The following is a 115343-nucleotide window of genomic DNA, read 5'->3' as shown; positions in this document are numbered from 1 at the left end:
TCGTACACCACTTTTTTAATTTTTTTTAAAAGATCTTTTACTTTTGGACATTGAACTCGTCAATATTGTCTTTTTGTTTCGTAAAAGAAGTTTGTAAATTTATATGGATTCGAGTTGGCTATTTATTAATTTCTTTTGTGAAAGCGGAGTAGTTAGATGCTTTAAGCTCACTGAGATTAGTATTACTCCAATCACTTATCTCTGATAAAAACTCACTAACATTTCTCGAGATATTCTCAATCCTTTTTAACTCCTGCAAAGCTTCAATTTTATTAGTATCTTGTGTTATTTTTCGAATCATTTTTAAATAAGCTGCCTCTTTTTCTTCCCAATATGATATATAGTCAATACGCTGTTCCAAAGAATATATGTTAGTTGCAAATACAGAAGTTACCTCTACAGGTGAAGGTAGAAATTTCCTATCTGATTCTTTCAATATTATTAATAACATTTTCTCTTTATACTCTCTAGAACGCATAACTTCTGATATCTCGTACATGCAATTTACAGACTTTAAATAATTGTCACTAACTATACTAATCACAAAATCGTGTTTTCCAATAGTTTTCATAAAATCTTTGATACTATCTTTAAACTCAATATCTCGAATGTCTCTAGTCAAACTATACCCCATAGTTTTAAAATCGTTATCAATTAAATCGGCAAAAGCTTGATCACTCCAACAATATGAGATAAATATTTTTTGATTCTTAATTTCCTCTGCACGACCACAATTATCAATTCTATATATCGTTTTATTTACCTTTACTAATTCGTCTGCTTTATTGATAGAAATATAAAAAAGTTTAGCGTCATTTAGATTAAATTTTGCACTCTGAATATCTATCGTTCCCTCTATCAGCTCTAGAACACTCTGCAAATCATATTTAAAAGGAAAGCTTTTCACTTCTAGCCTCTTACCATCATCTCGTATTCCAAAGACCAGGTCTCCACCGTCACTATTCGAGTATGCAACAATTAATTTTGCTACTTCTTCAGGGCTCTCAATTGGGTGCAGATAGGTCGTCTTCTCTCTGCTATTTTCAATAATTTTGTTTTTGACATCACTAATTGTGCTAAACATTAGAAAATTCCTTTCCTATAACTTAGTTAATGGAATTTTAGATATACCAGTTGTTTTAAGTAAATCACCTAAGGTAACCATTCGCTGTACTTCTCCATCATCTGTCCATAATTGATAGTCTACATCGTCTAAAGCTTCTAATTCTTCATCATAATAGAAGATTATTTTTTGGTAGTCACTTGGGCGTATAATAATTCTATAATCTTCCCCTTTGTACTTCGCTGAAAATACCGTTTCTGAATATTTTTTGTTTATCCAATCTTCCAAAGTTGCTGGAAGAGTATAATCTCTAAGGCCCTTTAGATATTCGTAAACATTTTTCGTACTTCTAAACAATAAGCTTTCGACATAGCGTTTCATTTCTTCGGATGACGTGACAACATGTTTGAGCTGTTGAATGATCTCCTCTTTGCTTAGTTCGGAATTAGTTATGATCTCCATTACTTTTTCACGATTATTTATGATTTCATCTAATTCTTCATACTTTATATTTTTTTCTTCTATTTTTTCAGCTATCTTGTACCTTCTCAAATTTTCTTCTGGAGAAGATAACATCATTCTCTTAGGGTATAAATTTTCAAACCATTCTTTCGATTTTTCCGGATTTGATATGAACCAATTTGTTAATCTGTTGAATATTCTTTGAATAGATTCTTCTCTTTCTGTTTCCACGTTTTCCTTTCCAAGTATTTCAGATACTTTAGACTCAATCTGAACAGAACAATCTTCGTTCGTTTTAATTTTTTTAGGATACTCTTCAAAATAGTCTTTAAATGAAAGAATTTCGCTTCGTATTAAACGTCCTTTAATATTTCCTCCTAATATACTCAAAATTTGCTTTAGTTCATCATTAATACCACTATCGAAGTTTACTTTCTCAAACTTCACAAATTTATTATTTTGGTTTAATACATGTGCTGACTCTATTACTTTTTCAAGCCCTTCATCTTTGAGCCAAAGATTATAAAATGCATTTAACCATTCAAAGATTGGCATTTTGTTTTGAATTTTGTCAGTCAATTCATCAAGACATGAATCTTTTAAATAAATATTATTAATGTGAGAGAACTGAATATTACTTCCAAAAACTACACCCCAACCTCGATAAGTTTCTTTAGTCGGGATAGGTAAGTTTTCAAACTCAGATAAAATGTCCCAGAATAAATCTAGGTTTTCTACTTTTTCAGTTGTCGGTATGCTCATTACCACTTCCCCACTCCTGTTTTTAAAAGCCGACCTTTTTGACTTTGTAGCGCATCCGTAATGAGTAGGAACAATTGAAGATGTATCTATATAATTTCTAATTTCTCTATAGCTATAATTTTGTATAGCTGACGTATCTGGACTCTCTAGACTGCATATATTAAACTCATTTTTGGTAATTTCACTCGTAGTACAATAATCTATCAATTCCTTATATAAGGAAACAGCTACTTGTATCAAATCATTGTTTAATTTATTACTATCCCTAATAGCATTTCTGTCTCTTTCTACTTCAAATAAGTTCGAGTTAATAATTATGGGATAGCTAAAATCTTCGGTGCCTAAGAGTGGAAACTCGCAAAAAACTTTTGGAATTTTATTATGAATTGGTAAAAAAACCAAACATTTTTCATCAAATTTTACGGGACAACTAACTGTTACATTTTTTTCATTTAAAATTAACAACTCGTTATTTCCGTCAGGTGCATCGATTTGAACTATTTTCAACTTGTCGTTTATATTCGAAGTCCTTTCGTTTACTTTTTTATAACAACTACCATTAAATGTTATAGAATTAATATGCTCGTTAAAGGTTAGGACATAAGGTATATTCTTTTTCAAATCCCCTATCCCTTCCGCAACTGCAGTTCTTATTTCTTCATTTTCTAGCGAATAAATAAACTTTGTATCTTCATAAACTCCACTTGATTCCTTTTGTTTGCCATTTAAAAACTTTAATTGCTCCAGCATAGTTTTAGTTTTGTCTTTTATTTCACTATACTCATTACCAGACCTATCTACAGTAAACTCTAATGGCGTATATTGGTTATCATTTTGAATGTACGATCCCTTTATCTGCACAACTTCTGACAATAAATGGGTCGACATAAAACCAGTCCCGAATTTCCCTGTTTTCTTTTCTTCTGAACTTTGCTTCGAGGAGATTTGCGTTATTAAATCCAACAAATTTTCATATGAAAAAGGAAGTCCATTATGACCAAACGTAATATTGTTTTCATCGTACTCGATGTTTATATCTATTTTATCTCCTTTTGGCGTACAGTCTGATGCATTTTGAATCAGTTCCCATGCCCATCTACGTCTTATAATCTTCTTTTCTGTTTCTGAGGATTCCTTAATTTTTTGTAATTCTTCCCAGATTGTATTGGAGCTCGCATCCAAAACTTTATTTAATAGTAATTCTTCATTGGACATAGTATTATTCAGCCCTCTTTCCTATGTACTTTGGTTTATTATAAAGTCTTTTGGTATAAATTTTAATATTTCTTTAGAGAGCTTAAAATATCTGGTGTAAACGAACAAATATAAAAAGAAATTGCTTTTCGAAAAATTAAAAAAAAGATGTTTTTTCTCTCTATCTAGCACTATACTAAATTGAAAAAATAGTAAATGGAGATGACTTTTGTGGATAAAAAAGAGGTATATCTTGAGTACTTGAAGGATATTATTGAGAATGAAGAAGATGTTATTTACTTTTCAAAATTTATGACAGATATGGAAAATGTACTAATGCCAGTGCTTTTAAAAGATGAAGAAATAGCTGCTTATATAACCTGGAACTGGAAAATCAAAATAGAAGATTTTAGACAACGTATGGATCTTGTAGAAGGGAAATTAAGGTTTACTAAAGATGTGAAAAATGGCGTAGAAGGAGCAGTTAAGTTGTGGATGGGATGCAACTTGCTTACGACTCTACGAAGCGATCTTATTCCTGATGTATTTGAAAACTGGGAAGCTCATCATGAAGTAATAAGAAACCGGGAAGCAAATGAGATAGCAGAACATTTTAACCTTGTCCTCAGATATATAATTTCTTTTTGCAGATTTAAGATTTCTAATAATGAATATATTATTTTTGATCCATTTGAATATAATCCAAGTGAATTAAAAGAGAAATTAACAATCAGAGAAAGGTCAACGGATACAATAGGAAGCTCTATTTTAGGAACAGTTCTTGGGATACCAGGAATTGGTATTCTGGCGAAGTGGGAAGAACATGATACAAAAAAACGACAGAGAAGAATGTTTTACAATGAAGTTGGACAGATAAACTTTTTTTCCATCGTTTTTGAGTTATCTAGTGAACTTCAGGAAATGCGAAATGTACTACAGTATGAGATAGAAAATCGATGAATTTAATTCCATGGATTTCAATAACTTTAAGAACGTTTATAAGGTGCACTGTTTGTAATACAAAAAGTCTCATTTCCAATAAATCACAAGAGTGCTCTCATGAGGGCTTTCTTATACAAAAAAACGTAAAAAGGATTGAGATATCGCATTAAAGAATTAACTTATACTATGCGTTGACTGGATGTAGGACAAGGAGTGGTTGTGCGAACTCAAAAGCGATTGTAAAAGTTTACGATACGAAGAGTAATCAAATTGATCAAAATAAGAAGTAAACATGCGAATAAGTGGTTAACCACTTATTCGCATGTTTACTTCTTTCTAGTACCTTTTCAAATGTTTTAACCGTTAAAACTAAACGACTTTTTCACTCAAACAATACTCCCATATTAAAAATTTTTAATTTGCGGAAACTTGGAATTCAAAAACATATCATCAATTCCCTTCCCATCTTCCTCATTCCACATTGCCATACGCACTTCATAGTCTTTTGACTTCAAATGCGTAATGAAATCCTTCAGTGGTCTTAAAACATCCGGATTCGCCAGCATGTCCATATCGTATGCTAACGTCACAATGCGAGTATTCATTTCTTCCAAGACTTCCATGGCATTGAACCAAGTGGAGACACCAGGCAATCCAATGAAAGTCGGCGTTTTCTCTTGATCGACAATTTGACCAGATTTATAAATCCGCTCCATGTGCTCAACTGCAATATCCGCTTTTAGCGCGCCCTCGGTAATCCAAACAGATTCAGTCTGATGAATTTCCCCTTCTTCCCAACTCTGCAGCTGGCTTACTGGCACCGCCACATGAACTGGTAAGGGGTTTCCCGCTCCTGTTCCTTGCTCCTTATTAGCTGAAGATAACCAAAAATACCGCTGGCCTTTCTTCAAACATACAGAACCATAGTTGCCATTGGTCATAATGGTGATGCGTTCGCCTTCCGACAAGTATTCCTCTTTATACACTTCGCCATCAATTTTAACTTGTACCTTATTTGGCTTTTCAATAATTTCGGCTGTTATGTGATCATTAAACGTTCCTTCAAGGACCGCTTTAAATCCGGGGTTATCGACACGGATCTGAAACCCTGTAATTTGATTCCGCGTGTTGCGGTAAGGAATCAAGATGCCTGGTGCGCCCGCAATCATCCAACCGAACTTATTTTTGAATAAACCAGGTACTCCTTCAAATGCTTTTTCACTTACATGATCAAGCATTGCCTTTGTTGTATCCCATGACTTTGCCGGAAACGTACGATATTCGCGATGATAAATTTCCTTTTCCTGCATCGAGCGGCTCGGCCCCGTCAAGTGTTCGTGATGAGTGTCGAGAAGGTAAGTGTTTTCAAGCATCGCACCGTAGACTGCACTAAGCTGCTCCACAGAGGCTTTCTCACTTTCCAAGACATACTCATCAAGGTTCTTTTCTTTGGATACAGGTTCTTTCAAAAAGTGAAGCCAAGAAGTCATTTTTTTCGAGAAGACAATTTTACTTTCTACTCGAATGCAGACCACTCGATTTTGATCACTATGCAGCATACAACCGCCGCTTTTTCCACAAATCGGACAAGTCTCACGAATGATTTCGTACCAATCCTTCATTCTTGTGCGTCTCAAAGTGCCTCTCATAATATCCTCTCCTTCGATTAGATTATTCTTTTGAATCGTTTATGGATGGGTGGCATCGCGGTAACAATGCGGTACTTTGCAGGCTTCTTACCTCTACCAATAATTAAAACCATCGGCAGTCCATCCGTATCAAATCCCTCAATCTCAAATGCGATTCGTTTGTTATACATAGTTGTTCGTGTCATTTCTCCCTGCATAATGCAATTGATCATATCAGAACGTGTATAGCCCCGTTTTTCAATACGTAAGAACGTGTGCCCTGATATTTGTACCTTTCCTTGCATCAATGCTTTTTTAATCATACGTTGCTCATTCATAGTCCTTCGCCCCTTTCATTCGTCATTTTTCGACAAGAAAAAAGCCCCTGGACTGATTAATAGACAATAGCAAAAGCTATCTCCAAATCAGCCCAAAGGCTTTTTCTGATCGTCACCGTCGGAGCGGGTTTCGCTCGACATAGTAAATTTAAAAATTTTTAATAAATTTACTATATCACTTCTAATTTAGCCGTTCAAGATTTTCTGAAATCCCTTAGACTTCGTTAGCTGCTCCCACCAGTTCGCTTTTTTCTCTTGTAACTGGAATGACGGCCCGATTAGATGTCTAGCGAGCTGATGATATGGCTTTTGCACTTTTTCTCTTACACCTGCTTGAAAGTAAAGCGGATGGTTTTGATAGTAATTTCTAGCTGTTTCTTCCCACAAGGGAGGCATTTCAGCTAATAAGTTACAGCCTAGCCCCTCTGATATAATGCCAGGTTTTGAAGCTGAAATTGCTTTATTGTGGATCAGGTGAATATCTAGACCAGAGGATTCCTTAATTTCTTTGATGTATCCTTTCCAGCTATTCAATTGCTGCACCCGATCGTCTACCAATATCCAAAGTTCATCTAAATAACTTAGTGATTCTTTTGTAAAGGCAGCCATTTCCCCATTAGGGATATCAATTAACGTCACATCGTAGATGCCGGTCATTCGATAAAAGGCATCAAAGGAGTCTGGATTCCATTGATGCTTGCCATCTTTCGTGTTTAAAGGGAAAAATTTCACACCACGATAAACCCATTCGCTATTTCCAATCGCTTGATCGGCATGTAAGTTTTGAGCCAAGCTCACCCACTTATCCGGTACAGAACCGTATCGAAGCAGCCAGTCTTTTAAAATATGATTACTTGTTAGGCTCTCTAAGACCGCCGTATGAATTCGGTTCTCTGCAAGAAAGAATGAAAAGTTTAAGATGAACGACGTGACGCCCATCGCGGGAAGCGGGGACCAGACACCAATTGTTTTAAAATCATCCATTTGTGGACCGGTCAGGCTTTTTTGGATACTACGAAGTCTTTTAGAATAACTGGCACTATCGTTCGCTGATGAAGTCTGTTCGATTACTGCTTTTTCAGCCACTTTAGGAGCTTCAGAATCTTCAATGGACTCAATTGGCTGTTGAATTTCGTTCAGTTCCTGCTCTTGTGAATCACGAGCAATCTCAGCCATTTCCTCTTCTGAAAGTGGCGGTTCTTCTCCCATATAGGGATCTTCATCGACTTCTTGAGCGTATGAGGGCGCTCCTTCAGTAAACGAATCAAATGTGTCACTTTCATTTTCAAGTTCTTCCTCTGAATCGACTTCACTTTCATCGTCGTAAAACGCTTCATTTTCATCAATAGGAATAACAGCTTTAATCTCTTCGATTAAAGTAACTTCATCAAGCTCATTAGATTTTTTATCAATTAGGACTGGCGTGCCGGTCCAATCCCCTTTTCCTGCATTTTGTGAATCGATAAATATAAAATCATTTAACTCTGCAAATTCGCCTTTTAGCGAATCGTACTCGATAGAATCTATTTCTTCGTCGAGCAGGAGACAAACTTCCGCTTGATAATCGCTATACCAATTTCTAAATTCTCCTACCGATTGAAAATTGTGTAGCTTGTATCCCGCTTCAAACAGTGAACGCTTTATTTGTTCTTTCATTTCTGATGGAAATTTTTTAGTAAATACCGAACACACATGAATCTGTTCTTTTCCCATGTAATCCCCTTCCTTTATAGAAAATAAAAAAAACGCACATTCCCGCTATCTCATAAGATAGCGGTGAATATGCGCAGTGCTTGCGTTGATTTGAAATTACTTTGACTATAGCACAGCTTTTCCAAAAAAGTAATAACTCTATTTATTTTTGATGGAAGAACGGGTATACTATCAGTATATTCTTTAATTTTTTTAATTTTGTCGAACGTTACACGTTCTGACGGTGATGACTCTAACAAGCCTCTGGGCTGATTCTGACACATAGCTATTTTGCTATGATGACTAATCAACCCAGGGGCTTTTTTGCGTTTTCAATTAAAAATTGAAGAGTAAAAACGTTTGGGAAAGGGTGTATTTTTAATGGAGAACACAAAAGTTATGGAGGGATTGAAAGCACCATTTAGTTATGATGAAATCGAATGGAAAGTTCAATCTGCTACCGAGAGAAACGGAGAAATCTCAATACTTGTTGTCCCTTATCTAAATGCTCGCGTTATTATGGATCGCTTAGATACAACTTGCGGAGCTCTTTGGAAATCGGACTTCAAGCAAATGATTATCGAGACCGCAAAAGGACAGAAACAAGGATTCAGTTGTATTTTGTCCATCAAAATCGAAGGAGAATGGATCTCACGAGTTGATGGAGCAGAAATTTCAGACATTGAATCAATTAAAGGCGGCTATTCCAATGCCCTCAAACGAGCAGCAGTTCAATGGGGCATCGGCCGATATTTGTATGACCTCCCTAATTTTTGGGTACCGTTACAGAAAAAAGGCAAATGTAACGTGTATGGTTATTTCAAAATTTCGGGAGAGAAAAGACAAATCAGCGGTAAATTTAACCCGCCTACTATTCCTGCGAAGTTCTTGCCTGAAGGATGTAAGCAATCCAACAACCAAGAACAGCGAACAGAGACTTTTGATTCTAGCACTACAACGGCACATCTCGACCAATCAAATGAAAAGCCAAAAGACCGTACTGGAAAATCAGCTGATATGGCATCGAGTATGACCGAGAAATCTCCTTTGGAGCATACAATTTCCTTATTCAAGTCGCTTTCAATCGGTGTCGAGTTTGTACCTGGACTCATGAAGAAAATTACCGGTGAGCGGATGCAAATAGGGGAAGCTACCGAAGAACAATTAAGAGAAGTTGCCAAAGTATTAATCCCCGTCAAAAAGTACATTGAGTATTGTCAAAGTCTAAAATTGACGGAAGATGAAATGCTGTATTACGCGCAAATTACTCTACACGAGAAACTGGAAAGCCATTTGAGCCTATTGCTTAAAATGGACAAAACCATTTGTAATGAAACGATTCAGCTGATCCAAGAAGACCGTAAAGCGGTTCAACCAGCTTAATCGAGAGACTTGAACACATAAAGGAGAAGGCATCCCCTTCTCTTCTATGTGTTTTTTTATTGCTTGTAAGTCTGCACCTTTTAGGGCAGCGAAGTGAAGGGAGAATATTAAAATGAAATTCACACTAACTAAAGATGCTATCCAACAAGCTATGCAAAAACTCCGTCCGGTTCTGAACGCTAAAGGTACGATTCCAATTTTGTCAGGAATTAAAGTAGAAGCAATGGACGATTGTATTGTGCTAACAGCCAGTAACGCCAGCGAAAGTATCATTCATCGCATTCTTCCAAATGGAGAAACAACAATGATTGACACTGCAGGAGCGGCTGTTCTTACAAAAGAAGCTTTTGAAGTTACATCTAAACTTAGTGGAGAAATCACATTCGAGCTTGTTGACAAAAACCTACAGGTGACTCAAGGAAAGAAAACCTCTTTGAGCTTCACGACAATGGCAGCTGAGGATTATCCGAAGATCGGAGCCAATCCTACGTCAGCGCCAATTGTTCTAACGGGCCAAAAGTTCTCTGAACTTATCTCCCGAACGGTTTTTGCAGTTGCCAAAACAGAAACTCGCCCTGTTTTAACAGGCGTGAATCTACAGGTTGGCGAAACCCTGCAAGCAATCTCGACTGATAGCCATCGGTTAGCAAAAGTCACTATTCCTTTGGAAGAGAAATTGGAGGAAGTATCGGTTACGATTCCTGGTAAAATGCTGGATCACGCATTAAAAGCATTTGACCTTTCCAAAGATATTCTCTTATCAATTGATACCTCGCAAATCGCGATGGCCAACGGGAATACGATCTATTACTCTCGCTTGTTGGAAGGCAACTATCCTGACACACAGCGTTTGATTCCGACAACTTTTGATGGCGAATTGACAGTAGACGCTAAAGAATTCACTGAATCTCTTCAGTTGCTATCGACTCTTTCCTCAGAAGGCGTAATCAAGCTAGAAGTGGATGGACTTTTTGTAAAGCTGGATTCAAAAAACGAAACCGCTAAAGGACATCGTGAGCTTTCATTTATTGAATACACGGGTGAAGCCGGATTCACAGTTTCTTTCTCTTCTGGGTTTTTGCTTGAAGCTCTGAAACGAATCGATTCAGATGCTGTTAAGCTGAACTTTTGTGGAGCCCAGCGCCCATTCACTGTAGAGGGAGTTAACGAAAAAACAAAGCAAGTACAATTGATCTTGCCAGTGAGAACATATTAAAAATACATTGAGAGTGAAAGAACATGACGGCCATCAAGCCATCGTGTTCTTTTCATTTTCTGAAGGAGAATTGGTATGAAATACGACTTTGAAAAGATAAACGCTGCTTTCGAAGCGCAGCCTGTTTATGAAAGAAATGAATCTGCTGAAGTAGAGAAGGAGATGTACGCGCTTTATTGTATGTTGAATCGAATGGACGTCAAACACATCGATTTTTCTCTCTTAACTGTTGAGGCGGTAAATAAAGCATATGACCTCTTTGAGCAATCTGTAAGAAGTGAAGATGAATTAGGCACCATCTACTTCTTACAAGACTCACCGTGGTCCTCTCTTCTTTGTATGCTCGAGATAATGTGGAATTTTTCTAAAACTGAAACGGAAAGGCCTATACCGGCTTTTCCGTTGATATGAGGTGATTCCATGAGCATGGAGCATGAAGAATTTTATATGTGCCAAGAATATTTGCGGTCTTTAAAACTGGTAGCTGTCGCAGTTAAGTCGGGGATAGAGCCCAAGAAACTAAAGGATCTTTCTATCATTCCTACCTACTATGGCAGTTTAGAAATAGTCGAAGTCTTCACTGGCATTGTATCTAAAGTTTTTGAGTTAACTGTTTACGATACGTATTGTGATGACTTTGATAAAGACTACGAGAGCTTTATGGCTAATAGCCAATTTACAGACAGCGGAAAAGAGAAAATCGAAAAAGCTTTTACAAACCAAGAGCTGGCGATTTTTGAAATTGATTATCCTGCTGCCGCCGATTTCCCAATCGATTGTCTAGATTACGACGAATCATTGGCGTTCGGAAAACAGAAAGGTAAATTGTTTTTTTGCACAATTACCGATTTCGGTTTACCAGCATACGACGATGCGTTGAGAGAGATATTGCTTCACAGCAAAAACACCAAAAAGGAAGTGACTTCATGAATTGGACATTGCAATTCACTGACGTGCCAAAAAATCCCGATTTTCCAATCATCGGACGCCAAGAGATAGCCCCAGGTGTAAAAGGGCCGGAACAATACTTTTCATTGGAACAAGTCATTCGCGTATTGTCTAACATTAGCGAAATGCCTGAAAGCGAACCTAATTTGAGAGAAGAGATGATCGTCTCCCCTATTCTTCCGGAAGGCACATTACTTTATTCCAGTCATCCGAGTGGAAATTTAGAGCAGGTCGTTTTTGAGATTCCGCAAAAGTCATTTGATATTCGATACAAAGGTGAAGACGAATTCTTTTCTCTCGCCTTTCCTCGAATGATCTTTATGTGTGAACTCAAAGGCATGGGAAATCAAAAACTAATTGATACGATGCGGATTTATGCGGTAGAGAACAATAAGGAGCCCATTACGCCTGAAACGCCCTTATATGACTTTCCCTATCCAAACGTCATGAAAGGCTCTGGAACGGTTTGCTGGGGTATTAACGAACGACTCCTGGTCGATTCTCTATTAGAAGCGAAAAAAGCAGTATTGCTGTTCTTTTCTGCTCCTTTTAACGAGGACCATGGTGTACGGACTACCTTAGGAATCAACACTTTCCGGAAGTTGCTTCACGAATTGGACGAGCAGCCCTATAGCGATGATTGGCTTGTTCCCGCACGTAAAACACTCGAACAGGTTTTGAGAGAAACAGATTATTAATTGGACTTGAGTAAGCCTATACCTTAGAGGATAGCTTCAAGAGAGGAGAACTTACTATGACTAACATTTTCGAGCTTTTCAATATGGTGGATTCCAACGAAAAAGAGAAACAAGATAAAGAAAACCAGAAAAAACAAGCTGAAGCCGAGAAGAAAGCCAAACAGCAAGAAGAACTGCAGAAGAAAGTTAATGCTGCTAATGCTGTATATGGACCAAAAGAAGCCCCAAAAGCTCCCGCTCCTAAAAAGGATGCCGCAGACGCTTTTAAACCGGACGAAGAGACCGTTATTCGCTTCATGGGCGATTCGCTACCGGTAGTGGATTTCTTTTCACCTGAAGAGCTTGCTGAAGGATTGCTTGTGAAGAAAAAAGACCAAGACCCTGTACGCCAGCCGCTAACCGGAGAAATGCTCCGAGCGCGGATGGAGAAAGAGTATCCGGAATTGGTTAAAAATCATACCGATGTGGTCTTTTTGAAGAAAAAGAACATTATCGTGATCGTCATGAAAGCAAAACCGAAAGGCGCACCAAATCAAGACCGGAATCACTTCCGGTCTTCTCTTTATCCTCTTCCATTTACTTTGCTACAGCAATTTATTGCGATAGCTAAAGAGTATGGAAAGCATAGCCTTGAAGTTCATGCCGACATCTACTATATGACGAATACTCAACAATATGTGTTGGATATTCCTTCGCAGCGAGTTGAAGAATATCAGATCGAAGTGATCGAGACAATATTTGAATTAGCTGACCGCTTTTCGGATGGTATGAAACTTCTAGAAATTCATTCGCACCATACTATGCCACCCGCTCCCTCTTCACTTGATAATCAATCTGAGCGATCTCCAGGAATGTGCTATGCCATTATCGGGCATACACAGAAATTCTTTCCGGATATGACCGCTCGAATGTTTGTGAATGAAGAGATTGGTCACAAATCATTAAATCTCACAGATTTATTTGAAACACCGTTTTCTGAACTCCCAGAGTACGATCTCCACAAGATTGAGGTGGCCAAATGATTAACCTTCTGGATTCAGCAAAAACGGATTACTCTACCAAAAAAGGCATTTATCCATTTATCGTTCAAATCGGGACAGGTGGTACGGGTGGTTATCTCGTTCAGCATATTGCACAATTGCTTGGAACAAGTAAACGCGCCGCTACTTATGTTATTGCCGATCCCGACGTGATTGAAGAGAAGAATTTGGGGAATCAATTGTTTTTAGCTTCAGAAGTTGGATTGAAAAAAGCTGACGTGCTTGCATCCCGCTATTCTTATGCTTACAACATTGATATTCGCAGCAAAACCACGGGCTATATTGAATCAGTAGAAGATGTGTTAGAACTTTTTAACACGGACTACTTAACAGACATTTCCTATTCGGATATCTTAATGCCGATTGTGATCGGATGTGTTGATAACAACTATACCCGCAAAGTGATTCACGATTTCATAAAGGAAAATGCAGGTATATATATTGATGCTGGAAATGAATCTACTGTGGTCCCTGCTGACTGGCAAACGCGCTCGAAAGCTCAATGGACCGAAGATGAATTAAAAGCGTTCAACGAAAGCGGATGGAGCGGTCAAATTGTCACTGGCTTGAATCTGAACCTTGCTAAGCTACCAACTGTAGCAGATGCCTTTCCAGATATTCTTGAAACAGATGACCAAGAACGACCTAGCTCTTTATCCTGTACAGAACTAACCGCTAGCGAACCACAACGACTAATCGTTAATAAATTCTCTGCATTAGCTATTTTAAGCGTGCTGACGGAGATTGTAGAAGATATGACCCTAAGTAGTCACATTACTTTCTTTCAAGCTAAGAAAGGCTATATGCGCTCTACAGAGGCGATTAAACAGACTAAAGAACCGCATTCCTTATAGGAGCGGTTCTTTTTTTATTCTAAAAAGCCACTCTATCGAATTGAAAGAGTGGCTTTTCCATATTTATAATTGGTAGGTTTTCTGATCAGTTACTAAAAAAAAGTCTATGACAGTTCTCGCATGTTCTTCTTGGGGAATTTTTTCAATCATTTGATTGATTATATCAGTTATCTCATTTTGACTAATCAATTGGGAAATTAAGATTTCTAAGTGGATTTCAACTTCTCCTGTATCCCGTGCCTTCTCAATCAGCTGAATGGTTCCCACCTTTTGAGCACCTTTGATGGATTCGGTTTGAAACAAAGTCCATTTCTCCATATTCTCTATAACCGCTTCCCCTTGCATATATACCTGTGGGTTTAAAAATGTGAGATCGTATGGCGTTGCTAGTCTCAATGAATGCGGTTTTTCCGGTGGCTCTTGATAGCGTGGTGATTCGGTAAAAGCGTAATAAGCCCCCAATGCGAGTACATCTTTACGCAACTGAACGGTCACCTCATAAGCATCGTAAAATGATGCTAGAACCCGCTTTGTAAATTGTTTCTCCAAATCACTCTGCTGCCACTCAACATCACTATCTTGCATCACTGTTTCTAAGAGAGAATACATTGTGTTTCTGATGTATCCCTTCCCTAAATTCCAGGCTTCTTCTTCCAATTGGAACTCTGGATCTTCTAACATTTCACTCATAATGTAATAACCTAATAGGAATTGCTCGCTGACAACTTCTAACGTGTGATCCTCAACAAATTTTTTATCTTCAGGTTCAGAAGCAAAAGCCATAATTTTTTTACCGTAAAATGTTGTGACTGCTTGAATTGTGGCTTTAAACTCATAATCTTTGTTAAAACGCTTCATCAACTTTTCGGCTACAAACTCTTTTTGTTCTTTTGTACTTACCATTACTCTTCGCCCCCTGGAGTTTTGAATGATTTTTCGATTGATGGATCAATTTCGTACGGTGGAGCAGGGCTATCATCTGTTACAAACCATTGATCTCCCTCTTTTTTCATCCTCAACGTATAAAAAATAAATTGAGAATCATCTGTTATATACTTCCTGTAGCTTTCACCTTCATCACCACGGATATTAGTAGTTGCTTCGGTTAGCTCATAAGATTCGATTGGAGCGGGTAAGTATTGTAGAAATGTATACTGTAAAACTTCGAAAGTTTCTTTCCGATCGGCTTCACTCTTTGGCAATAGCTCTAAGAAGTCTTCATGCAAATGGGGTTTTATCCTCTCATAAAAGTCATCCGTGTTTAAATCGCCTTTATGATATAAGAAAAATAAATTCGACATATACTGTGATAATTCTAGGTGAGATGTAAATTTATCTTTTTGCGTCGGCAAGTCGATTTCGATACTCTCTTGCTCTTCAATTAGTTCAGAAACCGCTTCTTCCTCAGAAACGTGCTCATGATTCTCAAGCTCTTCTTTTTGTTCAGTTGAAATTTCAATATCTTCAGGTGCAACTTCCTTATCTTCCTTACCTGCCTGTTTTTCAGCATTCTCTTTCTCCGTCTTATCAATTTCTTCCTGAACCTTATCCGGCACACAGCCAGTAGCAAATAACATCATTCCACTTAGTGATAACACTATCCATCCTTTACGCATCCAGTCCTCAACCTCCCCTATGCTTTTTCTTTGGCAATTATTTTTCTCAGCTTTCTTTTCTCGGTAGATGATAGCATTTCATTCAGTTCGCCTGTTTCTAAATAAGGACGATATGAATTAGAGAGCAAGTACAATTCTAAAAATGATCTAAAGTGGAAACGGTTATCCATATTGATAATTTCACAATCCTTAATAGTCCTGGAGAAGAAATAACATAAGGTTTTTTGCAAAGGGATTGATAAGTTTGTTTCTACTACAACAGAGTATTCCGTTTTATAGGCAAATAGCGTAATCCAAAATAAAAACGTATTGATATGAAGATCGGATGGATTAATTGCTGTGACTTCGCCGTTTAGAGTCCAATCCTTGAGAACATAATCCAACATTAAGCATGGCCGAATAATAAAAAATGGCTCATCTATTTGAATCTGAACAAATTCTGAAATTTGATGATGCTCTATATAGTCTTCTAGAATATACTTTTTGCTTTGGCTAATTTTGACTTTAAGATAATTTTGACCCTCGTGGCTTTTCAATTCGTATTTAGTTAGTAATGAACTGACAATTAGATCGTTCAGTGCTTTTGTAAAATCCAAATGATTTTTCAATTACTTCTTACAACGCTTCATAGCGGTGTAAGTCCCCCCTTTCTAAAACACAAATAAAAAGAGCACCCCATAAAAAACAAGAATCGTGTTCTTGTAATTATGGGGTGCTCCCGTTGGTTTAAATTTAGTTAGTAGCTTTATTATAGTCCATGTGTTTATAACGTTCAAGGACAACTTTAAGAGTATTCGTGATCGAAGTGACTGATGTACCAAGCATTTCCGCCATTTCTTCCAGTGACTTTTGCTCGACTTTGTAAAGAAAATGGATATACGAGGAACGAATTTCTTCCCCTCGGAAATGAGCGTTTATCACTTTATACAATCGGTCATTAATTTCTTTTAGATTGTGTCGTAGGTAGTTAGCTTCTTTTCTATTGGTGGAAGCAACCAGCAGCGTATGATCTCTAAATGTAGCTCTCTCAATCGCTTGAATAAATACAGCTATATCCGATTCGTCATAAAAATTATACTTAACGAAGTATCCTTGACTATTTTCAAAACGAACAACAATTTTATTTCCTGCATCAACGACATTTTCTGTAGTTAGACGCTCAATATCTTGGAGTTTTATGCCTTTTAGTGTGAGGAGGAAATAGAGCTTATCGTTTAATAACAACTTAGAGTTAGAGAGAATTTGCTTTTTCTTTGCAAGTAACTCTTGGTAGTTTGTAGAACCAACCTTTTCAGGAATATTGTATTCATATTTTACTTTGGGCATAAAGTCATTGGGGACTTTACCGACTTCCCATAAAAAATGAAAGTACTGTCTAATCGTAGACAATTTTCTCTTTATCGTAGTATCTGTCACCTGTTTAATTTCTTTCTCATGATCTAAGTATTTCTTGACGTGGAGGGGCTTAATCTCGAATGGTTCGAGTTTTCGGCCAGCGAAATTTGTAACGAAAGCTAAAAAGATATGCAGCTGTTCAATTTCGTACTTTAAGGTTTGTTCCTTGATGTTATTACCTCGTCGATATTCAGCATATTCTTTAAGCATAGTTGTCCCCTCCCTTAAATAGATCTTCCAATTAATTATAGCAAATTTTTCATCAACGCCGTGCGTTATTACATTCAAGGTTACTTTCAAGGAGTAATTCAAGTTTCAATACAAGGATATATACGTAACTGTTTCTTTTTCTAATAATTACCCGAAAAACACCTTAGAAACCAATTATATCAAGAGATTGCTAAAAGAATGGATACAGATGAATTTAAAGTGACGAATTTCTATAAATTGGCTAGCGCATATATAAACAAATAGTAGATTGTATAATCTATATCCATTCTCTATAATTCAGTTTCTTAGGCATAATATTCCAGTCTAGGACATAAAAAAGGCAAAACTACTAAGGTTTCGCCAAGGTTGATATAAAAGAGTCGTGGTCAGTGCTCTAAAATCAATAGCAGCATAGATGCTAAATCAGTCAGGCTATTAAGTTACACGACAAATAGACCTCTCATTTTTAGATAAGAAGCCAGAATTTCTATATTGCTACAATTTGAAGAATCATTTCCGCTGATCGAGAATCTCGCGGAACATATTAAAATGATATTGTGTATCGCGGTTCGTTCTATTGCCATCGCTTTTTGGCGTTTCACTAAATGGCAATTGAACTTCTGTTTTAAGCGTACCTGAACGTACGGAGACAAGGTCCTTCAAATATTGCTGGTATTTCTCTTTTTGTACTAATAGTGTTCTTTCTGCTAATTCGTATGCGATTTCACGTAATTCATTTCGAGTCAGCCCTTGCTCAAAGTGAGAAAGAATCGACAAATGCACATGAGAAGCTTCATCAAAGATTGGCTCCCATTCTGTTTGGTCCGCTGGCAAGTCGGTTTGGCTAATCCCTAAATCCAGTAATTCTTTTTCGAAAACTACTTTATGGTTTATTGAGGACTTAGAATTGTAGTATGCAAGTAGTTTTTTCACTTCGCTGAACGTAAGTGAGCCGAAAGCAGTCTTGAAAGTATTTGGCAAAGCCAGTGATGACTTGCCTGCAGCGCTAATATCTTCAGCGGCCTTTAACAATATTTTTCGAATCGAAACCAAAACGTAGTAATTCATTAAGTGATCCTGGAGGGCAAATTCTTCGCTATCGTGTACGTCAATAAGTGCCATCTTCTCTTTGCAGTAATCCAGTAAGGATTTTTTATAAATAGCTAAGCCAACTGAATTGGCCGCCTTATAAAGATCATTTTTAATTCCAATAATGCCATTTACAGTATTAGATTTAAGGAAAGATGATTCGTATGCGTTTTCTTTTAAGATATTATCGAGTTCAGTATGTGATGCCTTTACGTTTGTTGTTTTTGCAGTCACAGATTTAGCTAAATAGATATACAAAATATGCGTGTCATTTTCAACTTTACGCTTAGAAGTTCTTACTTTCTTTTTAGAAAGGCTGTCCTCTCCCACTGATGAAGAATTCATGATTTCTACATGCTGCTCAAGGAGTGATACATGTTCCTGAACATTTTGTTGGTTTATAAGGATAAGTTTTTTATTATCATCGCGAGACGGTATTCTAAGTTCAATTACATCTGCTTTCAGGCATTCAATAAGCGTAGCAACGACATTTTTTGCTGATTTCATATAAACTAGGCCGTTTTCGGCTGTATGTAGAGTATTATCATAGAGGTTTTCAATATTTACACGGAGTGGTGCGTTTTCGATTCTCGAAGATAAGACATAGGAAAATAAACGTGTAGCCCAGCGCCCCAATTTAGGAAAATTCCCATCGACCAGCCGTTCATAGTTTGGGATAAATGTAAGTTTATTCGTCTTTTCAAACGTGTGAACGTTGCTATAGAGTCTGCCAGCCTTCTCTTCGATAATGCCAGCATCTATTGCTACTCTCAATGCATGTTTAAAAGAGCTTAATGTGAGATGAAGACGCTGCTTAATCTGGAATTTATACAACTTAATTTCGCGATCTACATCGACGTACGGACTTACTGTAAACATCATTCTGAAAACAGTTGGAGTTATATCTATCAGATTTTTAGAAAACGATGAAACAAACGAACGAGATATACGCGCGTAACGGATATCGGAAATGTCGGTTTCATAAGTTGACGTTTTGAGTGCGACCATCTTAAATCCTCCTAAGTTGTATGGGCATTTTCACATTTTATAAGCGTGTTTTTCGGTCATCTTATTTCCCTTAAACATTTAAAGGTTTAAGGGAATCCCTGAAAACAAAACCAAAATACGCATTTAAAATGAGAAAAGCACCAGCAAATTATATAAAAAAGTCTAGAATTTGCTTTCTTAGAGGTATAGAGTCTTGCACAGCCCCTATCTATTTGCTAAGATAAAGGAAGTGTTAGATACTAAAAAAGACAATAAGAAAGCGGGCCTGGCTTCTCTCATTTTTAAAAAGAGTCCAAGCAGTGTTCGATTTTGAAATAAGCTTGTTGGCGCAAACTTATTTCTATAGTGTTAGTTTAGCGATTTATTTCTGATGTTAATTGATCCAGTGGGGACTGGATCCTGAGAACTTGCAACTTGCAGGTTCTTTTTTTTCGGCTAAAAACGTAAAGTGCTCGCGATGTTATTGATACTAAGGCAGAGATATCCACCTTAATAAACCCATCCCTCACCCCAAAAATTCTGTATGAAAACCAGAAAAATTCAGAATAAGATAGATTGGTTGCCGAAGAAGTCACTTAAAGCATAGCATTTGGAAAAAAAGATGTCCACATTTTGTTTAAAGTTGTAAGGCAGCGGGCATAATAGATGCTTTAGAACTAAACAAGTCCGTGTTGCCTTTTATTCGTTTTCAAGTTTCTTGCTAGAGGCCGAAGCGTAAAAGCAGGACCACTACATTAATTAAAGTAGGAAAAATGGGTATCTTTCTAAAAAACACTTTAGCCTAATCGAATCATATTCTGAAAATAAGTATTATTGGAATGATCAGCACTTGCTAGCTTGAAACAGTAATGATATTATAAGGTTAATTAAATAAGGTTCATTATCACGTGTTCGTGATGTTATGGCCGAAAAAGTCAGAAAACCCCGAAGTTCTTAGGAACTTCGGGGTTTTCTTTTGAGTTTTTTTAAAGTGCGAGTAAATATGCGATAGGAAGTAATATAGCCAAAGCTCCTGCTATAGTGTATTCAACTGCAGCAAACCCTCTTAGAATCTTCATAGATCGCTCTCTCCCTTCTCAAATAGTTCCTCTTGTGCTTCTATCAGTAATTTCTCTTTGGCCTTTATAAGCGGCTGTGAGTAGTGTGATTCGATATCTTTCGAAAGAACACTAATCTGTTTTTCTTTATCCTCAATTTCTTTCTTAATACGTGCCATTTCTGTTTCAAGATGATTCTGTTGTTCATCTAGTTTAGAAAGCTTATCCGATTGCTCAGTGGTAACATCGGGTTTTGTTTCTTCTTCTTGATCAGAGTCAGGGCCACTAAACAATTTTGCAAAGAATCCCTTATTTTTAGTTCTTCCCACATTTTCACTTTTTTGTTTCAGTGAAAGAATTTCTAAATACTCTTTCCGTAAATCTATGTTTTCGAGTTTATTCTCTAATCGAGTTAAATCAATTTGTAAGTCCTTTTTTCCAAGCTGCAAGTTTTGAAGCTCAGTTAATTTGGTACTTCTTTTGTTATTCAATTCAAGGTAATTTAAAATTCCTACATTTTGAGTTTTATTTCTTTCTCCCATTTGATTGAGGTTCTGATATAAATATTCGAGTAAATCCCCTTCTCGATAAGGCTTAGTTTCTTCTTCTGTCATAACTCGAGGTTCTTGTGATCTAACATCAAATTTACTAGGAATAATTTTAAATATTGCGTCTAGCTGCCAATTTTCTTTTCTCATTTCCATAATAAACAATGCTATTTTAAGATCCAGTTCATCGAATTGACGAATATCCTCAATTTTAGGAACGTAATGAATATTTTGGGATTCGAGCGAATTAAACCAGTTTGTGACTGTATTATAGTGCACCTTTTCTTCATTGCCGGTTATTAAACTGAGTCGAGTGCGGAGTTCTTTACTGAACTCACTCAATAACCATTTCTTCGTAAACTTTTCCATAGCTGCCCCTCCGAACTTTTACTGCTGTACTTATATCATAACTTAAAAATGTTGTTTATAAAGCATTTATGATGCACTTATGGTGCACAATATGTGCATCACAAAGGCTTCACAGGTCACTTGTGGAGCACGATTTAAAAGAGAAACGTTGATTTCAATGGTTTTATAAGCACATATTTTTAAAAAAGAAAACAAAGAACGTTGTTAAATTGTGAAGCATCACAAGAGCATCACAGCCCATATGTGGGGCACAAATTAATCGTTGTGAAGCATCACAATATCGTCACAAGTCACATGTGGAGCACAATTTACAAATTGTGAAGCATCACAAGAGCATCACAGATCACATGTGGAGCACAATTTAGAAGTTGTGAAGCGTCACAAGAGCGTCACAGCTCACATGTGGGGCACAAATTAAGAGTTGTGAAGCATCACAAGAGCATCACAGATCACATGTGGGGCACAAATTGAGATGTGGCGCGGGTTGGCGAAAGAAAATTTTAAAAAAGGGCCTACATGAAGTTAATCTCCATGTAGGCGTAATTTTAATCTTTGAACAGGATATCAAAAGCATCTTCCGTTTCATTCTCTTTTTTAGAGCTTTCTTCTTCATTTGAGCTACCAAAGATATCTTCGAATTCGAGTTCAGCATCGTTACCAGCAACTTTAACTTCCTCAAAATCAGCAAATATGTCGTCGTTACTTGGAAGGGCAGCTTGTTTTTCAGCTTCTTGCAATCGGTTGCTTTCTTGGATCATTGCTTTGACTCTTTCAGGTAATTGGAGTCCAGCAAATACCGAATAGAAGTAAGTATCTTTTATGTTCTTGTAATTATAATTATAAAAAGCAATTGGTTTTTCGTTTGCGATAGGGGCAATATGATTAATTTCCGATTCAATTGCATTCGTGAATCCAAAGTTAAAGACTCGATTGCTAGTGGCTTCATCTGCAAGTATGCTCACGGCTAATCGTTTAGTACGACCCAAATCATATCCGTCTGACAAAATTCCTTCTACAATGTTTTCCTTGAAGTCATTAACTTGATCTTCAGCTTTAGAAGTAGAAATATCAGAGGTTGGTTTAGAAAACTTAGAGAAGTGAAGTACGCCAGGCGTCTTAACTAGGTTTTCAAACTCTGAACTGTCAAAGTGGTTTTCACCTACGGGCTTATAACTTGCTGTAACAACGTTTAATTCGTGTAGTGATTCAGCAATGAATTGGTTAGTAAAGGATAGATAATCAGAAATGAGTGCTGAATTAGATTTGGTTTCAGTAAAGTGATCAAATAGTTTTTGATTATCGACAATAATCATTGAGCCTAGTGCTTGCATGGCTTGATTGATTTTTTTCAATCGTTTAATTGCATTTGATAATACAGTCAAACCTTCATTTTTTCGCGGCAAAGTTAAAATTAAGCCGAACTTACCTTTGAAGCCTGACTTCATTACTGAACCAATTGCTTGAATAATAGAACCTGTACCAGTACCACCGCCAAGGCCTGCTACAATCCAAATGAAATCTGAATCCTTGAACTGATTTTTAATCTGCTCTTGAACTTCTCCTTCGCTCTCAAGATACATTTGTTCGCCTAAATCAATATTCCGTCCTGCACCTCGGCCGCTCCCAATCAGTAACTTATTGATAGCAGGGTTTTGCACTTCGATTTTATCAAGATCGATTTGATTGGTATTAATAAGCAATGCGGAGTAAGGATATTTTTTGTTCGGTATATTAGTAGAGATATCTGCACAAGCTGCAGCAATTGAATTCCCGCCCATACCTAATCCGATAAATCCGAAATTGAGGCTTGTATTAATCTTTGTACTACTAAAAACTGCATTTTTAAAACTCATAATAAACACTCGCTTTCTTAATTAGTTTTTTTTCAAATACTCGTAAAATTCGCGTCCTAACGAAGAGATAGTGTAGGTTCGTATTCTCCCGTATGATTTAACATCTAACAAGCCCGCACCTTCAAGCCTGGCTATACTTATGTCTAGCGTGTATCTGGAATTAATGTAATCTTTCTCTTGATCAGTGTCAGGTCTAATTTTCTTCTTCTGTAGATTAGCAGCTTTCCATAGCTGTTCTTTGGCCATGGCTTCTTTATTATTCCAAAGAGTGGTGAAAAGTAATTTGCTTTCATCTGACATTCGAACTTTAAATGTTTCAAATATGTTTTCTTTAGTAAGTGTCAATTCATCACCCCCGGTCATCCAGTTAAATTGCGTTTATGAATTCGAATTCGATAATTCAAAACGTTGTACGGTAATCATTACATAACTATGCGGTAGTGTCAATTTATTTATTACGGTAATTATTACGGTAATACTAAATAAACACATTTAATAATTGTATTTTAGAATCATATACACTGTGAAAAATGCTCACAAACCTTTTTAAATAAGGATTTGTTATTACATTAGTTATTACGGTAATAATTAATGTAACTATTGCATTAACCATCGCATTAGTATCTAATGTAGCGTTGATAACAGGATTGATTGATTTTGTTTTTAATAGCAATTCGGTATTTATTTTCTTGTTTTATTAAATGATCCAAAATAAGCAGTGCAAAATTTTCTAACAAAAGAAGTGGTCCTTTCTCTGCCGTTTCTTTTCTTAATGCCGAACTGACGTTAATACGTGATAGAAATTCTTACGCATATCAATGAGGTTCAGCAAATATGATTTTTAGACTGAGTACACTTTCGTAAAAACTGGAATGGAGCGGCAGCTTATAAGACTCCAGTTTGTCGGTGAACACAGAAGTATTAATTTGTTTTCCATAGAGTTTTAATGCCGCTTTTTTTTAGGTTGTTTACACACCCCTAAATATCTCTCTAGTAACACAACCCTTAACTGTTATAGAAAAGGGGTGTGTAACTAGGGGGTGTGTAACCCAAATTCCTTTAAATGCCTGGCAAATCTCATTTTTTTAACTAAATACAATGCCTACTACTCCCCCCATAGATAACCCTTAATTTGCTAGAGAAAGTACTTTAGGGAATCATGAGTTTCTCTGCATTTCAAGGACTTCCTTATTGCTGTTTCTCTCCAGTTAATCAAGGCTTTATTTGAACATTTTATAGCCACCATTTAGAAGCTATGCTATACTTTTTTTCAAAATGAATGACAACAAATCAGGAGCACCCTGCCAGAAGAAAAGAGCCACCAGTCTCTTTCTTTTTGGCGGGGTTTTTTTGTTGAAAGGAGATAGGATATGAGAACCGACGTTTTAAAGTTAAAAGAGGATGGGCGGTTTAACGGGGTACATTTAACGCCCGAAGAGTTGGAATTGCTACAGCATCTTCATGAATTTAAGTCTATTCACGCTAGAAACGTGCATAAGTATTACGAAATTACTTCTAATGGCAAACGGAAGGGGAATAAGGTGACGAATCGTCTAGGAAAGTTAGTAGCTAGTGGCATATTGTTTCAAATGAATGATAAAGAACCAAAGAGAGAGATTTTCCGACCTGTTAATTATGCTTATCGTTTAGGAGTAAGAGGGATTGAAGTATTAGCAAACCAAGGGGTATTTTCACAAGAAGATATAGAATCCAAAAAGAAATACTCTTATTTGGTGAATATACCTACCTTACACAATATGGCAATAAACTCTTTGTTCATGGAAGTGTACAGATTGATGTGGGAGCGGGGAGAATCTTTTGATTCGCTTAATGTAAGAAGCAATAGAGGTGAGAATCATGCGTTAATAGACGCCGTTTCTAAAGGCAGGGAGTTACAACCGATAATCCCAGACTGGATATACGAAACTGACCAACGCATTATTTGCATAGAAGTAGATAGTGGTTCTCAGACTTTGGGAACAATCGAAAACAAAATTGCTCGCTACAACTTATTGGCAAATAAATCTCAAAAACCTATTACAGTGTTTTTCTCTGTAGGTTTAACAAATGGATCGGATGGTGAATCAAGAAGCAGAGATAGAAGGGTTGCTTCAATCAAAGAAACGATGAAAGAGAGCAGCGAATGGGCTGAGGGCCTAGAGATATTCGCTACTCCTTCCAATAGGACACCAAAAATCCTCTATAAACTCATTAGCCGTCAATCTACTGTAGGGCGCTTACAAATGAAAAATAAAGCGAATCAATGGATTATGCACGCTAACAAAAATAGCCCAGCTGAATTCACATTTTTAATAAGCCAAAACGAACTGGTATCACAGAAGCTAATTGTTGATGACCAATATGAATTAGATCTCCTGGCTGAAATACGAGCTCTTGGAAACATGAAGATGGGTGTCTTGCTGTTTATGGAAGAAGGATCTGTATTGTCTTATCAGCGAGCAAGAGCAAATGTGAAGCGAATTGTTACGCGAGTAAATGAATCAACTACCACTAGCATGAAGGCTTCACTATTTTTGATTTACGAAAATACGGAAGCGGCTGCAAATGACGTAGTTGCGTTGAGTCCTAAATGCGAAATTATAATCTCTAGCATAGATGAAGTGAAAGCTCCAACTAGAGATGATGGTGTTTATCGACCACTTGTTACAAAAGTGGCCACGCCTTTTACAAGAAGTGAAGGTAACATTCTATGAAAAAGGTGAACTGGAAAAAGTGGAAAGCCCGTATCCCGCTCCTGGTCGCTTTAATTGGTATGGCAACTTCTTTGTATTTCGCGATCTTTTACACTATTAGAGCGGCTAGGTTATTGCAGCAGCAGTATACCGGTGAAGAAGTTTCATATATGTCTTGGCTGATTGGAACTAATAACCACGTTACGCTTTTAGGAGTAATTTGTGTCAGTGCCATAGGCTATTTCGGTTTCTTGATAAGCACAAGGGTAAAACTATTCAAGAAAAAATGGCTAAGGCTCTTAAACTTTTTCTTCATGCATGTTGCAAGGTGGAGTGGATTAATTACCTATGGAATGGGAGGAATAGACTCGTATGTTATTCCATTCTTTGAGAATAGGCTGGAGAATGTAATCACAACCGATGATTTTATTGAGTCAATTCTCTTTGAACATACAGCTGGTTTTTATCTAATGCTGATTGCCTTGCCAATTCTATTTGTGGGGTTCGTTCTCCTTTTCCTTATGTCGGAGCTTGGATTGAATGATCAAGAGTTGAAAAAAGCTTTCTTTAACTTTGAATATAGAGGAAAATGGCTTCAGAAATTTAGCAAATTGGAAGAAGTAGATATTTGGCCAGATGTTGAATTGGGGCTCTCCATTAAGAATCAGGAAATGGTGACGATTCCTGGTTTTGACCGCTCCCTAAACTCGCTGATAGTAGGGGGGATTGGTACGGGTAAAACGGCAGCACTTGCTCTGCCAATGCTCAATCAGGATTTGCATCACATGACACGTTTTATTAATGCATTCCCATCTTTACGGGAGCGGGATGATTACTTATCAAAAGATGTAGCAGGACGCCATTTAAATGGGATAACTGTAATTGAGCCTTCGAATGATCTATGCCAGAAAACCCTCCAACTGGTTAAAGCACATGGTATTCCAGACGAAGCCATAACGTATATCAATCCATTAGATCCGAATACACCTAGTATTAATCCTATGCGTGGACCGGTTGATAAGGTAGCAGAGGTATTCGCTCAAATTATTGCTGGGTTGAATGATTCCGGCTCTAGCGGAAACTTCTTCTTTGAGCAAGCGCAGCGAAATCACTTGAAGCAGCATATCTATTTGTTGAAGCTACACGATCCAGATTTGCAACCAACGTTCGGGGCATTAATCGATATGTACAACAATCCAACCTTAGTGCACAAAATGCACGAAAAACTGAAGAAAACTCTTCCCAAAGACATTGATGGAATTGAAGAACGCCAGGAGCGGAATTACTGGAAGATTATCCAGGGTATCGACGAATGGTTCGACTTGACCATCCTGCCACAGAAAGAGCGAGGAGCGGGGGGAGAGAATTGGGTAACAGATGGCGTGGGGAATGTTCAATACTACGATGCAAAGGCAGAGTATGTTCAAGGCTTGCGAAACATCCTCAACGATATAGGTTCCAACCCGTATATTAGAAATGTACTCTTTGGTGAAAGTGAATTCGATTTTGACGAACACTTTGCTAAAGGGGGAGTGCTCCTTGTTAATACAGCTAAAGGACAATTAGTTGACCTTGCAAGAGTTTTAGGAAAGCTTGTATTGATGAATCTTCAAAATGCTACGTTCCGTCGTCCAAACGATGTTTCTCCATTTCATCACATTATGGTCGATGAAGCACCCGATTATTTCTATGATTCATTTAGCGAATTCCCTGTACAGTCTCGTAAATACAAAGTCATTATCACTACGATCATGCAGACAATCGCACAGCTCGCTGATACGTATGGGGAAAATTACATGACGACGATTATTGCCGGTATGCGAAATCGAATGGTTTACGGCGATGTGCCAGCAATGGATGCAGAATACTTTAGTAACCTGTTCGGAGAGAAAATTGTCTTCGATGAAGGACAAACCGAAATGTCTGTTTCCCCGCTCCAAGACAATCCACAAACGCGAGGTGGCAGCTCGTATGCGAAAAAGCGGGAGCAATCTATGACACCAGGCGAAATCATGTTTCAAGATGCTTTTAATTGTGCTGTGAAGATAGTCGTTAATAATCAGCCGATTCCTGTACAGCGAATTAAAGCGAACTTCCTGCCACCGGAAGCTTTTCAATCAGCAGAAATCCGAGTAGGGGAGTTGCCGCTTCAAGAGTGGTTAAGTTACCGTCGTGGTGAAATTGAAGTAATTAAGGATTCTGAAGAAGTGAAAGTTATTGAGGAAGTAGACTCTGAACTTGTCGAAGTAGAAGAAAGCGTAGCAATTGAAAAGGCAGAGGTTCAAGCCGATTCCAAAACTTCTCCGGAAGTGAAGCGAGAAGAAGTAATTGCAGAACAAGTTGCGCGTATGTCACACGATACCCGCCCCACTGATAAACTTCCTTCTTCACTCATACGGAAAGTAAACTTTGATATAAACGGAATGCATACAGAAATCGAACCGATAACTGATGAAAGTAACGTTCAAGATGAAAAAGAGCAAGTACAGCGGGCACAAGAAGCTGTTGCTAGTTCGGCTGAAGAAGTAACTACTGTGACTGCTGTTAGTGCACCAGCCGCCGCTCCGCCTATTCCAAAAGAAGTGAAAGTATTCGACTTAGGCTTCGGTCAAGATGCTAGTGAAGAAGCTGATTCAGAAGAAAACGGGGAAGAGGAAAAGGTTGAGATATTCGGTATCCACGTAAATGAAAATGAATCAACTTCTAAAAGCGAGAAAGCGGCATATGAAGAAAGCGTGATATCGAAAAAACACGACAACTTCTATCAGCAATTACAGGATGGAGTAGAAAAAGATCTTGAGCACAATAGCACATCAAATAAGGGGAAAGGCGGTAAATAATACTAGTAAACCAAAAATATCCCTTGCCATCTGATTTGCGCACAGCTACAATTAAGACAATTCGGAAAACCCGAAATTAGTTTAATAACCAAAGGGAGCACCCCTATTCAAGAGTAGTCTACGGACTAGTCTCGGATAGGGGTGCTTTTTTGTTTTCAGAAAGGAGCGGGATAATACGTTATTGGAGATCTAATCTTATGTATCTATCACAGCAGCCACTGGAGAGTAAACAAATAAACGTCTGACAAGACAGAGAGTCGAATTGCTATTACTAAAACAGAAGGAGAGATATAAATGGTCTTACAATCATGGTCCAATGAACAAACACTTGAGGATCTAACAAAATCCAGCAGAAACCGAGAAATCGTATATGGGGTAATCCGCAGCCTTAAAAACATGAACCTGCCGAGAAAACTGGACGATGGTTCAACCGTTGTTCGTGAAGTTCCCACACTAATCGTAGCATTACCAGGAGGCGTGAATGGATACTGCATGGGGCCGGATTTCCGTGATTTTGAGATCAAGTCATTTAATCGGTTTGTCGGTACTAAAGATGCTTTTGTTATCACGGAATTAGATTTAGATAACAAAGTGGCTTTCCTTTCCGGTACCATTGCCAACCAAATGCTCGCAGATGAATTGTGGGAAGAACTGAATGAAATGGAAAGCCAAGATAAGCTTGGAGAGAAGGAGTATAAAGCAACTGTAACCGGTATTAACACTCAAAAGGGTGTTATTCACCTTAGAATTCAAGGCCAAGATGCGTTCATGTTCCGCTCCGAGTGGTCATGGAACATTCGAGAGGGTATTGATGCGCAAGTAGGAGAAACGGTCACAGTAAAGGTTCTAGCGATTGAATCATCACTGAAGATGATTCGTGTCTCCAGAAAACAAACGCTTGCGGATCCGATGGAGTTTTTGAATCAAATTAAAAAGGGCGATGTGATTGCTGGGAAGATTGTACAAGTGTCACCGCTCCACGGAATTTTTGTTGAAGTCGAAACAGGAGTTGTTTTGAAAGGGACTAAGCCCCGCTCGCTGGAAGAACCAGACGTTGGCGATCGAGTCACTTGCAGGGTGGACCGGGTGGATTCTGTGAAGCGAAGAGGGAGAGTTATTATCACCAACTATCCGCAAGGAAAGCGGAAGAAAAAAGATCTAGGTTCATTCTTATTTGAGGATTAATCAAGCAGATGACTGAAGTACAAAATCCCGAAGAAATTCGTAGCGCCATTCAAGTGTTTCCTCGAGAGGATGGAAAAGTACCGATATGGGATAATCCCAATTTCCGAGCGGTTCTGAAGCTCCCTAAAGACCACAAACCTTTCGCACGTTATGAACAGGCGCTTGAAGAAGAAATACAACACACGCTTTTAAAAGAAGACATAATTCTATTATCTGTCATTGGCGCAGCTGTTTGTGCGAATGAAGCTCAATTAAGAAAGTACATGCAATCGGTACAGTCGGCTTCTCGAACCAGTGACCGGTTAAAGCGACTACAATATCGCGGGTATGTACACCGCTATACAGCAAGTGTTCGTTTCGAAGAGTTCAAAGAAGGAGAACGCAAACCTCCTGGCATTTTCGTATTGGGAGCGGTCGGCTATAAACTGATGAAGTATTATTATAACGATCAGCATTTTGTTCATCCGGATAAATGGATGGATAATCCTTACGCCATTCAGCGATACGTTGCAATGAATGAGATCCGCATGATTGGCACTACGAACCGCCAGCTCTCAAAATGGGCGTGGCTACCCGCTATAGGAGACCATGTAAGAAACCCGAAGCCCTTAGCCGTTATGTCCACGAAGAAGCTCAAGAATCAAGCACCTGTCCATTTCATTATCGAACGTGTGCAAATGGCTCAAACCTTCCTTGACTATCTAAGAAAACGTCTGAAGACATATAGCTACTTAAAGGAGCGGGACGGAGTAATCAAGATTGAGGGGATTAAGCCCCCCATCATGCAAGCCGTCGTAATTTCCGTTTCTACAGTATCGCTTGCCGAATTTGTACAAAAGCAGTTGAGTCTTCACCTTTATTCTTACGACATTCTTTTCCTGATTGACGAGTGGTTGGACGAAACAGAAGAATTGGCATCCGCATTCGCCCAGGGAACAGAAGAGGGGATCGTACAGGTGAAAGTTCCCTTCTTACAAAACAAATGATGGACTTCATGCTTATAAGTCACGAGAAGCAGAGTGGAATGTTTGTTCGTTGAAATTCCAGAAATTTTCAAGTTTCATCTTGACCCTCATTTTTTATTGTGGTAATTTAGGTTTACACCTTTTCCTAAGGGTTTTTACCTTTAGGAATAATGTGAGGCGCGGTGCGGAAAACATCGCGCTCGCATTTTTAACCTAATACAATCAAGACTTCAACTCACAATTACATACACAGAAAATAGGAGCACCCTAATCTGACCGAGAAATGTAACGCTATTTAGCGTTCTTTTTCCGCCAGATTAGGGTGTTTTTTTTGTTGCTGTAAGTGAAAGGATGCGATGTACACATGAAGGTTTTGTTGGCCATTGGTGAAAAGAACCTTTCTCAAATTCTAAAAGGGAACTTAGAAGACGCTGGTTTTGAAATCGCCAAAGAAGAAGTTCTCCATCGTGATTACCTAAACGAGAAGATAGACTTCGAACGGCCCAATCTTCTCATCATTCACGATCGCCAGTTGCCAAGTCAATTTGGTGACAAGGAAAAAAATGAAGAAGAGCTTTTGCAACTGATTGAAAGTTGGAGAAGGGTATACGACGCACAAATGCGAGTGGTGATCATGTGTGAGCGGGAAAGAAAAGATCCGTTCCTGAGTCAGCTAGTTGCCCGTAACGTGCTAGATATCTTTAACGAGAGACAGATACCGACAGCTTCACTAATCAAGCAGTTGAAAGAGCCTGCACGCTACATGAATGTCTCACGGTACGGGTTGGAAGACGCAGCCATTGATTCGCTGATGGAAAGTACAGAAACGAAAGGCAAAGAGCCTTCAGATAACGAGAAGTCAGAGGAAAAAGCTTCGTTTCTTTCTAAGACCAAGTTGCCGAAACTTCCAAAGGTTGCAAAACCTCAACGGCCGAACATATCCATCAACTTTCCTAAAGCTTCAGAAGTTCAACAAGAAATTGCGCTGCAGGAAAGAAAAATCATTCTAGTAGTCAGTCCTTTCGAAAGATCGGGTTCAACATTCATCGCTCACCAATTAGCCCATGCGATTGCTAAGAATGGAATTGGCGTTAAGTATTTCGAAAATCCTTTCAAAAACCCTTATACCTACGACCGCTTATCGGGTGCTCATGACATCCCAAATTACTACAGCCCATACAGTGAGATACCTGAAGATGACCACAACACATACATTCGAGAGTGGAAAAAAGACGGTATAGAACTTCAAGTTTTGAATCCACAATTTGAGCAACGATTAGAAGAAGAACAGTTTCCAATCACAAAATTCTTGAGGCAATTGCTTTCTGTTCATGACGCTCCCTATCTGATTGTGGATATAGGCGCAGATGAAAGTAAACAAACTTATGATGAATTAGCAGAAGTCGCAAGTCATGTTCTGGTGGTAGTCGATAATGACTTACCCAACCTTGAATTATTTGAACAGTACCAAATGGCTGAAAAGTTTGGTTGGATTCATAATCTGCTATTGAAGAAGAAAACTCACTTGATTGCTAATCGGTACGTTAAGGGCGTAGAAACAGCTTTACCGCTTGATCACTTTACACCAGTACCGCCATTTGGAGACGTATCAACCTATCAAGCGCAATTCGATGGGATATTTGAATTTAAGGATGCGGTAGACGAACAGCAAAAAGGATTTCAGAAACTCTTGAAACTCGTTGTAGATTCACAGGATTTAAAACGCAAAAAGAATGGCGTAAAAAAAGTGAAGAACTGGATGCCGAGCTTCGAGTTTTTAAAAGATAAAGAAAAAATGGAGGAAAGCACATGAAAACCACGTTAAATGTTGTACTCTCGGTTCTCTTTGTGGCAGCCGGCGTTGGTTTCGTCTTTTTCTTTGAGTTTTATGTCTCAGAAAAGATTGACACCGTAGAGGTGGTTGTAGCAAAAGAAACGATTGACTTTAAAACAGTCATTACAGAAGAAAATATTCAAATCGCAAACGTAAAAAGAGGCCATGAAGTGGAAAACGCCATTCCGATTACTGCCTACGAAAGCCTTATCGGAAAACATGCTTCTATCAAAATCGAAAAAGGCACTCAAATCTATACAGACCTAATCGACACATACAATTTGGTTCCGGATACATCAAAAGGCGAATTTGTAGCGCCGATTCCGAAAGAATGGTTGTTCGCTGTTCCTGGAAGCCTTCGCAGAACCTTTGTTGCAGATGTATATGCAATTAGCGATGACGAACAAAGAATCAAATCACAGCTGGAAAGCGCAGCCGCTGAACAAGGCGACATAAAAGAGTCCGATATTCAGGAGATCGCCCCAGGTACTGAACCTATTTTAGAAAGTGTCCGTGTTGCGTCTGTAAAAGACAGCGGAAACAGAGAAGTTCGAGAGTCCGATGAAACAAGCGAAGCGACTGGCCAAGTTGCCGCTCTTGAAATCATTGCTACAGATGAAATGTTGAAAACCCTAACGGACAACCTTAATGAAGGTTACAAACTCTATGTGGTTTATAAATTTGAACGATCAAGCGAAGTAGAAGCAGCCGCCGCTACCGACCCAGTAGAAGAAACAGATGCTACTGAAACGGAAGTAGCTGAAAGCGAAGCAACAGAAGATGAAGAAGAAGTAGTCGAAGACGAAACGGAAGTAGAAAAAGAGGAAGACGATTCAAAAGTAGAAGAGAAGTCCAGTGAGGATGAAAAAGCCGGAAAGGATGATAGCGATGAATCCACAGACGAATAATCGACTGGCCACCTTCTTTTCTGCAGGTGGAAACGTTGGGGTAACCAATACAGTGTATTCTGTTGCCCTCGCATTATCAAAACTATCTGAAGTGAAAATTGGTGTACTTTCCTTAAACGCTTGGGACGATGGATCAGATTATTTGCCAGAAGCTAAAGATTTTCTGGATACGCTCAAACCGCGTCTAGCCGGCAAGCAATTGGACGACAACGACGATTTTCTTAACCGTTTCGTAAAGGTGGAAGGAAATGACCTATACATTTTGCCAGGCAACCGAAATGCCCGATTGGTTAGAAGTTTTAAGGTTGAGGAAGTCAGTTATCTCATTGACCGCTCCTTGCAAGTATTCGATGTCGTACTGATCGACGCAGGTGGCCACATTGATAACGCACTGAGCGCACAAGCTGTCTATGAAGCAGGCCACCGATACGCCATTTTAACGCAGCAGCCTAAAGTATTGAAACGCTTCAATCAATTAGAAGAGGACATTCTAACTCCTTTATCGATTGAGAAGCGGCACATTCGCTTTATCTTAAACAAATACCAAGAAAAAGCCCATCTGCTGGACTCAAAGAAAATTGCAAAAGAGAAAGAACTTCAGGACGTACACACAATCCCCTTTACAGAGGATGGCATTATTTCTGAATTGGAAAACCGCTTCCTTTACACATATACCAATCAGAAGTATCAAGCAAGTATCGAACAGTTGGCCAAGGATCTCGGAAAAGATATGGCATTATCTCTAAAAGAAATAGCTCCTGTTAAAAAAGGACTTTTCCGACTAAGCAAATAACCGCCTGCTGACTGAAGGGAGGAAGACAAATGGTTATTGAATCGAAAGAAAACAAACAACAAGGCTTGCCTGCTGAAATCACCGAAAGCTGGAGTGAAGGTTTCGATATAAACGCCTTTTTAATTGAAAAGGGTGGAGAACAGAACCGCTTGAAACTGAAAACTGCCGCTCCTAGCCAAACGGTCCGCCATGATTTCCAAGCAGCAAAAAAAGCCGTTCAAAAATTCTTTCATGACAAAGTGGAAGACAAACTAATCAAAGAAAGCGAACGAGCTGAACGCCAGCGCATCGAGCACCAAGCGACGCTCGGAAATAAAGATTCCATGGATATGCTAATCGACGAGATAAATTCTTTCTTGAGAGATTCCCCTTATCAAAACATTAGCTATGATCCGATGTTCGATTCTCTATCTCACGCCATCTTTGAGCACATCTATCGTTTCAAGAACTTCTACAAGTGGCAACGTCATCCAAATTCGCCATCTGCCAAGATTTTAGGTAAAGAAATTTGGTTCAAAATTGATGGGAAGTTTGTAAAGCAGGATGAAGAGTTTTCATCAATCGAAGAGGTAGAAGAGATTATTCGTTTGCTACAACAAAACAACCCAAACTTCACGGTAAATGAAAAGCAGCCGCAAGGTGAATTGGACTTGCCTGATGGCACACGGATTACATTGACCATTCCTCCAAGAACGCTTTACCCAACCATTGTTTTCCGCCGCTTCATCGTCAACAACTTTAGTTTTGAAGAACAAGTGCGGTATGGAACCATCGCGCGGGAAGACATCCCCATCTTCCAGACGCTCGCTCGTGTTCGAGCAAATATGGTCATCGCCGGTGGTGTAGAGTCCGGAAAATCAACCATGCTAAAAACATTTTACGCGGAGCGGCCAGCTGATTTGGTTGCTTTGATGATCGAGACGCATCCCGAAACGTTCTTGAAGCGAGATTTCCCTGAACGACTCGTCCATGAATTTTCTATCTCGGACGCCGATATCCGCAGCGTACTTAAAACCATCTTACGGTTTGACCACGATTACGTCATCATGCAAGAAGTACGTGGAGTGGAAGCGGACGCAGCAATTGATGGTGCTTCGCGTGGAGCGACTGGCTTGCTCATGACCTATCACGTAACAGAGCCCTCAAAAGTATGCGAGCAACTGGCACAACATATCCTGGATGTATATCCTTCCAGACGCTATGTGAACGAAGTGCGAAGAGTTTCTCAGACACTGAATCTTGGAGTAACGATGAAAACCTTCCCAGGAAACAAAAAGCGCGTTACGAGTGTATTCGAAGTCAATTACGACTACAACACAGACAAAGCCTGGATTTCCTACTTAATGAAATACGACAGCATTACTCACGAATGGACCTATAACGATGAACTTTCACCTTCCTTAGTACAGCTGCTTAATGAAGAAGGCGATACAACCTTAGCCAATTTCCAAACGCTCATGGCTGAACGAAAAGCTTTCTCTCCTATGAAAGAAAACAGCATTCAGCCAATCCTCTTTAAAGATGCAGGTGAGACAGAATGATTCAAGCAATTGAAGTTATCGCTAAAGGGTTCGGCTATCTAATTATGTTCTTCGGGATATGGAAGCTTATATGGCCGCTTTTGATGAATGCAAGAAGATTTCAAGTCAGGAAGCACCGTTTGCGAAAACATCAAAGGATTGAACAAGAGCGTTTCCAAAAAGCGATGAAGCACCCATTGTTCAAACATATCCAACGCCTAGTCTTTTCAGTTGCTCCAGACACTCACGAAAAACACCTCTGGAACTTCTACGGACTGACAATCAGCTTATTTGCGACAGTCACGCTCTCTTTAACCTTAATGACAGGAAGAATTGATTTTGCGCTTTTGATGGGTCTGCTGATTGGCGTCGTACCATACATCCTTCTGCGTTACCGCATGACGAGTATTCGGCTCGATGGTTCACTCGCCTTTATGAAAGAGTTTCATTTGTACATTCAGGCATATCAGAAAAATAAGGACGCCTATCACTCTATTTTCGAAATGACGAATTTAGTCCATGACAAGCGCCTTCGTCTCAATTTTCAAAAGCTACTATCCAGTATGCAAAAAGAACGAACAGAAGAAGCTTTCCTCGAAGCTGTTCAGCTCTTTGCTTTCTCGCTCCGATCAACGTATGCCAGCCGCTTCACCAACTTACTTGTTAAATCATACAGAGATAACGCTGATATTAGCGAAGGACTCTTAGACATTCATCGTGACTTGCGAAAGCGGGAGCGGGACATGGAAGCTTTGAAGACGAAGCGAATGGAAACCGTAATCCTCGGTTTTATGCCAATCGTCTTCATCCCCATTTTCCTTGTCATGGCCTATCGAGTCACCATGATGTATCAAACCAGTACCTTAATGGAACAAACCAGCAGCTTAATTGGTTTAATTGCTGCCACAGCGCTCGCAGTATCAAGTGCAATGGGCTCAGTCATTATGAGCAAGCCGCGCGCTGACTTATAAAAACTAATTCATTGGAAGGGGTGATGTCTATGACTGCGTATGTACTAACCGCGATTCAATATAGCGTTTTTATTCTTTTCGTGGTGCTTGCGATGATGCGGACATATGCAGCACTGTACTCAAAAGAAGAAAGACGATTTATGCGGCATCGAATGAAACGACATTTGAGAAAGCAAAATGAAATCACGAAAAAACGGACATCTGAATCAGAGATTACTCAATTGTTTAAAGAGGCGCACCTTCCCTGGCTGACGAATTACCGCTTCGCAGTGGTTCGAGTAGTCGGATTGTTATCCGGGATGCTTTATCTTTCCCTCACAACTACGTCGACGAACACCATTCTCTTCTTAGTAGGCTGGGCTGTTTTAACCGAACCGGTTTTCAAGTTCTCGCTCATACGCCTTTACTTAGCGCGTCGTATTAAGAAGATAACAGAAATGAAGGAAGGGGAATTATTCTCCCTATTCGCGATGCTAAAGACAGACTTAATTGGTAATACTCGTGAAGAGATCAACGTTTATCATCTTCTGAAAGATACTTTGCCATATGTTCATTACATTAAGCCGATGCTCAATCAATTCATGCGTCAATGGCGGGAATCACCTCAATTAGCAGGGCAGAACTTTGAGGCTGCATTAGGTGGAGAAACCGCTCAGTTTTTAGGAGATTTTTTAGGTGGTCTACATAGGATGGACCGAGATAATGCGTTGCAAGTATTGGAAGAACAAAACGAAGTATTTGGCCATCGCCGATCAGAAATGCTCTTGCAAAAAGCGGAAGTTCAAAGAAACTCTTTTTACACGTTTTTCTTCTTGTCAGCATTTGCCGTCATCGGTTGGTTTATGTGGTTTATGTTCCAAATGACAAATCAAGCAATGAATATGTAAAAACAAAATTGGAGGAACTTTAATGGATAAAATGGTAGCACTTTTAATCACAATCATCGCAGTTGTAGGAATCGGGTTTGTCGTCATTTTCGGCAGCAACGGGCTGAACAATTCTATCTCGACAACTAATGCAAGTGTAACGAGCAACTTGGAAAGCTTAGACTCCACAATCATCACCGCTCCATAATTTAAGCCCCAATTAGGGAACAAGGAAACATCAAATATAACAATCATTTAGGAGGAATTTGGAATGGATAAAATGGTAGCACTTTTGATCACAATCATTGCAGTAGTAGGAATCGGGTTTGTCGTTATCTTCGGTAGCGATGGACTGAACAATTCTATCTCAACGACCAACGCAGACGTTACTGGCAACTTGGAAAGCCTAGATTCAACAATCATCACAGCGCCTTAATCACTATTTGGGTTTACTCGCAAGAAACTATATAGACAATCATTAGGAGGAATTTGGAATGGATAAAATGGTAGCACTTTTGATCACAATCATCGCAGTAGTAGGAATCGGGTTTGTCGTCATTTTCGGCAGCGATGGGCTAAACAACTCTATCTCGACAACCAATGCAAGCGTAACTGGAAACTTGGAAAGCCTAGATTCAACGATTATTACAGCACCATAAGCTGATTTTTCAAAAGAAGCAGAGCGGTTTCAATGTCGTTCTGCTTTCTCTTCATTTTTAGACATGGAAGGTGGATTGAATAATGGCCCACATTTTAGGTACTGTACTGACACTCGGCTTGCTTCTGTTTTCTGTATTTCAACCAATCTTATATCACAATGCAGCCACGACTCAGGAATCAATCAAAATATCGCTTTATGAAGTCCAAAAAGAAGCTGCAATAAATGGCCAATTCGATGAAGAACTATATGGTAAATTCAAAGACATTCTAGTAGAAAATCATGGCTATAATCCAGCTTGTATCCAGATTGAAGGAACTGATCAGCCTGTGACAAGAGGTGGAGACATCACGGTTTCTGTAACGATCCCTCGTCCAATGATGAACATTTGGGAGGCTTTCGACTTTGCAAGTTGCGATCGGCCAGAGAGTTACGTGCCTTATACCGTAACGCAAGTAATAAAAAGCGAATACATTCCGTAGATTTTGAAAGGAGGATATCTTAAGTGGAAGTAGTCTTGCGAATGGTCTTCATTGTTTTTATTGCTGTAAGCGGCATGGTGATGAATCATGATTTACAAACGAAGGCCCAAACACTTCATTATTTAAAAGAAGATTTAGAGATAGCGGCGCATGATGCTGCTTTGGAAATCGTGGAGGATGAATTGGCCAGTGGGAAGATCATTTTTGATCAGTCAAAAGCAATGACGACTTTTCGTAATAGCTTCGAGAAAAACTCCCGTTTATCCTCAACTGATTATGAAATAGTAGAAATGCATTTTTTCGATGAAGATACAGTTGAACAATTCCCTCAAGAATTTTCTGCCGCAGCTGCCGATTTTTCAGAGGACATTGATTCTCCAACCTTATTAGCATTCATCAAGACAAAACAGAATTCGTACTACGCAAATAATGCCGAAAAATCATTTATACAGGTTGCAAGCTATTCCTACAAGCCCAACGGCGATGTAATGCAAGGTCCAAATATGGGGGATGTACCGTCAGGCGTACCGAACGCGCAAGGCTTTTCGTGGCCAGTTCCATATACTCAACGTGTCACATCCTTATTCGGAATGAGAACAAACCCATATACGGGTGAATACAAGCTTCATGCCGGCATTGACATTGCTGATGGCGGAGTTTTAGATACACCTGTTACGCCCGCTATGGCAGGGAAAGTTAAGTTCGCTGGATTCATCAAAGGATACGGAAATGTAGTCGTTGTAACGCACAGCGATGGAATTGAAACTCGCTATGCTCACTTACATAGAATACAGTCAGCAGCAGGAGAGCAAGTGAATCCAGGGAACGTCATTGGAACAGTCGGAAATACCGGAAATTCCACAGGCCCTCACTTGCATTTTGAAATCCGAATTGACGGTGTACCGTACGATCCGCTTCTTTTCTACGCAAATAGTCAGTATTATATGTGAAAAAACGTAAAATATGTATACTTAGGCACACTTTTATTGTTATAATATAAGTAGATAACGTTATATTATCTATAATCAAAAGGGGGAAGCTATCATGAAAAAATCGATTAAATCAGGTGTGCTTACTTTAACGCTAGCTGCAAGTGGAGTTGTTGCTCCGATTCAATCCAACGCAAACGAAAATGACTGGGACTACTTCTGTAAGAATGGGCAATTCTTCTATGAAGATGAAACGCCTCGCTATGCTTGTGAAGAAGAGCCAAATGACAATTGGAAAGACGCAAAAGAAATCATTTTACAGCCATCATATGCAGATCGTATAGAGAATAAACGCGTGAAAACTTTGGTAGGTAACAGTGAAACAGCGACAAGCAATGACTGGTGGAAAGTAATCATTCCGGAAGAAAGAGGATACATGCAGTGGGGAAGTGTCTCTGATGTAGGGCAAGGCGTTCTATATATCCTGGATGAAAAAACAGATACTCTTATGTGGGAGCCTGATTATACTAAAAAGTATGGAAAATACGATGGAAACGTCTATTACTATAATACTTATAGAGACGGTAGCGACACATCCTACGCAGTGGACATAGAATTCAGAGCGAATCCTGTAGAAGAGAATCCTCATGAACCAAACGATTATTATTCACACAAATTCAATGCTGTTGAATATGCAACAGTGAAAAATGGAGAACTGATAAACTCAACCTGGTCAGATGAGCATGATTCTTATGATAACTTTGTTATCGAATCCAAAGCTACTAAAGGGAAATTAGATATTGAAGTAAACTATTCTGATTATGAGTTTAGCCGTTGGAAGGATAGAGAAGCTTACATTCCATACATGGTTCTTGCAGAAAAAACGGATGGCACATGGGAAGTAATTTATAACAAGACTGTCATGGGCATGGCAAATCAAACATATAAAATAGGTGTTGATGTGAATGAAGAGGATTTGAGTGGCAAGTTCTTACTTAGATTAAAAAACTCTAACTTCTTTGATAAAAAATATAGCTTCGAAATGTCATTTACGCCTGAAGTAGATGACGTAACGCCTGAACCAACTGAACCCGAGCCGGACCCGGACCCGACACCTGAACCACCGACTGACCCGACACCTCCTGAAGAACCATCAACAGATCCAGAACCTACTGAGGGTGATGGCACGTTTAGCCGCTTCGGAGGAATTGATAGATATGAAACAAACCATCTAATGAATCAAGATATTGAAGAGCATTCACTTGATCATATTGTTTTAGCAAGTGGGAAAAATTATCCGGATGCCTTAGCTGGAGGCGCATTATCGAAAGTGAAAAATGGAACAGTTCTACTCGTACATGAAAGAGAGAGTGTCCTTAAATCCGTTATTAAAGAAATGACGCGTCTTCTAAAGCCTGATGGTGAGGTGTTGATACTAGGTTCTGACGGAGCAATTTCGCAGGAGGTTGAGAATGCTGTGGAGGACGCAGGATTTTCTACAACTAGGTTAGCAGGTAAAAGTCGAGTAGAAACGGCAATCGAAATTGCTGCTGAAGTCGATTCTGAACCTAAGGAAATTTTCTTGGTTCATGGCCATAGATTTGCGGATGCACTTTCAATTACACCGGTAGCCGCAAAACTAAATAAACCTATTCTAATGTTACGGACTTCAGATGAAATACCAGCATCGTTAAATACTTATCTAGACGAATCCAATATCGAAAAAGTAACGATTATCGGAGGGACAGGAGCGGTTGAAGAGTCAGTTGAAAACTCCCTTATTTCTCAAGGATTCGAAGTAGACCGTATAAGTGGAAGCAAACGGACGCTAACAAGTTTAGCGGTTGCTAAAAATTTCTTCCCTGAAACTACGTCCTTCGGGATGGCGAACGGCTGGAATTATCCTGATGCTTTAGCAGGTAGTTCCTTTGCATACAGACAGGATATGCCTGTTTTACTGACTCATTCCAATGAAATTGAAAGCAATGTTTTGGAGTGGGTAAAATCCAATAATAAGGATGCATATTTTATGGGGGGGACAGGACCTCTCCCTGAAGAACTTGAAGTTAATTTTAAATAGGTGGGAACGCGATGAAAAAATTTCTAATAGCACTGATTAGCATAGCATCAGTTGCGTTACTCCTGTTCGAACCTTCAAGTGCTTCAGCAGAGCGGGTATACGGACATGGCGCAGCGGAACCTCTTGCTACTCAAGCTGGAACAAACTCTTTTCTAGATGAGACAGTAATTCCACCTTTGTCAGAGTCTTGGAGTTTAGGATCTAGAGCCCCCTTTATGGGGGATGCTCCATTAGATAAGGGTATGGTTATTACCTCTTACCGTGTATTATTTGGATCAAGAAATACGATCTACGGGATTTCAAATCAAACTGGGTCAACTGATACTTCAGAGAAATATGATGTAGGTATCCCTTTTGCTCAAGAATTTCCGTCACAATACGGTAGAGTATCATCAAATATGAGAATTACGACTATACCGGGTCTAGGGCAAGGAATATATTTCGGTACTAGTTCAGGTTTTATGGGAAATATGTCTTCAATTGCGAACCAATCAGACTCAGAAAGAAAGTTTAATTTTTCAGGTCAAAACCCGAATGGTACAAGCAGATACTATGGTGGTGCGATCAAATATATGACTGCAGGTGGCCATTATAGTTCGGGGTTAGGCAGGCAAGGTGATGTATTTGCTTCAAATACGAAACTCCATTACATGAATGGCAACACGATGGTTCGCGATTGGTATTTTGATTTGGATCAACTGCCAAACACGGACTACCAGTCAGGAGATAAATATACTGGATTGATCTCCTTACCTAAGCGTAATGAAGGCTTTATGGCTTTTTCAGAAAGTCAGGATGGTTCTATATCATACGGTTTGGTTTGGGACGATGCCAAGACATACGACAAATCTTACGGCGAGTTTTATTCAAATGCGCCAGATACGGTTATTACGTATCGATCCGGTATTCCCAAAGCAGGAGCTTTTGATGAAGAAACAGGCACTATAGTGGCAGTAGACAAAAAAGGGCGGGTTTATTTCCATAGAAAAAATGGTTCAAGTCGAGTTAGTCCTTCTCATGGAGATTGGCTTTATGCGGGTGATAGTCTTTCTAGGGGCTACGATTCCGCAGGTGGCGTTTTAATTCAAGATGGTGCTGCTTATATGTCTACTTTTGATAGCTCTAAAGGAACTGGAAAAGGAACTATTACAAAATTCAACTTAGCTAATCCAACCCTTAATGGAAAACTTTCGTATATACATGATGCAAAGATTACCACCCAGCCAATTTACTTGAGCGGATTAATCTATTTTGGGGATGAGCGGGGCCGTGTGTACGCTTTACACCCAACTACGCTTGAAAAAGTTGATTGGTTTAGACCAAATAATAGTGAGACCAACACCGATTTTGCTAACATAAGTACTAATGAAGAAATAGTATCGTTAGTCGGAGCAGATAACCATTTAATTGCTGCAACCGACAATGCTATGTCAGGATGGAAAGGTCGTCCAGATTATATAGTAAGCGATATAAAAGAAGTGGCTTATGGTAATGGAACTAGCGATTTGGATAATAAACGATTTGATTTTAATACAGCGTCGATTCCACCTATTGATATTCGAGGCCGGTTTGAAAACATTGGATCATTCGATTACTCAATTTATACAGACTTTAATGGACAGAATGACCAAAGAGCTTCGTTAAATTTGCGAAATCTTGATTCTGGTGAAGATATCTCAATAGCTTCTAATTTGATAAATTCTCCCTTTTCAGTTAGCGGACATAAGTTTAGTACGGATAGAGGTACTGTGACTGCAGCTTTGCGGCCATATTTATTCCAATTGCCTGCTAGTGGAGAAAAAGCACAAATGAGTTTCCCGTTTTCACCTAAAGAGGAAGGGAAGTACGAAGTCACATTCGGAACAAACTCCGACAGGTTACAAACAGAGTTTCTGTATACGAATAATGATAAAAGTGCAGTCTTTGATGTGGTAGATATGAGAACTCCGAGCATGGAATCAGAGAAGGCAGAATATACACCTGGAGAAACAATTAAATTTACCAATAGTAAATATCAAACTGCATCCTATGTAAGTTATAGAGCAGAAATTATTGATTCGAAAGGGAAGACAGTGTACGAATCAGCAAATAAAATGTTTGCACCGACACTGACCACAGAGTTAAACAGTAGTGGAGAGTATCGATATAGAATTAGTATCCTCAACCGATATGGGGACACAATTTCAAGCTCTTTCAAACCATTATCGATTCTTAATGCACCGCCAGCTGCAAAAATTACTTACGATCCCGCGACAATCTATAACGATACAACAGTCGAATTGTTCAGTAATGCAAGCGATGCCGATGGTGACGAATTGACATATCAATGGTCATATCAAGAGCCGAGAACACGAACTTGGATTGACTTCTCGACAGACGAAAATCCTGTACAAGATTTCCCGATTAAAGGTAAATGGCATCTTCGGTTAATCGTTTCTGATCCTTATACTTCCACAACCGTCACCAATGATTTTTGGGTGGTAAATAGAGCTCCTATACCGGAGTTCGATTGGAATCCATCAACTATTTTTAAAGGGACTACGGTTTCTTTTGAAAATGAATCGAGCGATCCCGACAAAGACCCGCTCACTTACCAATGGGCTTATCAAGAGCCAGGAACATCAACGTGGGTAGATTTCTCAACAACTGAAAACCCATCGCTTGTTTTAGATAAGAAGGGCAGCTGGAATGTAAGGCTTACAGCAAACGATGGCGAGGATACAAAATCAGTGACTAAGATATTGTCGGTTGATAACCGGCCACCAGTCGCAGACTTTAACTGGAATCCATCAACTATCTACAATGACACCTCAGTAACGTTTTCAGATGCTTCAACTGATGTCGATGGAGATACACTTACTTATCAATGGGCTTATCAAGAACCAGGAACATCAGGGTGGATTGAGTTTTCAACTGACGAATCACCTTCCCAAGTCTTTAATAAAAAAGGGAAATGGAATATCCGACTTACCGTTTCAGATGGAGCGTTGAACCATTCAGTTACAAAGTCGATGACAGTTCAAAACCGACCGCCGGTTGCTGATTTTAATTGGAATCCAACGACTATCTTCAATGATACAAAAGTAGATTTCGTAAACAGCTCTTCAGATGTTGATAAAGACTCGCTTACTTATCAATGGGCTTATCAAGAGCCTGAAAGTAGCTCATGGAAAAACTTCTCGACTGATGAACAACCTTCTAGAACTTTTGACAAGAAGGGCAGCTGGAGCATTCGATTAACTGTTTCTGATGGTGCCGCGACTCATTCCAAAACGAAAGTGTTGAATGTAGGAAATCGCGGTCCTAAAGCAAACTTTGGTTGGAATCCTGCAACCATCTATAACGATACGAATGTCATTTTTGAAGATGCTTCATCAGATCTCGACAACGATAGTCTCAGTTACGCTTGGGCTTATCAGGAACCTGGAACTTCTAAGTGGATAGACTTCTCTACAACTGAGAATCCAGAACGCTTATTTGAAAAGAAAGGAACTTGGAAGATCCGACTTACCGTTTCAGATGGAGCGGGAACAGATTCCATAATCAAATCACTGACGGTGCAAAATAGGCCACCTGAAGCAAAATTCTCATGGAATCCTGAAACGATTCACATCGACACCTCAGTGACATTTAAAAACTCTTCAAGTGATGTTGATGGGGATAAATTAACATATGAATGGTCTTATCAAGAACCTGGAACTACAAAGTGGGTAGAGTTTTCAAAAGAAAGTGAGCCAACTCAGGTATTTAACAAAAAAGGTCAATGGAAGATTCGATTAACAGCAAATGATGGAGCGGATTCTCATTCTGCAGAAAAAGAAATAACTGTAGAGAATCGTCCGCCAGTTACAGCTTTCACATGGAATCCGACCACAGTTTATACGAATACCGAAGTGACGTTCGCTAATACTTCAACTGATCCAGATGATGATGAACTCACTTATCAATGGGCTTATCAAGCTCCTGGAACAAGTACATGGACAGACTTTTCAAAAGAAAAAACGCCGTCTTATGAATTTGATCAGATTGGAAAGTGGAACATTCGTTTAACTACCTCAGATGGAAGCGCATCTACACCGCTCACGAAAGCTTTGACAGTGCTCAACACGCCACCGGAAGTTTCATTAACTTATGCACCCCAAACGGTTTATGAAGGCGATACGGTGACGCTGACTGCTAAGCCTACTGATTTGGATGACGATACCATGACAGTCGTTTTCGAAGAAAATAGAAGCGGCGTGTGGCAAGAAATCCATAAAGTAGAAGATGTAGAATCAGGGGATACACTTACTCATTCGTTTGTAGCTGCTCCGCAGACATATGATTTGCGTGTTAGAGCCGTTGATAGCAATGATGGTGAAGGTATGGCCTCTGTTACTTTCGAAGCCATCCCCCTTGAAATTGAAGGGTTTGTAAACCACACGGCAGAGTGGCAAGCTATTCATGATGAAGCTGGGCATACGCCAGAACAGTTTTACGCAGGAGAGCGTTTCTTGACGGAAGCGGTCGTTACAGACCATCCCATCGAAAAAGTGACAGTAAGCTTTGCTGGGGAACAAATTACAGGTAATCTCCTAACACTTTCGTCTGTGATGGACGAAAGAACCCATCCTGTATACGAAAAAGAAGTATATGAGAAAATGACTGGGGATCCGGACGAACATTTGGCTCCTGGTATGGCATACTTCGTATTCGAAGCAGAATGGAAAAATGGAGTAGTTAAACAAAATCAGGTATCCATAAACATTGTAAATGACGTTTACGGAGCATTTGATTTTTATCGAACAAATTAGTAAAAAGGCATTGCTGATAATTTATTGGCAATGCCTTTTTTTACTTTATTATCTGGTCATAATGTGAGATGATGAAAACAAGGAATATATTCCCTGTATAGATATAAAAAGTAAAACAATTGAACTACTTATTTTCCCGGTTTTATAAACTATAATAACCTATAAATCATACCCGTTCTCTTGTTCTACATATATTACATCGCTTGAAAGTAGGTTTTCCTATGCAGACATATCAAATAGAAAAATACTTATACACTCGGACGAAGAACATAGTGCCGACTGACAGTGGTGGGAAAGAGCTTTTCTTATTTGCTAGTCTGGTTATTGAAAAGAATCAACCGATTGGAGACTCTTCCCGAACAAGCGTTAAAACGGTAGTTTCTAAACTCTATGAGAAACCTGTTGAGTCCTGTCCTTCAATTTATTTAGAATTAGCTAACGATACGATCTTAAAAGAAGTCACTCAAAAGCGCTTTACCATTCTAGTGAATCTAGCTGAAACTGACGAGTATAGTTTCTTTCTATTTCCTGAAAGCTAAGAACTTCATTGTAGAACATCTCCTAAATTGATAGAATTTGGTTATACCTATTTTTGATTCTATTATTTTGTCGAGCATAACCGCTCCGACGGAGATGACTTAACAAGCCTTTGGGCTGATTAGACACATAGCATTTTTGCTGTGCGACCAATCAACCCAAAGGCTTTTTTTCGTCCAAAAATAGTGTAAAAAAAGCTTTTAGGAAAGGGTGTAGAGAATGAGTGCCTATTTTGTTTTGGTACCACATTACGTTCGTAAAGAGGTTGTTTTATTGAAGAGGAGGAATTCTAATGCAATTTAAAGTGACTTGTTTCTTTAATGAACCGACCGAGCGATTATTTCAAATCCTAGAGAAAAAACACTTCATGAGAACGCGCAATAATACTCTTACATGGAGTCACAAGAAAAACTCATTAGAAATTGTTCCTTTTTCAAGTCCAGGAAGAGAAACGAACGGGTATCGGTTTTATTACGAAGGTTGCAGCGAAGTCTTCGAATTTGTTTTCAATAACCTCGCAGGTAAATTAGAACCGATGATTACCGGAGTTGAATGTACGATCTCTTCTAGTCTGAAACAAAAACAATTGATTCAGTTGGCCAAAGAGACTCGCTACAGAGATTGTAGTATGCCCGGTCTTTATGAAATGGAAGGCGTGGGCATTGTCCTTATGAAAAATGGAGAAATCAATTTCCAAATGAGAAATCGACGATTTACGATTGGTTCTTTACATGACTCGATTACCAAAATCAATCGAATTGCAGAACCATTGCTTGGCTTACTGCCAGCAGCAGAGAGAAGAAGCCGTAAAGAAAAAGTATTGGCTTAATTTCTTACAACATCTAAGATAATTTAGATCGTCTGGTAAGAGAGGAAATTGATTAGAATCGGTAAACAAAGAGTATCGGCCAAGTGTCGATGCTCTTGTTTTTTTAGGTTGATGATTGAACAGAAATATCATGAATTTTCTTCAATTTGTTTTGACCCATATTGATAGGTAAGCTATAATTTAGACATACTTATTTTTCTTTTTAATTTTGTCGAACGTTACACGTTCTGACGGTGATGACACTAACAAGCCTCTGGGCTGATTTTGACACATAGCTATTTTGCTATGATGACTAATCATTCCAGGGGCTTTTTTGCGTTTTCTTTTAAAAAGAGAATAAGTGAAAAACCATTAGGAAAGGGTGTAATTTTATGAACAACATTCAAAAAAGGGTGAGGCCAAATCCATTTTCACTTGTTGAAAATCCGGTGTATGCCAAAGAGAAAAAAGGAACATTTTCTACGTCAAAACTAAAAGATTGTAGCTTGCGGACTTTTCGAATGGAAATCAATACTTCTGACGGGAAAATCCGCCATTACGGACTTCGTTCTGACAATCAAGAAGATGCTCGCGAACAAGCGATTCAGATGGTAAACGATATGGCTTTCTCGTATGGGGACGAACGTATCATGTGGCGCTTAGCTGGAGATCGACACTGGAGTTTCCAGGGAGCGGTTCACAAGAAAAAGAGCTTGCTTCAAAGAATCACCGAATATTTCTTTGTTTTGGATGATGAAGAGGAAGAAGCTCATTTTAACCACGGAAAGTAAATTTATTTGAACGTGCATAAGTCCACATCTTCGGAGTGGCTCACTGAGAGGGGAACATATCATGATTAATCGCGTAGTTTTAGTTGGAAGACTTACAAAAGATCCGGACCTTCGTTACACGCCTTCAGGCACAGCAGTTGCTCGCTTTACTTTGGCAGTCAATCGTAATTTTACGAACTCTGCTGGAGATAAAGAAGCAGATTTTATTAATGTGACAGTATGGCGTAAACAAGCTGAAAACACGGCTAATTTTTTAAAAAAAGGACAACTTGCAGGGGTTGAAGGAAGAATTCAAACCGGCAGTTACGAAGGCCAAGACGGTAAGCGTGTGTATACCACGGAAGTTGTCGCGGATAGCGTTCAATTCCTTGAGCCACGTAGTCAATCAAGTAAGAAAGAGTCGAATTCAAATGGTGGCCAGTCAAATCAATCGAATCGCACGCAAGAACATTCCTATAGTGGAGCAAGTAATGGTTCCTATAGCAATGGCAGCGGAGCGTTTGAAGTCTCAGATGACGATTTGCCTTTTTAAAGCCATAAGAGTAAAAGGAGTAGCTGCAGAAATGCGGTTTCTCCTTTTTTATTTACCAAAATTACCGTTCCAGTTGGAACGAAGGGAGCTAATTAAATGATGACATTTTTAATGAGAAAAGAAGCGGAACTAGGATGGGTAGAAGTTGAGATTAATAATGAAAAAGATTTGACTCGTGTAGTAGGAAAGCACATCCGAGAGTACGTACTCCCGATGGGAATTCAATTAATTTACGATGAGCAATCTCAATACGAAGGCTCTTATGAGACATTCAGTACGGCAGTTGTCGAAGATGATGGCGATTCACAACCATTTTTCAGAACGGTTCTCTTAGCAGCGATTGGTGAAAACAATAGACTAAAGCCTTTGGATGCTGAACAAGTGAAATGGCTTAATAGTCATTCAGAACTTGTTCAAACACCGTCGGGACAATTTATTGTGAAGATCAATCCGTTTTTTGTAGAAGAGATTGCGCCTGTAAAAATCGAATCTCAATTTCTTGCTAGACAACCACAAGATCCAGGATTTGAGCTGGTGTCTTTGCCTTCACTGAAAGAAAAGCAAATTTATGTAGGCGGGAATATAGATTACATCGAATTGCCAAACGGTATTGAGATAGGTGTGAATGATGAGTATCTCTTTATCTCGTCACCCGATACATTAAATCTTTGCTTAATACAAAAAAGTGGAAGAACACGAAATATATTCGGACCTATCTATTTCTCAGCAACAAGCGATCAAGGGGAAACAATTTCTTTATCTGCTGAAAAAATGAAGTGGGTCCAAGAGAGAACAGAATTAGTAGTAAGTGAAGAAGGTAAACTCTTTATGGTTTTTGATCCTTTCGAAATCATGAAAAAGCCAGAAAAGGGGGCCTTTGAATGAGCTACTTACTAGGATTTCTAACCATCCGACCAGGAGCTATGACATTCAACGACTGGCCGCTCCCAACTCTTGAAATACGAGAGCGTTTTGTAGGAGGCCATTTGGAACGTTTAGAATTAGCCGAAGGTATTGATATCTGGATTAACGAAAAACAGTATGAAAATGCCAGCGTGGACAATCTTAGTCTGGTTATTCAAAACGGAGAGAAAAAACGTCTGATTTTTGGTAATGCGTTTTTCGCAACGACCGATAAGCTTGGGAATTGTATCAGCATGAACAATGAACAAGTAGATTGGTTACGTGCGCATTTACTGACTGGCGTAAAAAATGAAGCGGAATTCTACAAGATTATAGATGTGAATGCCGCTCCAAGAGCAAATGTGGGGGTGAGATCATGAGTCGCTTTCTTGCTAAAGTACCTAACGACAATCAGTGGACTGAAGTTACCCTGCAAAACGACCACGAGATGGACGTCTTTGTCGGCGGTCGAGCAGATGTCATTCCATTGTCGATGGGAATCGATTTGCATTTGAATGATGGTCTGATCACTGAATTGGAGCAGCTTTCGTTCAACTTATTTTTGAGCCACGACGAAGATGTATTTCCTGTTTACGGGAATGTCTTTGTAGCAGACCGAAATGAATCGGGAGATCCAGTTCCATTAACCCGAGAGCAGCAAAAGCATTTGGATGCTACATTTCACGTCATGACGATGCCGAGCGGATTAAAAATCATGCACTTACATCCCGGAGGGTTTCATTGCAAAATGATTGAACCGCTTCGCATACTTGGCGAAGCTTTGGGAGAATCCATATAAAAAAATAAAAGAGCTTCACATGGCCACTAAGCGCTAATGTGAATAAGAGAGGACTAATGACTATGAGCCAAATTGGAAATAAACTAAAAGCGGGATTTTTTGCTACACCGACACGACAAGGGGAATACCTGCGGCAGCTATTGAGTTTTACCGCTGATACAGCCGTTTTAGATCCGACTTGTGGTGAAGGAAAGATTCTTCAGCAACTAGCAGAAGATCGCACAGAGAGAGAGTTTACTGTAAAGACGTATGGGGTGGAATTAGATAAACGGAGAGCCCAAATCGCTGAAGAGCATTTAGACGTAACGGTAGAAGCACCAATCGAATCAATGGTCATATCCAATGATGCTTTTGGTTTCGTCTTTCTAAACCCTCCATATGATCACACAATGGTCGGCTATGGCGATGAACAGTCGGAGCGGAAAGAATACACGGAACTGGTTCGAGGAACGCGCTATTTAGCACCAGGCGGCGTTGTAATGTACATCATTCCATCGTATCGTTTCAGTGATAAAAAAATCGCTAGGTTTCTATCATCTAACTTTGAAGAATCTCATTTGACGAGATTTACGGACGAAGATTATCCGGATTTTCGTCAATGTATCTTCATTGGTCGCAAAAAGAAAGAAACACGAAAGGCCATCAACAAAGAGATGTTCGAACATCTTACCGCTTGCTCGAGCGAGGACTTTGTTATGGACCAAGTGATGACAGTTGAACAACTTGCCGCAACGATCGAACCGCTGCAAGTGCCAACTACTAAGCCGGTAGTGGCCACCTTTTATTCGAGAATTGAAAAGAAAAGTGAATTCATTTCAATGATCAAAGGCAATAAAGGGTTTGCTGCTTTCCAGGAGAGAACCAAGCCTAAGAAACTAAGCATTGGCGGTGAACCAATTATTAATATCGCTCAAGGACAGATGGCCCTGTTGCTTGCGTCCGGAGCGGTCAATGGATTAATTGGTACCGGCGACGATCTCCACGCCGTACAAGGCATGGAAAAGGTTTCTAAGGTGATTACCGAAGAATCGACCGAGCATACGAATATTGTTAAGTCGAGAACCAAGCGTGAGGTTTCGGTTAAAATAATCACTCCGCAAGGTATCGTGAAAAAGCTAGTATAGAACTTAGTACGCTATTGACGAGTATAATAACCATTAGAATACTCGTTAATAGCTTTTTTAAAGTACGAGAAATGTTAATAATTCAAGGAATTGGAGGCAAGCATATGGTTGAAATGAATTACGAAGACGTAATAATGGAACTTGCAGTTCTCGATGCAGTCTGCGAATCAGAAGAGGTGGAATTAGAAATAGCTATTTTCGGCGGTGCTGCTCTATTATTTCACTTGGGAGATGCTGAGTTTCGTGGAACAAGAGATATAGATTTCCGTGTAGAAAAGTTAAATAGCCGTGAAAAACTAAAGACAATCTTAGACAAGACGTCGGGAGTATTTCAGCTGCTAAGTGTATTTCCTGAATGGCCAGACCAAGAAGTTTATCTTCAACATGGGACTCGTTATCATGAAATGGATGGAGTTGCTTTTACTAACTTAAGAATTTTTCTTCCTTCCATAGAAATGTTAGCTTTATCCAAACTTATTTCTAAACGGGAGAAAGATTTGGAGGATTTGAAAACAAAACCGATTATGGAAAAGTGTGACCTTGCCCTGTTATCTCAATTTGTGGAAGAAGGAGAAAGCTTCTTCTTTAATACTTCAGAATTCAACTTTCATGAGTGGGATGATATACTGGCATCAAGAGGAATTGATTGGAAAAGAGAATAAGGTTTTGAAAGGAGAGAATGTGTATGTCGAAATTAATGGATGTTAGACAAGTAGCTAACGAAGAAAAGCGGGATATGTTAAAACGTGGAACAGAATATCGAAAAGTTACAGCGGTTCTAACTTCAGCATTGGTAAACGACTTAGTCTCTTCCGGTCTTTCAAAACCACCTTCCAGAGCTAATTTAGTCCGTTTGGTAAAGCTCAAGTACAATGTGAACGATGAGCGAGCAGAAGACGTGGCTAAGAGCGTAAAGGTACATTTTTCACGAGTCAAAGATCGTGAAAGGCTAGCAGACCTATATGAACAGGCGAGAAAAAGATTAGACGATAAAAATAGAGTTAAAGGAAATGGTGTTCTCAAATAGAGAGCATCATTTTTTTGCCCTAAATGATTTGGAGTTTGATATAATAAGGTTATACATTTTCTTTTGATTTATTTTTGCAAACCTTTTAGGTTTCGCAGGTGACGACTTTATTTAAGCCTCTGGGCTGATTTGATTCATAGCTTTTTTGCTATGTTGACCAATCACCCCAGGGGCTTTTTTGCGTTTCTGCAGACTTTTTGGGTGCCGCATTCGTAGATCGGAGGAAAGTATATTGAATAATTCTATTAGAAGGAGAGATGAAGTTATGAATGAAGGAAACTACTCCGTGTATTATCGTGCGAGGACCAATGATTATATTATTGTCGCCTTTGATGATGAAAAGGACGGAAAGAAGCAACTAGACCTACTCGTTAAAGGCTATTCGACTTTGACGGAAACTGCTTCTTCTTATGAAGATGCCGAAAATTTCATCATGGAATACCTCTATCAACAGATAACCACTTTCAGTATTCAAAGAGGCTATTAAGTAGTTACAGAGAGACAGGAGAGAAAAATATGGTTGAAAAAACAAGCGAATGGTATTGGGTTTTTTATAAGGAATCCACAAATCACTATATCGTATTAGCCGACCAAGATATTGAACGCGATAATCGTTGGATTTTACACCGTGACGATTATGAAGTCCTTACAGATTGTTGCCGCTCCCGGGAACAAGCAGAGAGGTATGGTAAAGAATACGGTTATCAGAGACTAAAGTATAAAACCCGCCCCATTTCATTAAGAGAGGCATGTGAATTTGTAAATGCTCACCATCGGCACCACATCTCCCCGCAAGGCCACAAATTTTCTATCGCTTTATACGATGGAGATATTGTGATCGGCGTAATCATTGCGGGTAGGCCGGTTTCGCGTATGCAAGATAATGGTCTGACTCTTGAAGTCACTCGTTGCTGTGTTAAAGAAGTCTACAAAAACGGAATTACTAAGCTCTATGCAGCCGTTTACCGAGTAGCACAAGCAATGGGTTATGAAAGAATCATTACCTACACACTAGAAACCGAATCGGGAACGTCGATGAAGGCAGCGAACTTTAAACGAAAGCATATCAGTAAAGGCGGTTCTTGGAATTCACCAAGCCGTCAGAGAGAAAATAAGCATCCGCTTGAAGCGAAGTATCTGTGGGAATTGCAGATCAGCTAAAAGTGCGGTGCTTTTTTAATTAAATCTAAAGGAGAGATTAGCTATGTATTCACTATTCGAATTTCTAGATGCAATTGAGGGAGAAAAAGTTAAAAAAGAACAACCTAAGAAAGTCATTTATCAAGAACATTCAAAAACGACATTCCATCCGGACCTTGCTGATTGGCAATCGGTCGAGTATATGCCTGGATTGAAGCAATGCGAAGTGATCGGATTGATACCAGCGGACTTGTTGTCACCAACGGAAGGGAAGTATTCAAGTCTTACTCCGGAGAAGCGACAGGAGCGGGTAGAGATATGGTCAACTTACGTTCGGGCCATCAGCAATGCCATTCCAAAGGGAGACATTAAGACACACTGGATTAATGCATGTGAGCGACTAAGTAAAGCTCGTACCAGCCAAACTCCAATACGGTTAAAGATTTCCGATTGTATGAGCGAACGGTTTGTTGAAATGGAAGTCATCGAATACCTGTCTTCAGAAAAGAGAGGTGCTTCTAATGATTAAAATTCTCGAACTGTTCGGTGGCATTGGAGCCCCACGTAAAGCATTAGTCAATATGGGCATTGACCACAAGGCGATTGATTACGTAGAAATAGATGAAAAGGCAGTACGAGCGTACAACGCATTGTATGACCCTCGATATAAGCCGCAGACGGTTGTGAATTACAATCTAATGCCTGATGTTTTGATTCACGGATCTCCGTGTCAGGACTTCAGTAGAGCAGGAATACGACTAGGCGGAAATGGGGAAGACAAAACGCGTTCATCGCTAATGTGGGAGACATTGAAAATTATCGAGAACATGGGGAATTGGAAGCCGCGCTATGTCATTTGGGAAAACGTGAAGGGTGTATTAGATAAAGACATGATTCACTCCTTCAATAAGTACCTCATACGAATGAGCGAGCTCGGCTATACAAATAGCTTTGAAGTCTTGAATGCGATGGACTTTGGCATTCCTCAAAAAAGAGAACGTGTATTTACCATTTCGATACTCGGCAGCGGTTGTTTTGATTTCTCCAAATTGAAAAAGAAACCCGCTCCAGATATTAAGAACTTCCTGGAATCTAAAGTCATAGGCGATCAGTATAAAATTTCGGTCCCGTCTATGATGAACCGAATCCGTGAGTTTGCATCAGAGGATATGAATTATCGATTCCTTGATGTAATTGATACGCATTGTTGGACTATTAGCACGAGGCAAGATCGTTGTCCAAACGCCGGCATCATTAAAAACGATGATGGTCCGTACCGCTATTTAACGGAGCGGGAATGTTGGCGTCTGATGGGCTTTGGTGATGATGATTTCGACAACGTGTTAAAAGAGTATCCGATGAAGCCAGGGAAGCGGAATGCAACTTTGTATAAACTAGCCGGCAACAGCATCGTCGTTAACGTTTTAGAAGCCATATTTGATGTTCTGTTAAACGAGCAACACGAAGAACCGTTCTTTGCCTTTGAGCCGCATGAGCAGCTTCAACTGGTGTAATAGGGAGACATTAAAACGATTGGGGAGAATAGATAATGAAAAATGAAGAGTTAATTCGAGAGTATCGTGAAGTCAGTAAAGTAATGAAAGAGTTAGCCGCTAGCGGAAAGCTAGAAGAGAGAAACCAATATGTCCCGCGAATTAGGGAGCTGTCTAACCAAATTGATTGGGGATACAGAAAAGGAGATCCAGTAGAACGAAAAACTGGACGCGGATGGGAGGAGGATGTCATTCAAGAAGTGAGGGGTTCGGAAATTCATTTCCGGACTATGATCCTACCGCCAGCCATGATACGACGTCCAATTAAGAATAAAGATAAGAAAAATGCTAAAGACTACGAACAGATCAGTCTATTTTCATAAAGAAAAGGTTCTGCTTTTTATAAGCAGAGCCTTTTCTCTTTTTATATTGTTATAAGTTTTCTGCATCGAAGTGGAAACTTTCTTCTTGAGCCGGACACTACACTGAGCATTTTTTTCCAAATTCCACTCCTAATATTTGTAGCTTCAAATAGTACTCTCTTTTATACTTTAGATTGAGATCTATATGTTAATTAGAAAGATTAAATAAAATAAAGGGGGCCATATATGGACGGTATGAATGATGGTTTAGCATTTGTACTAGCTGTAGGTTTACTAGTTTTTTCTTTTATACACTTTGTGCTAGATAGAGAAAAAAATAAGGAAGCCTCATTGATGAAAACTGCTATTTTAGCAGCGCTTATTGGTGTCGGATATACTCTTTTTATACTTATTATTAGGTTTTTTGTAGGTGATGTTGCACATTTGTATTTCGAGGAGTTTTTGAAATTAATGATACTAGTTTCTCTCCTTGTTGGCTGGCAACCATTAAAACGAACTTTAAAGGCTACTTCCAGTAAAATAAAAAAATTTTTAATAATTTGTTGGGGGATTTTTATAATAGCGTATTCAATCTTGATTGTATTTGCAGTCTTTACACTAAATGAAAAACTAAATTTCTACGTAGATGGGATTAATGATATTTTGGCTGTACTTATTACATCATATGCAGCTTTTACTACGTTTTCATCTGAGAAAACTAGTCAAACTAAAGAAAATAAGTAAGAGTCATTTTATATAGTATGATGAAGCTTTTTAAAAGTGATATTTGCAACTTCTGAAGCGTTTGCTATAATAAAATCATATTAGCGACACAACGGTGTCCGCTGGATTGATCTACCCAAGCTCTTTGGAGCATTTTTCCCTTTAATGGGGAGGAGTGTCTTCAAGGAGCTTTTTTTATTTTGAAAGGAGAGGTTAAGAGATGGAAAAGAAACAAGCTGATTATGTATGTGCAGTAAAGGTTGGGGAAAAAGAATTCGGATACGTTTTGGTTCAGGAGGCGAATGAGCCCAAAATAGAGGTCATCGTGATTGATCACGAAACGGAATGGGTTCGTACGATCGGGGAAGCCGATTGTCTAAAGGGAGCGGGCAGCATTCTTTCGACTGCTTTAGCAGAAGGGTTTGCGTTGAAGGGCGTTGTTCACCAAGCAGCTCAATAACCGCTCCCACCGGTAAAAACGTATGGTATTGTCAAAACTTTTACGCTATACTTAGCTTATAACTTTTCTCTTCTTTTAATTTTGTCGAACGTATTCACGTTCCGACGGTGACGACATAAACAAAGCCTCTGGGCTGATTTGAACCATAGTATCTTTTACTATGCTGACTAATCAACCTAGGGGCTTTTTTGCGTTCTCATAAAGAGAAAAGTTAAAAAATCTTTAGGAAAGGGTGTATTAAATGGCGAAAAAAGGATTTGTAAAAAAATCTGCCGATGAAAAGAAACAGGAGGTCGACCACTTACTTAGTCTTTTGGACAACGGTGTAAAGAGCTTCGAGGCCAATCCAGAAAAATTTAAAGCTTTATTGGAGATGCAAGCGATGTTTCGCAGTTACACATTTCGAAACACGATGCTGATTCAAGCCCAAATGCCGAATGCTTCGTATGTTGCGAGCTTCAAGCATTGGAAAACACTCGGCCGCAGCGTTCGAAAAGGTGAAAAATCTCTTCGTGTACTAGCGCCGCGCTTTAAAAAGGAAAAAGATGAAACGACGGGTGTTGAAGAACAAAAACTAATCGGCTATATCAGCTGTCCTGTTTTTGATATTTCTCAAACCGAGGGCGAACCACTGCCAATCGACGACGTACGCTTGAAACTTGAAGGCGAATCGGATGAAGCAGAAATTATTTATGCGTGGGTTAAGCTGTTGGCTGAAGAAGATGATTGTAGTGTGGAGGTTGCGTTTGCAAATGGTGCAAATGGCTATTACAGACCATCCTCCCATCAAATCGTCATTGATCCGAAACTTACAGTGAACCACAAAGCGAAAACGATGGTCCACGAATATGTTCACTCTCAATTGCATCGCAATGACAACTCGACACAAGAAGAGCGGGAGTGCGTGGCAGAGGGTGTAGCATTTATCGTTTGTTCCTACTTTGGATTAGACACGTCAGATTATTCCTTTGAGTATGTGAATGGATGGTCTAAAGATGGCGGAAAATCCTTAATGAAGTACGGAACCATCATGCAAAAAGCAGCATCTGCCATCATTGCGGATATTGAACGGATCGCCACAAGCCTTCCGACTCCAGCTGCAGAGACAACAGAACTTCAAAATCAAGCATCTTAATCAGATGAGAGACACAGCCGATTGACTGACACGTTGCCGAAAAAGCAACTAACCAGACAATCGGTATTTTTTATTTCAGGGAGGAAATTAACAATGAAGAATACCTATCGTTTAGAGAGTGATGAAAACCCGAAGCTATTAGAAATCTATGTGAATCAGGCATGGCACCAAGTATTTTGCTACGCATTGGCTTTTGAGAAAGTGGAAGGTTACGGGAGAGAAGACAAAATACTGTTTACGATCGTTAGTGGCAGTGATTCAGCATTGCAATCACTTAAAGCAGCCATCGACATTGGCACCAGAAGCGGAATTCGATTCGGATATGGAGAAAAAACTTCCATTGGATTCGAATTCAAAGGCGAGAAAGCCTTAGCTTCTGAAAAAGGAAAGTACACCAAATTTCCAATGACCCTTAGCCAAAATAGAAAAGCGCTCGCTATCGTTCATGAATCTGTACTAAATAACTCCGAATATGTCCTGGCGTTCAACAGCAATCCAGTTTCAGAGGTTTCACAGCTGCTCGGTGGATCTACGTTCGGATTACACATTCTACCTGAATGGGAACAGCCGGTATTAAATGAACTGATGCTTCAAAAGCACTTAGTGGAGCATGACGTTTATTATGATGACCGCCTATTTGAAAATGGTTTATCTCTACTATCTATCAATTTAGAAGAAGAGGCAGCTGACCGTTTTATTGAGAACATGATCAAGGAGCGGAGATTGCAATTCCCTGGCAGCGGAACGGGCGAAAAGGTAGAGGAAATCACGGATTTAACCGGTTATCTTATGGAATACAATGAGCCGATGGTTCAGAAGCTTTCTGACCGGTTTAAGCCTACGCATAACCCGATACATGACCCTGTACTTCCAAGTACACTAGATTACCCTCGCGAGCTATTTCCAGTCCAAGGGCATAGCGTTTCTGCTGTGGCCAAACGATTGCAAAAGCAGAAAGCGGTGATCATTCAAGGGGAAATGTCTACTGGTAAATCTTCAATGATGACGGCCATCGCTGATGCCTATCATTCGCTTAAAGCGAAAGAAGGGTACTTTGCAGCGTTGATGTGTCCGCCATCATTGACAAAGAAGTGGCCACTTGAGATTAAAGAAATCCTTCCGGATGCTGAAGTTCACGTTATAGAAAAAAGTGCTGACCTAATCAGCTATCACCGTGACTGGATGAGAAAAGGAAGAAAGAAACCGACGAAGCCAACCTTCTTCATTATCTCCTTCACAACGATGCGTGGTGACGCTAGAACTGTACCCGCTGTCACGTACCGCAAGAAAGCGAAACTGATGGAAGAGGGCGCTAATGCTGAGTCCGGATTTTTCTGTCATTCTTGTGGGCTTCCGCACCAAGTCGTTGAAGATGAGCAAACGCACATTAATGAAGATGGCTTTGAAGAAGTGACTCAGATTACACATAACATGGAAAGTAGCGATTTCGGCACTTCTAGACGCTTAAACAACGGGGCTTCACCAGCAAATGCGTTTTGCTACCATTGCGGTGATTCGCTTTGGTCCAAGAAAGTGGTAAACCGATATGACGGATTTAAGGACTGGACAACACATGAGAAGAAAATTCTACATGCGGTTCATCAAAACAATCCGAATTATATCAACCACCTTCAAGCAAATCAGAAGAAGCCTGGAGCCGCGACTGGAATGCCAAGAAGAATTGCTGCTATTGAATATATCCGACGGAAGATGAACAATTTCTTCGATATTTCATTAGTAGATGAGGTGCACGAGCTTAAAGGTGGAATGACTGCACAAGGGAATGCTTTAGGATCCCTGGCACAAGCATCCAAAAAGATTGTTGCCGGTACTGGAACTTTATTCGGAGGGAAAGCAGAAGATGTGTATTTCTTGCTGTGGCGCATGTTCCCAAATGACATGGCTTCTAGTGGATTCTCTTATGAAGAAGTCACTAAATTCAATGAAGAGTACGGCAACATCGAAGAGACAACCTATGCTTCAAAAGGTGAATCAAGTGAGTACAGCAATACAAATTCACGGGGCGGTGATCGGCGCTCAACTAAGAAAGTGGTTCCTGGTATTTCGCCTTTCATTTATGGACAATTTCTCATTCAAAACGTGATTAATGTCCGCTTAAAAGATGTATGGCCGGATCCAGTTGATTTAGTAGATACGCCGACGATTTTTGTGCCCATGACAGAGGAAATGAAATCACATTATGATGAAATGATTTGGAGCTTCGAGAACGCTATAGATTCTTGGGATAACGGGAACCAGCTGTACATGCGAATGACGGACTATGGCATTGCCTATCCCGATAATCCATTTAATTTTCCGGATGCAGTGGCTAAGAATATCGAAGGTGAAAGAGAGCTCATATGGGAAGCTCGTCACTTAGATCCGGCCATTACATTGCCCAAAGAAGCGAAGTTGCAAGAAATCATTCAATCAGAAATGGCAGAAGGACGGAAATCGATTGTTTATGTCAAAGACACAGGTTCTTCAGTAGCAGAGCGTGACGTACGTCCACGCCTTCAGCAAAAACTAGAAGAAATCGGTGCGAAGGTATTCGTCTTAGATACCTCATCGACTAAAACTAATAACCGTTCAGACTATCTCAAGAAAAAGATTGAGAAAGAGGGATATGACGTTTGCATTGTTTCACAAGAGCTTGTGAAAGTCGGGTTAGATTTACTATGTACGCCAACGCTTATTTACTATCAATTTAGCTGGTCGCTCTTTACGATCAACCAGTCAGCGAAGCGGGCATGGCGAATTGGACAAGAACAAGAGTGCCGTTTGTTCTACCTTGCTTACGAAGAATGCTATCAAGAGACAATGGCCGAACTGATTGCCAAAAAAAATCGCGCGACGGCGGCTATTAATGGAGACGTTTCTTCCGACGGCCTAAGCGCGATGCTCGGAGATGAAGGAGACCTTCAAACGATGCTCATTCAGTCCGTCAAGAAGGGTGGAGCAGCACTAAAAGGTTCTGCAGAGGAATGGATCAACCAGACTTCAGACCGGGCTCGAGAACTACTTGCAGGTATCGGTAAGAAGAAAAAGGCTGCACCTATTGAGCAATTCAAACAGTGGGTAAATGCCGAGATTGAAGGCGAAACTACGAAAGCTACTCTTTTACAGAACGCTTCTGAGTATATGGCCTTTATTGAACAAAATTTGGTTCCAGGCTTTTCTCTGCAAAATGGACAGCTCAATGTTGATTTAGAAGAGGGAACTGGATTGGACAGAGCTTTCTTTGGAGATGGCGCAATACTTTTCCACTTGTCTAAACCAATGAAAGCGGCTCAATCAGCTGAAAAAGAGAAAGAAGAAAAACAGAAAAAAGACGTCGTTCCTGCTGCCCCAATTGTTATAACGCAGCACGAAACGAAGTCAAAGAGAGCGAAGAAGAAGGTTGCAGAAGGCCAGTGGGCATTCGATCTCTTCGGATAAACCAATTTTGGGAGGAATATTAAATGATATTACACATGATTTTGCTGATAAGTTGTTGCATGCTCTTGCTTTTGGAGGCCGTTCTAACTGAACATGCTAAATGGTTAAAAACTTTTGAACGAGCTGAAATTGCTTCAAAGCAAGAGCTTACAGACGAAGATATTCAGAAAGGGTGGGGCTTTAATCAGCCAGCGGCTTCAACGCCGGTGGCCGCTCCTGCTATTTCAGAGAAAGAACTTACTCCTGTCTACAAAGAATCTCAATTGACTTCTGAGCATGAGAGCTTCTTTGATGCTTTAGCTTTAATGGCAGAACCAACGTCTGTCTCTTCGAAAGAAGAAGATGAGATTCCCTTCCTGGAAACTGCTCCTTCAAATCAAGAAAATGAAATGGAAGCAGAGGAATATGTATCTTGGGATCAGGTAGTTGCAGAATCAGAAGTTGCGGAAAATGAGGCAAAAGAAGAAATCATTTCCGAGTCTGAGTTTCTAACTATGGAAGACTGGAAAGAAGAACCGATGCCGGTCAGCATGAGCAATCAATTGTCTGCAAAAGCCAGCCACAAGATCGGTGAAGGATTTGTTGGAGAGCAGCTATGGGTCGTGGAAGTCGTGGGTTACGAACAAAGCTACATTCATGTTAGCGACGGCGAATCCAGAGCATGGCTGAACCTACGCAAGCTGCACAGAGCAAATAAAGGAGACATTCTCACGCTATTAGTGGAGCAGGATGAAAGTGATCAACTATATGTTTTACAAGTTGATGTACTTCAGCAAAAATCGACCGATTTTGCTCTAGAAATCGAGGAAGAATTTGAAAATGAACACATAGATTTTTACGAAGCAATTTAATTAAATTCATACGGATAGGACCTGCACCAAGTAGGTCTTTAATCCGTATGTTATTTCCTTATTATGCCTAAAGACCTTCTTTATATCCCGTTTATTATATTTAGTTCGAGATAGTTTAGTGAATGTTTAGAAAATATTTGCTATATATCCAACTTAGTGTTGTAAAATTATCAAAATAATATCTTTAAAATTTTAATGTTATAGGTATTTGCACAGAGCTACAAATTAGATATTTGTGGTTTTGTGGAAAAACTTAAAATAATCTCATATAAAAGTTTCATTTTTGGATAAATATGCTTATGCCATTGTAATGCAAATAGACTAACTTTACTATTAATTATAGGAATATCAGGAGGGATTGGATGATGGAAAACAAACTACGAAAAGATGAATGGACTAATGATACATTAACTACACTAATTCAAGGTATGCGCGAAGAAGGATTAGTTTTTAAGGAGATTACTCTCCAATATAGAACCAAAACTAGAAATGTATTTATAAATGCAACTGGCCGGGAATCAATGAAAGCTTCTGAGAATTATTTCAGTAATGTCGAAGAGCAGTTGATCCGTACATACAATATAATCTTTAAACGCTTCATCAACTTTGCTCAATGCCAAGTGGACATGACATTGCAAGTCAATGAACATGGTGAGTTTGACTTCGAGAATATGCAAATGGCGATGCATATGGACATACCAGGATCTCGAAACGCTGAAGAAGCACTTCGTCGACCACTAAGAAACTTCTTACCTTTCCTCGAAAACGTAACGTATTTAGAGGCGACAGGGCACAAGTTCGAACTAAAAGCATTGCATTGTGCATTAGAGTTATCTGAGGAAGATTTCAATATCGTTTTAGAAGATCCATCGATTATTCACCCTAAAGCACGCTTAGATTGGTTATCGTTCGGTTCATTGCTGTTTATGAAAGCTAAAGAATCTTACAGCTTTAATCAAAAGATTCCTTGTTTCTCCGGAGAGTTGCTATGGGATAACAAAGATGTGACGATTAAGCACACTATCAAGAGGTTAGAAAAATGAAAAGAATATATGGGTTCTTAGCATTGCTGCTGCTAACCTTTTTAGGACAGCCGCTTTCTAGCGTAAGTGCAATGTCCAAATTACCGTCACCACCGAGCGGGAAGTCAATCGAGACTTCTGAAACGTCTGATTCCCTTATGGATAATATATATACTGATATGAGCGGATTAGGTACGCCATTATACGGTTGGGCAATTGATATTTTCACCCTTCTCTTTGTAGTCGGGACACTCGTTATGATTTTGTCTATTGCTTTTAAAAATGGACAATGGCAGAAATACGCTCAAGGGACCATGCTTACATCTTTTGTAATTCTGCTCCTAATGCGAGGATTACCTATAATTATGCTTTCTATGAACACGAGAGAAGACATTGATATCCTCTTTGCTGCAGGTGTGGCCTTCCTCAGTGCTACAACTATCTTAATGGCCGTTATGAGTATTGGGATAAGTGCAGACTTCAAGTTTAACTATCATTTAATTGAGCATCCTAAATACAATAGATGGTCTAAGAATCTCTTTTATGTGGCCATGCTAATGACGTTTCTCGCAGTTCTGGTCCCGTGGTTTTTTCCTCAAGTGTAAAAAACCGCTCACATTCATACTTTTCTCTGATATAATAGAGAGACAATTTAAACCAAAGGGCGCACCCCTCCAAAAACCGAGTATATTCGGTTTGGAGGGGTGCGCTTTTTTTTAGGAGAGATGAGATGGAAATTCACGTTATTGGAAAAACGGACAATAAAAAGAACCGATTGAAAGTGCTATTGTCGCAGCATTATCCCCAACATACGATCGTTAATCAAGAAACTGTTTCAGTTCTAAAAAACATTCATCACCGGCAAAACATAGCACTTCTTGTGATTCTTCTTAATAAAGAAAACACCGAGACTGTCGAGCAGCTTCTTCAAATTAAGAATTTAGAGATCCCGATTCTCTGTGTAGAAGAAGAGGAAACCGATTCGCGTGAGAGACTATTAAACGGTTCATTAACCAAAGGCTATATCCGGCGTAATGCCCCTTTAGAAAAAATTAAAAGTGCAATGAACCTAGTTCTGGATGGTGGAATATATAAAGAACCTACGAGTTTAACTAGGAAGAATGAGCAAGTATCAAATCACAAAGAGCTCGAGATGGAGTGGACCATCCTTTCAATGCACTCCAAAGGATTTAGCTTCGAAGAAATGAGCGAAGTAGTAGAACTTCCTATTAATGAAATTGAGAAGAAACTAACTCAAATTAAAAAAACAATCATTGTTCCCGCTCCATCTTCAACCCTAATCTAGCTTTATAGGAGAAACAGATAAGTTTTAGTTGATTATAAATATATAACGTTATATTATTAATTTATAATAAAAACTAAAAGGACGTGTTAATTATGAAAAGAAACACTTTATTTATCGTAGGTGGTAGCCAGGAACAGACATTCATGAAGATGGGAAAAAAACAAAATTGCAATATCTTGTTTCATCCAGGAAAAGTCCGGAATGGCGGTGTGAAGAGCGCTTTTCGTAAATCGGTGAAAAATGCAGATTGTGTCGTGGTTTTATGCGATGCATTGATGCACGAAACTATGTATCAAGTTAAAGACTTATGTAAAGAGTACAATACGAAAGTTGTTTTCCATACAAATGGATTTGGTGCTTCAGGAGCCATAGCTGCAGGTTTAGGTAAGCTAGGAGCAGCATAAGTTAGGAGGGGACACATTGCACAAAGCTAATAATTCGCGGCATCTACTATCGACTGTTGTAATAACTATCGCCATTGCAGGTATTGCTATGTATTGGCAATCTTCATCTTCGATTATGGAACAAGCTCCAGCGATTGAAGCAAATATTATTGCACTTTTATAGGAGGCAAATGATGAACAAGACGATGAGCAAAGACTGCATTGGTTGTGGTAGAAGGTTCTTAGTTTTAGACATTGGCAGTAATTACGCTAGTTTCTGCACAGAAAAATGCAAGAAGTCACATACTATTTTTAAGGAACTCAGGAAAAAACGGGAGGGATAAAAATGCACTCTGCTCTTGTAAAGAAAAATCAAATCGTTTCAGCTGAATCTTATGATGAATCCATCCATGGCGTTGAGATCTGCTGCATGGATCAAAAATGCAAAGTTCCAGTCTTTTTCGTTCGCGGTACTGTGAGTTTGAATGCACACTTCAAAACTAGCGGTAAAGGTGCTTCAGTTCATAAAGATGCTTGTGGGTTTGCTAAGCCACTTTCATTCCAGGACACGGTTTCTAAAGTGGGGGAATATCAGGAAAGTATACTCGAAAATAATACCCGCCAAATTGTGATTCGCTTGAGCATGAATGAGATTGATCCTGATTACGAGAAGAAGACAATAGAGCGCAATCCCCTCGACAAAGAGAAGAAAAAACCCGAACCAGTAGAAGAATCTTTAAAGACTAGCAAAGTAACTCCATCCTCGATCAGTTCATTGAAGGCTGTGAAAAAGCTATTTACTACTGTTAGTCCCGATATTTTAGCCGGCATTATGCTATCAGTTAAGGGGCAAAAAATACCTATTTCAAATTTGATTCAAAGTTACTCTGAAGCACACGAGGCTCTATGGAGCGGCAATGCGGAAGACGTTCCTTATTTCGTTCATGGTTGTATCGAGCAAGTCACTCGACGAGAGCGGGTTTGGTATATCACTTTAAGTAGAACAGATAAAGGCTATTTTTCCCTTATTGTCTTTGATCGCCATTTTAATCATTTCACCTACAAAGATACTGACCTGATAGGGCAAGAGGTTTTAGCATATGGCTATCTTGTGAAAAACGATTATCACAAAGGTAAACAGTCAACGGAAATGGTCATTAAATCAAATCAATATATTGAATTTCTTTAAAGAGGTGTTTCAATGCAAATAGAATACACCAATATCAAAGACTATCTCTTTTTTCTAATTGAAAAATATGAGCCCAATCATTACGAGTCTATATCGGCCTTATGTCTTTTAGAACAATCAATGACTGGTACTTCCATCAATCGTCTTTTAACTTTGGTAGTAGCATTTCTTGAACAAAACTTACCCACTGCTTCACCATTATTGAGGGCAACGTCAGAGTTATTACATCAATCGTATGAAGTAGATACCGTATTCGACTTCTCATACGATGCATAAACTTTATAAAGGAGAATAGTATTGATGAAATCCTTAATAAACCGTTTTCTAAAATCATCTCATCCTGCTTTAGCTAAGGAAGGTGCATCTAAAGATGACCCAACTTTCGCCTTTTCCAAAGTCTCGAATAGCTTTATGTACATTGAAGAATTCCAAGTAGAAATCAATTCTTTCTTTCATAAAACTTCAGAAATTAAGCATTTGTTAGAACAGCTAGACGCGACATCAATTGATGGATTGTTAGATGAAATCTTGTACAATACGATGGATCTTCAAAGAAAACTCACAAGACAATCATTGTGCACGCAAGAACAATCTCATAAAGATTTTGTTGCAGCTGTAAGCTGGCACATAGCTGATTCTGTAGTAGAAATCCCTTACAGAAATGCCGTTTTGTTAAACGGATTAAAAGCCGATGATGTGAAGAATCATCAAATAACTTATATTCAATACTTTTTATGTTTCCAGCAAGCTTTAGAAGAGATTTTACAAACATATAACGCATTTCCTGAACCAATCGAATTTTATTCTTATGAGGACTATATAAAAAGTATCAGTCGCTTATCGGTTAAACCTACCGCTTGAAGTATCAAGAAGGAGGGCTTTTATGCAACCACAGGAAAGAGTCTATGTTAGAACACGTGATTTTGAAGGCAGGGCCACCGTGCTCCATATTATTCAAAACGAATTTTATCCTGTCCAGGTCGAATTAGATAAACCTGATGATGATGGCCACCGCATTAAGTGCGTTTCCTTTCATGAAATCATTAAAGAAACGACCACTTATAAACCTTGTCTTGCTACTCCTATTAAGGAATCTAAGAATACTGAAATGCAGAAACAGATGACCTTTTTTGACCTGCTATAAACAGATTCTTTCATGGAAGGGAGAATAAATTATGATGGAAATGACGTCTCACGAAATGAATATAATACGCATGCAAATGGTCTTTGCAAAAGATAAAATAGTTCGCGATTATAAAGAGCGAAATAAAGATGATAGGTTTTCTAAGAAAGTCATTAATGATTACCAGAGGATTCTCGACAAATTGGGAAAGATAGAATCTAAATGAAGTTTTTCGAAAATAGTAGGGGAAAAATTCTTATCGTTGCTATATTCACTTTATTACTCTCAGGATGTACCGTACCCACCGCTGAATCGGACAACGCTTCGTTAAACTATGAATCAAGTACGGCGCAGGTAGATGAAGAGGCAATTACGGGTGTTATTAGTAGCTTGGCTGACGGAGATACATACAATGTTGTCATCTCGAAGGATAGAAAATTAAGGGATGGCGTTCAGCTAACTGCAGGCGAAGAAATTACCGTTCGATTGCTGCTGGTAGATACTCCAGAAAGTGTTGGTGAGAAAGCAGGTATGCCTTATGGGGACGAATCCAGTTCCTATGCTAAGGGCTTGTTACAAGATAAATCAGTAACCATAGAATTTGATGATGGCGATATAAAAGATAAATATGGCCGCTATCTCGCTTACATCTATGTAGATGGAAAACGGGTTCAAGATTACCTTGTGGAGAATGGCTATGCGATGATCCGATACGTTAATGAACCAAACACACGATACCTACCAGAGCTTAAAGAGCTAGAAGCTGAAGCGGAAAAAAGTGGCGTGGGCATTTGGTCAATCGAGGGCTATGTAGATAAAGGAATCGGATTTAATGAAGCAACCTTAACTCCGGATTTGCAGGGAATTGGCGAAGATATTGCAGAAAAGGCACAAGAAACAGCAGAAGATTTGTTCAGCAATACGATGGATTCTCTTTTTGATTCCATCGATAGCGATTAAATACTATATAAGCCGATACTGGCCACTTAAAGGAGAATTAGTAATGTCTATTAGCATGATTCTTTTCAACGTAATGATTCTAGTGCTCCTACCATTCATGATGGAAAGTGCTTTGAAGAAAGTAAAAGACCGATCATCGCAGCACCCGAAGCGAATATATTGGTTTTATATGTTTCCGACTTTCATCGCGGCAGCCACGCTGACTTTGCTATTGTTGGTTCCAGGAGTCATCTCGAATGCCGAACCACTCATGGAAATACAACAGAAGGTTATCGCCCTGTTTCTGCTTAGCGTGCTTCTATTCGTTGGAGCGGTTGAAGGTTCACGAATTACCAAAAATCTATCAGCAGAAAAAAACTTAATCAATAAAAAGCGCCTCTAAACTATAAAGTATAAGAGGCGTTTTCATTTATATCGAAATTTCTTTTCTATAAGTTATTTATTGATAACTTGTTTAACTTTTGCTTCAGTTGAGTAGTGCTTTTTGATTGCTTTCTGGTACTTGAAGAAATCCTGAAGCAACTCCTGATTTCGGTCTTTAATAATGTGTTGCTCGGTAGTTGCTGAAGCTCGTGCGTTTACTCCTTCACCTGTTAGAGCTGGACTACGGAGAGTTAGAATTTCATTTCCACGTGATACAAATCTCTGGACATCCTTTTTTAATTTCTCAAGCATTTCAATTAGGTTTATAAAATCTTTGAAGACTTCAATCGGAATATACTCTGCAGGAATTTCTTTTAAAACCTTCTCAAAACTTTCTATTTTTAATGAAGTCTCATTTAACTCTTGAAGTGAAGTTTCTGATGATCGAAGTTGAGCTCTTTTTGTACTAGGGTTATCTTCCGAACTGGCATCTTCTTCGCTAAGAATGTGCTTGAGCATTTTATTAACTGCTGACTCATGACCATTTAATAAAGACTCTGTTTTTTCTAAGTAATTTTCTATCTTCAAAAAGGTTCTTAAATAATTGTCGTTGAATACCTTTTCCTGCTCGGCTCTCATTGTATCGATTTGAAGTTTTGCAATAAAGTACGCGACTATCCCTCCGGTGATTCCACCGATATATCCTCCGTGAAAACCTACCCAAGAATCTTCCGAACCGATCGTGTAACCACCTAACGGAATATTTAAGAGTAAACCTATAATCACAGGAATTAATATGATAACTGCTATGGCTACGGCTATCTTACCTTTATTTTCTTTCGCGAAAAATTTATTTCCTCGTATCATCTATATCCCCCTTTCATAAAAACTCATCCAATGCATCAGGTGCCCACTGGTTCACCGCGTTTTTTTCCCTCGCAAAAACCTTCTCTAAATAAATCATGGTGGTTTCCATCTTTTCATGGCCAAGCGAACGCATGATATCGAATAGATCCGCACCACCTAAACGAGAGGTAATCGCAAACGCATGGCGGAACACGTGCGGCGTGAGTTTGACTTCGATGTCTTCGAGTTCCGAATCGATTTTCTTCATCTCTTTTGTCATATAAGCAATTAGATAGGAAGGAGAGAAGGCGGTCCCACGACTCGTCGTAAATAAAGGCGCATCGAGTCTTGATTCAGCTAGGGAAGGCAGGCCACGCGCATACCGGTACACCCGAATGCTATCGTACACTTTCTCTTTTAACGGAATCTGCCGCTTTTTGTTCCCTTTACCGACGACATTTAAATAGTAGCCTCCATGGATCCGATCCTTTTTGACATCGCTCACTTTTAGCTTGCAAAGCTCTTCGTTACGCAGCCCAGTAGCTGTAAGGACCAGGACAATGCTGAACATCACCGGATGATTGATTGTCCGGAAACTCCGCAGTACCTTGACCACATCTTGCGGGCCCAAGTCACGATCCGGCCGGTCATCTTTCCGGACAGAAGCGATACGCAGCCCTTCCGCAATATCTCCCTGGATATAACCCACCCGGTAAAGATAACGAAAAAATGACTTCAAAATGGTCGTCTTGCGAGAAATGGTCGCCGGGCTGTAGGGCCCCCGCTCCAACACATAGGGGCTTTCGGTCATTAACCACTCCTGATACCGGCGCAGGTGACGCGATTCTAACGACTTGAAAAGGGATTGCCCACGGATTTCGTCAATATCGACGTCTATGGCCTCTGTGTGGGACAGGATCGCGGCGATAAAGTGCCTGATTTCTCTTTCGTATTCTTTTTTCGTTCGCATCGAGCGATCGTTTGCCTGGTTCGCGTGTTTTTGTTCGTGGATATACCAAGCAAGCATGTCCACATCATTAAAATCGGCAAAGGGATTTTCCTTCGCTTTTTCAGCCGCATCTTTTTTCTGTTGCAGCTGCTTCATCGACACTTGCGATAATTCCATCACCGCCTGTGAATTTGGGTTGCTGATTTCCTGCAAAATGCTCACCACTTTCTCCATTTCCTTATTTTAGAATCCGTTAAAACAAAAAGTATATTTATTACCTATTTTACCCTTATCAATAACTAACCACAACAAACAGTCCCTTTGTTATGGTTTAGTTAATTTATAAAATATAAATATTATTTATTTTCAATAAATAATAAGTCTGTTTTTAAATTGAGTATGTTATAATAAAATTGTAAATAAATCACTTATTTTGCTTTGCATTGGAATTTATCCTGAATCAACCCAAAAAGAGAGCCGCTTTATTTACAGTCGAAATAAGCGGACGGTTTTGGGGTGAAAAGTGGATTTGAAAAAAATCGGCAGAACGAATGAATGAGCGGATATGAGGAAGGGATGTACCCGCTACTTGAATCCCTTCAAACAGACGAAAAAGGAACACCCTATTATATAGAAGAAACTCATTCCACTTTGATTGCCAACGACTACGAATATCAGTTGAAAGGAAGATCTTAATGTCACATGATCCGTCGAACGAAAACGACAAGAACCGACCGGAATCGAACCGATTTCCGCAATTTTTATCCGACACCCATTACGAGTTGTTCCAGCTGGTTGTCGATCAGTTAAATAGCTCCCAACAGAAGAGCCACGAGTATCTAGCGGTTGCGTTTATCGCTACAAGTGACAGCGAACTTTATGAAAAAATGCGCCCTTACTTTGGAGCAGACGGGTTTAATTCGCCGGAGATGTTCGAAGAAATGGACCTCAGCACTGGCTATTTGAAAATTGCGCGCGCAGCCGGTAACCTATTCGGTCAAGATTACGAAATATCCCTTGCTGATTTTGCTAATTCGCTAGATCATGACTTGTTCCATACGTTACTGCAGGCGATGAAAATCAGAAAATACGGAGTGGCCAATACATGAGAGAAGGATATACACTCAAAGAAATTGCAGACCTATTAGATGTGACAGTGCCGACTATTTATACGTACGAAAAAAGGCAAATCTTACAGCGGATAGAGGACCCGCACCGCTTAAAAGGGACTACTCTATATGAAAAAGAAGGCGTAGAGCTTCTAGTCGAGGAAAAGAAGAAGTTGGACGATATGGGGATCACGATTTCCGAATTGGCGAGAAGAGCGGGCGTATTTGCTTCGAAAATAAGAGAAATCATCAGAGCCTTGAATTTACAAGTTCCTATGGTGCCATCTAATCCCCATTCATCACGGATGCGCTATGCGATAACACCTGAATTTGAAAAGAAGATTTTGGCTCATTTGAATCAGCAGACAACGAAACGAGCGAAAAAGAACCATCTGTTTCATCCATCATTCGATGTGGCGCTGTACCAAACCTTCCTGGTGGGCGGGGAAGAGAAGCTTCGTTTAAAGACAGACCGAAAGGAAAGAGTTGGATTTGAACTGAAAAATGGCTATTTTATCCCCTACGTCCAAGCCATCCGAACACTTGATATCGAGCCACTATACCGTATTCATCGAAAGAAAAGCGAAGGGCAAAACGGGTTCACTGATATCGCGGTCCCGATTGGGAAGAAAGCTTTCTATGAAATTTTGGACTTCCTCTATAGCAATTGTGGAGTAGAGAATTTTAATGCGGATATAGTGGGCGACCAACTTGTCGCATCCGTTCGGAATGCGGAGTACCGCACAATCCAAACCAACGATGACACCTTGAAACTTCTTCAGCAGTACATTATTAATGGCAAACTGGAAATGCGCAATGATCATTGGATTTTTGGTCGAACGGAGAAAAGCGTTCAAGTCCATATGAAACCCGAAGATTACCTTTTATTTAAACAGGCAGCCCAGGATGATAAGTTATCTTTTAAAAATTGGATTGAAAACGCACTGGCCGAGAAGGCGAATGAGATTCGAAACAGAGAATAACTAGACCAAGAACGGAGGGGAATCTATGGCGAAGATTTTATATCTAATTCGTTGCACGGCCTGCAATAAGCGAATCAAAAATAGTGAATCCTATACTTTCTGGGAAAAAGAATATTATTGCGAGCCTTGTTTTGATGACTATTTAGAGATTGTTGACCCGAACATTTTCTTGAACCAAGAAAATAAACATGACGATGAATAAAAATTTGAAATACTAATATATTTATAAAGGATGGAATAAATTGAAGAGTACAGGTATCGTAAGAAGAGTAGATCAACTAGGAAGAATCGTCATCCCCAAAGAACTTCGTAAAATCACCAATATGGATATCGGCGCTCCGGTTGAAATATTTATGGATGGAGATTTTATCAACTTGAGAAGATATCGAACCACTCATGCTTGTGTAATCACAGGGGAAATGTCCGAATCGAATAAAGAATTTGCGCCAGGCTTGGTTCTAAGCCCTCAAGGAGCGGATATCTTATTCAATCGGTTAGACAAAGAGCGAAAGGAGCTATAATTATGAATAAAACCGAGTATTTTAAGCAGGGTATGATTAATTCAGCGATGAGAGACTATATGAAGTTTATTGAAGCAAACCAAAATATCGTAATCATTTCTGTAAATGTGTTGAAAGAGGATAGCATTCTGCTAACTTATAAAGAGCAATAATCCTAAAATACGCATAAAAAAGTTATGCAGAAAAAGCTCCATGTCCGGTGGACCTTATAGTCAGAGACGAAGAATTGTGAGGTTAGCTTCAGACCTTTGTATGAGCAGAACGTGAAGAACGTGACCGAGGGAGAACTAATTTAGTTCTCTCTCGTTTTTCTCTTTTTTTCTGGACAAGAAACCGTTAGATTCTAGATGAAATTAGACTTTATTAAAAGTCAGGCCAGCTCAATACAGGAAGGATAGTTACTGTGTTAAAACAGTAGAGGATTATCTATATGAATGCATAAAAGAAGATGAACTAAATCAAATTAGCTCTGATCAAACTCTTGAGCATAAATAAATAGACTTTCAATTGTTAGCATAAGAATTAGTATGCTCTTGCTTCCTACTGTTAGAATAGGGAGTGATGAGGATCAAAAAGGATTAGTACAAGCACGACTTTCGGATAATTACATATCAGCTAGAGACTTCATCAATGATAAGAAAAGTGGGGAATAGAACATGAGTAACTTAAACACAATATTATTTAGTGCTGCAGATAATTTACGCAGCAAAATGGACGCATCAGAATACAAAAACTATTTATTAGGTCTAATTTTTTATAAGTATCTTTCGGATCGACTACTGGTAAAAGTGGTGGAACTCTCAGAGGAATCATTAGAAGAATACTACACAGCAGACAAGCAAACAGAATTATATAAGACATTATTAGCTGATGAAGATATCAAGAGTGATTTGATTGAAACCTTGGTCGACACTTTGGGCTATGACATTGAGCCTGCGTACCTTTTCAATGTTTTGACAAACCAAGCGAAACAAAACACATTTCAGTTAAACGACCTTAATAAAGCCTTCATTGACTTGTCGACAAAATACGACCAGTTCAATGGCTTATTCGATGATGTGGATTTAACTTCTAAAAAACTGGGATCCGATGCACAGCAACGAAACATCACGATTACAGAAGTCATCAAGAAATTGAATCCTATTAACCTATTAGGACACGGCGGAGATGTCATTGGGGATGCGTACGAATACTTGATTAGCCAATTCGCCTCAGAAGCTGGCAAGAAAGCCGGGGAATTCTACACGCCTCATGAAGTATCGGTCATGATGGCGCGGATTGCTGCGATGGGACAAGAAGATAAACAGTTATTCAGCGTATACGATCCAACGATGGGATCCGGTTCCTTAATGTTGAATGTCCGGAACTACATCCATCATCCAGAGAATGTGAAATACCACGGACAGGAACTCAACACGACAACTTTTAACCTGGCCAAAATGAACTTGATTTTGCATGGGGTCGATAAAGAAGATATGCGCTTAAGCAATGGCGACACATTGAACAAGGACTGGCCCACAGATGAACCGTATACGTTTGATTCGGTGTTAATGAACCCGCCTTATTCAGCGAAATGGTCTGCAGACGATACGTTCTTAGACGATTCACGCTTTAACCGGTTTGGAAAATTGGCACCGAAGTCGAAAGCAGATTTTGCGTTTCTCTTGCACGGGCTTTACCACTTGAAAGACTCGGGAACGATGGCAATTGTGTTACCACATGGTGTACTGTTCCGGGGTGCTGCAGAAGGAATTATTCGAAAGAAATTGTTGGAAGATGGCAGTATTGATGCTGTTATCGGCATGCCTGGGAATTTGTTCTTTGGTACATCGATTCCGACGACCGTAATCATCTTGAAGAAAAATAGAGAAACACGAGACGTACTGTTTATCGATGGAAGCAATGACTTCATCAAAGGAAAGAACCAGAATAAGTTGTCGATAGAGAATATCGATAAGGTTGTAGAAACATATCGAAACCGAGAAAGCATTGAAAAGTACTCTCATGTAGCGAGTTTTGAAGAAATTAAAGAAAATGATTTCAATTTAAATATCCCTAGATATGTAGACACTTTTGAAGAAGAAGAAGTTACTGACATGGCTACAATCGGTGCGAGCATTCATGATATTCGAAAACAAAAAGAAAAACTTGAATCTGATCTTTACGAGATGATTTCTTCTCTACAATATGACGAAGAAAATACTACGTGGATTAAGGGTGCATTAGAGGTGTTTAAACGTGAAAAGTAGAACTCCTAAAATTCGATTTAATGAGTTTAAACAAAATTGGAAAGAAGTTGAGATAGGAGAGCTTCTAATAGAACATAATAAAATTGTAAAAGGATCAGATTATCCTATTGCTACTTCTTCAAGAAAAGGGTTATTTCTTCAAAATGATTATTTTAAAGGTGAGCGCAGTGGTATTAATACGTCTCTAGACTTTCATCTTGTTCCAGAAAACTATATTACTTATCGTCATATGTCAGACGATTCAACATTTCATTTCAATAAAAATATTATGAAGAGTCCTATTTTAGTTAGTAAAGAATATCCGGTCTTCACAACTAACGAAAAAGCGAATGATGAATTTATTATAAGAAATTTAAATTATTCTAAAGGCTTCTCTAGATTTTCTCATATGCAAAAGAAAGGAGGAACTAGAGTCCGCCTTTACTATAATGTGCTTCAAAAATACAAACTTTTTATTCCCACTATTGAAGAACAAAATAAAATTGGTGAGTTCTTTACCCAATTAGAGGAGACAATCGCTCTTCATCATCAAGAACTCAACACGCTCAAACAAACTAAGCAAGGCTTCTTGCAAAAAATGTTCCCAAAAGATGGAGATGCTGTGCCAGAACTTCGTTTTCCTGGGTTTAATGAAGGATGGCAGTTGCACAAGTTAAATGAAGTAGTGGAGATTATTGGTGGAGGCACGCCAAAATCAGGGACGAGCGAATATTGGAATGGCGATATTGATTGGTATTCACCTACAGAAATCGGGAAAGAAATATATGCATTCGGTAGCCAACGAAAAATAACTGAACTTGGATTAAAAAAGAGTTCTGCTAAATTACTACCTGCTAATAAAACAATTTTGTTTACTTCACGTGCGGGAATTGGTGATATGGCTATATTGAAAAAAGATGCAGCCACTAACCAAGGTTTTCAATCTTTGGTAATCAATAATGATTACGATGTTTATTTTGTATATTCTTTAGGTTCTAAGATAAAGGAGTACGCTTTGAAAAATGCGGCAGGATCAACTTTTCAAGAGATTTCAGGAAGGGTTTTAGGAGAGATGAATCTATTTCTACCTAATCTCGAAGAACAAATTCAAATCGGTAAATTCTTTAAACAATTAGACGAATTAATTGCGCTCCAACAACAAGAACTCGACGCCCTAAAAAAAACTAAAAAAGCCTTCCTGCAAAAAATGTTCGTCTAACCGAACCAAAAGGAGGAAACCCATGACCACGATACGACATACCGATGAAGTCGAAGTTGAGCGTCGTTTGATTCAAGTCCTCGGCGAAGGACATAATCAGTGGAATTATCGTCCGGACCTCAAATCCGAAGAAGATTTGTGGCAGAATTTACGGTCGAAGATTACGCGAAATAACTTGGCGGAACTTGGTGAACACCCACTGTCCGATCAAGAATTCGAGACCATCAAAACCGAACTGTTGTCGAAAACGAAAACGCCTTTTGATGCGGCGCGCTGGCTCAAAGGAGAGAATGGCATTGCGCGCATTACCTTGGAGCGTGAAGATAGTTCCCTACCATCTCTGTCATTGGTCTTGTATTCCAATCAAGACATCGGGGGAGGCATCTCTACGTACGAGGTCGTTCATCAAATCGCGAAACAAAAAGTGGACGACGATGGACGTGATCGCCGATTCGACGTCACGTTGTTAATTAACGGCTTGCCGATTGTGCAAATCGAATTGAAACAAGCCACCTCCAAAGACGGTGTGTACCAAGCGTACAATCAAATTAAAAAATACGCAGAAGAAGGCATGTTCCGAAACAACATCTTTGCCACGCTTCAGTTGTTTGTCATTTCAAATGAACAAACTACGCGTTATTTTGCGAATGCGTTGCCAAAAGATATGCACAAGAAATTTCTCTTTAGCTGGCGCACGAAAGATAATCGAAAAGTAGACAATCTCTATGAATTCGTCAAACAAGTCTTAAATATTCCCGATGCGCATCGGTTGATTGCGAATTACACGATTGTCAGTGAAGACCAAGACAACAAAGCGCTCATGGTCCTGCACTCGTATCAGATCCACGCAATCGAAGCATTGTTCGCCTCAGCAGTGAAACATCAATCCGGCTATGTATGGCATGCTACCGGCTCAGGGAAAACGTTAACGAGCTTTGTCTCGACCAAGCTTCTTGCCCGTAAGCCCGGCATCGACCGCACCGTGATGCTGATTGACCGGAAAGACTTGGATAGTCAAACGACCTCGGAATTCACCAAATTTGCTTCTGAATTCAATACGGGCATTTCGTCCGGTACAGCCAAATCGAACAGCTTAATCGTCGGGACAGGAAGTTCCAAAGAGTTGAGCGATACCTTACTATCGAGTGCCAATTCGAATACCGTGATCATCACCACACGGCAAAAGCTAGAAAATGCGTTGCGGTATGCCGAGAAACAAGAAGCCGACAAAGGATCCCAGCGTTTTAACAAGCTGATGAGTCAACACATCGTCTTTGTGGTGGATGAGTGCCACCGAGCGTTAAGTGCTGAAGGCATGGAAGGCATCAAGCAATTCTTCCCCAATTCCACATGGTTCGGCTTTACCGGTACACCGATTTTTGAAGAAAACAAAAAGCAAGCCAAGGGTCGCTTGGCGCGCACGACGCATGACCAATATGGTGAAGTACTACATACGTACACCATTAAAAATGCCCTTGATGATGGTGCGGTCCTCGGCTTTCAAGTGGAACATGAAGACACAATCGAACCGACGTCCCTTAGTAATTACATTTACAGTCAGCTGGGGCCACAAGAAAAATTCTCAGAGCTCAGCGATAACGAACTGAATGATTACATTGACGAGATGGATGGGCTCGAAAAGGAAGCGTATCTGGAAGCCACTTTCTATGAAAAAGACGAACACATTGAAAAAGTACTGCACAAAATTTTCCGTCCGGATAATGCCTATACAAAATTCGACTTTCAAAATGGGCGTCCTCAGAAATCAGCGATCCTCACAACTAGTTCGATTGAGATGGCCAAGCGCTATTACCAAGCCATTAAGAAGATGACTGCCGATCCAAATTGGATGACGAAGGAGTTTCAAGGGCATCCGATTCGAACAGGACGAACGATTGAAGATCCTGATTTTCCGCGGATTGCGATTACCTATTCGTTGCAAGAAAATGAAGAGGATTCGAAGGAAAATCAAGATGAAATGAAGGACATTATTCAGGAGTACAACGACTACTACAACACCTCATGGTCGATTGAAGACATCAATCGCTACAATGGGGATATCAACAACCGGTTAGCACGGAAACGGGCAGAATTTAAACAGGTCGGGAAGCAAGTGGATCTGGTCATCGTCGTGGATCGACTGTTAACGGGCTTTGATGCACCGACGGTTCAAACCTTGTTTGTGGACCGCAACTTGAGTTACGCGAATCTAATTCAAGCCTTTTCTCGAACTAATAGAACCTACCCTGGAAAGACCAAAGGATTGATTGTGACGTTCCGAAAACCTGTGACGATGGAAGAGAATGTGCGAGCTGCCACGAAGTTATATTCCGAAGCCCAAGAAGAAAATCAATTGGTTTACCCAACGTATGACGAGTCGAAAAAGCGCTTCAAAAAAGCACACAAATTACTAATTGCGAAAGTGCCAGATCCGTCGAAAATCGACGAACATTCACCGATTGAAGAGCGTATCCAGTTTATCGGAGCTTTCCAAGAGTTGAGTAACGCCTACGAAGCCCTGGTGACCTACGATGATTACAACGACGATATGGAGAAATCCGCTGCATTACGCGAGCAAGTTGAAACACTAGAAGCTTATGTCGGAACGTACAATACGGTGAAAGGTTCGTTAATGAAGGACATAGAACCGGGAGACGGCGATGAACCCGATCCAGACTTCTCCGAGATTGAGTTTTATGGGGAGAATGCGAGCACAACATACGACATCGATTCGGCTTATATCAACTTGTTGCTGGAAACATACGCCGCGAATAACCAAGACGTCCGTGAAGAGATTGAAGCAGCCTTACAAAAACTCAACAAATCAACTGTGGTGAAAGAAGTATACCGTGGGATTTTGAATGCGATCGATACGGGTGAAGTGGATGAAAATGAAGATGTGTTTGTGGTGAAACGACGCTTCTTCACGCAATCGTTTGACCGAGCAATTCAGGAATTTGCGGACACGTGGTTTGTCTCAGAAAGCGAGCTGCATTTATCGGCCATTCAATACGTAGTCGGGACGCAGCCCATTCCCAATATTCGCGGAATCCTAGAGAGTAAACAGTTTGCTGAATACAAAAAGGTTAACCCAGGGGTCAGCCCCTTAAAATATGGTCCAGAAATGAAGCGTCAGTGGACCAAGGTGCTTGATGAGGTCGTTGTGTCCTTAGGTGACGAGTTACGATAAAATCATTTGAGTTTAGTAAATTTCGCGGAAGCAATATTGTAAATAATAATAAACCTCAAAAATCTTGTGAGTACAAGGATTTTGAGGTTTATTATATATATATGTTAACTCAACATTCTTATTTGATGACACCCTTTATATAGTATAGATTTTCAATTAGTTACTTTTTAAATCAAACGACATTCACTGGGAGATTTAATGAAGAATGATATAAATAAGAATTTAAAACACATGCCATACTCAGAGTCTATAACAAGGAGTTTTTATTATAGTATCATTGTTTTAAGAGACTGAAAGAACAGAAAACATTAAATTAAGTTAATATTAGAAGTAAAAGGAAGGTGGGGTTATGAAATTGGAAACTTCTATAGATAATAATCCAGAAAAAAATATTGAAATAAAGCAAGAGCTCATACAAAGAAAACTTCAAAAAAGTGGATTGAATGCAAATCAAAAACATATTTTAAAAAATAAAATAGCCGGAGATAAATGTGAAGAACCGTACGAAAAAGTTAAAGAAGTATACGAAACTTTACTAAGCACACCTCCTAAAGAAGACGGAGGAAGAAATGCGTTATTTGGATTCTATTATCAGTTTCTCGTAGCAATTGATTATATTATTGAATTGGCTGAAGGTAAATGGAGTTTTATGGCTTTTGAAATTCATGACGATATCGTACTGTGTAAGGAAGATGAAGATCAAGATCAATCGTGTGTACGTTTCGTGCAAGTCAAAACTAGTCAAAATCCGGTTCAATTATATACAAGTGAATTGTGCGCTAGAACAAACAAAGAATTCGTCTTTGAAAACGGTAAAAAAGGTCTCCTAAAAATTAATGATAGTTGGTTAGACAAGTTATTCTTAAATGCCAAAATTTTTGAAAATTCCCCGAAAATAGTACAACAATTTCAACTCATTACTAACTTCGCATTTCATGTACATATGCCGAAAAAATCTGAAACTAAAAATATAAACCATTATAGGGAGAATAAACTATTTTCAGATATTGAAATAAAAGATGACGACCCCTTTTTAAAGCACCTTTCCCTTCCTGTTTTCAATAATGAGGGTAAAGAATTTGATTATGAGAGTCATGTAAATATGTCTGTTAAAGAATTACTAGGTAGAACGCAAATTTTAGAACAGAGAGATCATCTAAGTAGCTATAGAGACGTTATTCGCACAAGGTTGGGGGATTTGTTAAGTAAAAAGCTTAAGACAGAAGCTGGAGCAACTATAGTAGACGACGATATTAATTGGCTTATTGGTGAAATGATTGCTAATTGTTCTGAAAGAGATGATAAATTAGTATTGTTTATTGACCAAGAAAGGGCAATGAGTTTGGAGAAAAAATTGCTGAAAAAGGCAATAACATACTCAGAAGAGTTTAGCGAAGTTGCTGGTAATAAAAAGTATATTGATAATGCATTCGATAAAATTCTGCACGAAGTTTTAAATTCTAAGCCAGAGCACTCTGAAAACTTCGAACAGATTGCTCTATCTGTAAAACAAAAATTTTATAATTATATTGAAGAAGGAGGAACTGTGCTTCAACTTATAAGTAGATTTTATGAAGGGCGCGAGGAGTCAATAGACTTTCATGTTAAAATGCACAAATCTCTTAAAGAAGAATCTGTTTATGCATTAACTGTGATTTTATTATTATTGAGCGTCATAAACGAAGAAGTTTATTTTTCTTCAAAACATAAAGATATTTTGGCAAAGAAAGTTGTTGATTCTTTAGGAGGACACTATTTAACGTTACTGAAAATTAAAGATGACTATTACTATGAAGATGTTGTAAAAAAACTAAATGGGATAATCACCAGACTTCATGGCAGTTCACATGCTGATTTATTATTAATGGGAGTAAATACAGCTAATAAAGTTATAATACACGGCTTACATTATAGATTCGATGACGTAAATTTTACGAATAGTCACATGGAAACTATTTCTTTAGAAAAACCAATAATTCCAGAAATAGGTAGATCTGAAGAATCTATGAATGAAGTTAATTACAAATTTCTTCTAATCCCTTGGTATGTGGTTGATTCTAAGTCTTCAAAACTCAGACAAGATAATGACGACTTTTTAATTTTTAAAGATAGACTGATTGAACTTTGGAAAGAATTAAATAAGGAAGGTGAATAATAATTGCTAGCATATAATTTGGTTAAGGATAGACTTTATTCTTGTAAATATTTACATAAAGAATTTGAATGGACTGCAGCTCTGGGAGTAGTAGCTTTTAGTAAAGAACATATTAATGTATTTGTTAAGCCGTACAATAGTGATGTTGAAGCAAAAGATATAATTACTGACACCATGAGAGTTAGAGAAAAGCTAGCGGAGAGTCAGGGAATAAATATTTGGAATTCTTATATGTTAATTTGTCCAGAGGAATCAATAGAAAAAAATGTTGATTTAATATTAACCGTAGAAAAGGATACAACAGCCTTAAGAAAATATGTTATTTATAGTGAAACAGATATTAATAGGATTCCATTTTTAGATGATACAATTTCAGAAAACGTAAAACCCAAAAAAATATTAGAAGATGAATATCAAGGTTCCGAGAACGTTAAAGAATTAGTAATCTTAGTGCAAGAGCTAACTCTTCAATTTGGCGGTAAAGTCTCCTATAAAAAGTTAAGAGAGACATTAGGAAAGAAAATTTTGAAGGAGGCTAGATATCATGAGGATTAAGAAGGTTGAAATCTATAATTTTCGTAACTTTTGTGGAAAGTATAGTTTTAATTTAGACAAAAATATCACTATATTATATGGAGAAAATGGATATGGAAAAAGCACCTTTTTTGATGCAATAGAATGGTGTATCACAAATGAGATTGAGCGTTTTAAAACACAAGATGGAGAAGTTGGGTTCAGCAATAATGATTGTATAAATAATAAAGCTAAAGAAGATTTAGAGCCTGAGTGTTATGTTTCACTTTATTATGATAATTATCAGCTTCTTAGAAAATATACGGCGAATAGCAAATACACAAGTGTAAGTCTTTATAACTGCGAAAGCGAAAATCGAGTTTTGATAACCCAAGGACAAAAAAATGTGGAAAAAGAACTATCTAAGTATAAAGAAGAAAAAAGTAACGGCGCGAAATTAATCAAACAATCTTATGTCTTATCACAGGATCAAATCACTAACTTTATTCGTAGTAACCCAAGAGATCGATTTGATTCTCTAGCAAGTATTATGGGAATTAACAAGGTAACTAACTTTATAGATAATTTAAAAACAACCAATTCAATTATTCAAAGTACACATGAAAGCTTAGGGCTAGAGCTTGATAATAATAGAAAGTTAATTGAGAGTCATATAGCGGATAGAGAAGAATCTATTCAGCTTGAAAATAGAATAAGTGAAATAGTTGAAAGTCTTGAAAAATCTGAATCAGAAAGTATTAAAAAAGACATTAACTTGACTATGATCGATGCAGAAGTAAATAACACAAATCTAGCAATAGTAAAGAACAAAAAAATATTGAGTGTATTTAAGGATATTCCTTTAGAGTTCAATGAGTATAATGATTTAAAAGCTAAGCAATTAATTTTGGACGATAAATATGATTCTAAGATAAATGTAGTTGCAAAAGCAGAAGAAAGTAAGCTATCCGCTGAAAAAGAGATTAAAGGGATAGAGTCAACTTTTAAAAAAATTAGTGAAGAGAAAAAATTACTCACTAAAGTTGAAAAAGAAAGAAGCGAAATTGATAAAGTTCGTGCTGACATCAATAAAAAAGAACTAGGTAAATTAGATAATGAAGAACTTCGACAAAAATTAAAAAACTCTAGAAAAAAATTAGAAGTAGCAAATTTTACGTTACTCTACATAGATGATTATCATAAATTTGAAAAAGAATATAAAGAGACACCCGATATGAATAAAGAAATTCAAAAAGAAGTAAATATTTTAGAAAGAAAAATTAGAAGTAGAGAAAAGTTAATTTTATCATTGAAAAAATGGCTTACTAAAAACAATGCTAGTTCCTCTTTACAGGGACTGATTCAGTATTTACAGGGAATCTCCAATTATGTAAAAAGCAACGATGTACATGGAACATGTCCCGTATGTTCTAGTTATGTTGGAGACAGTTTAGATAAAGAAATACAGAACAACATTACTCTTCAGACATCTAGAGTTACTAATCTAGAACTTCGTGTAGTTAGAGCCTATGAATTGCAAGAGAAAATAGAAAATGAGCTGTCAGCATTTAGACGAGATCTGCAAAAAAATGTTTTAGAGTTAAAAAAACTAACACGAGTATTTGAAAATGCTCTCAATACTTTAGACAGTATTTCAAAAAATATACAATTTGATCTTAAATTATTTAATAAAAGTAAAAATGAAATTGTTAAAATTCAAAACGGTTTGATAGAAGAAGTTCAGAGTATAGAGGCGATTATTGGTGAAAAATCGAAACTTGCTTCTTTAGAGAACGATTTTAAAACATTATTAGAAAATCTAAATTTGAAAAAGAGTGAAGGGGAAGTTGAAGTTGAACTGGAGTTCAAGAAAAATTCATTATATCGTAAAATTCGGAGAATTGATAAATTGATTGAAAAAATCAATCAAGACATAATATTAATAAAGAAAGATCGTGATATCGTTTCTTTGCACATCTCAAGCATTAATAGATTGGAAGGATTTTCACACAATAATAAAGAATTTGCAATTATAAATAGGCAGTTAAAGAATGAACTTAGTAATTTGGAAAACAAATTCCTATTATTAAGTCAGATAAAAGAATTGAGTATTAAAAAAAATGAAAAGAGAGGAGGCCTACAGAGACTTCTTAGCTATGAAGAAACAGAAAAAGAACTTATTATGGATATCAAAACATGGAAAGAAAAAGGCGAGGAGTTAGATACTTATATCAAAGGACTTACTGCAAAGGTTGGAATACAGGCGTTAGATTTTCTAAACGATCCACATTCAAAAATACAACAATATTACAGGTACTTAAACCCAATGCCAACGACCAATGGAAACATTCATTTTTTAACTGAAAATTCAGATGATTCAAAAAGAGGTTTAACAATCACCATTCCTTATAAAAAAAATAATGGTAACCAAGAGTTCATGAATGCAAGATATACTTTAAGTTCTGCTCAATTAAATACTTTAGCTATTGCAATATTTTTGGTTGCCAATGATTCTCAAGATGTAGGAATCTTAGACTTTGTTGCAATAGACGATCCTATACAAAATATGGATGATGTTAATCAGTATACTATGTGTGATATTTTAGGCGATATAAATAAGCAATTGCTATTCTCAACCCATAGTCTGGATTTTTTGAAATTGTTTATCAAAAAGAATGACTATAAAAAATCAGATATTAGAGTCTACTTTTTAGAAGCCCCTAACTTAATTGAGGGAAGAGTAAAAGAAGTAACATTTTAAACTCTTTTAGTATTTAAAAATTCACGACTAAGAAAATAAATTTTAAGAGTTACACTTCAATTTCAAACTAAAAGCCTCTAACTCTCGTTAGAGTGTTTATGGCATTCTAAAAATGTAGTCTTTGGCAGTTAATTTATGTAGCCTCACTGGAGGCTATTTGAACAAAAAAAGTCACTTGTCAACAGCATCCCATACATTTAAACTCTCTGTGATTGGGCTAACAATTACAGGGAGGTATAAGGAGTGTTAACAGTGACTGACGTAAATTATATCAGACAAGAAGTAAATCTGAAAAGGCGCACATATTCGGAAGTGGCGAATCAGATGGGACTAGATTTCCGAACGATTAAGAAATATGCAGATAAAGAAGACTGGAACGAACCAAAGCAAATACAGCGTCGCAAAGCTAGAGTGATGGGGGCTGCGAAACCGATTATCGATCAGTGGCTGTTGGACGACTCAAAGAAAAAGAAGAAATTCCAACGCACTGCCAAGCGAATGTTTGATCAACTGGTCAAGGAACATAATTTTCAAGGATCGTACCGTGCGGTACGTGATTATGTAAGCCGGCGTAAAAAAGAGCTAGGGGAAGCTGCCGAATCGGCGTTGCCGTTGGAGGCTAAGCCAGGAACAGCACAAGTGGACTTTGGGGAAGCGCCCTTCATACATAATGGCGAGGTCATCGATCTTCCCTATCTCGTTCTTTCATTTCCCTATAGCAATACCTTTTATTTTCAAGTGTTCCGATCCCAGAATCGAGAGTGTTTCCTGGAAGGGCTGAAAAGAATCTTTCATTACATAGGCGGTGTCCCGAAGGCCATCCGTTTTGATAATTTGACGCCAGCGGTAAAGAAAATCTTGCCTCATGGTGAAAGAGTCTTAACGGATGAATTTCAGCGCTTTGTCTTCCATTATGGATTCACCCCAGAATTCTGTAATCCAGCGAGTGGCAATGAAAAGGGACATGTAGAAGCTATGGTCAAGTACGTGCGGAACAATTTCTTATTGCCAGAATTGCCATTTAGCGATTTGGAAAGCCTGAATCGTACGTTTTGGCAATTAGCCGAAGAAGATCGCGACCGAAAGCATTACGTGAAGGAAGAACAGCTTTCGGCACTTTATCTGAAAGACCAAGAAGCGCTGTTCCAACTGCCGGAAAAAGTCTTTGAATGTGTGCGGTATGAGTCAGGAAAGCCCGATAAGTACGGCTACCTAAAAGTGGATAATCGCCTTTATTCCACTTCCCCGCGCTTTGCGAAAGGCAAGGTGTTGGCCAAGATTTCCTACAACCGCATCGACATCATGACGCCGGAGAAAGAATTAATCATTAGCCATGTACGCATTTACGGAGACCAGAAAAAATCAATGGAATGGCAGCCTTACTTAAACTTAATGGCCAAACGGCCAATGGCAATCAAGTATACCGACTTCTATGAACAGCTCCCGCAAAATTGGCAACAATACTTGGAAGCTTGTACAGTCCCTGAAAAGCAACAAGCCTTGCGGCTTCTATCGGTGTTGTTAAAAGAGCATGATTTCTCCATTGCGACAGAAGCACTTTCCCTCGCATCTGAATATGGCCATCCTTCGGTTGACTCAATTAAGCAGGTCTTTTATCAACTGATCAATGGGCGAGGCGTGCGGAAAGAAATTGAGATTCGTAAAGGTTCAGTTCCTGTCATGCCGGCAATTGTAAGAGGCGCAAGTAATTACGATCAGCTCTTTGACAAAGGAGGTGCTTCTTAATGGGACCACTGATTGAGGAATATGCGAAGAGATTAAAGTTGAGCTGGATTCGCCAGCATTACCATGAGGTAGAAGCTACTTCGAATGAAGAGTTCTTACTCAAGCTGATGGAACAAGAAATTCAGCAGCGAGAGGAACGAAAAACGAATCTCCTACTTAGTCAATCACAGCTTCCAGAAGTCCCATCGGTACCTTTCATATGGGATGAAATTGATTATACCCAGGGACTAACGAGAAACTATTTTTTAGAGGGAGAATTCCTATCGAAGAAAGAAAATCTGATATTTTACGGAGGCGTGGGCACTGGGAAGACCTTTCTTTCTACAGTGATTGGACTGAATGCCATTCAGTCATCCGCTAAAAATATCAAGTTCTTTACGGTAGCAAACTTGGTCAATCGGCTCCTAGATGCCCACGAAAAAGGGACAATTGGTCGATTCCATAAGCAGCTTGAAAAACTGGATTTACTGATCTTAGACGAACTGGGCTTCATCCCTTTGCATAAACAAGGAGCCGAACTTCTCTTCCAAGTTATCAGTCTGTGTTATGAAAGAAATAGCCTGATTATCACTACAAACCTACGGTTTGGGGAGTGGAACCATGTTTTCGGTGACCCCATTCTTACTGAAGCTGTGATTGATCGATTGATTCACCATTCCCATCTGGTCGTATTTAAAGGACCGAGTCATCGGATGAAAGAGTCTTTACTGCAAAATTGAACAAGTAGAAAAAGGTGCATTGGCAAGCGACATTTTTAACTGCCATTCACTGCATTTTTTACTTGCCAAAAACAGTTAGAGGCTTTTTACATGCATGCTTTCCTTCTTACTAACAAGATAAAAGCCAGTGTTTGTTCGATATAAATTATACTTTTAAAACAATCCTTCTATTATAAAGTGTTAGCTGTTTCTTCTTCGAGCGCTTTTACCAATTTGTAAAAACTAGTTTTTTTAACTCCAGCCTCTTCCATGGCTTCGACTGCTGTTAGCTCTCTAGCTTTCCATTTTCTATAAACCGCTTTAAATTCATCTGAAACATAAACTGCTGGCCTGCCAAACTGAATTCCATTTCGTAAGGCTAATTCGATTCCTTCACGCTGACGTTTCCGGATACGTTCCCGTTCCTCTTCTGCCATCCACGATAGGATCTGCAAAACCAGATCCGCAATGAATGTCCCCATGCTGTCTTTATATTGCGTCGTATCGAGTAACGGCATATCTAATACGACGATATCGGCTTCAATGTTTTTCGTGAGATCATTCCATTCCTGGAGGATTTCTTCTTTATTCCGGCCGAACCGATCCAGGGAGTGGATATACAAAATGTCGCCCTTCCGAATAACTCGTTTTAATAATTGATAGTTCGCTCGTTCGAAGTTCTTTCCACTTTGTTTGTCTAAATAGATATCTCGTCCATTGATGCCCATTTTTTTCATGGCTTCCAATTGACGTCCTTCATTTTGATCTTTGCTGCTGACACGTATGTAGCCAAATTTGCGATGTTCCATAATTCACCTCATAAATCGTTTCTTTACTTAAATTATACCCCATAAACGTTCGTAAAAGTATATGTAATTGCGCGAACGTTCGTAAAGTCATTTGATACATTTACGAACGTACTTTTGAGCGATTTTCGGCTATTTTAAAACCGTTCGTAAAAGTGTACTTTTACGAACGCTTAAATCTATCCAGTTTTTTAGTATTTTTAATTTTCACTATAGATTATGAATATCTTTGAAAAAAAATTCCTCTACTGTTAAAGTTAAAAGCAAGGAGATAGAAAAGGGGGTAAAGATTCAAATGTGGAAAAACTTGTAATGATTTGCTAAATGGATAGTAAAGATTAACTCTCAAATAGAGGGTTTGTTTTGCTGTCTACAATCATTCAAGGTCTCCATTATTTGGTTTTGAAATCTTTGAAAGACAGAACAGTTTTATCTCCGTCTTTCAAAGGGATAACTTTATCTCCTAAAAACCCTTTTTGTGTGGCCTTCATTAGGAGGAAATTAGAATGAACCAGTTAGAAGGAAAGATAGCTATTGTAACGGGTGCGAGTCGTTTAAAAGGAATTGGTGCTGCTATTTGCCGTGAATTAGTGAAAAATGGTTGTCATATCTTTTTTACGTATTGGACAGAATACGATAAAAGTATGCCTTGGAGTATGGAATCAACCGAGCCAGCTAGACTAAAAGAAGAATTAGCGGAAGCAGGGGTAAAGGTGTCTTGTATGGAATTAGATTTGACTCGGTTTGATACTTTGAAGCAATTTATAGATAAAGTATCAGAGGATGTTGGGGCGCCTGATTTCTTGATTAATAATGCGACATATTCAACAAACAATGACTACTCGAATTTGACTGCTGAAGAATTGGATCGCCATTATAAAGTGAATATTGGAGCGACTACCTTACTCAGTAGCGAGTTTGCAAAGCGCTTTAAGAAAAAAGTGGGGGGAAGAATCGTCAATCTTACTTCCGGTCAGTTTCAGGGACCTATGCCAGGAGAATTAGCATATGCAACTACAAAAGGCGCAGTCGATGCCTTAACAATAACCTTGGCGGCTGAAGTTGCTCCGTTGGGAATCACTGTAAATGCTGTGAATCCGGGACCAACCGATACAGGATGGATAACAGAAGAATTAAAGAGATACTTGGAGCCGATGTTCCCATTCGGTCGATTAGGAGATCCAAGTGACGTTGCAAAAACGATAAAGTTTTTAGTTAGTGACGATGCTTCTTGGATTACAGGTCAAATTATAAATTCAGAAGGTGGATTTAAAAGATAACGGCAAACACCAAGACTCTACGAGAGAATCTTGGTGTTTTTTAATTCCGACCTCTGAACACTATATAAAGGTAGTAGTCCACATATGAAAGATGAAGTATTAAAGCATGTGTAGTTTACATATCATGAATTTGTCGGAAGGAAAGGAGCTTAATAGCTTCTTTCCTATTTTTATGTTTGTATAAATGTACTTTTACGAACGCTTTTCTGTTTATAAACCTATAATTCTTTCTGTTAAATAACTCTTTCATATATCGACTCATTGTCTCTATTAGTGCAGTACGACTAATGAAATTGTAGTTATTGTTTTGCAACTGGCACCATAATATCTAAAATATTTTTTGCCTTGTAATGTTCTATAAGCGGAAGATTCCAATTTATAGATCCTTCATATTGACCAATCAATAACGTATAAGCTGGACCAATTTTTTCATATAGTTCTGGTGGCTCAAATTTGAGTCGTAATCGCATATAAGTTCCTTCCTCAAATTCGAATTGATTCAATCCAAAAGTTTCTCCATTATCGCTTTCACGAACAAGGGAACAAACTCGGTATAAGTTACTTTTGCCGTAATCTAGCCCATACATTTTTCTGCCGGTTAAAGAGGGGAAACGTGCTTCAAATTCTGGCCAAGTTTTCTTTTGGCTTTCTATATCATTCGAAACTTCTGTATAAAGAAACTGCATTTTTTCTACAACAACCTTTTGTATAGTTCCCAATTCGGTTTCAATGATTTTATCCACTAATATCATACTCCTTTATATTGAAGACATAACGTTCTAAATTGTTGATCTAGTTTAGCAATATCCATAAGTGTAGTTGCTAAGTGAGTATAATCCTCTTCCATGCTATCCAAGTGCGCTTGTCCGAACAAAATAGACAGTTGTTTTTTAATTTCAGCTCTAGTTAAGTCAAAGCCTTTAAGAAACTCACTCAAGTATAAGTTTCTGGCAGAAGCTAGCCGAAAACTAAAATACTGATGTATTTCTTGTTGCTGTTGATTTAATCCATTTGTTTTAACAGAGTTTGCGTAGTACTCTATTACTTTTGTGGATCCTTGCTCATAACGCTTTTTCATAATGATAGATACATCGTGAAATATTTCTTGTGGAGTTGGTTCTTTAATACGTTTTAAGTTCCCCCACATTGAAAATGAGCCTCTTTTATAATGAATAGCTTCTGCTTTCCAAGCTTTTACAAACTCTCCAAATCTCATTTTCATACATGGATATCCTGCAGGATCATGTAAATAGACAAAATCTTTTTCTAGTTTTGTAACCAAAACAAAATGATCTACCCCGCTTAGATTTAGAGAGTTCGGATTGTAACTTAAGTGTCCCATATCCAATGGACCTACAACAACTGAACCATTGTTCAAAAGTTGTTCTAGCTTCTTCCTAGTATGGACAATGGCATTTTCATCAAAATTCGGTAAGTAGAATTCTTCGTAATTAAATCCCAAAATGCTTAAACAGTTACTAATTGATAAATCCGGCAATCCATTATCAAAGAAGACTAATGGATGTTTTGAATTTTTATCTACAAAACTTGCTCCATTTCCCATCACCATTATTGCTTCTAGATATTCAGGTTGATAATGATACCCCTGTGATTTCAATACCATCGCAACTGAATTAGTGTAGCATAACGGTACATCCCCAATAAATAAATCCATTAGAACACCTCCACATTTCATTTTAGTCTCCTTTATCAGTTCTTTCCCGTCATTTTCTGTACAAGAAATGAAGGTAAATACAAGTATTTCAATAATGATATGATGCTTATAAAAGGAAGTGTGCAGAGTGGATGATTTAGTAGAGATATTAAAGCGTATCGAAGAAAATATCGAACAAGAGGTAGATTACACTCAACTCTGTAAGGGGCTCAATATCAGTGGCAGTTCTTTACAACGGATTTTTCCGGTTTTATTTAACGTTACACTATCTGAATACATTCGAAAACGCCGCTTAACGAAGGCCGCTTTTGAATTAAAACAGACACAACATAGCATTCTCGATATTGCATTAAGATACGGTTATGAGTCGCCAGACGCTTTTGCGATTGCTTTTAAGAAACAACATGGAGCTACACCGTCAAATGTCCGCAAAGGTGCTCCCATGAACCTTTTTAATGCTTTAAAATTAAATTTATCTATCGAAGGAGGAAACGACCTCCCAATAGAAATAAAAACACTTCCGGCTTTTTATGTCGCTGGTATTTCCATAGACACAAAAGTAAACAGTCCAGATATCTCAATACTTTGGAAGCAGCTATCCGAGTCTGAATTAGTGGACGATTTAATAAGTTTTAGCAGTGGTAAAAGCTTTGGAGTTTGCTATGACATGCAAGACAATGGACAGGTTAAGTATATGGCAGGCTGGGAAGTTGAAAATCCAGATAAAGTTAAACAGCTTCCTGTTGAAGTCGTTCTGATAGAATCCTCTACATTTGCCATTATCCCATGTATCGGAAAAATTCCAGAATCAATACATAATGCTTGGAATTATATGTGGAAGCAATTCTTTCCAGAAAGCGGATATACTTATTCAGGAAAATTTGATTTAGAATTCTATCCTCACAAAGTTGTTGATTCTAAAGAGTATCAAATGCAGATATGGGTTCCTTTAGAGAAGAATAACTAAGATAGTGAGGGATTCTTTATAAACGGTTCACCAAACGTGCAATAGTTACCCGAAGGGAAGAAGTTAAACAACTTCTTCTCTTTCTTCACGTTTGGATAAGTGTACTTTTACGAACGGTTTATTTCCTAAAAAACCTTATCCTAATTATGTTAATGTTTAAGTGTGAGTATCTGATTTATTTGAGAAGTGCTAATTTTTATATGTTCGAAGAAATATCGCGATAAGTAGGAGTTTAGTAAATGATGCATACTTATGCCTTTGAAGACATAGAGGGATATGAAAAGCACCAGGATATTACTCAGCGTTTAGCGAACTTTTAAACGAGTACCCATTACCCTTAGAAGAGTATGTCTTAGTAGATAAACCAAAACGCGTGATTTGGACTTCAGCAGAAGTAGCAACATCTATTTTTTTTGATCTGACAATTCCTTCATTTACTAATATAGGCATGATTTACATAACATCGGATGTAATAACTTTCCAAGAATCACATACTTACAATAGTAGGTCACAAATTTATTCATCACTCAGCTTTATTTTTAGACAAATATGGAGATGAACGAGCAAACGGAATATGGTTTGAGGAGGGAGTGTGTGAGTACTTACCGAAGAAACTCCTTTTAACTGAGGATGAGTTCGAGACAATATCAGCAATCGAAAAAGAATTACTAAACTTGTTTACTGAAGCATATGGGGGTCACTACCAATGGAAAATTTTGTTTATATTATCCCTAATTCAACTAATGTTTTACAGGAGATACCTATTGTTGATGAACAGAATGTGACTCTCTTCTTATTAAAAAATTATAATTACCAATTTCCTAATAAGCTCTTGCTTTCAAGACTATTACTAAATTATTTCTATACCTATCAAATATCTACTGAAAAAGGTAGACCTTTATATAGTATTCATTATTCATTTCTAAAAAACTGTTGGAGGATCACAGATTATATTATGAGCTCTACAGCACTAATTCATCACTTTAGTCCCTTGTGGGAAGCTGGAACTTATTCTTTCAAATTAAATGATAGTACCTATCTTTTTCAAAAAGATAGTATAGGAACTTATCATTTGCATTGTGATGGTAAGAAGATAGCCATGATTTCTCTTACCCTATTGTATAGAAGTACTGAAATTCACAATATTTGTGTCTCCTATGAAACAAAGGAGGCAGCTTCTCTTTCAGTAGTACTCTTCCATACTTTCTGTCTTAAAAATAGTAGATGAAAATTCTTTTGGGTATTTCTTTTAACAAATATTGAGATACAGTGGAGGGGGATTAGATGAAAAAATCTTATTCAGCTAAAGATGTTGCTAATTTATTAAATTGTTCGATTGCAGTTGTTTATTCGTATGAAAAACGAGGTTATTTAAAACGCAAAGTAGAAGGAGAACTTAGCGGAGTTCGGTTTGAGAAGGCTGACGTAGATCGTTTGTCTCGTGATAAAAAGGTTCTTGACTCGGCGGGAAAATCTTTTTCTACTTTAGCTAAGGAGCTAAATATCCATCCAGGAACAGTTAGTGAAATAGTGACTTCATTAAATTTAAATGTAAAACAAGTCCCTATTAGTTTGTATGCTAATAGACAGAGATATGCAATAACATCGTCCCAAGAGCAGAAAATTATACAGTATTTAAAAGAAGAAAAAAAATCTACCAGACCTAAAAGGAACTATCTTTACTACACACATATGGATAGAGCATATTATCAACTGTTTCTTCTTAACGGAAGTCAAGAGGTTCGCTTAATTGAAGGGGAAGGTGGAAAGATGGGATTCTATGTAGATAAAAATAATTTTGTTACATACGTAGAAGCTAATAAAAAGTTTAATTTAATCCCAAAGTACTCTATTCATAAATCACCTATTTCTCATAAAAAAAATAAAACTTTCACTGATTTAGTAGTGCCTTTAACAGACAAAAAATTCCCTCTAGTTTTGGATACTCTTTATAGTGTATGCGGTATTGAAAATTTCAATGCAAAAATTCATAATAATCAGATTTTCGCTTCGGTTAGAAATGGATCTTATATTTTGCCAGTTAAAAAATTAAAAAACACCGTTAATTTATTAAATCAATACAGTATTTTTGGTGAAATTAGGGGGGAAGAGGACCAACTAGTTTTTTCTCGATCCTTACAAGTAGTCGAGATACAGTTGGACAAAGATACTTACGAGGCTCTAAATAATGTGGCAAGAAAAGCCCGCGTTTCTTTGGATAATTGGATACAAGAATGTATTAGAGAGAGTCTAAATAGAGATGATAGTTGATAACAAACAGAGCGTAAAATATCTTGTGTAAATGAATAAATAGAAAAAGGAAGATCTTTTCTTGTAGAGTTAAGTCACCAAAATCAATTCACAGAAATGAGGCATTCTCTATGACTCAGTTTACAACAGATATTGTGCAAAATTTAGTGAAAAAAGAAGACATCTCCGAAATTTTTCGTATGCACCTGGGAACGGAACTGAAAGCTTTCCTGGACTATGAAAAATATGACCGTATCGTTTCAATTCCGGCAATTAACGGAATGGTGTCTGCACTCGGACACTCCATACGGCGTGCCGGGATGTAAATCTGTCGATTCCGCGTGACTGAAATGGAGAATTCAACCAACAGACGGTCGTTCCATACAAACTCTCAAACGATACATCAGAGTCCTTTGTCATCCACATGTTTCAAAAAGGCGTGATAATGTCTGAGATTTCGAATCTGATCGAGAAGATGTATGGCCATAATTACACGCCGCAAACTATTTCCAATATGACGAAGCCTTTAAATCTCGTCCGTTAGATCAAAGTTATGCTTGTGTCTATCTGCATGCAACTTACATTTCCCTCAAGCGCGACACGGTCTTCAAAGAAGCCGTCTATATTACCGTTGGCGTCCAGCGGGATGATGGATCGAAAGAAATACTCCAGGACTTGAGAGAGCGTGGTGTCGAAGAGATGTTTTTGTTTATCTCCAACGGCTTGAAAGGGATCACCGATTGCATCTTCGCTATCTTTCCGAATACCAAGTATCAAGTGTGCTGCGTCCACTTGTCGCGCAACATCTCCCATAAAATCCGTGTCGCTAACTGCAGAGAAATCTGTGAAGACTTCAAATCAGTGTGCCGGGCATAGAGTCGAGATCTGGGCGAAGAAGCGCTGAAAACCTTTGTCGACAAATGGAAAACAGCCTATCCCCAAACAACGAAATCAGTGGAGGCGATTATGCATATCCTCACATTTTACGACTTCCCAAGATCCATTTGGCGAAGCATCTATTCGACCGATTTGATTGAATATTTCAACAAGAAAGAAAAAAATACAGAAGGCGCAAAAAGCAATTTCCAAACGAATATTCTTTAAAGCGCTTCCTGGTTTCCCAAATTGAAATCTGAAATGAGAACTTCACTACCCGATGCCACATCGGATTTGATAAAGCTCGTGCGAAGCTGCAGAGTTGTTCAAGCAAGTTTAATAATTTATATATAATAGAAGAAAAGATTCTTACTTATTTATACATGATTATTAATTTTCCGCACTTTTTGTTAATTTTTCTAATAATAATAATTTCTGTATATTCTGAATTTTTTATGTTATTATAACTACTGAAGTAAATGTAATAAAAGGGGGTCTGTGTAAAATGAGGATTTCATTAATGCGTTGCTTCCCTCATAATATTCCTTGATAGAAGGTTCAGTAACAATTAAGTGAAGACGATTGAATCCAGTTTGTAAGATGCATTTTATCAAAATTAATCTTATTAGAGGAGGAAAATCAATGAAATATTCATTTAAGTTACTAATAGTCATCTCTCTAGCAGTTACAGGGCTGTTTTTTGCAACTCCAGCTTTAGCTAACTATACAACTACAGGATCTTACAACTCCGAAGCATTCGTAACTCAAGCAACTCCAGTAAATAGGATTTATGTTGAGGACATATGGAAAGGTGGAAATGTGCTCGATAAATATTTTGTATATTCTAATCAAAACGGATACCAGTATCGAGGATATCTAGTTCGCTCAAAAATATATTATGGAGGAGCGACATATTCCGGATGGTTGTATCGTGCCCCCTTACCTTATCCCGAATATTGATATTGCTAGTGGTAGATAAAAAAATTATCTATCATTCAAGCTGCCGAGAAACCTCGGCAGCTTTTCTTCGGTTTGTGCTTTCCTTTAGGTCTTTTTCTTTGAGAGTAGAGATATTCTCTTATACAAAAAAGTCCCCCGATACGATGCAGGTTTGAACCAAAGCCATTTCCTGCTAAAGTCGCTACGCTCGATACAGAGTGTATGACATTTCGGAAGAACGGAATTTTGTTGTAATGGAATATCGCTGTTCTAAAAGCTGTGTTACCGGAATCCTCAAAAAAACGATTTACGTATGTGGAATCGATGGGTGCATGTCCTTATCCGATGAGGTGCAAACTCGCCTACGCCACCAGGATCAATCTGGGTAACAAAAGCTTAGACATGGTTATATCAATTGTCAATTACGTGCCGAATCTTTTTTACAAATGAATTACAGCGGACTATCATTCGACATATTGCGAGCCTTACAAGAGGCATATCTGTATCAATACCAGCACTGTAAGTAGTAAAAACTAGAGTATCTTTGCAGCCAGACAATTGAACGGAATTTCTTGAATGCGAAAGAACTTGATCCTTTTCGATAATTAAGGCGATGATGATACTTGTCTGTCTAAGAACAGACGTGTCTAACCGTTGTGTTGCAACACAACATGTCAAAAATTGGACCTATTGCTAAGTAAGTTGGCCTAAGAAATAAGATATTACAAATATTTCCTAACCACTAACAGTTAAGTAAATATAAGTTGAGTTTTTCAACAAGCTGATAAGAAAGACTTTGTTATAAAGACTCTCTTGTCAGCTTTCAGTTTTGAATACCCTTCGCTAGGAAGGTAATAGTTCATGTAAATATATGAGGTTAGAATATCAAAGCATGGTGAGTTAGTATATTTTTGAATTATCAGAAGCTGTTCGTATAAAGAGCGAGAAAAGCTAATCGAAAGGTCTCTTCTCGCGTTTTTCGTCTGAATAAGTGTACTTTTACGAACGGTTATTTCAATAGAGAAGTGGTTTACTTTGCACTTATTCCAGCAGTTCACTATTCAAGTTCGAATTACAAATGATATCGATTTTAAATAGACAATTAATAATTTAAATTTAAGGGGCTTGTGGATGACTACATGGATTGTTACAACGGAGGTTTGTAAACAATGGAATTTAAAAAAGATGACTCCGCAAAACATCGAAGTCATCTTATCTCAATCCAACTTAAGCTATCCTTTTATTAGATTGTCCATTAAATGGAGCTCAGTTCATCAATGAGTAGATTTTTTTCTTTTCTGAGACAGCAACATAAAAGAAACAACGACAGAGTAAATAAATAGAAACAGCACAATTCCTACCTCTATACTTGACTCAAACATGGAATCTCCTTTCTCATAACTCTTTATACTAAAAATTCCCTTTTTTGAATAATGTAAACACTCTATACTAAAACAAAGAAAAGGCACTAAATGATAAAAGTCTCAATTGTACTCATAGCAAAATTTATTGATCAGAAAGATTTCGTATTGAATTTTGTTGCCATTGCTAGAAAAGAAGGGGGATTTAAAGTTATTTCTTTACTAATGGCTACAGGTTTACATATCATCAGATTATCAGAAGTTGCTTGAATACAAATGGAGAAAAGAGGCCGTTTAGAACGCCTCTTTTCTCCATTTGTGTTTGAATAAGTGTACTTTTACGAACGCTTTTCTCGTCGTTGATTAGATACAAAGATAATTTTAAACTATTCTAAATAACCAAATAATGTTAATGTGAAAAGAAGAGGAAATAATTTTTCGATTCATTTTTATTAAGAGGAAGAAGCGACGTTCGATTAAAAATTGAAAAAGAAGTGGGCGATGAAATGAAAAAGTGGGTTGGGATTTTACTTGTACTGAGTTCTATTCTGGTTTATTGGCTTTGGCCGAAAGCAAGCATCGAAAAACCAATTGTTGTATCTGCGCAAGTCATAGAGTCTACTAATACAATGAGTGTTTCCTATATTACTACAAAACAAGATGATGCCCATTTAATGGAGGTCACTGTGAACGGAAAAGGCTTTTATCCTCCATCTCAGACCAATGGTGAAACAGAAGAAGAAAATATACAAATTATCAGGGACCTGATTGCGCAAAATGGATATCAGTTGCGTGAAGCGACAATTGAGTTGAGCGATGAGGAACTGGCTTATCTCATGCCTGAAAATTCGAGTCGCACTTTTTTGGCGAATGTTTCTTTTGAAGATTATTCCCCTATAGAAGCTGATGGCATCCTGTTACTGGAAGAGGAAGCAGCAGAAGGGAAATTAGAACAGGATCAATTGCATTATATATTTACGGCGCCAGAACCAATGGCTATTTCTACAATTGGCCATTACAGTTCATCTGCCACTGTCTCCTGGTCGCGTGACGGTAGAGAAGTGAAACTGCCACTTGCAATGGAAAAGGGAGACACGCTGGATATTCATTTTCATGGACCCTATCAGATGGGGGAAACGGACGGACTTCTGCTCGAAATTCAAACAACAGACGACAATTACTATACAAGACACCTAAGAGAAACAGTTCAGCTGCCAGATGGATACTTAAAACAACTTGTAAATGAACAACGATAGTTGTAATATAGCATCGCAGTTTACATACCTTAAGTCATCGGTAGTCCGATATATTTAGGATTTGCAACAAATAAAAAGCTTTAATTTAGGGAAATTGAATGTAACTTAGGTGCAGTTAAGTTACATTCGTGTTTTAATATACTGACTTTTCTTGAAATAAGATAAATAAATTTAAAGGAAAAAAGTTCCAAGTCAGAGGAGGAAAAGAATAGTGAAAAAAACACTGGTAATTGTACTCATTTTTACTTTGCTGTCAGCATGTAATTTAATTGAGTCTACACCTAGTATCGAAAAACTAAACAAGGCACCAGAAAATGTGCAAGAACTATTAGATCCGGCTGTCCCTCTTCAATCGATAAATAAGAATGGAGAAATGGCTTATCTTATTTATGAATCAAAGGATGAGGTAACTGCTTCTCTTGAAAAACAAGGAGACAAGTTAAACATAAAATTAAAAGCTGTACCAAAAGATGGTGACAATATTAAACAGCATGTATTCAAGTTGAAGATTGACAAGGAGACGGAAATGATCGACGTACTCATAAACGGCAAATCAACTCCGATGGCTGTAATTACGGGTCCATAAAAACTTGGTTCTATTACAACTGAATGTAACTTAATGTGAATTAAGTTACATTCAGAATCGTTGTTTAAAGCAGATAGCGCTTACCAGCAAATCGAATCTGACCATGTGTAAAGGGTTCAGTATGAGGGAAGAGGATTAGAAATAGGAAACGGTCAGGAGTGCATTTATGAAGTACGCTAGACGTATCGCTTTTGGGTTAGTAGTCATTCTCTTTGTTTACTCACTCATTTACAATTTGCTTGCTGAAGAGTTCAACTGGCCTTGGGTCATTGTGATGGCAATTATCATGGTTTGGGTCGGTTTAGTCTTTATTATTGGGGATGCATGGAAGAAGAAAAAATCAGCTGAGAATTGACCAAAGGAAAAAGAACTGCCTTGAAAAAGGTGGTTCTTTTGTTAATTTGAATGCAACTTATTAGCAATTAAGTTACATTCAGTTTCTTGTTTCTTTGCCTACTTTAAAAACTTTAGAACAGGCAAAGAAACAACATATCCTACTAAGAAACCAATGTTATACAGGAAAATATCCGAGACATCAAAAAGGCCAAAATTAAATTGGAACTGTAGGTACTCAATTAAAAGAATAAATAGTTCGAAAATGAGAAGTCTGGACCAACATCCTTTAAGAATATTGGCGTATGCTAACAAGAAATAAAAAGGGACAAAAATCAATAGATTGATGGCCATGACGTAAAAAGCAGCCTCGTCGCCCGATATATCTGAAATAAAACCAAGTGGATTTAATCCGATCTCTCCAGTGGCGTACCGGTGCTGTGGGTCAAGGCGCAATAACCCTAAAATTAAGACCAATAAATAAAGACCTAGAAGAACATATCTTTCTTTTTTGCTGTCGATTCTAAGTAAAATTAGCAGCAATATGTAGGTAGTAATGACAATAATCAAAACGGCTAAAATGTTCTTTTCGATATTTTCCATATTGCCGAAAAAACGTGGCAATAAATTCATAAAAAAGCTTACATACAACCAGCTTCCGATTAACAAACTCACCAAAAATAATAGGATTTTTACTAATTTCTTAGATTTTAATGTCTTGAACACGATTTCCCTCTCTCTTAGTGTTTTCACACCTCTTTTTATCTATTAGCGATCTTAGATGATTATACCAATATTTTTCCAGTCAAGTTCCATTTTTTTATTAGATGTGAATGTAACATAATCCTAATTAAGTTACATTCAGTTCCCGGATTTTACTGACTTCACCAGAAAATCATTTCAAACTATTTTCATTAGAAAAAATGATATATTCAGAATGCTGTTCTTTAAGCTTTTGAAGCTTAAATCTCGAAAGATGTAGGGTTATATATCCGAACTTATCAGGAGCTTTTTAAATATCAAGGGAGAAAAGAAGTGCTGGAATCAGCCTTTTTTCTCTCTTTTTGTCTGTATAAGTGTAGCTTCCGAACGCTTTTCTTTTGCTAAGGTTATAAATGCTTTCTTTTTAAAAAGATAAAAAATGAATTAAGTAAAAAAAAAAGAAAATCAGGGGTCAAAATAGCTCTGGTATTCGTCTAATATGATGAAAGGAGTTGAATTGGAGAATGGGTAAGCAAGAACTTTCACATAGAGAAGAAATAGAAAAAAATTCAGAAAGTGATGCAGAAATAATTTTAAACCAGCTCTTCCGAGAATACGCCACTGACCTTAAAAAAGTTGCTTACTTATACATAAATGACCATTCTGAATGTGAGGATATCATCCAAGAAGTTTATATCAGTTGCTTTCAAAATCTGTCTAAATTTAGAAGTGAATCGAATTATAAAACATGGTTAACTCGAATCACCATTAACAAATGTAAAGACCATCAACGACTTTGGCGTATAAAGAATATTATTTATAAGCCCATAAATAATTTAATAAAAAAAGAAATCTCAGCAGAAGATCAATATTTCTATCGCCAGCACTCTAAAGTAATACTAGAACAAGTTTCCTTACTTCCAACTAAGTTTAAAGAAGTCTTGATTTTATACTACTTCCAGGAGATGACAATGCAGGAAGTGAGTGAAATTCTTGAAATTAACCACAACACGGTTAAATCTCGGTTGTTACGAGGGAAAAACGCACTTTTGAAGAATCTGGAGAGGAGGAATATAAATGGATCATTTTAAGATTGATGTAAAAAAAGAAGTGAATGAATTTCTAGATAAGAATATCCGTTCCACACACGAAGAATGGGAACGGATACAAAGTGGTATACGCCAGAAAAAAAAGAAAACGCTAAAATTTAATCCTGTATATTGGACGGTATTAGTAGCAGCCGCAAGTTTATTCCTCTTTCTCAGTGTTACTTATATAGGAGATTTAAATAAGGGGACATCATCCATGACCAGCTTTTCCATACCGGGATTGTTTAATAATGAAAATCAGGATAAAGACTTATACGAAGGAAAAGAGTTATTTATTGGGGTATTGGGAAATATACCAGAAATCAATGAAAAACAGATTAGCTTTCAAGTAATAGAACTTGAACAATTTACTGTTAATGAAATAAGAAAATTTGACGCAGTTTTTGTAATGAAAGAAAGTTTATCGACTGCCGCTGAAAAACAATACACAAAAGTTTTTACGGATTCAAATATTCCTTTCTTCTTCCTTAATTCAAATAAAGGAGAATATCCATTTATCGATGAAAACCTTGAGTATGAAGAAGCTCGAGAAATCCCTTATCATGATTACTATGCTACGGGCTACCTTGCAACCGTTGAAGGGGAAGAAATGACTTGGACTTATGAAGAAAAGAACGCTTTATCAAATATATTTAAAACCATAGAGAAAGCTTTACCAAAAATATTTAAGTCAGAAACAATCAATGAATAATCGTTTCTTATTTTAACGGCAGTCACTTTATTTTGTAGCTAGTTTAGTATAGGAAACCACTAGAAATTTTAGAATATGAGTTTACATATCATCAGATTATCGGAAGCAACCTATGAAAAAAAAGGAAGAAAAGACTGCTTGCGGAGCGTCTTTTCTTCCTTTTTAATATTTTCGGGCGAAAAAAACCATTGAGATAAAGATGGTGCTGATCATGAGGGCGATCAGGATGTTGATGGCTTCGATTGCAGACAAGTGGATAAGATTAAAGCCAAGAGCTGATGTAAGGACAAACGAATAGACTAAGAAAGCTAAGCTAGAGATAAACATGGCTTTTTCCCGGATCATCCTTATACGCTCGTCTTTTTGGCTGAATTGTGGTGATAAATAACTTAAAGGAAAAGACATGACAGCAAAAGAAAGCAGAGTGTAAGCTTCAGAATTTGGAGCGCTTTTCGCCATGATGGCGACAATTAATAGAAAGCCGCCAATCAAGGCGAAAAAAGAACCGAAAAGTGTAAATGCTGCTCGATTATCGATAAGATCTCCTCCATAATTTTAAGTAGTTTGTTCATTCAACAGTCTCATCCAAAAAGAAAATATCCTCGATATAAGTATCAAATATTTTACCTATCTGCAAAGCGAGAGGAAGGGATGGATTGTATCTCCCTTTCTCAATCGAAATAATCGTTTGCCTGGAGACGCCCAACTCCTTTGCCAACCCGTCTTGTGAATAATTATTTTTTTCCCGAAATTCCTTCAGTTTATTATTCACTTAATCACTTCCTCATTTAATAAATCTAGTATATATGTAAAGGACACTTAACGTAAAGAAAGCTTTACACAAATAGTTAACATATGGGCAATTATCGGAAGTCCCTTGCTTCAAAGGGGCAGAAAAAGTTATGCTGCTCAAAGAGCAGGTTCTCTCCTGCTTAAACAACTGCATGATTCCTTTTAGTTTGTTATTTATAAATAAATCTCCACTTTTGAACAATTTTATTATTATGGATGACAATGGATTCCTTAAGACAAGTGGTTTGCAAAAAAATTTAAACATCTATATTGTTAGGGCGCAGAAGGATTAGGAGCAGTGGGCAAGGCTACGCTGATTGAGGGTAGAGCATATCCCAGACCTGGAGTCTTTTGTAACACTGGGGCAGGTACAATTTTGAAAAGAAATAGAGTATCTCTGTAAAGGACAGGCCCATGAAATCCCCTCTTTTTTAAGTGGCATGAGTGTGCCGACAGAGGTAAAAGTAGAAACCCCAGTAAGCTAGAAGAGAGGACAAATGCGAACATCATGAAGAGGACCGGTTCAGCAAGACTGATAAAATCGCTGCTAATAAGAATAAAGCAGAGCTGTCTCCGTCTAAAAAAACACGAAAAGCAGCCATGGGGGCTGCTTTTTAGCATTCTATAGCTATGAATAAGTTGTCGGGTCATTCATTTATATATGCTTAACAACTTCTTTAAAGAATCTCCAGAAATTTTGGACGGAAGAAATAGAGAGGTGTTCTCCTGGCATATGTAAATTTTTGGATGTCGGTCCGGCTGCAATCATATCCATCGGGCGGTTTGTTTTTTTGGCAAACACACCACATTCAAGACCGGCATGCAAAATGAAGAATTCAGGTGCTTTGCCGAACATTTCCTGGTAGACCTTGTGAAAGACTTTTTTTACCTCTGAAGAAGGGTTGTATTCCCACTCGGGACAATCCGACATTATATGAACGGTCCCGCCCACACACTCAGCCAAATAGGCAATCTGATTGTACATCTCTCTGTAAGCACTTTCCAAAGAACTTCTTGTCATCATCTGGATGACCGCAGTCTCTTTCTCTAAGTGGATTGTGCCCAAGTTGACCGAACTCTCAACAGCACCAGCGATTTCCGCATCCATTCGGACTATTCCACTGTAACAGAGATAAAGAAAGTCGAAGAGTCTTTTCTTAGATAAATCAGATAGCAAATTGTCCGAGCCGTCCAGGCATTCTTGTACTGTGATTTCCATATCGGGTTCTGTCACCTTGTATTCGTTTTTATAGGTTGTTCGGTAGGACAGAACTGTCTCGATTACTTTTTGTTTCTCTTGAGCGTTCACGAAAATTACCGCTTCTGTTTCCCGCGGGATTGCATTATAATGAATGCCGCCGCTTATGTCTCCAAGCATGTAGTTTACTTCATGGCTGAGTGACACCAAGGTTCTCGCCATCAGCTTGTTGGAATTGACCCGTCCTCGGTGTATGTCCTCTCCGGAATGACCGCCTGTCAACCCGCGGATTCTTATATTCAATGCTGACATTCCGTTTGGAACAATGGTTGTTCTCTCCAACGGGATCTCGATTCTGACGACTGGGCCTCCTGCACAGCCAACAACAAATTTCCCTTCCTCATTGGCATCCAAGTTAATCAGCACATCGCCTTCCACCATTGCCATGTCAAAGTGTTCGGCGCCGACGAGCCCCCTTTCTTCATCACTAGTGCATATTAATTCCACATTCGGATGCTCTGCATCTTTATCAGCCAAGAGGGCCAATGCAAGTGCAACTCCTATTCCATCGTCTGCACCCAGCGTTGTTTCCTTTGCGATAATTCGGTCTTCCTCGATTTCGATTTTGATCGGGTCGGTGTCAAAATCGTGCACAGTCTCTTTATCCTTTTCGCACACCATATCTGTATGAGCTTGTAAGATAATGGTTGGTCTTGATTCGTATCCTTTTGTGGCAGGTTTTTTAATGACGATGTTCAATTTTTCGTCCTTCCACCAATCAAATCCATGTTGCTCGGCAAAACTGATCAAGTAAGCTACCACATTTTCTTCTTTTCCAGAACAACGCGGGATTCTGGTCAAGTCTTCGAAGTACCGAAAAACTTCTTTAGGTTCTATGCTTTCTAATAATCTGTTACTCATGAAATAACTCCCCCTTCTTTTAACCAATCAAAATGGTCACTCCAACTAAAACTATTATAACCCCAATAAAAAAGGAAGGAGTTCCAGGCGAACTCTACCCAAATGAGGTAGGAGCCTTGTCGTTATCAGTTCCCTTATAAGTATGGAAATTTCTAGGGAGATTAAGGATAACAGGGCATTAGATGCGCACTGGCTGCATTTTTACATTCTTCTCTTGGTACACCAACCACTGGACTATAATTCTCATGGGTATAGAGACGAGATACGAACCGGACGAGAAGAATAGAAAAATTAAATTGAAAAATCGGAAAAATATTTAAGCTTGATGAAGGAAATAGCGGATGGACGAATTCTCCGACACTGTCTAGGCAACGCCAGTCATGCACTCATTTTGCTATCAAATTAAATTCGTGAAATGCAAGATTTTCTCATGCCTGTTGAAGTTTAACAGCTGCTGTTGCTTTCTCACATGAATCGCAGCATATGCAAGGGAGTTTCGCAAAATTGCTTTTTCAAAAATAGATTCATTGAGTCCTGTTGTATTTCCAAGAAAATTAAGAAGAACTATAGACTTATATAAGAAAAATTTAATAGGAATCTCTGTTGATAATCATTATAAGGTGATGAAGAAATATCAGACCTGATGTGCTAATGCAATGGGGGAGGTTGAGTACATAAAGTGTTCTGTTTAAAGTAATAATTAAAGAAGTTTTGACTGATACTCAGTTTACATATTATGAGGTTACCGGAAGTTCGTAAATAACAAATACTTTTATTATAGGAGTTTAAAATATCAATAAGAGGATGGATAGCTTGAACAAGCCTTCCATCCTCTATTTTTCTTAAAAAAATTACAATGCATTCTCTATATTACCCTACATTTTAATCCCGCGAATCTTGCAGTTCCAGTTTCAATAGGTTTTAGAGCATTGACTGGGTACAAGCACTGGTTGTTCAAAGCACATCTTCTTTCGTTTCCATCATTTGTTTTTTCTCTTTGGTTAATGCGAATGCTATTCTGTTCACGCCATCTTCCAAAACTGGACGGGGGCAGGCAACATTTAAACGGAGGTATCCCAATCCGGCTTCTCCGTATTTACTGCCAGGTTCCAAAGCAACTTTTCCGTGCGTAAGCAGAAGATCCATTACTTCTTTCTCCGATAAATGCAAAGACCGATAATTGATCCATAACAAATAAGTCGCTTGAGGTTTTGTGACTTCAATTCCAGGAACTTGACGCTTTAATTCTTTAATGGCGTAATCCATATTTCGGGAAATTACTGACAGCATTTGTTCGAGCCAGGATTCACTTTCGTTATATGCTGCAATTAATGCAGTTGAAGCAAAAGAGTTCAGCATGCCAGAACCATGAGCTAATGCATGTTTTTCCAGTTTTAAGCGTTTTTCTTTGTCGGTTGCCACAATGGCAGCAACTTGGATGCCTGCCAGGTTAAATGTTTTGGTAGGGGCGAGGCAAGTGAAGATCCGATTGCTTTCTTCTCCAGCAATTTTAGCTAAAGGGGTATACCGTTCGGGACCAACAATTAAATCTCCATGAATTTCATCTGAAATAATGAGGACATCGTATTTGCTGCAAAGTTTGATGACTTTCTGCAATTCTTCAATCGACCAGACTCTGCCTCCGGGGTTATGCGGATTACAAAGAATGAAAAGAGAGGATTCTTTTAATTTCTCCTCAAAGTCTGTGAAATCGATGGTATAGTGACCGTCTTGTTCGACAAGATTCGAATACAGCACTTTCCTGTCCTGATTTTGGGCTAATTGAAAAAATGGAGGATAGACAGGTGGCGTGACTAATATTTTGTCGTCTTTCTCTGTATAAGTCTCGATGATTGAGGCGATAGCCGGAATGATGCCGTGATGGAACAGTAGCCATTCAGGGTTGATTTGCCAATCATTTCGTTTAGCTTGCCAGTTGATGACGGCTTCCCGGCACTCATCGCACATAAGAGAATAACCAAAAATAGAGTGATCGAGTCTTTTTTGTAAAGCCATTAGAACTTGTGAAGGAGCAGGAAAATCCATATCAGCGATCCACATAGGCAAAACATCAGAAGTCTCATCTAAATTATAAATTTCGCCCATTGCATCCCATTTGACGGATCGGCTATTTTTACGGTCATATATTTCTTCAAATGAATTCATTTTATCTTTCCTCTTTAAAATTCAATTTTACTCATTTAATCCGAGTTTACTGCCAGCTTTATTTCTTCCCAGCGCATTGATAATAATAACCCCAGCAAGAGCAACGATTCCACCTGTAATTGAAAGAGTTTCAGGCCATTCTTTTAACCAAACCCATGCAACAGCTATAGCAATGGCGGGTTCCAAGTACATCATACTCGCTACCGCACTGGCATTTCCGGAAGAAAGGGCCTTTGCCCAAGTTACATAAGCAATACAGGCTGGAAAGATACCTACGTATATAGCGGATAGATGCGCTTCAGCAGTAGCTTGTTGAAGCGTATCCAACAGGCCAGGCGAAAATATGAAAAAGGGAAGCGTTCCTGCCCATGTGAAATAGGCGGTAAGTTCAATCGGGTTATATCTTGTAAGCAATGGCTTTTGAAATACAAAGAAAATAGAAGTTGCTATGGCGGCGCCTAAGACAAATAAGGCTCCGCTGGCTAAAGAAAAGGATGATCCACTGGAACCGACAGCGATTAAAACAATGCCGGCAAAGCCCACTCCCAAGCCAACCCATCCTAATACGGTTAATCGTTCTTTTAATACAAGCATCGCAATAACTGCTGTGAAAATCGGCGCTGCACCAATAAGCATGCCGGCAGTTCCAGCAGGGATAGTTTGTATGCCAAAAGTTACGCCTATGTGGTATACACTGATCCCAACCCAGCCCAAAATTATAATTTTCAACAAGTCATTTTTAGTGGGTTTTTTTAACTGTTTTCTGTTGAAAAGAGCATAAATTAAAAATAGTAAAGATGCGATAAGATAACGGACCAATACTAAATGGCCGGCTTCATATCCACCTTCTAAACTGGCACCGATTGCTGCGAAAGTGGATCCCCAAATAAGAATAGTGATAAAAGCCATAAAAAAAGTTTTCTGGTTCACTTTATCCTCCTTAAATTATGAAGTACGTCAATACCGATAATGCAATAGAAACGATGGTCATTGCAGCCAAGGGAAGCATAGCACGTTCCCGTAAATCCCGCAGACTTACGTTCAGTCCCAAACCTACCATAGCAGCAGTCAACAGCCAAGTTGTTAAAACAGAAACAGCTTCCATCAAGCCGGCTGGTATGGAAATGACAGGACCCAGTACATAACTGCCAAGTATACTCATTGCAATGAATCCAAGAAGAAACCAGGGAAATTCAATCTTACTGCTTTTTTCTTCCGAGCCATTATTTTTTCGCTTCGTGAGAACAATAAAAATGAAGCAAACCGGTATAAGAAGAAAGACACGGCCCAATTTCGCGAGCAAAGCCAGAGCCAATCCATCTTCTCCGGCTGGAGCGCCTGCCAGTGCCACATGAGCCACTTCGTGCAAGCTCGTTCCCGTCCATAAGCCATATTCGATATCACCAATTGGCAAGAATGGCCGAAGGATGATGTAGGAGATGGCGAAAACTGTTCCCATCAACGCAATAATGCCCACGCCGATGGCTGTGTCTTCGTCTTTCGCTTTAATAATAGGAGCCACGGCGGCAATTGCGGCGGCTCCGCATATACCTGTTCCTACACCCAGCAATAAGGATATATTTTTATCCGCCTTGAAGAGCTTAGCGAGCAAGATCGTTCCGACGATAGCGAACACAATGACTCCTACGTCTCTGACCAATAAGCCAATGCCATCGCTCAGCACAATGTCGATGTTAAGCTTCAGCCCATATAAAATAATCGCAGCCCTCAGCAAATGCTTGGATGAAAAAGTTATGCCAGTGCGTATATTGGATGGGTATCCAAAAGCTTGCCGGTAGAAGACCGCTATGATAATGGCGCATGCCATTTGTCCGATAAAATCAAAGCCGGGAGCTTTTGCCAGTAAATATCCCAAAAAAGCGATAAGAAACGTAAAGAATACACCGCTTATCCATGCTTTCATATTTGGTGAATCGGGAAAATTAGAATTGTTTGATGAAAAGTGCTTTGATGACATAAGCTCACCTCTTCAGTCATTATAAGAAGGTGTCTGAGATAAGTAAAATAAATAATAAGGTGTATGATAATAAGTAAAACTTATTAAAAAATGTCTTCGGAGGGAGAACTATGAATCAAGCGCTTGAAGTGTTTGTTAAAGTCGTGGAAGAGCAAAATTTTTCTAAGGCCGCAAAGCAATTGCACATGACGCAGCCGGCTGTCAGCCAGCATATCCGTTCGCTCGAAACTGAAATGGGAGTGAAACTTCTGGAGAGAACGAACAAATATGTGCGGTTGAATAAAGCAGGAGAAATCGTTTATCATCATGCGAAAGAAATGACAGAACTTTACGAGAAGATGCAACACCTGGTGGAAGATTTGAGCAGTCAGGCTGCTGGAAAGCTATCAGTGGGCGCCAGCTATACATTTGGAGAATATATTCTTCCGGGGATTATCGCTAAATTAAAGGTCAGCTATCCAAATATTAAAGCCGCAGTTACAATCGCCAATACGGCTGTTATTGCTGAAATGGTCGCAAATCACCAATTGGATATCGGCATTGTAGAAGGACGGTTTAAAGAAAAGCCAAAACTTCAGACAGAAATATTCGCAGAAGATCGAATGGTGATCTTTGCCTCTCTAAAAAACCCCTTGACGCAAAGCAAGAAGGCAATCACTATCGATCAACTTGCAGCACAGCCATGGATTTTAAGAGAAGATGGCTCCGGGACAAGAGAGGCAGCAGAAAATGTTTTCCAACAGCACAACTTTCACCCGGAAAATATCATGGAATTCAGCAGTAACCAATCCATTAAAACAATGGTTGAAGCAGGGGACGGCATTAGTCTTTTATCCGAGTGGGCCATTCAAAAAGAACTGAAATCCGTTGATTTGAAAGTGCTGGATGTCAAAGGAATGCCGCATTTAAGGGAATTCGCCATTATTACCAACTCGCCGTTTCAAACCAAAGCACTTTCTGTTTTCATAGATTTGTTAAGAAGCAACAAAGAGTTTTAGAGAAATCATGATGTAAGAAAAAGAAAAAAGCAGAAAATGTGTGGAAGAGGAATTCTCCGCTGCTAAATGTTTCTTAAGTTTATATATGAGGGATTATCGGCAGCTCTCTAAAAACAACTACAAGAAAGGAAGAGGGAAAGCCAACTTATCAGCTTTTCCTCTTCCTTTCATATAAAATCACTTATGGTTTAATGCTTGGTTGATAAATTGGTATAGCTCGCCATCTATTTCACATTGCAGTTCGTTCCCTGGGTTTTCGGCGTGGAAATGTTCGGCTTGCTTGCGGAAAGTCCTATCGTCTTCGGAAAAGGCATTCACGATGTCATTCCATTTTTTCGCTAAATCTTGTACTTTTTCATCGGAAGGAGAAGCGCCTTTTTCTTTTTCCAAACGTATTTCCTTGATAAGATCGTTAAACTCTTGCTCGGCCTGCTTTAAGAGTTGTTTATCAGCATTCTCATATCTGCTTTCCATGGTATCCAATTGCTGCTTCGAAAAGTATTTTTCCTTATTCATTTTCAGCGCCTCCATTAATTTAGTAAGTTCTGGAATCGACATGGTCCGATTGCTGCGCGCAGCCGATAACGCATTTTCCAGCTCTGCTACTAGTTTTTGCTGAACCTCTATCTCTTTTTTGACGCGAGAAATTTGGGTTTGCAAAATCTCCGCAACGGTTTGTTCCTCCGGATTAGACAACAGAAGTTGTATTTCTTCTAACGACATGCCCATCTGCTTTAAGGACAAAATGGGCTGAAGACGGACCAAATCTGCTTTCGTGTAAAGCCGATGCCCTGACTCCGTATACTGAGAAGGTGAAAATAAACAGATTTGATCGTAATAGCGTAAAGTTCGAATCGTTAAACCCGCCAATTCGGCAACTTCTCCGACTTTCCAATGTTCCTTCATTCGCTTAGCCTCCATTTAACAACATTTCTATTCACCAACTAAAACCGAGAAATTCGAAGTTAGAAGAGTTGCTGCATCTCCTTTTGCTCAAACGTGTAGGTTTTCCCGCAAATATGGCAAAAAGCTTCAATGTCTTCCTTTCGCTCAATGCTCCGTTTGATTTCCTCTTCTTTCAATGAATAAAGCATGCCATAGAACATTTCTTTACTGCATCCGCAGAAAAATTGACTGGAGCAATGGCCGATGATTTTTGCATCTCCAAACAACTGGGTTAACGCTTCTTCGCTGTCACTCGCTTTTTCAGCGTTTAGTTTACTGAAAATATCCGGATTGGCTTTTACAATCATTTTCACTTCTGAAAGCAGTTGTGGTGGTGCACCGGGAAGCAGTTGTGCATATAGGGCATGGCTGGAAAGAAGGGAAGCTCCATTATCCAACTGAATGTCGGAATAAAGATAGGTCGGCGTCTGATCACTCTGCACAAAATAGTTGGCGATATCATCCGTGATATGTTGATTTGGCATATCGGTAATACTGGTGAATTGATTCATCTCAGAACCCTTTATGACACGGATCATCCCAGAAGGTCCAATCAAATCTTGCATCGACTTTTCTTCTATATTAGAAGATCTCAAAAGTTCCTCGTTCAGGTATCCTCTGACATTTCCATTCGCTTCGGCTTCCGCAAAAATCTTATGGCGAGTGTTGCTCAACGTTACCTGGAGGCTCATTCGCTGGTTCCCTTTGAGCGTACCAGAGAGTATGCTCATTGCTGATATCGTTTTGCCTAACATCAGTTTAAGCGGTTTAGGAAGTTCCTGGTTTAAGGCATAGATATCGCGAAGCAACTGGGAATTATCAATAAAATATAGACGAATCTGTTCTTCATTAATTAATGCCTTAACAATGGCATTTTGCACAACGATTCCCCCCTTTTGCAAAAGTAAGCTAGCTTTACTATAAAACATTACCCTACGTAAGGTTCAAGGGGAGAATGAAATTTTCACGATATTTATTTTTAGTTAACATATGAAGGATTATCAGAAGTTGCGGCATTAAATAAGAGAATAACCTGGTTGAATAAAAAAGAGTCCGGCATAGCGAGCACTTTAGAAGTGCCGGTATGCCGGGCTCTTATTAATAGGAGGAACCTTTTCTTCCTTTTAGTTAGTCTAGTCGCTCTTCAGCCATCTTATAAATCTTTTCTTTGTCGCGTTTACCGATGGCCACAATCTGAATCACTTGGATGGTTCCCTCGGCTTCTCTGAAAATAATCCGCAGGCCCATCTTCTTGTTTTTCAGCTTGTTGCATTGCGCCAAATTGCCATGAAGGGATTGGCCGGCTTCCATGCCTCTCAATTTGATTCGGTCCAGCGCTTTATTGACAAAGATCTTTTGGCTGCCATCAAGCTGTTCATAATCTTCCTTTGAATACTGTGTCCATTCAAGTTGATACAACGGTTATTCCCACCCGTCTTCTTCATCAATGACAGGGGATTCAGTTGCGGTTGCACCGCGAACTTCCACGTCTGAAAAAGTAGAGACATTTTCTGTCAGCAGCCGTTTTTCAGCCATCAAATCAGCCAGCTGATCGTAAAGTTCTTCTATTTCTCTGTTCAAGGACTCGTATTGTTTTTGGGTAAGCATCACACCGGCAACCTTTTCACGGTTGAAGACATACACGCCAGCAGCTTCTTGATCGGCCTTCTGAAAAGCTTCCATGGGTGACCGTTTGACATTCGAAATCGAAGTTGTAGGGATATCCAGTATTCTCATCGCCATTTCCATCCACTCCTTTAGGTTAGTTTCATTATATACTTTTTAAAAGACTTTTAAAAGTCTTTTTAATTTATATTAGAAAACCTAACATGTTTTAAGTGCATGAGACTTTTGATATTCGTTCGTAAAAGTGTACTTTTACGAACGGTTTAAAAACATTGAAAATTTCATTTTGATGTTAAGATTTGTATATCTGAAATATATTTCATCTTCAAAATGATTTATCAAGTGGAAAGGAGAGTTTTTATGAACAGAGAAGTGTTAAAATTTTTGAATTCTATAACTCGCGTTCAAAATAGTCTTATAAGAGAAGGCAAACTCCCGTCTAAATTCGTAGCAATGAATAATAATCAGGATTTAGTAAGATTAAGCTTGCGCTTACAGAACCTTATGCAAAATTCTTTTGATTCTTATATGAAGGATTCTTATCAGCATCTGAAACTAACGCTAGAAGAAATTGGAGAAGATGCCATCACATTTAACAAGCTTGTGATTGAGTTAGGCTATCCTCCGCACGGAGATATTCCGGCAGATCTTATTAGTGGGGTGGCAGGGAATTATGAAGTCGAAGGAATTGAAGAAGTAAAGGAATACATAGATGATCTATATTTTCATATTTATGAGGACCAGAAGATAGATGCTCTTATGGTTAAATGGGAAAACAACAAAATCCTAAAGAATAGACTCCCGATTTTAAGGAATGAACTGAGCCCCATTTAGTGGACAATTTAATAAAAGCACCCGGCAGCTAGGCTGCGATCAGATGACTTCGGTATTGTGCCGGAGTCATCTTTTTTAGGTTCCATTGCTTGCGCGTTCCGTTGTAATGCGCCATGTATTCATCCACCAGCCCCTTTAATTCGGCTAGGCTGGTCGCCTGTTTAAACTCGACTTCATCTTTAAAGTGACCGAAAAACGATTCGATGGGGGCATTGTCGAGACAGTTGCCCCTGCGGGACATCGACTGGGTCAATTTCATTTTCTTCACGCGTCGTTGGCATTCAGGGTGGGTATAGTGGAAGCCTTGATCGGAATGAATCATCGCTTCTGGATGGACATTTTCATCCAGCGCTTCCTTCAGCTTTTGTAAGGTGTGGTACACAATTTCCATTGTGAGCGTCGTTGTCACTTCATAGGCGACGATTTCTCGGGTCGCGACGTCTTTCACGGCAGAAAGATATGCCATTTGCCCCGAACGGTTGGGCAGGTACGTAATATCGGTCACGAACACCTTCCCGGGTTCGTCTTGTTCAAACTCGCGGTTTAAGAGGTTTGGACAGACCGCGTGCTCCTGTGTGGCTTTGGCGATTTGCTTGTAAGGATTCGCTCGTCGGATTTTGGCGAAGAGATTGAATTTGCGCATAAGGCGCAGAATCTTCTTGTGGTTCATCGGCGTCTCAAGCAGTTCAGCGAGTGCCATATAAAAGGTGCGATACCCGACTTTCCCACGATGCGCATCGTAGATGCTTTTGAGCAACAGGTAATCTTCATAGTCCTGTTCTTCGCGAATGGCGTGCTGTTCCAC

113 protein-coding genes and 1 pseudogene are annotated in these 115343 nt (G+C 38.7%); 84 read left to right on the top strand and 30 right to left on the bottom strand.

Features of this window, described 5'->3' with window-relative positions; genetic code table 11:
- Positions 1-118: 118 nt before the first annotated feature.
- Both G3255_RS19355 and G3255_RS19350 read right to left on the bottom strand, forming a co-directional pair.
- The gene (locus tag G3255_RS19355) at positions 119-1084 is read right to left on the bottom strand and encodes a TIR domain-containing protein (protein WP_211656236.1); all 966 of its coding nucleotides are present in this window, start codon (positions 1082-1084) and stop codon (positions 119-121) included.
- A 15-nt stretch (positions 1085-1099) separates the two neighbouring features.
- Positions 1100-3502, bottom strand: coding sequence for a sacsin N-terminal ATP-binding-like domain-containing protein (locus G3255_RS19350; RefSeq protein ID WP_211656235.1), 2403 nt, complete (start codon positions 3500-3502; stop codon positions 1100-1102).
- A gap of 210 nt (positions 3503-3712) precedes the next feature.
- On the opposite strand from G3255_RS19350, the gene G3255_RS19345 reads away from it, so the two are divergent.
- Positions 3713-4441 (top strand): hypothetical protein, encoded by a 729-nt coding sequence (locus G3255_RS19345; RefSeq protein ID WP_211656234.1) that lies wholly within the window; start codon positions 3713-3715, stop codon positions 4439-4441.
- A 386-nt stretch (positions 4442-4827) separates the two neighbouring features.
- Here the strand turns inward: G3255_RS19345 and G3255_RS19340 are convergent, their stop codons facing one another.
- The 3 genes from G3255_RS19340 to G3255_RS19330 all read right to left on the bottom strand — a co-directional run bounded on the left by G3255_RS19340 (position 4828) and on the right by G3255_RS19330 (position 8102).
- Positions 4828-6072: a DUF3854 domain-containing protein gene (locus G3255_RS19340; protein ID WP_211656233.1), complete on the bottom strand. Its 1245-nt coding sequence runs from the start codon at positions 6070-6072 to the stop codon at positions 4828-4830.
- A 17-nt stretch (positions 6073-6089) separates the two neighbouring features.
- On the bottom strand, positions 6090-6389 hold the full coding sequence (locus G3255_RS19335; RefSeq protein WP_211656232.1) for a hypothetical protein: 300 nt from the start codon (positions 6387-6389) through the stop codon (positions 6090-6092).
- 186 nt (positions 6390-6575) lie between these two features.
- Positions 6576-8102, bottom strand: coding sequence for a hypothetical protein (locus tag G3255_RS19330; RefSeq protein WP_211656231.1), 1527 nt, complete (start codon positions 8100-8102; stop codon positions 6576-6578).
- Positions 8103-8462: 360 nt separating this feature from the next.
- Here G3255_RS19330 and G3255_RS19325 point away from each other — a divergent pair, with 360 nt between their 5' ends.
- From G3255_RS19325 to G3255_RS19295, 7 genes are all read left to right on the top strand, one after another.
- Positions 8463-9464 carry a Rad52/Rad22 family DNA repair protein gene (locus G3255_RS19325; RefSeq protein WP_211656230.1) on the top strand — a complete coding sequence of 334 codons (1002 nt, stop codon included), beginning with the start codon at positions 8463-8465 and terminating at the stop codon, positions 9462-9464.
- Positions 9465-9576: 112 nt separating this feature from the next.
- Positions 9577-10680 (top strand): DNA polymerase III subunit beta, encoded by a 1104-nt coding sequence (dnaN, locus tag G3255_RS19320; RefSeq protein ID WP_211656229.1) that lies wholly within the window; start codon positions 9577-9579, stop codon positions 10678-10680.
- Positions 10681-10755: 75 nt separating this feature from the next.
- Positions 10756-11091 (top strand): hypothetical protein, encoded by a 336-nt coding sequence (locus G3255_RS19315; RefSeq protein ID WP_211656228.1) that lies wholly within the window; start codon positions 10756-10758, stop codon positions 11089-11091.
- A gap of 9 nt (positions 11092-11100) precedes the next feature.
- On the top strand, positions 11101-11610 hold the full coding sequence (locus tag G3255_RS19310; protein WP_211656227.1) for a hypothetical protein: 510 nt from the start codon (positions 11101-11103) through the stop codon (positions 11608-11610).
- The gene (locus tag G3255_RS19305) at positions 11607-12326 is read left to right on the top strand and encodes a hypothetical protein (RefSeq protein WP_211656226.1); all 720 of its coding nucleotides are present in this window, start codon (positions 11607-11609) and stop codon (positions 12324-12326) included. The genes G3255_RS19310 and G3255_RS19305 overlap by 4 nt, the downstream gene beginning before the upstream one ends.
- A 56-nt stretch (positions 12327-12382) precedes the next feature.
- Positions 12383-13348: a hypothetical protein gene (locus tag G3255_RS19300; protein ID WP_211656225.1), complete on the top strand. Its 966-nt coding sequence runs from the start codon at positions 12383-12385 to the stop codon at positions 13346-13348.
- Entirely contained in the window at positions 13345-14220 is an 876-nt protein-coding gene (locus tag G3255_RS19295; protein WP_211656224.1) for a ThiF family adenylyltransferase, read from the top strand. The genes G3255_RS19300 and G3255_RS19295 overlap by 4 nt, the downstream gene beginning before the upstream one ends.
- Before the next feature lie 63 nt (positions 14221-14283).
- On the opposite strand, the gene G3255_RS19290 is transcribed toward G3255_RS19295, so the two are convergent.
- From G3255_RS19290 to G3255_RS19255, 8 genes are all read right to left on the bottom strand, one after another.
- Entirely contained in the window at positions 14284-15123 is an 840-nt protein-coding gene (locus G3255_RS19290) for a hypothetical protein (protein ID WP_211656223.1), read from the bottom strand.
- Complete coding sequence (locus G3255_RS19285) at positions 15123-15836, bottom strand: hypothetical protein (protein WP_211656222.1); 714 nt, start codon at positions 15834-15836, stop codon at positions 15123-15125. Before G3255_RS19285 ends, G3255_RS19290 begins: the two co-directional genes overlap by 1 nt.
- A gap of 17 nt (positions 15837-15853) precedes the next feature.
- Positions 15854-16444 (bottom strand): hypothetical protein, encoded by a 591-nt coding sequence (locus tag G3255_RS19280; protein ID WP_211656221.1) that lies wholly within the window; start codon positions 16442-16444, stop codon positions 15854-15856.
- Positions 16445-16568: 124 nt separating this feature from the next.
- On the bottom strand, positions 16569-17441 hold the full coding sequence (locus G3255_RS19275; protein ID WP_211656220.1) for a site-specific integrase: 873 nt from the start codon (positions 17439-17441) through the stop codon (positions 16569-16571).
- 510 nt (positions 17442-17951) lie between these two features.
- A complete protein-coding gene (locus G3255_RS19270; RefSeq protein WP_211656219.1) occupies positions 17952-19538 on the bottom strand; it encodes a hypothetical protein in 1587 nt (528 codons plus the stop codon).
- Between the two features lie 1054 nt (positions 19539-20592).
- Complete coding sequence (locus G3255_RS19265) at positions 20593-21492, bottom strand: hypothetical protein (protein ID WP_211656218.1); 900 nt, start codon at positions 21490-21492, stop codon at positions 20593-20595.
- Positions 21493-22037: 545 nt separating this feature from the next.
- Positions 22038-23345 (bottom strand): FtsZ/tubulin family protein, encoded by a 1308-nt coding sequence (locus G3255_RS19260; RefSeq protein WP_211656217.1) that lies wholly within the window; start codon positions 23343-23345, stop codon positions 22038-22040.
- Between the two features lie 21 nt (positions 23346-23366).
- Positions 23367-23690, bottom strand: a complete 324-nt coding sequence (locus tag G3255_RS19255) for a hypothetical protein (RefSeq protein ID WP_211656216.1) — start codon at positions 23688-23690, stop codon at positions 23367-23369.
- 1025 nt (positions 23691-24715) lie between these two features.
- Between G3255_RS19255 and G3255_RS19250 the strand changes: the two genes are divergently transcribed.
- From G3255_RS19250 to G3255_RS19010, 49 genes are all read left to right on the top strand, one after another.
- Positions 24716-26059: a replication-relaxation family protein gene (locus G3255_RS19250; RefSeq protein ID WP_211656215.1), complete on the top strand. Its 1344-nt coding sequence runs from the start codon at positions 24716-24718 to the stop codon at positions 26057-26059.
- On the top strand, positions 26056-28878 hold the full coding sequence (locus tag G3255_RS19245) for a type IV secretory system conjugative DNA transfer family protein (protein WP_211656214.1): 2823 nt from the start codon (positions 26056-26058) through the stop codon (positions 28876-28878). The genes G3255_RS19250 and G3255_RS19245 overlap by 4 nt, the downstream gene beginning before the upstream one ends.
- Before the next feature lie 294 nt (positions 28879-29172).
- The gene (locus tag G3255_RS19240) at positions 29173-30063 is read left to right on the top strand and encodes a S1 RNA-binding domain-containing protein (protein ID WP_211656213.1); all 891 of its coding nucleotides are present in this window, start codon (positions 29173-29175) and stop codon (positions 30061-30063) included.
- Positions 30064-30071: 8 nt separating this feature from the next.
- Positions 30072-31049 (top strand): hypothetical protein, encoded by a 978-nt coding sequence (locus G3255_RS19235; protein WP_211656212.1) that lies wholly within the window; start codon positions 30072-30074, stop codon positions 31047-31049.
- Positions 31050-31392: 343 nt separating this feature from the next.
- The gene (locus tag G3255_RS19230; RefSeq protein WP_211656211.1) at positions 31393-32841 is read left to right on the top strand and encodes a hypothetical protein; all 1449 of its coding nucleotides are present in this window, start codon (positions 31393-31395) and stop codon (positions 32839-32841) included.
- Positions 32838-33770 (top strand): SAF domain-containing protein, encoded by a 933-nt coding sequence (locus G3255_RS19225; protein WP_211656210.1) that lies wholly within the window; start codon positions 32838-32840, stop codon positions 33768-33770. Before G3255_RS19230 ends, G3255_RS19225 begins: the two co-directional genes overlap by 4 nt.
- Positions 33751-34563 (top strand): P-loop NTPase family protein, encoded by an 813-nt coding sequence (locus tag G3255_RS19220; protein WP_211656209.1) that lies wholly within the window; start codon positions 33751-33753, stop codon positions 34561-34563. Before G3255_RS19225 ends, G3255_RS19220 begins: the two co-directional genes overlap by 20 nt.
- Positions 34564-34592: 29 nt before the next feature.
- A complete protein-coding gene (locus tag G3255_RS19215; RefSeq protein ID WP_211656208.1) occupies positions 34593-36104 on the top strand; it encodes an ATPase, T2SS/T4P/T4SS family in 1512 nt (503 codons plus the stop codon).
- On the top strand, positions 36101-37054 hold the full coding sequence (locus G3255_RS19210) for a hypothetical protein (RefSeq protein ID WP_211656207.1): 954 nt from the start codon (positions 36101-36103) through the stop codon (positions 37052-37054). The genes G3255_RS19215 and G3255_RS19210 overlap by 4 nt, the downstream gene beginning before the upstream one ends.
- Positions 37055-37083: 29 nt before the next feature.
- Positions 37084-37941, top strand: a complete 858-nt coding sequence (locus G3255_RS19205) for a hypothetical protein (RefSeq protein ID WP_211656206.1) — start codon at positions 37084-37086, stop codon at positions 37939-37941.
- Between the two features lie 22 nt (positions 37942-37963).
- Positions 37964-38128: a hypothetical protein gene (locus tag G3255_RS19200; RefSeq protein WP_211656205.1), complete on the top strand. Its 165-nt coding sequence runs from the start codon at positions 37964-37966 to the stop codon at positions 38126-38128.
- A 63-nt stretch (positions 38129-38191) separates the two neighbouring features.
- A complete protein-coding gene (locus G3255_RS19195) occupies positions 38192-38356 on the top strand; it encodes a hypothetical protein (RefSeq protein ID WP_211656204.1) in 165 nt (54 codons plus the stop codon).
- A gap of 58 nt (positions 38357-38414) precedes the next feature.
- Positions 38415-38579, top strand: a complete 165-nt coding sequence (locus tag G3255_RS19190; RefSeq protein ID WP_157824090.1) for a hypothetical protein — start codon at positions 38415-38417, stop codon at positions 38577-38579.
- 82 nt (positions 38580-38661) lie between these two features.
- Complete coding sequence (locus G3255_RS19185; RefSeq protein WP_211656203.1) at positions 38662-39060, top strand: hypothetical protein; 399 nt, start codon at positions 38662-38664, stop codon at positions 39058-39060.
- 23 nt (positions 39061-39083) lie between these two features.
- Positions 39084-40010 carry a peptidoglycan DD-metalloendopeptidase family protein gene (locus tag G3255_RS20345; RefSeq protein WP_211656202.1) on the top strand — a complete coding sequence of 309 codons (927 nt, stop codon included), beginning with the start codon at positions 39084-39086 and terminating at the stop codon, positions 40008-40010.
- Positions 40011-40104: 94 nt separating this feature from the next.
- The gene (locus tag G3255_RS19175; RefSeq protein WP_211656201.1) at positions 40105-42069 is read left to right on the top strand and encodes a cell wall-binding repeat-containing protein; all 1965 of its coding nucleotides are present in this window, start codon (positions 40105-40107) and stop codon (positions 42067-42069) included.
- A gap of 11 nt (positions 42070-42080) precedes the next feature.
- Positions 42081-46862 carry a PKD domain-containing protein gene (locus tag G3255_RS19170; protein WP_211656200.1) on the top strand — a complete coding sequence of 1594 codons (4782 nt, stop codon included), beginning with the start codon at positions 42081-42083 and terminating at the stop codon, positions 46860-46862.
- Between the two features lie 221 nt (positions 46863-47083).
- Entirely contained in the window at positions 47084-47401 is a 318-nt protein-coding gene (locus G3255_RS19165; protein ID WP_211656199.1) for a hypothetical protein, read from the top strand.
- A 290-nt stretch (positions 47402-47691) separates the two neighbouring features.
- Positions 47692-48228: a hypothetical protein gene (locus G3255_RS19160; RefSeq protein WP_211656198.1), complete on the top strand. Its 537-nt coding sequence runs from the start codon at positions 47692-47694 to the stop codon at positions 48226-48228.
- 371 nt (positions 48229-48599) lie between these two features.
- Positions 48600-48998: a DUF6018 family natural product bioysynthesis protein gene (locus G3255_RS19155; RefSeq protein ID WP_211656197.1), complete on the top strand. Its 399-nt coding sequence runs from the start codon at positions 48600-48602 to the stop codon at positions 48996-48998.
- 61 nt (positions 48999-49059) lie between these two features.
- The gene (gene ssb, locus G3255_RS19150; RefSeq protein ID WP_211656196.1) at positions 49060-49530 is read left to right on the top strand and encodes a single-stranded DNA-binding protein; all 471 of its coding nucleotides are present in this window, start codon (positions 49060-49062) and stop codon (positions 49528-49530) included.
- 96 nt (positions 49531-49626) lie between these two features.
- Entirely contained in the window at positions 49627-50415 is a 789-nt protein-coding gene (locus G3255_RS19145; protein ID WP_211656195.1) for a DUF3846 domain-containing protein, read from the top strand.
- Entirely contained in the window at positions 50412-50813 is a 402-nt protein-coding gene (locus G3255_RS19140; protein WP_211656194.1) for a DUF3846 domain-containing protein, read from the top strand. The genes G3255_RS19145 and G3255_RS19140 overlap by 4 nt, the downstream gene beginning before the upstream one ends.
- Positions 50810-51232: a hypothetical protein gene (locus G3255_RS19135; RefSeq protein ID WP_211656193.1), complete on the top strand. Its 423-nt coding sequence runs from the start codon at positions 50810-50812 to the stop codon at positions 51230-51232. Before G3255_RS19140 ends, G3255_RS19135 begins: the two co-directional genes overlap by 4 nt.
- A 62-nt stretch (positions 51233-51294) precedes the next feature.
- Positions 51295-52356, top strand: a complete 1062-nt coding sequence (locus G3255_RS19130) for a DUF6094 domain-containing protein (protein ID WP_249222406.1) — start codon at positions 51295-51297, stop codon at positions 52354-52356.
- 104 nt (positions 52357-52460) lie between these two features.
- Positions 52461-53018: a DUF6036 family nucleotidyltransferase gene (locus G3255_RS19125; protein WP_211656192.1), complete on the top strand. Its 558-nt coding sequence runs from the start codon at positions 52461-52463 to the stop codon at positions 53016-53018.
- Positions 53019-53041: 23 nt separating this feature from the next.
- Positions 53042-53383 carry a hypothetical protein gene (locus tag G3255_RS19120; protein WP_211656191.1) on the top strand — a complete coding sequence of 114 codons (342 nt, stop codon included), beginning with the start codon at positions 53042-53044 and terminating at the stop codon, positions 53381-53383.
- 265 nt (positions 53384-53648) lie between these two features.
- Positions 53649-53870, top strand: coding sequence for a hypothetical protein (locus tag G3255_RS19115; protein ID WP_211656190.1), 222 nt, complete (start codon positions 53649-53651; stop codon positions 53868-53870).
- 29 nt (positions 53871-53899) lie between these two features.
- Positions 53900-54544: an XF1762 family protein gene (locus G3255_RS19110; RefSeq protein ID WP_249222405.1), complete on the top strand. Its 645-nt coding sequence runs from the start codon at positions 53900-53902 to the stop codon at positions 54542-54544.
- A 43-nt stretch (positions 54545-54587) separates the two neighbouring features.
- Positions 54588-55052 carry a hypothetical protein gene (locus tag G3255_RS19105; RefSeq protein WP_211656189.1) on the top strand — a complete coding sequence of 155 codons (465 nt, stop codon included), beginning with the start codon at positions 54588-54590 and terminating at the stop codon, positions 55050-55052.
- Positions 55045-56037 carry a DNA cytosine methyltransferase gene (locus G3255_RS19100; RefSeq protein WP_211656188.1) on the top strand — a complete coding sequence of 331 codons (993 nt, stop codon included), beginning with the start codon at positions 55045-55047 and terminating at the stop codon, positions 56035-56037. Before G3255_RS19105 ends, G3255_RS19100 begins: the two co-directional genes overlap by 8 nt.
- A 35-nt stretch (positions 56038-56072) precedes the next feature.
- Positions 56073-56399, top strand: coding sequence for a hypothetical protein (locus G3255_RS19095; RefSeq protein WP_211656187.1), 327 nt, complete (start codon positions 56073-56075; stop codon positions 56397-56399).
- A gap of 225 nt (positions 56400-56624) precedes the next feature.
- Positions 56625-57122, top strand: coding sequence for a hypothetical protein (locus tag G3255_RS19090; RefSeq protein ID WP_211656186.1), 498 nt, complete (start codon positions 56625-56627; stop codon positions 57120-57122).
- Positions 57123-57321: 199 nt separating this feature from the next.
- On the top strand, positions 57322-57561 hold the full coding sequence (locus G3255_RS19085) for a hypothetical protein (protein WP_211656185.1): 240 nt from the start codon (positions 57322-57324) through the stop codon (positions 57559-57561).
- Between the two features lie 241 nt (positions 57562-57802).
- Positions 57803-58696 carry an ArdC-like ssDNA-binding domain-containing protein gene (locus G3255_RS19080; protein WP_211656184.1) on the top strand — a complete coding sequence of 298 codons (894 nt, stop codon included), beginning with the start codon at positions 57803-57805 and terminating at the stop codon, positions 58694-58696.
- A gap of 93 nt (positions 58697-58789) precedes the next feature.
- Positions 58790-62134: a helicase-related protein gene (locus tag G3255_RS19075; RefSeq protein WP_211656183.1), complete on the top strand. Its 3345-nt coding sequence runs from the start codon at positions 58790-58792 to the stop codon at positions 62132-62134.
- A gap of 23 nt (positions 62135-62157) precedes the next feature.
- Positions 62158-62985 (top strand): hypothetical protein, encoded by an 828-nt coding sequence (locus G3255_RS19070; RefSeq protein ID WP_211656182.1) that lies wholly within the window; start codon positions 62158-62160, stop codon positions 62983-62985.
- 362 nt (positions 62986-63347) lie between these two features.
- Complete coding sequence (locus G3255_RS19065; RefSeq protein ID WP_211656181.1) at positions 63348-64028, top strand: hypothetical protein; 681 nt, start codon at positions 63348-63350, stop codon at positions 64026-64028.
- Positions 64025-64612: a hypothetical protein gene (locus G3255_RS19060; protein ID WP_211656180.1), complete on the top strand. Its 588-nt coding sequence runs from the start codon at positions 64025-64027 to the stop codon at positions 64610-64612. The genes G3255_RS19065 and G3255_RS19060 overlap by 4 nt, the downstream gene beginning before the upstream one ends.
- Before the next feature lie 125 nt (positions 64613-64737).
- The gene (locus G3255_RS19055; RefSeq protein WP_211656179.1) at positions 64738-65313 is read left to right on the top strand and encodes a hypothetical protein; all 576 of its coding nucleotides are present in this window, start codon (positions 64738-64740) and stop codon (positions 65311-65313) included.
- Between the two features lie 92 nt (positions 65314-65405).
- Positions 65406-65717, top strand: a complete 312-nt coding sequence (locus G3255_RS19050; protein WP_211656178.1) for a DUF2325 domain-containing protein — start codon at positions 65406-65408, stop codon at positions 65715-65717.
- A 16-nt stretch (positions 65718-65733) separates the two neighbouring features.
- Complete coding sequence (locus G3255_RS19045; RefSeq protein ID WP_211656177.1) at positions 65734-65880, top strand: hypothetical protein; 147 nt, start codon at positions 65734-65736, stop codon at positions 65878-65880.
- Between the two features lie 162 nt (positions 65881-66042).
- Entirely contained in the window at positions 66043-66885 is an 843-nt protein-coding gene (locus tag G3255_RS19040; protein WP_211656176.1) for a hypothetical protein, read from the top strand.
- Positions 66886-66897: 12 nt separating this feature from the next.
- Positions 66898-67161 carry a hypothetical protein gene (locus G3255_RS19035; protein ID WP_211656175.1) on the top strand — a complete coding sequence of 88 codons (264 nt, stop codon included), beginning with the start codon at positions 66898-66900 and terminating at the stop codon, positions 67159-67161.
- Positions 67162-67185: 24 nt separating this feature from the next.
- A complete protein-coding gene (locus G3255_RS19030) occupies positions 67186-67746 on the top strand; it encodes a hypothetical protein (RefSeq protein ID WP_211656174.1) in 561 nt (186 codons plus the stop codon).
- 22 nt (positions 67747-67768) lie between these two features.
- Positions 67769-68029: a hypothetical protein gene (locus G3255_RS19025; protein WP_211656173.1), complete on the top strand. Its 261-nt coding sequence runs from the start codon at positions 67769-67771 to the stop codon at positions 68027-68029.
- Between the two features lie 31 nt (positions 68030-68060).
- A complete protein-coding gene (locus G3255_RS19020; RefSeq protein WP_211656172.1) occupies positions 68061-68234 on the top strand; it encodes a hypothetical protein in 174 nt (57 codons plus the stop codon).
- Positions 68231-68968 carry a thermonuclease family protein gene (locus tag G3255_RS19015; RefSeq protein ID WP_211656171.1) on the top strand — a complete coding sequence of 246 codons (738 nt, stop codon included), beginning with the start codon at positions 68231-68233 and terminating at the stop codon, positions 68966-68968. Before G3255_RS19020 ends, G3255_RS19015 begins: the two co-directional genes overlap by 4 nt.
- Before the next feature lie 43 nt (positions 68969-69011).
- Positions 69012-69350: a hypothetical protein gene (locus G3255_RS19010; RefSeq protein WP_211656170.1), complete on the top strand. Its 339-nt coding sequence runs from the start codon at positions 69012-69014 to the stop codon at positions 69348-69350.
- Between the two features lie 53 nt (positions 69351-69403).
- Here the strand turns inward: G3255_RS19010 and G3255_RS19005 are convergent, their stop codons facing one another.
- A complete protein-coding gene (locus tag G3255_RS19005) occupies positions 69404-70198 on the bottom strand; it encodes a hypothetical protein (protein WP_211656169.1) in 795 nt (264 codons plus the stop codon).
- 13 nt (positions 70199-70211) lie between these two features.
- Complete coding sequence (locus tag G3255_RS19000; RefSeq protein WP_349291473.1) at positions 70212-71351, bottom strand: tyrosine-type recombinase/integrase; 1140 nt, start codon at positions 71349-71351, stop codon at positions 70212-70214.
- A gap of 470 nt (positions 71352-71821) precedes the next feature.
- Between G3255_RS19000 and G3255_RS18995 the strand changes: the two genes are divergently transcribed.
- From G3255_RS18995 to istB, 13 genes are all read left to right on the top strand, one after another.
- Positions 71822-72235, top strand: coding sequence for a hypothetical protein (locus G3255_RS18995; protein ID WP_211656167.1), 414 nt, complete (start codon positions 71822-71824; stop codon positions 72233-72235).
- A gap of 182 nt (positions 72236-72417) precedes the next feature.
- Positions 72418-73218 carry a hypothetical protein gene (locus G3255_RS18990; protein WP_211656166.1) on the top strand — a complete coding sequence of 267 codons (801 nt, stop codon included), beginning with the start codon at positions 72418-72420 and terminating at the stop codon, positions 73216-73218.
- Between the two features lie 25 nt (positions 73219-73243).
- Entirely contained in the window at positions 73244-73420 is a 177-nt protein-coding gene (locus tag G3255_RS18985) for a hypothetical protein (RefSeq protein WP_211656165.1), read from the top strand.
- 40 nt (positions 73421-73460) lie between these two features.
- The gene (locus tag G3255_RS18980) at positions 73461-73739 is read left to right on the top strand and encodes an AbrB/MazE/SpoVT family DNA-binding domain-containing protein (RefSeq protein ID WP_211656164.1); all 279 of its coding nucleotides are present in this window, start codon (positions 73461-73463) and stop codon (positions 73737-73739) included.
- Positions 73740-73741: 2 nt separating this feature from the next.
- Positions 73742-73891, top strand: coding sequence for a hypothetical protein (locus G3255_RS18975; protein WP_211656163.1), 150 nt, complete (start codon positions 73742-73744; stop codon positions 73889-73891).
- A gap of 504 nt (positions 73892-74395) precedes the next feature.
- The gene (locus G3255_RS18970) at positions 74396-75988 is read left to right on the top strand and encodes a type I restriction-modification system subunit M (RefSeq protein WP_211656162.1); all 1593 of its coding nucleotides are present in this window, start codon (positions 74396-74398) and stop codon (positions 75986-75988) included.
- Positions 75978-77186, top strand: a complete 1209-nt coding sequence (locus G3255_RS20340) for a restriction endonuclease subunit S (RefSeq protein WP_211656161.1) — start codon at positions 75978-75980, stop codon at positions 77184-77186. Before G3255_RS18970 ends, G3255_RS20340 begins: the two co-directional genes overlap by 11 nt.
- A 22-nt stretch (positions 77187-77208) precedes the next feature.
- Positions 77209-80376 carry a type I restriction endonuclease subunit R gene (locus tag G3255_RS18960; protein WP_211656160.1) on the top strand — a complete coding sequence of 1056 codons (3168 nt, stop codon included), beginning with the start codon at positions 77209-77211 and terminating at the stop codon, positions 80374-80376.
- Between the two features lie 349 nt (positions 80377-80725).
- Positions 80726-82531 (top strand): dsDNA nuclease domain-containing protein, encoded by a 1806-nt coding sequence (locus G3255_RS18955; protein ID WP_211656159.1) that lies wholly within the window; start codon positions 80726-80728, stop codon positions 82529-82531.
- 3 nt (positions 82532-82534) lie between these two features.
- Entirely contained in the window at positions 82535-83086 is a 552-nt protein-coding gene (locus tag G3255_RS18950; protein ID WP_211656158.1) for an ABC-three component system middle component 1, read from the top strand.
- Positions 83076-85805 (top strand): AAA family ATPase, encoded by a 2730-nt coding sequence (locus G3255_RS18945; protein WP_211656157.1) that lies wholly within the window; start codon positions 83076-83078, stop codon positions 85803-85805. The genes G3255_RS18950 and G3255_RS18945 overlap by 11 nt, the downstream gene beginning before the upstream one ends.
- Positions 85806-86048: 243 nt before the next feature.
- Positions 86049-87551: an IS21 family transposase gene (gene istA, locus G3255_RS18940; protein WP_182091930.1), complete on the top strand. Its 1503-nt coding sequence runs from the start codon at positions 86049-86051 to the stop codon at positions 87549-87551.
- Complete coding sequence (gene istB / locus G3255_RS18935) at positions 87551-88270, top strand: IS21-like element helper ATPase IstB (protein ID WP_211656156.1); 720 nt, start codon at positions 87551-87553, stop codon at positions 88268-88270. The genes istA and istB overlap by 1 nt, the downstream gene beginning before the upstream one ends.
- A 170-nt stretch (positions 88271-88440) precedes the next feature.
- Here istB and G3255_RS18930 read toward each other — a convergent pair whose 3' ends face one another.
- Complete coding sequence (locus tag G3255_RS18930) at positions 88441-89058, bottom strand: recombinase family protein (RefSeq protein ID WP_211656155.1); 618 nt, start codon at positions 89056-89058, stop codon at positions 88441-88443.
- Between the two features lie 503 nt (positions 89059-89561).
- Between G3255_RS18930 and G3255_RS18925 the strand changes: the two genes are divergently transcribed.
- Positions 89562-90335: an SDR family oxidoreductase gene (locus G3255_RS18925; RefSeq protein ID WP_211656154.1), complete on the top strand. Its 774-nt coding sequence runs from the start codon at positions 89562-89564 to the stop codon at positions 90333-90335.
- A 299-nt stretch (positions 90336-90634) separates the two neighbouring features.
- Here G3255_RS18925 and G3255_RS18920 read toward each other — a convergent pair whose 3' ends face one another.
- Both G3255_RS18920 and G3255_RS18915 read right to left on the bottom strand, forming a co-directional pair.
- Positions 90635-91078, bottom strand: a complete 444-nt coding sequence (locus tag G3255_RS18920; protein WP_211656153.1) for a hypothetical protein — start codon at positions 91076-91078, stop codon at positions 90635-90637.
- A gap of 5 nt (positions 91079-91083) precedes the next feature.
- Positions 91084-92010: a YobF C-terminal domain-containing protein gene (locus tag G3255_RS18915; protein ID WP_211656152.1), complete on the bottom strand. Its 927-nt coding sequence runs from the start codon at positions 92008-92010 to the stop codon at positions 91084-91086.
- A gap of 127 nt (positions 92011-92137) precedes the next feature.
- Between G3255_RS18915 and G3255_RS20335 the strand changes: the two genes are divergently transcribed.
- The 9 genes and pseudogenes from G3255_RS20335 (at position 92138) to G3255_RS18870 (ending at position 100600) form a co-directional block, all read left to right on the top strand.
- Positions 92138-92977, top strand: a complete 840-nt coding sequence (locus G3255_RS20335) for an AraC family transcriptional regulator (protein WP_211656151.1) — start codon at positions 92138-92140, stop codon at positions 92975-92977.
- Between the two features lie 706 nt (positions 92978-93683).
- Positions 93684-94205, top strand: coding sequence for a tubby C-terminal domain-like protein (locus tag G3255_RS18905; protein ID WP_211656150.1), 522 nt, complete (start codon positions 93684-93686; stop codon positions 94203-94205).
- A gap of 56 nt (positions 94206-94261) precedes the next feature.
- A complete protein-coding gene (locus G3255_RS18900) occupies positions 94262-95248 on the top strand; it encodes a hypothetical protein (protein ID WP_211656149.1) in 987 nt (328 codons plus the stop codon).
- A 110-nt stretch (positions 95249-95358) separates the two neighbouring features.
- Positions 95359-96426, top strand: a pseudogene (locus G3255_RS18895) (IS256 family transposase); the annotation flags it as partial.
- 319 nt (positions 96427-96745) lie between these two features.
- Positions 96746-97063, top strand: a complete 318-nt coding sequence (locus G3255_RS18890; protein WP_211656148.1) for a hypothetical protein — start codon at positions 96746-96748, stop codon at positions 97061-97063.
- A 1451-nt stretch (positions 97064-98514) separates the two neighbouring features.
- On the top strand, positions 98515-98673 hold the full coding sequence (locus G3255_RS18885) for a hypothetical protein (protein WP_211656147.1): 159 nt from the start codon (positions 98515-98517) through the stop codon (positions 98671-98673).
- Positions 98674-98909: 236 nt separating this feature from the next.
- Positions 98910-99659 carry a hypothetical protein gene (locus G3255_RS18880; RefSeq protein WP_211656146.1) on the top strand — a complete coding sequence of 250 codons (750 nt, stop codon included), beginning with the start codon at positions 98910-98912 and terminating at the stop codon, positions 99657-99659.
- 211 nt (positions 99660-99870) lie between these two features.
- Positions 99871-100245, top strand: a complete 375-nt coding sequence (locus G3255_RS18875; protein WP_068872444.1) for a hypothetical protein — start codon at positions 99871-99873, stop codon at positions 100243-100245.
- Positions 100246-100411: 166 nt separating this feature from the next.
- Positions 100412-100600, top strand: coding sequence for a hypothetical protein (locus tag G3255_RS18870; protein ID WP_211656145.1), 189 nt, complete (start codon positions 100412-100414; stop codon positions 100598-100600).
- A 98-nt stretch (positions 100601-100698) separates the two neighbouring features.
- On the opposite strand, the gene G3255_RS18865 is transcribed toward G3255_RS18870, so the two are convergent.
- Entirely contained in the window at positions 100699-101304 is a 606-nt protein-coding gene (locus tag G3255_RS18865; RefSeq protein WP_211656144.1) for a VanZ family protein, read from the bottom strand.
- Between the two features lie 500 nt (positions 101305-101804).
- Here G3255_RS18865 and G3255_RS18860 point away from each other — a divergent pair, with 500 nt between their 5' ends.
- Together G3255_RS18860 and G3255_RS18855 are read left to right on the top strand one after the other, a co-directional pair.
- The gene (locus G3255_RS18860) at positions 101805-102371 is read left to right on the top strand and encodes an RNA polymerase sigma factor (protein ID WP_211656143.1); all 567 of its coding nucleotides are present in this window, start codon (positions 101805-101807) and stop codon (positions 102369-102371) included.
- Positions 102358-103080, top strand: a complete 723-nt coding sequence (locus tag G3255_RS18855; RefSeq protein WP_211656142.1) for a hypothetical protein — start codon at positions 102358-102360, stop codon at positions 103078-103080. The genes G3255_RS18860 and G3255_RS18855 overlap by 14 nt, the downstream gene beginning before the upstream one ends.
- Positions 103081-103242: 162 nt before the next feature.
- On the opposite strand, the gene G3255_RS18850 is transcribed toward G3255_RS18855, so the two are convergent.
- The 6 genes from G3255_RS18850 to G3255_RS18825 all read right to left on the bottom strand — a co-directional run bounded on the left by G3255_RS18850 (position 103243) and on the right by G3255_RS18825 (position 110135).
- Positions 103243-103539: a permease gene (locus tag G3255_RS18850; RefSeq protein ID WP_211656141.1), complete on the bottom strand. Its 297-nt coding sequence runs from the start codon at positions 103537-103539 to the stop codon at positions 103243-103245.
- 109 nt (positions 103540-103648) lie between these two features.
- Complete coding sequence (locus G3255_RS18845; protein ID WP_211656140.1) at positions 103649-103852, bottom strand: helix-turn-helix transcriptional regulator; 204 nt, start codon at positions 103850-103852, stop codon at positions 103649-103651.
- Between the two features lie 675 nt (positions 103853-104527).
- On the bottom strand, positions 104528-105991 hold the full coding sequence (gene pepD, locus G3255_RS18840; RefSeq protein ID WP_211656139.1) for a beta-Ala-His dipeptidase: 1464 nt from the start codon (positions 105989-105991) through the stop codon (positions 104528-104530).
- Between the two features lie 954 nt (positions 105992-106945).
- Positions 106946-108157 carry a MalY/PatB family protein gene (locus G3255_RS18835; protein WP_211656138.1) on the bottom strand — a complete coding sequence of 404 codons (1212 nt, stop codon included), beginning with the start codon at positions 108155-108157 and terminating at the stop codon, positions 106946-106948.
- A 27-nt stretch (positions 108158-108184) separates the two neighbouring features.
- Positions 108185-109087, bottom strand: a complete 903-nt coding sequence (locus tag G3255_RS18830; RefSeq protein WP_211656137.1) for a DMT family transporter — start codon at positions 109085-109087, stop codon at positions 108185-108187.
- 10 nt (positions 109088-109097) lie between these two features.
- On the bottom strand, positions 109098-110135 hold the full coding sequence (locus G3255_RS18825) for a YeiH family protein (RefSeq protein WP_211656136.1): 1038 nt from the start codon (positions 110133-110135) through the stop codon (positions 109098-109100).
- A 110-nt stretch (positions 110136-110245) separates the two neighbouring features.
- On the opposite strand from G3255_RS18825, the gene G3255_RS18820 reads away from it, so the two are divergent.
- On the top strand, positions 110246-111133 hold the full coding sequence (locus G3255_RS18820; protein WP_211656135.1) for a LysR family transcriptional regulator: 888 nt from the start codon (positions 110246-110248) through the stop codon (positions 111131-111133).
- A 177-nt stretch (positions 111134-111310) separates the two neighbouring features.
- Here the strand turns inward: G3255_RS18820 and G3255_RS18815 are convergent, their stop codons facing one another.
- From G3255_RS18815 to G3255_RS18800, 4 genes are all read right to left on the bottom strand, one after another.
- Positions 111311-112039, bottom strand: coding sequence for a MerR family transcriptional regulator (locus tag G3255_RS18815; protein WP_211656134.1), 729 nt, complete (start codon positions 112037-112039; stop codon positions 111311-111313).
- Positions 112040-112098: 59 nt separating this feature from the next.
- Positions 112099-112959, bottom strand: a complete 861-nt coding sequence (locus G3255_RS18810) for an Hsp33 family molecular chaperone HslO (RefSeq protein ID WP_211656133.1) — start codon at positions 112957-112959, stop codon at positions 112099-112101.
- A 247-nt stretch (positions 112960-113206) separates the two neighbouring features.
- Complete coding sequence (locus G3255_RS18805) at positions 113207-113497, bottom strand: type II toxin-antitoxin system RelE family toxin (RefSeq protein WP_203335063.1); 291 nt, start codon at positions 113495-113497, stop codon at positions 113207-113209.
- A gap of 3 nt (positions 113498-113500) precedes the next feature.
- On the bottom strand, positions 113501-113821 hold the full coding sequence (locus G3255_RS18800; protein WP_203335064.1) for a hypothetical protein: 321 nt from the start codon (positions 113819-113821) through the stop codon (positions 113501-113503).
- A gap of 243 nt (positions 113822-114064) precedes the next feature.
- Between G3255_RS18800 and G3255_RS18795 the strand changes: the two genes are divergently transcribed.
- Complete coding sequence (locus G3255_RS18795) at positions 114065-114538, top strand: hypothetical protein (RefSeq protein ID WP_094942618.1); 474 nt, start codon at positions 114065-114067, stop codon at positions 114536-114538.
- A 28-nt stretch (positions 114539-114566) separates the two neighbouring features.
- Here G3255_RS18795 and G3255_RS18790 read toward each other — a convergent pair.
- Positions 114567-115343 (bottom strand): IS3 family transposase (locus tag G3255_RS18790; RefSeq protein ID WP_211656132.1); only part of this gene is annotated, 777 nt, incomplete at its 5' end.

Source organism: Planococcus sp. MSAK28401, assembly GCF_018283455.1.
GTDB lineage: Bacteria > Bacillota > Bacilli > Bacillales_A > Planococcaceae > Planococcus > Planococcus alpniumensis.
The sequence above is the reverse complement of the archived record's forward strand: the minus strand, read 5'-3'. Positions and strand labels throughout refer to the sequence as shown.

Coding starts and splice junctions, on each gene's coding strand:
- G3255_RS19355 (WP_211656236.1), bottom strand. CDS start 1,084: ATGTTTAGCACAATTAGTGATGTCAAAAACAAAATTATTGAAAATAGC.
- G3255_RS19350 (WP_211656235.1), bottom strand. CDS start 3,502: ATGTCCAATGAAGAATTACTATTAAATAAAGTTTTGGATGCGAGCTCC.
- G3255_RS19340 (WP_211656233.1), bottom strand. CDS start 6,072: ATGAGAGGCACTTTGAGACGCACAAGAATGAAGGATTGGTACGAAATC.
- G3255_RS19335 (WP_211656232.1), bottom strand. CDS start 6,389: ATGAATGAGCAACGTATGATTAAAAAAGCATTGATGCAAGGAAAGGTA.
- G3255_RS19330 (WP_211656231.1), bottom strand. CDS start 8,102: ATGGGAAAAGAACAGATTCATGTGTGTTCGGTATTTACTAAAAAATTT.
- G3255_RS19325 (WP_211656230.1), top strand. CDS start 8,463: ATGGAGAACACAAAAGTTATGGAGGGATTGAAAGCACCATTTAGTTAT.
- dnaN (WP_211656229.1), top strand. CDS start 9,577: ATGAAATTCACACTAACTAAAGATGCTATCCAACAAGCTATGCAAAAA.
- G3255_RS19315 (WP_211656228.1), top strand. CDS start 10,756: ATGAAATACGACTTTGAAAAGATAAACGCTGCTTTCGAAGCGCAGCCT.
- G3255_RS19310 (WP_211656227.1), top strand. CDS start 11,101: ATGAGCATGGAGCATGAAGAATTTTATATGTGCCAAGAATATTTGCGG.
- G3255_RS19305 (WP_211656226.1), top strand. CDS start 11,607: ATGAATTGGACATTGCAATTCACTGACGTGCCAAAAAATCCCGATTTT.
- G3255_RS19300 (WP_211656225.1), top strand. CDS start 12,383: ATGACTAACATTTTCGAGCTTTTCAATATGGTGGATTCCAACGAAAAA.
- G3255_RS19295 (WP_211656224.1), top strand. CDS start 13,345: ATGATTAACCTTCTGGATTCAGCAAAAACGGATTACTCTACCAAAAAA.
- G3255_RS19290 (WP_211656223.1), bottom strand. CDS start 15,123: ATGGTAAGTACAAAAGAACAAAAAGAGTTTGTAGCCGAAAAGTTGATG.
- G3255_RS19285 (WP_211656222.1), bottom strand. CDS start 15,836: ATGCGTAAAGGATGGATAGTGTTATCACTAAGTGGAATGATGTTATTT.
- G3255_RS19275 (WP_211656220.1), bottom strand. CDS start 17,441: ATGCTTAAAGAATATGCTGAATATCGACGAGGTAATAACATCAAGGAA.
- G3255_RS19270 (WP_211656219.1), bottom strand. CDS start 19,538: ATGGTCGCACTCAAAACGTCAACTTATGAAACCGACATTTCCGATATC.
- G3255_RS19265 (WP_211656218.1), bottom strand. CDS start 21,492: ATGGAAAAGTTTACGAAGAAATGGTTATTGAGTGAGTTCAGTAAAGAA.
- G3255_RS19260 (WP_211656217.1), bottom strand. CDS start 23,345: ATGAGTTTTAAAAATGCAGTTTTTAGTAGTACAAAGATTAATACAAGC.
- G3255_RS19250 (WP_211656215.1), top strand. CDS start 24,716: ATGAGAACCGACGTTTTAAAGTTAAAAGAGGATGGGCGGTTTAACGGG.
- G3255_RS19245 (WP_211656214.1), top strand. CDS start 26,056: ATGAAAAAGGTGAACTGGAAAAAGTGGAAAGCCCGTATCCCGCTCCTG.
- G3255_RS19240 (WP_211656213.1), top strand. CDS start 29,173: ATGGTCTTACAATCATGGTCCAATGAACAAACACTTGAGGATCTAACA.
- G3255_RS19235 (WP_211656212.1), top strand. CDS start 30,072: ATGACTGAAGTACAAAATCCCGAAGAAATTCGTAGCGCCATTCAAGTG.
- G3255_RS19230 (WP_211656211.1), top strand. CDS start 31,393: ATGAAGGTTTTGTTGGCCATTGGTGAAAAGAACCTTTCTCAAATTCTA.
- G3255_RS19225 (WP_211656210.1), top strand. CDS start 32,838: ATGAAAACCACGTTAAATGTTGTACTCTCGGTTCTCTTTGTGGCAGCC.
- G3255_RS19220 (WP_211656209.1), top strand. CDS start 33,751: ATGAATCCACAGACGAATAATCGACTGGCCACCTTCTTTTCTGCAGGT.
- G3255_RS19215 (WP_211656208.1), top strand. CDS start 34,593: ATGGTTATTGAATCGAAAGAAAACAAACAACAAGGCTTGCCTGCTGAA.
- G3255_RS19210 (WP_211656207.1), top strand. CDS start 36,101: ATGATTCAAGCAATTGAAGTTATCGCTAAAGGGTTCGGCTATCTAATT.
- G3255_RS19205 (WP_211656206.1), top strand. CDS start 37,084: ATGACTGCGTATGTACTAACCGCGATTCAATATAGCGTTTTTATTCTT.
- G3255_RS19200 (WP_211656205.1), top strand. CDS start 37,964: ATGGATAAAATGGTAGCACTTTTAATCACAATCATCGCAGTTGTAGGA.
- G3255_RS19195 (WP_211656204.1), top strand. CDS start 38,192: ATGGATAAAATGGTAGCACTTTTGATCACAATCATTGCAGTAGTAGGA.
- G3255_RS19190 (WP_157824090.1), top strand. CDS start 38,415: ATGGATAAAATGGTAGCACTTTTGATCACAATCATCGCAGTAGTAGGA.
- G3255_RS19185 (WP_211656203.1), top strand. CDS start 38,662: ATGGCCCACATTTTAGGTACTGTACTGACACTCGGCTTGCTTCTGTTT.
- G3255_RS19175 (WP_211656201.1), top strand. CDS start 40,105: ATGAAAAAATCGATTAAATCAGGTGTGCTTACTTTAACGCTAGCTGCA.
- G3255_RS19170 (WP_211656200.1), top strand. CDS start 42,081: ATGAAAAAATTTCTAATAGCACTGATTAGCATAGCATCAGTTGCGTTA.
- G3255_RS19165 (WP_211656199.1), top strand. CDS start 47,084: ATGCAGACATATCAAATAGAAAAATACTTATACACTCGGACGAAGAAC.
- G3255_RS19160 (WP_211656198.1), top strand. CDS start 47,692: ATGCAATTTAAAGTGACTTGTTTCTTTAATGAACCGACCGAGCGATTA.
- G3255_RS19155 (WP_211656197.1), top strand. CDS start 48,600: ATGAACAACATTCAAAAAAGGGTGAGGCCAAATCCATTTTCACTTGTT.
- ssb (WP_211656196.1), top strand. CDS start 49,060: ATGATTAATCGCGTAGTTTTAGTTGGAAGACTTACAAAAGATCCGGAC.
- G3255_RS19145 (WP_211656195.1), top strand. CDS start 49,627: ATGATGACATTTTTAATGAGAAAAGAAGCGGAACTAGGATGGGTAGAA.
- G3255_RS19140 (WP_211656194.1), top strand. CDS start 50,412: ATGAGCTACTTACTAGGATTTCTAACCATCCGACCAGGAGCTATGACA.
- G3255_RS19135 (WP_211656193.1), top strand. CDS start 50,810: ATGAGTCGCTTTCTTGCTAAAGTACCTAACGACAATCAGTGGACTGAA.
- G3255_RS19130 (WP_249222406.1), top strand. CDS start 51,295: ATGAGCCAAATTGGAAATAAACTAAAAGCGGGATTTTTTGCTACACCG.
- G3255_RS19125 (WP_211656192.1), top strand. CDS start 52,461: ATGGTTGAAATGAATTACGAAGACGTAATAATGGAACTTGCAGTTCTC.
- G3255_RS19120 (WP_211656191.1), top strand. CDS start 53,042: ATGTCGAAATTAATGGATGTTAGACAAGTAGCTAACGAAGAAAAGCGG.
- G3255_RS19115 (WP_211656190.1), top strand. CDS start 53,649: ATGAATGAAGGAAACTACTCCGTGTATTATCGTGCGAGGACCAATGAT.
- G3255_RS19110 (WP_249222405.1), top strand. CDS start 53,900: ATGGTTGAAAAAACAAGCGAATGGTATTGGGTTTTTTATAAGGAATCC.
- G3255_RS19105 (WP_211656189.1), top strand. CDS start 54,588: ATGTATTCACTATTCGAATTTCTAGATGCAATTGAGGGAGAAAAAGTT.
- G3255_RS19100 (WP_211656188.1), top strand. CDS start 55,045: ATGATTAAAATTCTCGAACTGTTCGGTGGCATTGGAGCCCCACGTAAA.
- G3255_RS19095 (WP_211656187.1), top strand. CDS start 56,073: ATGAAAAATGAAGAGTTAATTCGAGAGTATCGTGAAGTCAGTAAAGTA.
- G3255_RS19090 (WP_211656186.1), top strand. CDS start 56,625: ATGGACGGTATGAATGATGGTTTAGCATTTGTACTAGCTGTAGGTTTA.
- G3255_RS19085 (WP_211656185.1), top strand. CDS start 57,322: ATGGAAAAGAAACAAGCTGATTATGTATGTGCAGTAAAGGTTGGGGAA.
- G3255_RS19080 (WP_211656184.1), top strand. CDS start 57,803: ATGGCGAAAAAAGGATTTGTAAAAAAATCTGCCGATGAAAAGAAACAG.
- G3255_RS19075 (WP_211656183.1), top strand. CDS start 58,790: ATGAAGAATACCTATCGTTTAGAGAGTGATGAAAACCCGAAGCTATTA.
- G3255_RS19070 (WP_211656182.1), top strand. CDS start 62,158: ATGATATTACACATGATTTTGCTGATAAGTTGTTGCATGCTCTTGCTT.
- G3255_RS19065 (WP_211656181.1), top strand. CDS start 63,348: ATGATGGAAAACAAACTACGAAAAGATGAATGGACTAATGATACATTA.
- G3255_RS19060 (WP_211656180.1), top strand. CDS start 64,025: ATGAAAAGAATATATGGGTTCTTAGCATTGCTGCTGCTAACCTTTTTA.
- G3255_RS19055 (WP_211656179.1), top strand. CDS start 64,738: ATGGAAATTCACGTTATTGGAAAAACGGACAATAAAAAGAACCGATTG.
- G3255_RS19050 (WP_211656178.1), top strand. CDS start 65,406: ATGAAAAGAAACACTTTATTTATCGTAGGTGGTAGCCAGGAACAGACA.
- G3255_RS19040 (WP_211656176.1), top strand. CDS start 66,043: ATGCACTCTGCTCTTGTAAAGAAAAATCAAATCGTTTCAGCTGAATCT.
- G3255_RS19035 (WP_211656175.1), top strand. CDS start 66,898: ATGCAAATAGAATACACCAATATCAAAGACTATCTCTTTTTTCTAATT.
- G3255_RS19030 (WP_211656174.1), top strand. CDS start 67,186: ATGAAATCCTTAATAAACCGTTTTCTAAAATCATCTCATCCTGCTTTA.
- G3255_RS19025 (WP_211656173.1), top strand. CDS start 67,769: ATGCAACCACAGGAAAGAGTCTATGTTAGAACACGTGATTTTGAAGGC.
- G3255_RS19020 (WP_211656172.1), top strand. CDS start 68,061: ATGATGGAAATGACGTCTCACGAAATGAATATAATACGCATGCAAATG.
- G3255_RS19015 (WP_211656171.1), top strand. CDS start 68,231: ATGAAGTTTTTCGAAAATAGTAGGGGAAAAATTCTTATCGTTGCTATA.
- G3255_RS19010 (WP_211656170.1), top strand. CDS start 69,012: ATGTCTATTAGCATGATTCTTTTCAACGTAATGATTCTAGTGCTCCTA.
- G3255_RS19005 (WP_211656169.1), bottom strand. CDS start 70,198: ATGATACGAGGAAATAAATTTTTCGCGAAAGAAAATAAAGGTAAGATA.
- G3255_RS18995 (WP_211656167.1), top strand. CDS start 71,822: ATGTCACATGATCCGTCGAACGAAAACGACAAGAACCGACCGGAATCG.
- G3255_RS18990 (WP_211656166.1), top strand. CDS start 72,418: ATGGGGATCACGATTTCCGAATTGGCGAGAAGAGCGGGCGTATTTGCT.
- G3255_RS18985 (WP_211656165.1), top strand. CDS start 73,244: ATGGCGAAGATTTTATATCTAATTCGTTGCACGGCCTGCAATAAGCGA.
- G3255_RS18975 (WP_211656163.1), top strand. CDS start 73,742: ATGAATAAAACCGAGTATTTTAAGCAGGGTATGATTAATTCAGCGATG.
- G3255_RS18970 (WP_211656162.1), top strand. CDS start 74,396: ATGAGTAACTTAAACACAATATTATTTAGTGCTGCAGATAATTTACGC.
- G3255_RS18960 (WP_211656160.1), top strand. CDS start 77,209: ATGACCACGATACGACATACCGATGAAGTCGAAGTTGAGCGTCGTTTG.
- G3255_RS18955 (WP_211656159.1), top strand. CDS start 80,726: ATGAAATTGGAAACTTCTATAGATAATAATCCAGAAAAAAATATTGAA.
- G3255_RS18945 (WP_211656157.1), top strand. CDS start 83,076: ATGAGGATTAAGAAGGTTGAAATCTATAATTTTCGTAACTTTTGTGGA.
- istB (WP_211656156.1), top strand. CDS start 87,551: ATGGGACCACTGATTGAGGAATATGCGAAGAGATTAAAGTTGAGCTGG.
- G3255_RS18930 (WP_211656155.1), bottom strand. CDS start 89,058: ATGGAACATCGCAAATTTGGCTACATACGTGTCAGCAGCAAAGATCAA.
- G3255_RS18925 (WP_211656154.1), top strand. CDS start 89,562: ATGAACCAGTTAGAAGGAAAGATAGCTATTGTAACGGGTGCGAGTCGT.
- G3255_RS18915 (WP_211656152.1), bottom strand. CDS start 92,010: ATGGATTTATTTATTGGGGATGTACCGTTATGCTACACTAATTCAGTT.
- G3255_RS18905 (WP_211656150.1), top strand. CDS start 93,684: ATGGAAAATTTTGTTTATATTATCCCTAATTCAACTAATGTTTTACAG.
- G3255_RS18900 (WP_211656149.1), top strand. CDS start 94,262: ATGAAAAAATCTTATTCAGCTAAAGATGTTGCTAATTTATTAAATTGT.
- G3255_RS18890 (WP_211656148.1), top strand. CDS start 96,746: ATGAAATATTCATTTAAGTTACTAATAGTCATCTCTCTAGCAGTTACA.
- G3255_RS18885 (WP_211656147.1), top strand. CDS start 98,515: ATGATAAAAGTCTCAATTGTACTCATAGCAAAATTTATTGATCAGAAA.
- G3255_RS18880 (WP_211656146.1), top strand. CDS start 98,910: ATGAAAAAGTGGGTTGGGATTTTACTTGTACTGAGTTCTATTCTGGTT.
- G3255_RS18870 (WP_211656145.1), top strand. CDS start 100,412: ATGAAGTACGCTAGACGTATCGCTTTTGGGTTAGTAGTCATTCTCTTT.
- G3255_RS18860 (WP_211656143.1), top strand. CDS start 101,805: ATGGGTAAGCAAGAACTTTCACATAGAGAAGAAATAGAAAAAAATTCA.
- G3255_RS18855 (WP_211656142.1), top strand. CDS start 102,358: ATGGATCATTTTAAGATTGATGTAAAAAAAGAAGTGAATGAATTTCTA.
- G3255_RS18850 (WP_211656141.1), bottom strand. CDS start 103,539: ATGGCGAAAAGCGCTCCAAATTCTGAAGCTTACACTCTGCTTTCTTTT.
- pepD (WP_211656139.1), bottom strand. CDS start 105,991: ATGAGTAACAGATTATTAGAAAGCATAGAACCTAAAGAAGTTTTTCGG.
- G3255_RS18835 (WP_211656138.1), bottom strand. CDS start 108,157: ATGAATTCATTTGAAGAAATATATGACCGTAAAAATAGCCGATCCGTC.
- G3255_RS18825 (WP_211656136.1), bottom strand. CDS start 110,135: ATGTCATCAAAGCACTTTTCATCAAACAATTCTAATTTTCCCGATTCA.
- G3255_RS18820 (WP_211656135.1), top strand. CDS start 110,246: ATGAATCAAGCGCTTGAAGTGTTTGTTAAAGTCGTGGAAGAGCAAAAT.
- G3255_RS18815 (WP_211656134.1), bottom strand. CDS start 112,039: ATGAAGGAACATTGGAAAGTCGGAGAAGTTGCCGAATTGGCGGGTTTA.
- G3255_RS18800 (WP_203335064.1), bottom strand. CDS start 113,821: ATGGCGATGAGAATACTGGATATCCCTACAACTTCGATTTCGAATGTC.
- G3255_RS18795 (WP_094942618.1), top strand. CDS start 114,065: ATGAACAGAGAAGTGTTAAAATTTTTGAATTCTATAACTCGCGTTCAA.